Here is a 115,343-nt window from a genome sequence, read left to right as displayed (position 1 = left end):
ACTCTTCGCCATCGATGAGATGCATGATGAAAACTTCTTCGTGGCCCGGGGCGCCATGTGCATTCACCCGAAACGTTTCCCCGCGATATTCGAATTCACGTACCATGTTGTCCGTCGCTCTTTCTGGTTAGAGGTTGACGCTGAAAGTATAAACAATCATCAGCCATACAGGCGTGAGTTGCTGAACCATAATCATGAGCCGAAGGCGCGGTCAAGTCGGGTGAACACCCGTTCTTCTTGTCGTTTCAGGAACAAAACCAAACGCAAGCTGCGTTTCTACTCCATTCCTCGGCCTCTAACCTCTATCGCAAGATATATGCAAGCTTTACGTCTGTCTTTTTACGTTCGTTTTCCGACAAGCAATATATGAATTACAGTATATAGCTTATCGGATCCGATCAGACCTTGGCCTCAACCATTATTTTGTCGCGTTGCCTTGTTTTTAAAGGATCTCCAAACATGGGTGCGCGCAACCTTGCAACGGACATGGCCCTGTTCTTCGGGTCTGCAATAAGACGGCACGCTCCTTCGGCGGCTTTACTCTTGTTGTGAGAAGACGCTCTACCGTGTCAGAAACCGCACAGGCTCTCCCTGCCCCGCTGTCACGATTTCACCCTCCCACATCACCTTGCGGCCCCGAACCAGGGTGCCAATAGGCCAGCCGGTGACGGTCTTGCCATGATAAGGCGTCCAGCCGGCGCGCGAGGCAATCCATTCATTGGTGATCGTCTCCCGCCGTTTCAGATCGACGACAGTCAAATCCGCGTCATAACCGACCGCGATCCGGCCTTTGCCTGCTATTCCGAAGAGACGCGCCGGGCCGGCACTCGTCAGATCGACGAAACGCTGAAGCGTCAGGCGTCCCGCCTGGACATGATCGAGCATCAAGGGCACCAATGTCTGCACGCCGGTCATCCCCGAGGGGCTCTGCGGATAGGGTTTAGCCTTTTCCTCCAATGTATGCGGCGCGTGATCGGAGCCAAGAATATCAACGATGCTCTGATCGAGCCCATACCAGAGTCTTTCCCGGTGGCGCGCGTCGCGCACAGGCGGGTTCATCTGCATCAAAGTGCCAAGCCGCGCATAATCCTCGGAAGACAGCGTCAAATGATGCGGCGTGATCTCGATGCTGACGCGTTCCTTGTGCGCGGCTAGGAAATCGATTTCCTCAGCGGTCGACACATGCAGCACATGCACGAGCGCGTTCTGTTCATGGGCGATCCGCACGAGGCGCCGCGTCGAGAGAAGAGCCGCTTCCTCATCACGCCACAAGGGATGCGAGGAAGGGTCACCCGCCACCCGCACAGGCTTGCGTTCATTCAAACGCGCTTCATCCTCGGAATGAAAAGCCGCGCGGCGACGGGTTTGGGCAAGAATGCGGGCAATGCCCTCATCATCCTCGACGAGCAGGCTGCCGGTCGAGGAGCCCATGAAGACCTTGATGCCGGCCGAGCCCGGCAGGCGCTCCAATTCCGGAATGTCCTTGGGATTGTCATAAGTGCCGCCGACCCAGAACGCGAAATCGCAATGCATGCGATGCGTCGCGCGGGCCACTTTATCGGCCAGTTCCACCGCCCCCGTCGTCAGCGGATTGGTGTTGGGCATTTCAAACACTGCCGTGACGCCGCCAAGCACGGCCCCGCGCGAGCCGGTTTCGAGATCTTCCTTATGGGTCAGACCGGGCTCACGGAAGTGCACCTGCGTATCAATGACGCCAGGCAAAATGTGCAGCCCCTCGGCGGCAATGGTTTCACCGGCACTCGCCTGCCGCAGGTGGCCGATCGCGGCAATCTTGCCATCCCTGATACCAATATCGCGGGCGGCGATTCCATTATGATCGACGACAATCCCCCCTTTCAGGAGAAGATCGAAATTGTGCGGCATGGCCCATCCATTGCTTGTTCCACCGACAAGCTTGCGCGTGACGGCTTGCGAGATGATGCGTTCAGTAGACCAATGGACCGCAAGGGCGGAACAGATTTTTTCGGGGCTGCCCTGCGCTTTTTCTCAGCAAGCGTTCCAGCACCGAGCTGAACCGCACCATATTTTTATTTTCCAATCAAACCCCATTTGAGCCAGGGCAATCATCGCTTACGGGAACGGACGGGACTTAAAGTCGAGGATCTCGAATGGATACAGGAACCTGCTTTCTCGCCGATCGCGGCGTTCTCAAGATCGTTGGTGACGCGACCGCCTTGCTGCACAAGGTCATCACCAACACCATGCTGAACTTCGTCCCTGGCGAGGCGCGCTATAGCGCGCTGCTGACGCCACAGGGCAAGCTTCTGTTCGATTTCTTCATCCTGCCGCTGCCCGAAGGCCCTGAAGCCGGCTATCTGATCGATTGCGCCAAGGAGCAATCGGCTGATCTCCTCAAACGCATTAATTTCCACAAGATGCGGGCCAAATTCACCGTCGAGGATGTTTCGGAACAGTTCGGGGTCGCCGCTTTCTGGGGCTCAGACCCCGCGCCAGCGATCGAAGGCGCCGTCATTTATCTTGACCCGCGTGCTCCGGAAATGGGCAAGCGCCTCATCGCCTCGCGCGCGGCTCTTGCGGCCTTGCCTGCGGATACGACCGCTTATGAAGCCCATCGCGTCAGCCTTGGCGTTCCCAAAGGCGGCGTCGATTTCCCCTATGGCGACACATTCCTGCATGACGCTAATATCGACCGCTGCAACGGCGTCGATTTCAAGAAAGGCTGCTATGTCGGCCAGGAAGTCGTCGCTCGGGTGCATTTCCGTAGATCAGCCCGCAAGAGAATCATTCCGCTCCATTTCGAGGGCCCGACGCCCGCCCTTGGCACTGAAATCAAGGCGGGCGAAACTTCGATCGGTCAAGTCAGTTCGACAGCCGGAGCGGCGGGCCTCGCCATGCTGCGTCTCGATCGGCTGGAGGACGCTCGCACCGCCGGCACACCCGTCAAGGCCGGTGAAGCCGTAGTGGAAGCCTTCGTGCCGGCAGAATTCGTCGAAAGCGCCGCCGGGGTCGAGAAAAGACTCTAAAAACGTCTGAACGGCCCTCGAACGGTCCTGAAAGGGGCAACCCACTTCAGGATCAAAGCTCTAAAATTTGCCTTTCCGCTTCTATCGGCCTAAGGAAAAGCGCGCTCACCCCTCTTGATCGACTTGCAGTCGATCAAGAGGGGCCGCCAGCGAAATCCGCTGTACCGAACAGATTTTATTCTGGTCCCGCGCCAAAGACTTGCCGAATTCCATGCCGAATTTCGCCAACCCTACCGTCTTCCTGCAATGGACCGGCCGCCTCGCGCCCTGGCTCGCGGCGCTGACGGCTTTTCTGTTTGGCCTTGGCCTTTACCTCGCATGGTTCGTCGCACCACCCGATTATCAGCAAGGCGAGACCGTGCGGATCATGTATCTGCATGTGCCCGCCGCCTGGCTCTCCATGTTCATCTATTTTGTCATGACCTCGGCGGCGCTCGGCACCCTGGTCTGGCGACACCCGCTCGCCGATGCGGCGCAAAAGGCCGCTGCCCCGCTCGGCGCGGGCTTTACCTTTTTGTGCCTCTTCACCGGCTCGCTCTGGGGCAAGCCCATGTGGGGCACCTGGTGGGTCTGGGACGCGAGGCTGACCTCCGTGCTCGTGCTTTTCCTGATCTACCTCGGTCTTGTTGCTTTGTGGCAAACGATCGAAGAGAGCGGCAAGGCGGCGCGAGCGGCGGCGATCCTGACGCTGGTCGGCCTCGTCAATATTCCCATCATCAAATTTTCCGTCGATTGGTGGAACACGCTGCATCAGCCGGCGTCCGTATTTCGGCTCGGCGGGCCATCCATTGCACCGACGATGCTCTGGCCCTTGATCATCATGGCCCTCGCTTTCACGAGCCTGTTCCTGACCCTGCATCTTTATGCGATCCGCAACGAGATCCTGCGCCGGCGCTTGCATCGGCTTGCCATGCTCGCAGCCTCGGGGACCTCTCCCTATCGCACGGCAAAGCCCGAGCCCGCTTGATGATGGATGATCCCAATAGTTCCTATGTCATCGCGGCCTATGGATTCGGCCTGTTGATCATTCTCGGGATGATTCTGGCGATCTGGCGTGATTATCGGCAGTTGAAACAGAAACTCGCAGCCTTCGGCGGCAAGGCCAGTGGACGCGGTTTCGGGCAGGATCAGGAATGAGCGAGGCACCGCAAAAGAGTCCCGGCCCGGCAAACAGACGATCCTGGCTCATTTTCGCGCCGCTGCTGCTCTTTCTCGCGATTGCCGGTCTGTTTCTCGTGCGGCTTTTTGCGGGCGATGCTTCCCTTCTTCCTTCGGCCTTGATCGATCGGCCCACGCCCACCTTTGCCCTCAGCCCCGTGGAAGGCTTGCAAGACGTCACGGGACTGAGCAATCAGGATCTCGCCCAAGGCCATGTCAGTGTCGTCAATTTCTTCGCATCCTGGTGCGTGCCCTGCCATCAGGAACATGGCGTTTTGATGCAGCTTGCCGCCGATCCAACCTTGCAGCGGGCGGGACTACGCCTCTACGGCATCGCCTATAAGGACAAGCCGGAGAATATCCGCCAATTCCTCAACCAGAGAGGCGGCAACCCTTACGCCGCCATCGGCAATGATGCGAAAGGCCGGGTCGGAATCGATTGGGGCCTTTACGGTGTACCGGAAACCTATGTCGTGCGGGGCGATGGCACGATCGCCTACAAGTTCATCGGCCCACTCAGTGATGAAAGCCTGCGTGAGACGCTGGTGCCGGAAATCAAGAAAGCTGACCTCGGACATCATCAATTCTAGAACATCAAACCTGACGACAACATGCCCTGATCTGGCTTTCAAGTTCCTGGGTTGTGAAAGGCTTGGTCAACCGAGGCTGATCACGAAGGTTTTCTGGAAGAGCCCAGCCCCCATAGCCGCTGGCCAGTATAATGGGAATATCGCGGGCTAGAAGTCGCTCAGCAACCGGATAAACATACCCTCCGCGAATACTGACGTCCAGGATAGCCATGTCTAGGGCTTCATCTCTTGCCAATTGCATTGCGGCCTCGAGCTTGCCGATCGGCCCGACGACAATGCAACCGAGATCCAGCAGAACTTCCTCGATCATCACGGCGATGAGAATCTCGTCTTCCACGACAAGGACACGGCGCCCGGTTAGTTTGCTAACGATCATCGGGTTTCCCGCTCCGCATCACCTGTCGCGTTCATGTATCCAAACTCGGGGGTCAGCGGGATCTTGAATGTGCAACAAAGCCCAGGCCTCAAAAAATTTCGCTGGACTTCCGCATCAAACTCATAGGTCAGAGCCTTCTCGATCAGCATCGTTCCAAAACCCTCGCGAAGGGGCGGCTGTACCTCTGGTCCGCCGCTTTCTGTCCAGGTGAGTAACAATAGGGGATTGTCGGTTCTGTTCCTCATCTCCCATATAACATGGAGATGACCGGAAGACGTCGAAAGCGCGCCATATTTGGCCGCGTTGCTGGCAAGTTCGTGGACGGCCATCGCCAGAGCCAAGCCTGCCTTCGGAGTCAGCAGGACATCGCGGCCGGTTATGATAAAATTGCCGTTTTCACGACGATAGGGTGCGAGTTCCGTCTCGATAACGGCACGAAGCGACATCGTGCCTTGCCCGGCCTGTGTCAATAGGCTGTGTGCCATGGTGATGGCTTTTATGCGGCCTTCAATCTCAGCCGCGAAAGCCTCCGGCGTAGAACTGGTCTTAAGCGTTTGTGAAACGACAGCGGACACAATCGCCAGAATATTCTTTACGCGATGATCGAGCTCACTAAGGAGGAGAGCAGTTTTCTGTTCGGCATCTTTGAGATCAGTGATATCTCGCGCGACCACGGAGGCACCGACGATCCGTCCACCAATTTCCTTGACAGGCGATATTGTGATCGAAACATCGATCGATCGCCCTCCCTTGGCAAATCTGATGCTGTCAAATCGGGCGACCTGTTCGCCTTTTTGCAATTTTGCTTGTATATTTGCCCAGTCATCGAGCAATGTCCCTCCCAACAACATGGACATAGGTTGCCCGATTGCCTCCGAGGCCGAATAATCGAAGAGTCGCTCGGCGCCTGTATTCCAGCTCGTGACAGTGCCATCCAGATCGTGGCTGATGATTGCGTCCTGAGACGACTCGACGATCGCCGCAAGCAGCGCGCGTGCCTGCTCATGCTGCTTGCGCTCCGTGATATCAACGAATGTGACGACTACACCATCAATGACATTGTTCAAACTTCGATATGGCCGAATCTGCATCAAGAAACTTGGGCCATTCGCGACCGAAACCTCTCGTTCAACGGGGGTCAAAGTGCGCAGAACCTGCTGCGCGTCGGTGACCAAACTATCATGCGTAAGGCGTGTAACAATGTTACTGATCGGTCGCCCTTCATCTCCTTCTCTTACGTTAAACAATTCGAGGAAACGGGAGGTGAAGCGCCGAATGCACAGGTTGCTGTCCAGAAAGAGAATTGCAATCGATGTGCTGTCGAACAAGTTCGAGAGGTCGCTGTTCGAACGAACAAGACTTTCATTCCTGTTGTTCAGCTCTGAATTCATAGTCTGGAGCTCTTCATTGAGCGATTGCAGTTCCTCTTTCGAAGTTTCTAGTTCCTCATTCGTTGATTGCAGTTCTTCGTTGACCGACAGATATTCCTCACTGGAAGATTGCAGTTCCTCATTGGCTGCCTCCAACTCTTCTGTGACTTTACGAAGGCGTTCCCTCGTTCCGCGCAGTTCGCTGTTGAGGTCCTGAAGAGTGGCCTTACTGCCTTCATCGCTAGCGGCCGTTACTGGCGCCTCTTGCGACATCCGCGTAAATCGACCAACATCTTGGAATAAAATAAGAAATAGGCCAACTTCTTCTGAATTGGGGAGAGGCTCGACAATCAGGTTAAGAGTCTCGTACTGGCCACCCGCCCCAAAGCTGACGGTCTCTGGCTGGACCGTTGCCCCGCTCGCCACGGCTTTTTTGAGCGCGGCACGAACAGCTGGCCGCAGATCCGTGTGCAGCAAAGTGAACAGATTGAGGCTTGCAACGCCGGTTGTCGGTTCCAAATATTTTGCAATCTGCCCGGAGAACCGCAGAATATTATGACCGCGATCGACGATCACATAGGCCGGCGCATACTGAGCAATGACGTGGGCGGCTTGGCGCTCGATATCATCACCAGCAGGAAGCTTCACAAATTTCTGCGACGTTTCACCTCCCACCCAGCGTGGCAGAGGAAAAGTGGGAAAACTCGCCACCGTATCCCGCCTGACATAGATCCGATGTCGTTTGTCCACTGGCGCGAAGAGACGAGACTGCGTGGGGACACTCTCCGAAGGGCCAAGAAGCAAATGGCCGCCAGGCCGCAAGGCGTAATGAAAAGTGGTAAAGCACCGTTGCTGCAATGCGCTCTCGAAATAGATCAACAGATTACGGCAACTCACCAGGTCCAGCCGGGAAAACGGCGGATCCCTGACAAGATCGTGTGTCGAGAACAAGCACATCTCGCGGATGTCCTTGGCAACGCGGTAATTTCCGCAATCCTTGACGAAATTCTTCTCCAAACGCTCTGCGGAAAAATGCGAAGCAATCGCAGCATTATACAAGCCAGCCCGTGCGAATTCGATCGCCCGGTCGTCGACATCGGTTGCGAAAATTTGGACCTGACGTTGACGTCGTAGCCGCGCCATTGACTCCTTCAGAATAATCGCGAGCGAGTAGGCCTCCTCACCTGTCGCGCATCCTGGCACCCATATTCGGACTGGGCCGGTATTGTGGTTATCAGCTAGCAGGCCCGGCAGGATTTTTGTTTCGAGTGCCTCGAACGATTCCGGGTTACGAAAAAAATAGGTGACGCCAATCAAAAGCTCGCGAAACAGCGATTCAGCCTCTTTCGGCAGCGTTCTTAATTGCTCGATATAGGAAGAAACTTTCCCCGTCTGCAGCACATGCATCCGACGCTGGATTCGCCGCATCAAAGTGCCAGTCTTGTATTGGCTGAAGTCTCGGCCAAGCCTGCTGTGCAAAATTGCGCAGATCGTTGGGAGATGGCGTGCCATGTCCCTGCGGATACCATCCGGCCCATTTGCGCTATCATAGATCGCACGGTGCCGACGATAGTCCATCAACGCGGCCGGCATATCCTCAACCGGGAGCACGTGATCAACGAAGCCGCTGGACACCGCACTCTGTGGCATACCACTTTTGGCATGATGATCGAATTCGGCCTGGCTGATGGTTAAGCCGCCATGTTCCTTGATCGCCTCGATACCAAGCGCCCCATCGCTCCCATAACCAGAGAGAATGATGCCAACGGCGTTCTCACCATGGTCCTCGGCGAGCGAGGTGAGAAACGTGTTGATAATCGTTCGACGGGCGGCCACCTGTACGGCCTGGGTGACATGGAGGATACCGCTTTCAATCGTCAAGATGGAGTCTGGCGGAATGACATACACTTGATCGGGGGCAACGTTTGTCCCGTCTTGGGCGAGTTGGACTGGCATTGCGGTAAAGCCAGTGACAATTTCCACCAGAGAACTGTTGAAGTTTGGATCAAGGTGCTGAACCAGCACGAAGGACATTCCGCTGGCGGTCGGCATCTTGGAAAAGAATGTTTTAAAAGCATCGAGCCCCCCAACCGAGGCTCCAAGGCCTATGATCAAATGCGTCTGTTCCGGTCCCACCAGCCGTGAATCAGCGCTTTCAGAACTGGTCGGATTATCCGCTACAGCTTCCCGCCTTCCCATGACTTTGCTTTTGCGCGTTTGGCGCGATTTATCAGCCAAGATGCGCCTTTCTACCCTATATGCAATTGATGGTATTTATATAAGCCATCCATTTCCCAATAGTCCTGTTGCGAAACCGATGCTGTAGACAATCCCTAAACCAAATTCGGCAAGAGATTATCTTTGGAAGACAAGGATTGAACAAGGCTATATCCACTATCTTGATGTTAGAATCGAAACCCTAAAGAAGGGTCTCACATTCTACGCCTGTGGCATTGCTCGTTAACTGGACGATGAGCGATGCAGCCTTCGGCCCGATCAGCCATTGCAAGACGGATCCTCCAACGGCCATACCAGTCTAGAGCCGGTCGATCTCGCCCTGATCCCGCATAGGACAAAAAAGGAAATCGTCGCCTCTTCCTCATAGGCCCAATCCTTCCGCACTCGATGGGCAACTGACGTCCAGCTTTCTGGTTCCTGTCCGCACCGAATGACAGGAAGGGCTTATTCCCCGACAAGCTTCAGCCAGTCTTCCTCGCTAATCGTCTCGATGTTCAGTTCCGCCGCCTTGGCAAGCTTGCTTCCTGCTCCTGGACCCGCGACGACGAGATCGGTCTTTTTCGAGACAGAGCCCGCGACCTTGGCTCCAAGCCGTTCGGCTTGGGCCTTGGCTTCCTCGCGCGTCATATGTTCGAGCGCGCCGGTGAAGACGACCGTCTTGCCCGCCACGGGACTTTCTTTCGCCACGGCCTCCATAGGCTCCGGCGTCACCTGCTCCAAGAGACCATCGAGCACGTCTTGATTGTGTTGCTCATGGAAGAAATCGAAAATGGCCTCGGCAACCACAGGCCCGAAACCCTCGACATTGGTGAGTTCGGACCGTTCCTCCGAGCCCTCCTCTGCCCGGCTTGCGACTGCGCGCAAGGCGTCGAATGTGCCAAAGGCGCGCGCCGCGCGGCGGGCATTGGTCTCGCCCACATGCCTGATGCCAAGCGCATAAATGAAACGGTTGACGGGAATATGCCGGCGCGCCTCGATCGCCTGAAACAGATTGCGCACCGAGGTTTCTCCATAGCCCTCGCGATCCTTCAATTTCTTCAGGCTTCGCGCATCACGCTCTTGCAAAGTGAAAATATCGACGGGCGTATGGATCAGCCCATCATGATAGAATTGCTCGATCTGCTTGTCCCCCAAACCCTCGATATCGAACGCATTGCGGGACGCGAAATGTTTGAGGCGCTCCACGACCTGCGCGGCGCAGACGAGCCCGCCCGTGCAACGGCGCACGACATCGGCGGTCCCGGTTTTCGGATCGATCTCACGGATCGCCGCTGAGCCACAAACCGGACAGACCTGCGGAAATTCATAGGGTTGCGCATCCTGGGGGCGTTTATCGAGGATCGGACCCAAAATTTGCGGAATGACATCGCCGGCACGCTGGATCATCACCATATCGCCGATGCGTATGTCCTTGCGCGCAATCTCATCCTCATTGTGCAAGGTCGCATTGGAAACGACAACACCGCCGACGGTAATCGGCTCAAGCCGAGCGACCGGCGTCAGCGCGCCCGTGCGGCCAACCTGGATCTCAATATCGCGTAACAGCGTCACAGCCTTTTCGGCCGGAAATTTATGCGCAGTCGCCCAGCGCGGCGCGCGCGACACAAATCCAAGACGCTTCTGCAAGGCAATGGAATTGACCTTGTAGACCACGCCATCGATATCATAATCGAGCAAGGCCCGCCGTGCCTCGATGTCATGATAATGGGCGATCAAGTCCTCCGCCGAATGGCAAAGCTGCATGAGCGGGTTGACCGGCAGGCCAAAGGCCTTGAAGGCCGTGACCATGCCCATTTGTGTGTCGGCTGGTTCCTCACTGGCCTCGCCCCAGGCATAGGCGAAGAAATGCAAGGGGCGCCCCGCGGTGACCTTGGGATCGAGCTGGCGCAAGGAACCCGCCGCCGAATTGCGTGGATTGGCAAAGATTGTTTTGCCCGCCGCTTCCTGTCTCTCGTTGAGCGCGGCGAAATCGGCATGGGTCATATAGACCTCGCCGCGAACCTCCAGAATTTCGGGCGCATGGCCCTGGAGCTGGTGCGGGATTTCTTGGATCGTCCGCACATTGGCGGTCACATCCTCGCCCTCATAGCCGTCGCCGCGCGTCGCCGCCTGGACGAGATAGCCGCCTTCATAGCGCAAGGAACAGGACAGACCGTCGATCTTCGGCTCGGCACTGATGGCCAGCGGCGCGTCAGCGCCAAGCCCGAGAAAACGACGCACACGCGCAACGAATTCACCGACTTCCTCATCGCTGAAAATATTGGCCAGCGACAGCATGGGCACTTTATGAATGATTTTGGCGAATTTCTCGGCCGGTGCCGCGCCAATCTTCTTGGTCAGGGATTCAGCGCTGACAAGCTCCGGAAAAGCCGTCTCGAGCGCCTCGTAGCGGCGGCGCAAGGCATCATATTCGGCGTCGGAGACCCTCGGCGCATCTTCCTGATAATAAAGCCGATCGTGCTCGGTGATCTGTTCACCGAGACGTCTATGTTCGCGCTTCGCCTGGGCAGGGCTGAGGCTCTCGATGGGTTTTTGCACGGTCATGCCGCATGATTAGCATGGCCGCTACAGAGGCGAAAAGAGGACTCTTGAAGGCTATTTGCTTGTTCCCGGTGCACTAGGGCGTCGACTCATAAACTTTGGCACCAAATTCTTATCGCGACGAGTTTGATAGCGGCGAGGAAGTTGGCGGGGTCTTTGTCGTAGCGTGTTGCGATGCCGCGGAACTGCTTGATCCGGTTAAAGAACCGTTCCACGAGGTTGCGTTGCCGATAGACCCAACGCGAGAAGGAGAAGCTCCCCTTGCGATTGTCTTTTGGTGGGATGTTGGCCCAGGCTTTCCGCTCCGCCGCCTTGGCTCGGATAGCGTTGCTATCATAACCCTTGTCGGCCAGCAGGATGTCTCCTTCGCCGAGACCATCGGTCAACGCATCGGCTTCGGTGCAGTCCGCGACCTGACCGCCGGTTAAGCGGAGGGTGACGGGGCGCCCTTCGGCATCGACGAGAGCATGGATTTTGCTGGTGAGCCCGCCGCGGGAACGTCCCATGCCGCCATCGTCTCCATCCCCTTTTTTCCCGTAGCCGCGTGCTGGTGAACGCGAACACAGGTCGAGTCAATCATGACGATGTCACCGTCGTAAGCCTCTGAAACCGCGTCGAGAAGCCGATCCCAGACCCCGGCTTTCCGCCACCGCACAAAGCGGTTGTAGCAAGTGGTCGGTGGGCCGTAGCGCTCTGGAATCTCTGCCCAAGGCGAGCCCGTTCGGAACCGCCAAAGAATGCCATTCAGCACCCGCCGATCATCGACGCGAGCAACGCCACGCGGTTTGTTGGGCAATAGAGGCGACAGGATCCACCATTCATGGTCGGTGAGTTCGTAGCGGCGGCGCGTCATCTGGCTTCCTCTTTTGGAAGCCTTGAATCATGCAAACTGACAATCGCAAAGCGAATTTATGAGTTTACGACCTAGGCCCTCGCCCCTGGCTCTTGCCAACGAAAATTTAACAGACCTGAAACGGCGGATATGTGGTCTAATCTAAGGAGGTTCGGATGGATTTCTCTCAGCAAATCAGTATCAATGAAATGCACGCACAATGAATGTCATCGGAAATTGATGATCTTGACTCTATCGAACGATACAGCTTTAGCGATCATCCGTAATCAGCCGCTCCTGGTCTATCTCTGTGTGCCTCTCTGGCTGCTCCTCAACCGCAAGGGAGGCAGATTTCGCGGGAGTTGATGTACGTGTTCGTTGCTGCGCCCGGCTTTCTGGTTCTCTGGGCGCGGGTAAGGTTGGGGGCAATTCCTCCTTGGCAGCGTCATGTATGTTCCTATGGTCTTTCTAACGCCAATACTGATAATTATTACGCTTATCATTTTTAGCTATCGTCGAGTACATCAAATGTCTTCTCCTCGTTTTTTTCACTATCGGATATCACTCTTATTCTTCGCCTAGGAAGCTTTGACATGCTTGTTCATCGCTTACGTTTCTCTGCTTTCATATTTATAGCATTCCCGGGATCTGTGCCCAATCTCCCTCTTGCCCAAGAAAAATGGGAGAAATGCAAACTGTTAATACACTCGAAATTGGTCCCGTAACGCGGCACAAACAACCTTGCCACACACGTTAGGAGATCGCCGTGAAGGATGATGAAATAATACCAGAAATCTTAAAAGAAAAAATTGCAGGAATTACATCGAATAATGTAGATAAGACATTATCGACAATATTTATTTTGTTGTTTCCGGCATGTATGATTTCATTTTTCCTGTTTTCCGAAAATCGAAAAGCTATTAATATATTAGTCATTCTTTCCTTTATTACCATAATTCCATTTTTTCTGTCCTTTGTATGGTGGGTTCTTCGATATCCTGAATTACTTGCGTTTATGAGGCCAGTCACGAGACTAAGAGAAGAACATCCGATATTATTTTTTATAATATTCATAATATCAGGATTTATAATATTCATAATAAGTGGATTATTAGGAAGTTACTTAAGATGAATTAAAGAGAATAAGACCATGACCACAATAGATATTATAGGCAAAGGCACATCAATCGCCGCAAATATTGATGCGTTCCTTACGTTGTCGCCAGATGTGTTGTCGAAGCTAAATACGGAGGCGCAGGGAGCCGCCGCTTTGGCGGGACTGTTCTCCACTGTGAATCCTGGCACAACAATTTCGCTGGCGCTGGGCACAGCTATCGGCGAGTGCATCAAATGCCTTCTCCTCGCTTCTCATTCTTGGATATTGCCCTCATCGGTATCATGGTACTTGGTTATTGCTACCTTTATTTAACAAGGACAATACTGGGTATTGTGTCACATTTTGAAAGTTAATGCCAAATCAAGAACTGCATGCAATGCGCTGAACAAATTAGTATGTATGCAAATTATCAATAAATTTCATCACAACTGAAGACTGCGTTCCAACGCGGGAAATAAAATATATGAAACGGGCCATTGATATCATATTCATAGCATTTTTCTCGGCATTCCCCCTATTTATACTTTTGGCAATCATCAACGGGAATAACATTCCGTATCGGATATTCTTGTTAAAATTGATGCTGATAAGTTCAATTCCATTTATGGTGAGTATCTTTAGGATGCCGATCCGGTATCCGCAGATACAAAATTGGGTTCTAAATAACAAAGTTCTGTTTTTAATTTCTTCCTGCATTTTGACCTGGACAGCCATCTTTATAGCCACGATCATTGCGGAGATGTTTAAATGAGTAAAGTATTGACTTGGTCGCGACTGTAGATAGCTTAATTCATACTGATAGAGACGTGCTTTCCGCAATGAATACAGGCGCGTGATTTACCGCAGCAGCGTAGCCCCGACTTTTTTCAGCCCCATCCATCAGTGTTCTCATGACCCGCGGTCTAAGATGAGACCCATTGACGGACACGCAAGGAGAGGGATCATCTCCGTATAAGCCCCTCACCTCCCCGGAAGATCTATAGATTTTTCTAAATTTCTCATCATATTGAAGAATATTTTAGCAATTATCGCATCATAGGTGATCCTTTCATGCGTAAAGAAAATATTTTTCTTATCTCATATTCAATTATCGCAAGCGTCATATTCATAGAATTGCTTTCAATATTTTATGTTAATAAGAGCCTAAGCGTTATATTCTCCCTTGATGACCCCTATATACACATGGCCCTTGCGGATAATATTTCCCAGGGAAAAGGCCTATCAAGCGATGATGGAATTCCAGAAATCGCTGCCGCTTCGCTCGAGTCTGGAAATCTTCCCCCGCCGGAGCCCATGACACAATGTGATCTCTCCCCTATTAGAGGCTCGGTACATGCGTCAGCCACGCGCGGAGGATTGCGTTGACCGTTTCGGGTGCTTCCTGCTGCACCCAATGGGATACACCGGGGAGGAAGCGCACCGTCAGGTCCGACACGAAACGTTCGGTGCCGAAAACGAGGGATTTTTCCAGCGCCCCGTCTTCCTCGCCCCAGATGATCAGGGTCGGAACCTCGACGCGGTTTTGTGAGGGAGCCATGGCCTTGCGGCCAGCGCGAAAAGCCGCGCGGTAATAATTGAGCATCGCCGTCATCGCGCCAGGGATCAGAGCATTGGCGCGATACTGGTCCAGAACCTCAGCGGGAAAGCGGCTCCTGTCGACCGCCATTTTCAAGATGATGCCGGATATGGCCCGCGCCTTGTTGCGCGTGAGCACAAATTCAGGAATCCGCGGCAATTGGAAGAAGAGGACATACCAGCTCTTGCGCCGCTGCGCTGGATTGACGGCGATCTCCTCGATATAGCGCGTTGGATGCGGCACATTCATAATGACGAGGCGGCTCAAGGTGCGGATTTTCCGCATCGCGCAATGCCATGCAATGATTGCGCCCCAATCATGCCCGATCAACAGGGTCTCCTCGGCCTTGGAGGCCGCAATCAGACCTTCCACATCGGCGACGAGATGATCAAGGCCATAGGCCCCGACACTTTTGGGGCGTGAACTTCCGCCATAGCCTCGCAAATTTGGCGCCCAGGCCCGGTAGCCCAACGTCCCAAGCAACGGCAATTGGTGTTTCCAGGAAAATTTCGATTCCGGAAATCCATGCAGGCAAAGCGCGAGCTTTCGCGTATCGCCATTGGCGGGCAAGCATTCATCAATCTCGAAGATGAGACCGTTAGCCTCGATCAAACGCGTCGTAACAGGGAGATCCATGACATTGCATCCAGTCGGGAAGCAAAATCGGATGCAGCCAGCCTCAGCTGGCTGCATAGTCCCTTCAATCGATTACGCCCAGGGCGTGGGTGCCGGCACTTCGCAGGGGCCTTCGACACCGGGGCTCGCGAAATCGGACGGACCGATGATCTCGATATATTCCATGTCGGGCGAGTAATCGAAAAGGTAATGCACGATGCCCGGCTGCTGATGCACGCAGTCACCGGCGGAAACCAGGGTTTCCTTGTCGCCATACATGAAACGCGCCCAACCCTTCAGCATGATGACGATATGGAACTGCGCCTCGTGAATATGCCAGCCCGTGCCCTTCTCCGGTGCCTTGTTGGCTCTCACAACTTGCGCCAACACACGGCCGCCCGTCGCGTCGGCGACGCCGAGATCACGATATTGGAAGAAATCCCGCAAACCATCGGTGCGGAATTCCGTATCACCCGGTTTGATATGTGAAAACAAATTGACGAAAGCGTTATTGGTCATGATGGTTTCCCCACTCAACTGACATAAGGCAGCCCCGAAGGATCACCTCATGGCAAGAGTCATCAAGAATGGCTCTTGGCGATACTCCGAAATTTTCTCTACACCTTTGAAAAGGCGAAAATTTCGACAAGGAACCAAGCATCGCTCATCGCGAGACTTGGTATTATTGTGCATCGCATATAAACGGGAAAAATAAGAACACCAAGCCGTCATCCTTCACATGAGCGCATTTCACTATTTACAAAAAAGAATGAATAACGAAAAATATTACAAGATGTGTGACGGATAAGTTTCGAAATATTCTTGAATTTTCGTTCTGGTCCTGCCTGTTGGCCACCCAGACATGTAATTATGTAAATATTTGTAAATACATAAAAAATTTTCCAACAACCTTCATGCCGCGCCTTCAATCAGCCGCCGGGCCGCGGCGCGCGCCTCCGCGGTAACCGTCGCTCCGGCCAGCATCCGCGCAATTTCCTCGCGCCGCGCCGCCGACGCCAGCACCGTGATCCGCGTCGCTATGCTCTCCCCTTCCGCATCGGCCCCTTTGGCGATGCGCCAATGCTGGCTGGCCCTCGCCGCGACCTGCGGCGCATGGGTCACGGCAAGAACCTGCACCTTGCCGGCAAGCCGAGCCAGTCTTTGACCAATCGCATCGGCGACCGCACCGCCAACGCCCGTATCGATCTCATCAAACACTAGTGTCGGCGCCGAGCCGCGATCGGCGAGCACGACTTTCAGAGCCAGCATGAAACGGGCAAGTTCGCCCCCCGACGCCACTTTCATCAAGGGCCCAGGTCTTGTTCCGGGATTGGTCTTGACCCAGAATTCGACCTGATCCATGCCCTCCGGCCCAGGCGTCTCTTCCCGGATTTCGGTCATGAAACTGGCGCTTTCGAGCTTCAGAGGCGGGAGTTCAGCCATGACCGCCGCATCGAGCCTCGCCGCCGCCGCGCGCCGTGCAGCCGTCAAATCCTTTGCCAAACGCCGATAATCCGCCTCAGCTTCTGCCTCGGCTTCGGCCAGATGCTTGAGCCGCGTCTCTCCGGCGTCGAGCAAGGCCAGATCCTCGGCGAATTTATCCGCCAAAGCCGGGAGATGGTCGGTCGCCACCGCATATTTGCGGGCAGCGGCACGCAAGGCGAAAAGACGCTCCTCGATCCTTTCCAATTCATGCGGATCATAGTCGGCCTCCCTCAGCGCCGTATCGAGGGCCTGGCCGGCGAGATCGAGCGCAGACAGCGCCGCATCGAGCGCCTGCACGACAGGCTGGATCAGCGCCGGCGCCTGGGTTTCTCGCCGCTCCAGCCGCCGCAAGGTCGAAGAGAGCATGGGGATCGGCGCATGATCGCCGGCGACCGTGTCATAGGCATCGCGTAATTCGCCGGCCACTTTTTCCGCCTGCATCATCACGGCCCGCTGCTCGGCCAGATGATTTTCCTCATTGTCCGTGACAGCGAGCTTATTCAGTTCGGCATGGGCATGGCGCAGATATTCGGCGTCCGCGCGGGCCTTTCGAAGCCGTTCTTCTTCCTCGGACTGTTCCCGCCGCAAACCGCGCAGGCGCGCATGGACCTCTTGAAGTCGGGTGACATCACCGCCAAGGCCGCCATAAAAATCGAGCAATTGACGATGCAAGGCGGGATTGACCAAGGCCCTGTCGTCATGCTGGCCATGGATTTCGACGAGGCCACGGCCGATAGCGCGCAAGGCTTGAGCGCTGACCGGCTGATCATTGATAAAGGCTCTGGTTCTGCCATCGGCCATCTGGACGCGGCGCAGGATCAAGGCGCCATCGGTTTCGATCTCCTGCGCACGCGCCGCCTCCACAGCCGGATGGCCAGGGGCGAGTTCGAACAGCGCCGTCACCTGCCCCTGGGTTTCCCCCTGCCGAACAAGGCTCCCGTCTCCCCGTGCGCCAAGCGCCAGGGCAAAGGCATCGAGAAGGATCGATTTACCGGCCCCCGTCTCGCCCGTCAGTATGGTCAAGCCGGAGCCAAGTTCGAGATCGAGCCGGTCGATCAGGACGATATTACGGATATTGAGTTGAACGAGCATGGGGTCGGGTGATCCCTTCCCTCTTATAGGCCAAGCGATCAGGAAGGCGTCCGAATGTAGAGCCTTCCTGCACCTTGCGCCAAGAAAGAATTCCCGAGGTAGAAATTTAAACGAGAAAATTCAGTTCGCTTGCCCCGCCGGCTTGCTTTCACCGTCATTCGAGGCCCACATTTTGTGGAATGTGCGCGAGAACCAATTTTCTTCTGCGGGCGGCTGGGCACTGCTGGTCTCGGCGGGACCGCGCATTTCCGGCGGAGCGACCGTCGGCAATGTAACGGGACCTCTGCGGGCCGGGGTACGGGTCGGCACGGGAGTGATCGCCGGTGGCGGAGGAGCCTCAGCCGTTTTGACCTCCGGCTCAGCCGGTTTGTTTCCGTGATCCCCCAACGCCCAAGTTTTTGGAAAGATGTTGGAGATCCAGGAGCCTTTTTCCTCCTGCGGCTGCAAGCCTTTGTCCTGCAGCAGGGCATAGGAATCCTTGTACCATTGAGAATCCGGGAAGTTATGGCCAAGGACCGCCGCCGCCGTCTGCGCCTCATTGACGATGCCAAGCGCCAGATAGGCTTCGGTCAAGCGCATCAAGGCTTCTTCCGAATGGCGGGTCGTCTGATATTTGGCCAGCACTTCGCGGAAACGATTCACCGCGGCGATATAATTGTGGTTGTTCAGATAATAACGGCCGACGAACATTTCCTTGCCGGCCAGCTGGTCACGGCAGACCTGCAATTTATATTTGGCGTCTTCGCCATATTCCGATTTTGGAAATTTCTCGGCGATCTGTTGAAACAACACCGCCGCCTTCTGGGCGCGCTCCTGATCACGGCTGACATCCGGGATCTGGTTATAATTGGACATGGCCGCGAGATAATAGGCGTAAGGCGTATCCGGCGCATTGGGATAGAGCGTGTAATAGCGCTGCGCCGACGCAATGGCGTCGTCATAACTGCCATTTTGATATTGGCTATAAGCGCTCATCAGCAATCCCTTCTTCTGCCATTGAGAATAGGGATATTGCTTTTCGAGATCGGCGAATTTCTTGCCCGCCGCTTCATAATCCTTTTTCTGCAGGCGGACGAGGCCCTGATTATAGATATCATCCGCCGGCACGTCAGGGATCACCTTGGCCTCATATTTCTCGCCCTTGAACCAATTCGTCGGGTTCAGGCTCTTTGAGGCGTCGAAATCCCCCATGGAGGAACAGGCGGCAAGCGGCAGCGAAACCGAGAGCAGGAACGCGCGTTTGGCAAGGCCTGCGCCTTTCCAAAGCCTCGATGTGACATGGAAAACCTCTGTCATATGCCCGCTCGCTTGTTGCCGAATTCGGATCCCCTATCAAAAGCCGCGCAAAGCGACCTTTGAGTCCCTTCTTGAGTTTTCGCTTTTTCAGAGTGTTAGCGAAAATTCAAAACTGGTCCAGCAGTCATTTCTTTATGACCGATGGTATAAGGCTTCGTCCTGATGGACCTTGGCTCCCCACCAATATCCATTCAACCCGATGTGATCTTGCTCTAAAGCATAATTCTTGAAAATTGTATGGCTTTTTCCCGCCAAACTTCCCCATTCGGAAGCAAAGTTGAATTTTATTTCAGAGGCTGACTCGCGTCGAAGCCGATAAGATCTCTGGTCCATTGTGCAAAAACCGCCCGAATCCGCAAGCTAAGCCATTGCGAATCCGGACGGCGCGAAACCCGCGACCAGTGTCACGGCATCACATTCATCCGAAAGTGGTGGCCACTTTCGGTTTGGCGCTCCGAGTGTTCAGCTCGACTGCCGCCGCAGGAAGGCCGGGATTTCCAATTGCTCTTCCTCGTGGCTGCGTTGCGGATAGGCGGCGCGGCCATGAGGATCTTGAGCCGGACGCTGCAAAGGCGCCTGGGCCGGGCGTTTGCCATATTCAGCATGGACGGGACCGGGAGCCTGCTGCGCCGGATAGGCTGGCTGCGGCGCGCTGGGGCGCTGCTGGCCCTGATGGGCGTGAGCCTGTTGCGGGTGAACCGGAGCGGCCGGCCGTTCACGTGAAACGGCGGCGGTTTCGTCCTGACGGCTAATCCCGAAGGAAGCCAGGCGCTCCAGCAAGGTCCGGCGCTTCACGTCGCCATGGCTTTCAGCCGGGGCCTCGCCACGCTGCGCGCGGATCTGTTCCTGGACCGGCATCGGCAGATCCTCAAGGCGCGGCATGCGCTGCTGCCGCACCACCGGATTTTCTGGCGCCGGGGGAATGAAGGGACCGGGCGCATAAGGATCTTCGGCAACACGCTGCGGGGCCTGAGCCACCGGATAGAGCGGAGCCTGCGGTGCGACCGGCTGCACGTGCACACCCTGCACATTGGCAGCGTGCCCGCCCTGCATGGGAGCGGGAAGTCCGGCTTGCGGGGCAACCTGAGGCGCACGCGCCGGAGCGCCCTGCGCGAATTGGGCGACCTGGGGCTGCGGCATGGATGCATAATCCTGCTCGGCCACGGCGACATTCTCATAAGCCGCCGGCACCGGCTGCGGTGCGGTATAGACCTCGACCGGCGCGCGCGCCGGGCTGGTCTCGATCGGCCGGGCCGCCGTCTGCGCCCGCAATCGATTGGCAACCTCGCTGATGCGGCTTTCAGCGGCCGTCAATTCATGTGTGCCGATCGGCTGATCAATGCCCGTCGCGACGACAGACACACGCACGATCCCATCGAGGCTCTGATCGAACGTCGCGCCAAGGATGATATTGGCGTCCTCGTCCACTTCCTGACGGATGCGGCTCGCCGCCTCGTCGACTTCGTAAAGGGTCAGGTCGTTACCGCCCGTGATGGAAATGAGCAGGCCGCGCGCGCCCTTCATGGAGACTTCGTCGAGCAGCGGATTGGCGATCGCGGCCTCGGCCGCCATCAGGGCGCGCTTGTCGCCCGAGGCTTCGCCGGTGCCCATCATCGCCTTGCCCATTTCCCGCATGATCGCCCGCACGTCGGCGAAATCGAGATTGATCAGGCCTTCCTTGACCATCAGATCGGTGATGCAGGCAACACCGGAATAAAGCACCTGATCCGCCATCGCGAAGGCGTCGGCGAACGTGGTCTTTTCGTTGGCGATACGGAACAGATTCTGGTTCGGGATGACGATCAGCGTATCGACCGATTTCTGCAATTCGGTAATACCGGCATCCGCGACGCGCATACGCCGCGCGCCCTCGAACTGGAACGGCTTGGTGACAACACCAACCGTCAAAATGCCCATGTCGCGCGCAGCGCGCGCGATGACAGGCGCTGCGCCCGTGCCAGTGCCACCGCCCATACCGGCCGTCACGAAGCACATATGCGCGCCGGAAAGATGATCGCGAATTTCCTCGATCGCTTCTTCGGCTGCCGCGCGGCCGACCTCGGGCTGCGAACCGGCGCCGAGGCCCTCGGTCACTTGCAGGCCCATCTGGATGATGCGATCGGCCTTGGACGCGGTCAGCGCTTGCGCGTCGGTATTGGCGACGATGAATTCGACACCAATCAATCCGGACACGATCATATTGTTGACCGCATTGCCACCGGCACCGCCCACCCCGCAGACCATAATATGGGGTTTCAGTTCCCGGAGTTCCGGAGCTTTGAGATTGATCGTCATTGTCTGGCCTCTCGACATGGCGTCCGGTCCGGAACCGCCCAGGTTGTTAATATTCGCCTTTGCCACCAAAGGCGCCGGAGCAAACTCCGGGCTTTGAATTGTTCGGGTTTTTCGTGCCGCCGCCACGTCTCGAAAAACCCGGTTTTGAAAATCTTCTTTTCACGCCGAAAAACCGAAATTCCCCGGCGAGAAATGTCAGAAACTATTGCGCAGCCAGCGCCCGACCCGCCGCATATAACGATCGGAACCAGCATCCGTCGGGGCATGCCCGACGCCCGGCCGAAAATGTTCGATCCCGCTGACCTGCGGATAGATCATCAGGCCGACAGAAGCCGAAAAGGCCGGGCTTTTCGCAACATCCGGGAGCCCTTGAACGCCGAGCGGGCGTCCGATTCGAACCTGACCGGAGACGATCCGTTTGGTCATTTCCGGCAGGCCTGTCAATTGACAGGCGCCGCCGGTGAGCACCAGCCTGCGGCCGGCATGGGCCGGAAACCCGGCGGCATGCAGACGATCGCGGACCAGTTCCAGAATTTCCTCGATCCTCGGCTTGATAATCCGCACGAGATGCGATTTCGGCACATGCGTCGCGTGATCACCATCATCATCGGCCTGCGTCACACCAATCATGTCGCGCTCATCGGAGCTCGCGGCGAGACAAGCGCCATGCAGAGTTTTAAGCCGTTCGGCATCGGCAAGGCGCATGTTGAGGCCGCGCGCGACATCCATGGTGACATGATGGCCACCAACCGCGAAAGCATCGACATGCACGAGCGAGCCGCCGGAAAAGAGGCCGATCGAGGTCGTGCCGCCCCCCATATCGATGACCGCCGTGCCGAGTTCGGCTTCATCATCAACTAGAGCCGAGAGACCGCTCGCATAAGGGGTGGCGACCATGGCATCGACGCTGAGATGACAACGCTCGACCGCCAGCATCAGATTGCGGGCAGCAGCGGCATCGCAGCTCAGGACATGCATGGCCGCGCCGAGTTCATCGCCGATCATGCCGCGCGGATCGCGGATCGACCGTGTCTCGCCGAGAGAAAACCCCATGGGCAAGGCATGCAGCACTGCTCGCCCCTGCTGGGCGCCGCGATGCGCGCAGGCCTCAAGCACGCGATGCACATCGTTTTCGCCGACCGCGCGGGAGACAATACCCACCTTGGCGTCGAACAATTGCGAGGCGAGCCGGCCGCCCGTCACATTGATGATGACGCTTTCGACCTGCACGCCGGCCATGCGTTCGGCTGCGTCAACAGCAAGCCGGATCGCGCTCTCGGCTTCCAGCATGTCGACAACAGTGCCACCCTTCATCCCGCGCGAACGCTGATGGCCGATGCCGAGAATGCGACAGCGATGCGTGCGCCCCCGCAAGGTCTCGGAGGCTTCGGTAGGGTTGAGCCTGGCGATCAGGCTGACAATCTTGGACGTGCCAATATCGAGCACAGACAGAATCGTGCTCTTGCGGCTCGGCAAAGGACGGAGGCGAGGAGCGAGCGTGGGAGGATTCATGAGACGCTAGCCCCCCTTCTTCTTGGCGGTTTTATGCGCCAGCATTTCAGCGCGTTCGGCGGCGGCTTCGGCGGAAAGATGCGCGACCATGCGTCCGGGCTGGCGGAAATCGAGTGAGATCACGTCCTTGTCGAGCACATGCGACTGGCGCTGCAGGGTCACGAGCGCGGCGACAGCCGCCTTGGGGTCGTCTTCCGGCAACAGCACTTCCACGCCATTGCGCATCGACAACGTCCAACGCCGGTTGGCAACGTAAATGCCCGCGCGTATCTGCTCGCGCAGATCGCCCGCCGCATCGAGAAGGCCAAGATATTCGTCGAGCTTATTATTCGCCCCGTCGCCGGTCACCAAGGGCAGACGAAGAAAACGATCATCGCGCAGCCAATCGATCGATTTGCCATCGCGCGCGACGACCTGCACCTTCCCATCCTTCTGCCAGAGCGCGAAAGGCTGGCGTTCCTCGACCTCGATCAGGAGCCGGTTGGGAAACAGTTTGCTGACGCTGACGCTCTTGACGAGAGCAAGATTCAACAGATTCGCGCGGACGGCCGCGACATCCAGAAACAACAGGGAATTGCGCGTACCAATCCCGGCCTGGGCGAGAATCTCGTCTTCGCTTAATTCCCGGGTGCCCGCGATGGTCACCGCTTTGATGCCGAACCCCATCGCCTTGGCGGCAAGATCCTGAGGCTCGCCATATTCAGCAACGAAAGCGGCATATTCGCCACCCTTGATCGCGCCATAAAGACCGACCGCGCCCAGAAAGGAGAGGGCCAAGATCATGCTCATGCCGGGGCCGCTCAAGCGTGCCACAAGCTTCCGGGCATAAGAAGGCTCAGCAGGCGAGCGCCCGCCGGGACGGACGGACGGTGCAAAGGAAACCCACTGGCTCCTCGCGCTGGCCGATGTCCCCGCATAGGCGAAGGCCGCGGGGCCAAGCCCCGCTTTCGAAAAAATCAACGATCGCAGGAGGCGTCGTCCACCATCCATCGAACAAGCTCACCAAACGAGAGACCGGCATAGGCCGCAATTTCTGGCAGCAAGGAGGTCTCCGTCATGCCGGGCTGAGTGTTGACTTCCAGGACGATCAATTCGCCCGTCCCTTCGGGACGGTCGTCGTAACGGAAATCAGTCCGGCTCACGCCACGGCAGCCGAGGGCCTTATGTGCCTTGAGCGATAAGAGTTGAACATTTTGGTAAATATTTCGTTTAAGTTCGGCAGGAAGGATGTGGATAGATCCACCTTTTCGATATTTGGCGTCATAATCGTACCAGCCGCCGCCAACGGCCTTTATCTCTATGACATCATGAGCTTTTTCGCCGATGACGGCACAGGTCAGCTCGCGCCCTCCTATATAGGATTCAACCAGAACACGGTTACCGAAAGCCCAGTCGGAACGCGTTAACTCTTGTGGCGGATAGGCCTGATCCTCCCGCACGATGAACACGCCGAAGGAAGAGCCTTCGCCGAGCGGCTTGATCACGTAAGGCGGTGGCAAAATATGGCGTTGCGCCGCCTCCAGCCGGTCAACCGTGACGCCCTTGGCAATCGGGACACCCGCAGCGGCCAGAACGTCGCGCGCACGGTCCTTGCGCATGGCGAGCGCCGAGGCGAGAACGCCCGAATGCGTATAGGGAATGGCCAGCATTTCCAGAACGCCCTGGATGATGCCATCCTCGCCGAATCGGCCATGCAAAGCATTGAAAGCGACATCAGGCCGCAAGGCCGCGAGCCTTTCGCCGATCTGGCGATCGACATCCACTTCCGTGACCTCGAACCCCTCGCCGCGCAGAGCCTCAGCACAAGCCGCCCCCGAGCACAGCGAGACCTCGCGCTCGGCCGAAAGACCGCCCATCAGCACGGCCACATGTTTCGCCACGATCCGCTTCTCCTTCAGTCAGCGTGAAGTTTTATGAGCAACGGGCGGCCGACCAACCCGCAGGATTTCCCATTCGAGTTCCACACCCGTTTCGGCCAGCACCTTCTGGCGCACCATCTCACCAAGATTTTCGATATCCGCGGCGCTCGCCTTGCCGCGATTGACGAGAAAATTACAATGCAGCTCAGAGACTTGCGCATCACCTAGCGTCAGGCCACGGCAGCCGGCGCGATCAATCAATTCCCAGGCTTTCGCACCATTGGGATTCTTGAAGGTCGAACCGCCGGTCCGCGTATTGACCGGCTGCGTCTTGGCGCGCTCCTGCGCGATCTTTCCCATATCCTCGCGGATCTTTTCGGGATTTTCCGGCCAGCCCGCAAACAGTCCTTGCGTGAAAATAATGCCTTCCACGGCGCAATGGCGGTAGGAAAAGCCCATTTCCTCCGGCGTGAAATGGTGCAAGGCGCCACGCCGGTCGAGGCCTTCGCAAGAGACGAGAATATCAGCGATCGTCCCACCAAAAGCCCCTGCATTCATGCGCAAGGCACCGCCGATCGTACCCGGAATGCCACGCAAAAAAGCGAAACCGCCGAGACCCGCCATGGCGGCGGCGCTGGCAAGTTTCACATCAGCAACAGCGGCACCGGCGCTGATCGTATCGCCTTCAATCACGATTTTGTGGAAAGACGGACCGAAACTGATGACGACACCTTCAATGCCGCCATCGCGCACAAGAATATTCGAGCCGAGCCCTAAGACGAAGATTGAAATATCCGGGTCGAGATTGCCGAGGAAATAAGCGAGATCCTCGACATCCGGCGCGACATAGACACATTGCGCCGGCCCGCCGGTTTTGAACCATGTCCAGGGCGCAAGCGGCACATTGGTCTGCAATTCACCGCGCAATTCCGGCATGGCGTCCCTCAGACGCGGAATGAGATCGGCAAACATTTCAGGAGGCCTTGCTGACAGGCGCGGCAAGCTGACCAGGAAGCGCATAGGCCCATTGCGTAATATTGCCGGCCCCTAAACACACGACATAGTCACCGGGATGCGCGAGGCTGCGGATGAGTGCTGGGAGATCTTCCGGTGCGCGGAGAACCATGGCCTGGCGATGGCCGAAGGCTTTCAAGGCGCGCATCAAATGCTCCTTGTCGGCGCCGTCGATTGGCGGTTCGCCCGCCGCATACACATCGGCGACGATCACCACGTCGGCATCATTGAAGCAGCTTGCAAATTCATTGAACAAGGAATGCAGGCGCGTATAGCGATGTGGTTGCACGACGGCGATCACCTGGCCTTTGGTCGAGGCGCGCGCCGCGCGCAGAACGGCCGCGATTTCCACCGGATGATGCCCGTAATCATCGAAGATTTGCGCGCCATTCCATTCGCCGGTGCGGGTGAAGCGGCGCTTGACGCCCCCAAAACCACGCAAAGCCGAACGGATCGCATCATCGCTCATGCCCAGCTGCAAGGCGACACTCAAAGCCGCCGTCGCATTCAAGGCATTATGCAGCCCCGGCATGGGCATGAGCAGATCCTCGACACGCCGTTCCTCGAAGCGCTTCCCCTGCCCCGCCTTGCGATCGCGCACGACGACATTGAAACGTGACATGCCGCCATCGAGATTGACATCGACGAGGCGCATGTCTGCCTGCGGATTCTCGCCATAGGTGATGATCCGGCGATCCTCGATCGTGCCGACCAGTTCCTGCACCACCGGATGATCGAGGCACATGACCGCGAAACCATAGAAGGGAATATTTTCAATAAAGGCGCGAAACGCCTGTTTGATGGCGTCGAAAGTCTTGAAATGATCGAGATGTTCAGGATCGATATTCGTGACAATGGCAATATCGGCCGGCAGTTTCAGGAACGTACCGTCGCTTTCATCGGCCTCGACCACCATCCAGTCGCCCGCGCCCAGCCGCGCATTGGTGCCATAGGCATTGATAATCCCGCCATTGATAACGGTTGGATCGAATTTGCCCGCATCGAGCAAAGTGGCGACCAGCGAGGTCGTCGTCGTTTTGCCATGGGTGCCGGCAACCGCGACACATTGTTTCAGCCGCATCAATTCGGCCAGCATTTCGGCGCGGCGCACGACCGGCAGACGCAATTCACGCGCATGGACCAGTTCCGGATTGTCGCGCTTGATCGCGGTCGAGACCACGACCACGGCCGCATCGCCCAGATTTTCAGGCTTATGGCCGATGGCGATCGTCGCGCCTTTGGTGCGCAGCCGCAACACATTGGCGTTTTCCGCCGCGTCGGATCCCTGGACGTGATAACCAAGATTGAGCAGGACCTCGGCAATGCCGGACATGCCGATGCCGCCAATCCCGACGAAATGGATGGGGCCGAGTTCGCGCGGCAATTTCATCGATTGTCTCCTGCATGAATCGTTTTTTCGCCTGAGGCAAACCGGATAACGAGATCAGCCAGCCTTTCGGCGGCATCGGGAAGCCCCGCCTTGCGGGCCGCATAGGCTTTCTTGGCGAGAGCCGGCCGGTCTGCATCGATCTCGACGAGCCGGCTCGCCAGCCAATCCGGGGTAAATTCCGTCTGGGGGACCACGAGCGCCGCGCCCGTCGCGGAAAGATGCGCCGCATTGGCCGCCTGATCCTGATCGAGCGCATGCGGAAACGGCACGAGAATGGACGGGCGTCCGATAACGGCGAGTTCGGAGACAGTCGAGGCACCAGCCCGGCCAATGACGAGATTGGCCTCGGCGATCCGCGACGGCAGATCGGTGAAGAAGGATTGGATCGTCGCCTCAACACCGAGATTGGCGTAAATGGCGCGCACACGCGCTTCATCCTCGGGGCGGGCCTGCTGGACGATGATGAAACGCGCGCGGATCGCCTCGGGCACGAGTTCGATTGCCTTCGGCACGACATCCGACATGATGCGCGCGCCTTGCGAACCGCCCGTCACCAGAAGCCGCAAACGGCCATCGACATCCTCGAGATAGGGTTGCTGCGCCGCCGCGAGTACGGCCGGACGCACGGGATTACCCGTCAGCACCGTTTTCGCCGCGATCCCCGGATCGATGCCACCCAGCCCTTCGAACCCCTTGGCGACGGCATTGACGCGGCCAGCCAGAAAGCGATTGGCGCGGCCCATGACCGCATTCTGCTCGTGCAGGATCGAGGGCACGCCGAGCCAGCTTGCGGCGAGCACCGGCGGCACCGTCGGATAGCCGCCGAACCCCACGAGCACGCTTGGGCGAATGCGTTTAAGGAGCCTGACCGCCTCCCATGTGCCACGCGCGAGCGCCCCCAGGGCCAGCAAGCGATGCAGCGGCGATCCCTGGCTCGGCGTCGCCGAGGCGACCACATGGGTCGCGCGCGCCGGAAATTCCGAGCCATATTTGGTGGCCCGTTCATCGGTGATGAGTTCGACCGGAAAGCCGCGCTTGATCAGCACGCGGCTCAAGGCTTCCGCGGGAAACAAATGCCCGCCGGTGCCACCAGCCGCGACAAGAATAGGGTGCAGATCGCTCACGCCAGAACCTTCCCATCCTGTTCGAGCAGCACGGCCGAGCGCGGCCTCTTGCGCAAGACGGCAATCAGAAAGCCGATCGCCAAGGCGAGTGAAATCAGCGAGGACCCTCCATAGGAAATGAACGGCAAGGTCATCCCCTTGGCCGGCATCAGGTGCAGGTTCACCGCCATATTGATGGCGCTCTGTATGCCGAACAACATTGTGAGGCCGGCGGCGGCAAAACGACAGAACGGGTCCTCATTGCTGGAGGAGGAGAGCAGACCGCGCAAGACGATGAAGGCGAAAATCGAGACGATGAAGAGACAGGCGGCAATGCCGAATTCCTCTCCCGTCACCGCGAAAATGAAATCTGTATGCGCGTCCGGCAGAATGCGCTTGACCGTCCCCTCGCCCGGCCCCTTGCCGAACCAGCCGCCGGAGAGAAAGCTGTCGAGGGCGGTATCGACCTGGAACGTGTCAACAATACCGCCGCCCGTGCCAGGGTCGAGAAATTTCAAGACGCGGGCGCGCACATGCGGCACGAATTTATAGGCAAGCAGCCCGCCGCTGATGCCCGCGCCGCCAATGCCAACGACCCAGAACCAGTGCAAACCGGCCATGAAGAAGAGCGCCGCCCAGACCAGCGAGACGAGCAGGGTCTGACCGAAATCCGGCTGGAGCATCAAGGGAATGATCGTGAGGGGGAGAAGCATGAGCGCGATGAGATTGCCCGGCACATCGCGGCGCGTGCCACCCTCGGCAAAAGCCCAGGAGATGAGGATGACGAAAGCAGGCTTCAAAAATTCCGACGGCTGAATGCCGAAAATCCAGCGCCGCGCGCCCTTGACCTCATGACCAAAGAGAAGCGCCGCGATGATCAAAGCCATCGAAACGACATAGATGATCAAGGCCGAGCGGCGCACCTGCCGTGGCGTGAGAAAGGAGGCGGCGAGCAGCACGGCCAGCGTCGGAATGAGATAGAGCACCTGCCGATGCACGAAATGAAAGGTCGAGAGTCCGAGCCTTTCAGCGACCGGCGGGCTGCCGGCCATGGTCAATACGAGGCCGAGCACCATCAACATCAAAACGCTGGCCAGCAGCCAGCGATCGACGGTCCACCACCAATTGGCCAAAGGCGAACGCTCTGCCCTGCTTATCATGCTGTGCCCTCCGTCTCGGAAGAAGGGTGAGGATCAAGGGTTTGTGCAGGTTCGGATCAACCGGACCGGCCGATGATGGCGCGGGCGAGCTCGCGAAACTTGTCGCCGCGCTTTTCGAAATCGGGGAATTGGTCATAGGAGGCGCAAGCCGGCGAAAGCAGCACGATCGGGTCCGGCAGCGCGCTCGCGTCCGCGTCACGCGCGGCGGCGGCGGTGGCGACATCGAGCGTGCCACAGCGTTCGAGTGGAAAGGCATCGCCGATCGTCGCCGCGAAAGCCTCGCTCGCCTCGCCGATCAGATAGCCTTTAGCAATCTTACCGAATAAAGGCCGCAGAGGATCGATGCCACCGGCCTTCGGCTTGCCACCGAGAATCCAGAAAATATTCTCGAAGGACAACAAGGCCTTTTCCGCCGCATCGGCATTGGTCGCCTTGGAATCATTGACGAAAAGAACATTGCCGAGGCGTCCGACTTCTTCGAGGCGATGCGGCAGGCCGGGAAAGCTCTCAAGCCCCTTGCGCACGAGATCGAGATTATATCCATGCGCGCCGAGAGCCGCGACAGCGGCGGCGGCATTCTGGCCATTGTGCCGGCCCCGCAAGGAGGCAATACCAGCAAGATCAGCGATCACCACCGAGCCGCCATCGACATGACGCACGAGCGTCGTCCCATCGAGAATAATGCCGTCGCGCAATTCTGGATGGCTGATCGAAACGAAAGTGCTGGGCTTGTGCTTTTGCCGCAGAGTTTCAGCAATAGCGACGCAAGGCTCATCATCGAGACAGATGACGGCCTTATCGGCGCCCATGACGAGCCGCGCCTTGATCGCCGCATAATTTTCCATCGTGCCATGACGATCGAGATGATCGGGCGTGATGTTGAGCAGCACGCCGACCCAAGGATCAAGCGTCGGCGTCAGATCGATCTGGAACGAGGAACACTCGATCACATGGACACGGGTCGGCGATGGAGGCTCCAAGGCAAGGATCGGCGTGCCGATATTGCCGCCGATCGCGACCTCATAGCCAAAGGTCTGGAACAGATGGGCGACAAGCGCGGTCGTCGTCGATTTCCCATTGGTGCCGGTGATCGCGACGAAAGGCGATTTCGGGGCGATCAAGCGCCGTTCACGGCAAAATAGTTCGATATCGCCAATGATTTCGATGCCGGCGGCGCGTGCCTTTTCGACCGTCCAATGCGGTTTGGGATGCGTCAGGGGGACGCCAGGAGCCAGCACCAAGGCGCAAAACTGGCTCCAGTCCGCTTGCGAAAGATCGAGAACCTCAAGCCCCTTGGCTTTGGCGGTTTCACGCGCGCTGTCCTTGTCGTCCCAAACGGCGACCTCGGCGCCGCCCGCTTTCAGCGCTTGCGCACTGACGAGCCCCGACCCGCCGAGACCAAACAAGGCAAGGCGCTTGCCCTTGAATGCTGTGACCGGTGTCATGCCTACCTCAGCTTCAAGGTCGAAAGGCCGACGAGCGCGAGCACGAAGGCAATGATCCAGAAACGGACCACGACCTGCGGCTCGGACCAGCCGAGTTGTTCGAAATGATGATGGATCGGCGCCATTTTGAAGACGCGCTTGCCGGTCAGCTTAAAGGACACGACCTGCACAATGACCGAAAGCGTTTCGAGCGCGAAAAGGCCGCCGACAATGGCAAGCACCATTTCATGTTTGATCGCGACGGCAATGGTACCAAGCAGGCCACCGAGCGCCAATGAACCGGTATCGCCCATGAAAATCTGCGCGGGCGGCGCGTTGAACCACAAAAAGCCGAGACCTGCGCCGATGACCGCGCCACTGACCACGGCGAGTTCACCGGCGCCGGGCACGAAATTAATGCGCAGATAATCGGAGTAGATGGCATTACCAACGAGATAGGCGATGATCCCGAAAGTTCCCGCCGCGATCATCACAGGCACGATGGCGAGGCCGTCGAGACCATCGGTCAGATTGACCGCATTGCCCGAGGCGACGATCACAAAAGGCCCGAAGATCAGAAAGAAGAGACCGAGATCGACGACATAGCCATTGACCGCCGGAAAAGCGAGGGAGGTCATATGCGGCGTGCCCAGTTTCATCATGGCGATGCAGGCGACCAGCGCCACCCCCGCCTCGCAGGCCAGACGCCCCCGGCCGGAAAAGCCGTTGTGGGTCTGTTTCGTCACCTTGAGATAATCATCATAAAAACCGATGGCGCCATAACCGAGCATGACCCAGAGCACGACCCAGACATAATGATTGGATAGATTGGCCCAGAGCAAAGTCGAGACGAAGAGACCCGAAAGGATCATCAAGCCGCCCATGGTGGGCGTGCCCTTCTTGGTCAGAAGATGCGATTGTGGTCCATCGCTCCGGATCGGCTGGCCCTTACCCTGTTTGATGCGCAGCGATTTGATGATGTTGGGACCAAAGAAGAACACAAAGAACAAAGCGGTCGCGATCGCCCCTCCGGTCCGGAAGGTGATATAGCGAAACAGGTTGAGCGGTGTGAAATAGACCGCGAATTCGGCAAGCCAGGTCAGCATCGTTTACAAAAACCCCGAGCATCAAATCCAAAAGCCGGTGCTTTGGTTTGATGCGTTTTGAACCCCAACAGCTTTTTGGGAAAGCAGCCCGGCTCTGCGACAAAAACACACGAACTCAAAAATTTTAGCGAAGACGGTTTAGACCGTTTCCGCTCCCGCCCGCCGCGCCTTGTCCTTGAGGCTTTCGACCAGCAGTTTCATGCGGCTGCCGTTCGAGCCTTTGACAAGCACAATATCATTGCGCTGGACCGTGGCGCCGACGATCGGCACGAGATCCTCGGCCTTCGCGCGCCATTCCCCGCGCAGACCGCTCGGCAGCGCGTCATAGAGATGCCGCATCAAGGGACCCGCCGCGAAGACGAGATCGAAACATGCCTCACGCAGGATATCAGCCAATTGAGCATGTAAATCCGGAGCCTGGGGGCCTAATTCCAGCATATCACCCAGGATGGCGATGCGCCGGCCGACCCCTTCCAACGGCAAAGTGCCGGCCATTTCCAACGCCGCGCGCATGGAGGCCGGATTGGCATTATAGCTTTCATCAATGAGACGGAAGGGGCCATCACCCGCTTCCAGGACCAGTTGCTGGCCGCGCCCGGCCTGGGGCGCGCAAAAGGCAAGGACAGCGGCGGCATCCTCGAGCGGGACGCCGCAGGCCTTGGCGGCGAGCAGGACAGCCAGGGAATTTTCCGCGAAATGCCGGCCCGGCGCGCCAAGGCGATAAGTCAGGGTCTCTCCCTGGATGGAGGCCTTGACCATCGAATGATCGGATGATGGTGTCAGATCGAGAAGACGCGCATCGGCTTTCTCATGCGTGCCGAAACTGGCGATCAATCCGGCGGGCGAATGTCTCGCCGCCTCGGCCAGCCGCTCGAACTGCGGAATATCACGATGGATGATCGCGACGCCGCCCGGCACCAATCCTGAGAAAATCTCAGCCTTTGCGTCGGCGATCGCCTCGACATTCTCGAAATATTCGAGATGGACCGGAGCCACCGTGGTGATGATCGCAACATGCGGTCGCACCATGCCAACGAGCGGAGTGATTTCGCCCGGATGATTCATGCCGATCTCGAAAATCCCGAAACGCGCGTCGCGCGGCATGCGCGCGAGGGTCAACGGCACGCCCCAATGATTATTATAAGACGCGACCGAGGCATGGACAGAGCCGCCCTGGGTCAAGACCAGCCGCAGAGCCTCTTTGGTCGAGGTTTTGCCGACCGATCCCGTCACCGCGACGACGCGAGCCTCGACGCGCCGGCGCGCCGCCTGGCCAAGGCGTTCGAGCGCCGGCAGAACCTCATGCACGACATAGAGAGGGCCATGCGCTGCTAGACGGTCGGCATGAGCTTCATCGACGACCGCCGCCATGGCGCCCTTGGCGAAGGCCGCGGGGACGTAATCGTGGCCATCGCTGTTATCACCCTTGATGGCGAAGAAGAGATCATCCTCGCGCAATGTCCGCGTATCGATGGAAATCCCGCGCGCCGGGCGCAACGGAACATGACCACTGACACGGGCCTGCAAAGGCGTGACGAGACCGAGCGGCGTCCACAAAATCTCCTTATCGACGCTTTCGGGCATCAAAATCTCGTTCATGCAGCATGGTCCTCAAGCGCCGCGCGGGCGCAATCGCGATCGGAAAAGGGCAGCGTCCTGTCAGCCAGGATCTGGCCGGTTTCATGGCCCTTGCCAGCAATCAGCAGAAGATCGCCGGGCTCCAGCATGCCAATTCCGCTTTTGATCGCCGCCTCGCGATCGCCGATCTCGCGAATATGAGGACCTGAACCAGCCCCTTGCAGAATGGCCTTGCGAATGAGATCTGGATCCTCGCTGCGCGGATTGTCATCGGTGACAATGACATGATCGGCGAGCCGCGCAGCGATTTCACCCATCAGGGGCCGCTTGCCGGCATCGCGATCGCCACCACACCCGAAAATCACGATCAGCCTCTTTTGCGTGAAGGGCCGCAAGGCCTGCAAGGCTTTTTCCAGCGCATCGGGCTTGTGGGCATAATCGACGAAAATGGACGCACCACGCCGTTCACCGACCTTTTCGAGGCGGCCAGGGGCACCTTCGAGCCTTTCAAGCGCGGCAAAAACCGCGTCCGGCGCAGCGCCGGTGCTGATGCAAAGGCCAGCCGCCATCAAGGCATTGGCAGCTTGGAAACTCCCAACCAGAGGCAGGCGCAAGGCCCAATCCTTGCCTGCGAAGGTCAAGCGCAGCAAAGTCGCCGCCGCCTCGGGTCTGGCCTCGAGGAGGTGCAGTGTCTCGCCCGCAAACCCTAAGGAAAAGACCTTCAGCCCGCGCGCCTTGGCGACATCGATCACCTCATGGCCGGCGGAACTGTCGGCATCGACCACCACCGTGCCGTCAGCCGGCAAGACATGGGTGAAGAGCAGGAGCTTCGCCTGGAAATAGGCTTCGAGGGTCGGATGATAATCGAGATGATCGCGCGAGAGATTGGTGAAACCCGCCGCCTTCAGCCGCACATAATCCAGCCGATGCTGATCGAGCCCGTGCGAGGACGCTTCCAAGGCAAGATGCGTCACGCCGGCGCCGGCCAATTCATCGAGCGTGCGATGCAGGCTGATCGGATCAGGCGTCGTCAGACCGCCATAGCTCGCGCCATCCGGGGCCACGACGCCCAAAGTGCCGACAGAAGCGGCCTTGAACCCCAGGCTGGCCCAGATCTGCCGGGCAAAGGCTGCGACCGATGTCTTGCCGCTGGTCCCCGTCACCGCAACCACGGTTTCAGGCTGGCGCGCATAGAAACGGGCCGAGGCAATCGCGAGCGCGGAACGAACATCCGCGACTTTGACCAGAGCCGCCGTTTCGAACGGCACCGATGCGGATTGTTCCGTGACGACGGCCAAGGCACCACGCCGCACCGCCTCGGGCGCATAGGTCAAACCATCCGCCTTGGTGCCAGGAACGGCGAAAAAGACTTGATCCTTGGCAACCAATCGGCTGTCACAGGCAAGGCCAGCGATCTCACGCGCACCAAAAGCCGGCGGTTCGATTAATGCATCGGGGAAGAGTGCATCAAGCCGCATCAATGCTCTCCCCGACTCGTCTGGGGAACATTGGCGATGCCATAGCCGAGCTTGGCGAGCAGCGGGAAAGGCTGTGTCGGCAATTCGAGACGCGGCGGAATGCCAAGCAAAGGCCCGGTCCGTTCGATGATCCGTGCCGTCACCGAGCCAGAGTTCCAGGCAGCCGTCCGATAACCGCCCGTTTCCGGCAGGCCCTGCGGCTCATCCATCAGCGTCAGGAAAAGATATTTCGGCTTGTCGGCCGGCATGATCGCCATGAACGTCGTGAACACTTTATCCTTGGCGTAATGGCCATGCACGATCTTGTCGGCCGTGCCGGTCTTGCCGCCGATGAAATAGCCCTTGATATCAACCAGACGCGCCGATCCAATTTCCGCATTCAGACGCATCAGATAGCGCATCGATTCAGACGTTTCCGGACGCACGACGCGCGGCACATTGCGTTTTGCCTCTTCCTCACTGCGTTTCAAGAAAGTCGGCTTGATCAACAGCCCGCCATTGACCAAGGCTCCCACCGCCATGGTCGCTTGCAAGGGGGCGACATTGAGGCCTTGGCCGAAGGCGATGGTCATCGTATTGAGTTCACCCCAATTCCTCGGCACCAGAGGCTCAGCAGATTCCGGCAATTCAGTGGTCAGCCGGTTCAATTGGCCCATTTTGCGCAAAAAGGCTTTGTGCCCCTCGACGCCGACCATCAAAGCCATGCGCGCGGTGCCAATATTCGAGGAATAAGTAAAGACTTCCGGCACACTCAGCATGCGGTGCTGGGCGTGGAAATCATGAATGGTAAAACGGCCGTAGCGCAGGGAATCGCGCGCGTCGATCCGGGAATTGAGATTGACCCTATTGCCCTCGAGCGCCATGGCGATGGAAATCGCCTTGAAAGTCGAGCCCATTTCATAAACACCGACGGACAGCCGGTTGATATGATTGGGATCAAGCGCATCGGCCGGCGTGTTCGGATCATAATCTGGTAGTGAGGCCATGGCGATGACCTCGCCCGTATTCACGTCGAGAATACAGGCAGCCCCAGCCTTCGCCTTGAAATGCGCAATGCCCTTGGCCAATTCGTCGCGCACGGCGTAAGTCGCCTTGAGATCAAGGGACGTCACGATCGGCTTCAGATCCTGCTGCGTCAGGCTAAAGCCGGCGCCATGTAGATCGGCGAGCCCCTGTCCGTCGATATATTTCTCCAGGCCGGAAATGCCGACGCCATCGAGATTGGCGAAACCCAGCACATGCGCGGCGATCGGCCCATTGGGATAGACGCGTTTGTTCTCGGCCAGAAAGCCGACGCCCGGCAGGCCCAGCCGATGCACTTCCTCACGCTGTTTAGGCGTGATCGCACGTTTGACCCAGATGAACCCCTTGCGCGAGCCAAGACGCTGCCGGAGATCGCGCGCGTCAATATCGGGCAAGACCGCCGTCAAAAGTTCGACGGCCTCGTCCTTGTCGATGATGCGGCGCGGCTCGGCGAAGACCGACATGACCTTCACATCGGTGGCGAGCACTTCGCCATTACGGTCGAGAAGATCGGGCCGCGCCGCCGCAACCTGATCACCGCTCCGCTTGGCCTCTTGCGGGGCCTCTGGATGCAGGCCGAAATAGACGAGCTTGCCCCCAATGATGCCGTAAAGACCCAGAAAGCCAAGCGCGATGAGCTTGGCGCGCCCGGAACTTTTGCTCAGCCTCGTCCCGAAGAAGGGCGCGATACGCTGTTTCCACCCACGCCTTTCCACGGCCGGCCTTGCCGCTCCATCGGCGGTCGGCGGGGGCATGACGGGAGAAGGCATGACGGGAGCATGCGGGTCAGGGATCGGCGTCATCCGCGGGTCCATCTCCATCCAGCGCTCCTATCGTTGCGCCGAGGTCGGCGTCGCGGCATCGCCCGAGCCTCCCTCGCGCGGCGTGGTCGTCGGCTGGTCGAGTCCCAAAGCTTCGAGCTTGCGTCCGATCCCATCGACGCGCGCGCCTTTGTTCGGCAAGGCATCGGCCTTGACGATCTGGTTCAGAGCGATTGGACGCAGGTCGAGCAATTTATCGGCGAGCGCCTGCAACCGTTCCGGCCGTGTCAGATAGGCCCATTCGGCGCGCGCCATGCCGATCTGATCCTGCTTATTCTTGATCGCATGCTTCAAATGCATGATCGTTTCAGCCCGAAGCACGGTCTCATATTTGATCGAATAGGCGTAAATGGCGGAACCGAGCAGAGCCAGAACCGTCAAAAGATTGAGGACACGGATCATTCAGCGCCTCCTTGATTTGGAATGGGAAGCGGATTTTGGATGGCTGGTTTCCGGCAGAGTCGCGAGCGGCAACAGACCAGACTCAAGGCCCCGCGCCGGCGCGGCCGTGCGCAGGCCGAACCGCAGTTTCGCCGAACGGGCACGCGGATTGACGGCGATTTCTTCCGGTGAAGGCAGGACCGGCTGCTTGCCGGGCAGAATGAAGGTGGGCGGCGCGAGCGCGGGCTCACCCGGCAGCGGCCGTGATACGGCCTGGCCACGGCCGGAACGGGCAGCCAGAAATTGTTTGACGATCCGATCCTCCAAAGAATGGAAAGTCACCACGACGAGCCTGCCACCCTCACGCAACAGAGCTTCGGCGGCGGCCAAGGCGCGCACGAGTTCGAGAAGCTCTTCATTGACGGCAATGCGCAAGGCCTGGAAGACGCGGGTCGCCGGATGGATGTCTCCGGGCTTACCCGGATTGACCCTGGCGATCAGTTCGGCAAGCTGGCGTGTCGTGGTGAAGGGCGTATGCGCGCGGTCGGTGACGATCGCCCGGGCGATGCGGCGGGACGCCCGCTCCTCACCAAAATAATAGAATATATCCGCGAGCCTTTGCTCATCGGCCGTGTTGACGAGATCGGCAGCGCTTGGCCCACGGCTTTCCATCCGCATGTCGAGCGGCCCCTCGCCACGAAAGGAAAACCCCCGTTCCGGCTGATCGAGCTGCATCGAGGAAACGCCGATATCGAACACGATGCCGTCGAATGCAGGAATGCCCTCGGCGGCAGCGATATCGGCGAGCGTCGAGAAACGGCCATGCGCGAGGATAAGCCTGCCGGCGCTTTCCGCCTCCAGAGCCCGGCCTGCCGCAATCGCTTCGGGATCGCGATCAATCGCCAGCACGTGCGTTTCAGGCTCGGCGAGCAAAGCGCGCGTATATCCCCCTGCCCCGAAAGTGGCATCGAGATAGAAACCGCCTTTTTTGCAATCGAGGGCTGCGACGACTTCCTCACGAAGCACGGGAACGTGTCGGGCCGGTCCGCCTGCGGCGAGAGGAGACTCATCGCCGCGGCCCGATTTCATTCCCGTGCTCCATGTGGTCGTGGCGGCTGCGCATCCGGCGCCACGGGTCTGGAACTGAGCTGCTTGCGGAGATCGCGCACCCGGTTTCTGGCCTCTTCCAGATGCGTGCGAAAACGGCCCGGCTCCCAGATTTGAAACTTGTACCCTTGACCGACGAACGTGACTTCCGAGCCAATGCCCGCATAAGTCTTGACGTTTTCCGTCAGAACGACCCGGCCTTCCGAATCGACCTTGAGGATCTCGCTGGTGCCAAGCAGCGCGGTGGAAAACATATCGCGCTCTTCCGAATAGGGAGACAGCCGGCCCAACAATTCGTCGATTTCCCGTAACAAGCCATGCCCACCACAATCGATCGCTTCCGCGTCGATGGACGGATGGACATAGAGGCCCTCGAACCCGTCGCGCGCCAAGACGGCGCGAAAAGACGCGGGAATGGAGACTCGGCCCTTTGCGTCCAGCCGGTTGGTGAAATGCGAGACAAAACGGTCCACTCCCCCCACTCCGGCCAGCACTTCCCGCGAATACTAGACAAAGCACCACCGATCGGTCGCCGAGGCGGGCCGCTGGAAAGGATCTTGCCGATATTCGTAACGGGACAATTTGGGATAGCATGGGAAATCATGGGGGGTCAACGCGCAGCGATTTGGCGCGCGATTTGGCCAAAATGAAAAGTTTGACCGTATTTGAAGGGCTTAAGGTTAATAGGCCGTGAAATTCATGAAAATTTGCTCAAACTTAAAGCAGCGTCATCCACAATTTTCGGGGGAGAAATCCCAATCACTCCCATGGTTCCAGATAGAAAGGGCGCGTAATCCCATGGGATCACGCGCCCTTTAATCATTGACATACTATAAATTGGACAGATCAAAACCGAATCAGGGCGTGATCATGAGTTCACGGCCAATCGCAATAGCTGTGACCGCTGTTTCAACACGGTCGAACGGCTCTTTATGTTTCATCCGGAAACGCAAGGGGATGCGGAGCGGAACGCGAAAAACCTTCTCGGCCTTCACCACATCGGGATAGTCGGCCAGTTCCTCTTGCAGGGCATGATAGCGCGCCTCGTAATCCGGCAGGTCCTGGGTCCAGAAGCGCAATTGCACGGAAAACACCCGGCCATAATGTTTGCCAAGCGCCTCCCGTTCAGCCGCGTCACTGGGGAGAAGATAACGAGGCTCGAAACGCGCATCCTCGCTGCTCAAGGCACGCACCGCCGTCTCAAAAAGGAAGAGGCAAGGATCGGGAGCGTCCGGCCGCGTCAGGGCGCCAGCATCGGGATTGAACTGATCATGTCCGGTTTCGATCGGCAGGGCCAAGCGGGACGACACAATATCGAAAACGTCCCCGGCGCCTGCGTCCAAGCTCGATGGGGTGAGCGGATCGACGCCGAAAATCTTTTCCGTCACGCCCTGGATCATCGCGCAGGCGGAATCATAAACAAGGCTGACGCCCTCGTTCAGATTGACCCGCCAATCCTCGAATGTCGTGTCGATCATGCGATGCAAACGCTCTTGCGGCGAGAGAGCGAAAAATGCGCGGGCGAAGCGCATGTCATAGGAAGCCATGGAGAAATAGATCCCGCAGAAATCCCGGATCGTCTCGGAGAAAGCGCGATCCGTTTAAAAGCCTTTGATCATGCTCTCTTTTTCAATGGAGCCGACCCGAAAATCCGACCGTGGTCTTAAAGCATCTGCTGGTCCGGGGGAAGCAGGCTTGATCCCAAGAGGACCAAGGGAAATCAAAATGACAAAAACAAAATGACAAGGGCGGCATCAGCCGCCCTTGCTCTCTCCACATTCGTCCTGCCGCATAATATCTTACGTGCTTAAAATCATGGGTCGTATCGACAGGACAAATCAACGGAAACCCAAACCCCTCTCGGCATTCAAGCACCTTTATTGTCTACTTGCGCCCCTTACCCTTTTTCGCTTTCTTGCCGGTGGTGGCCATAGCAGCTTCTGCTTGAGGCGTTGTCCCCAATGGCGCCCCAATTGGCCCCGTTTCACGACGTGTCACCGTGGGTGCATCGCTCGCCGGAAATGTGTCGGCGAGTTCACGATCGAGTTCGGCGTTTTGCTGCTCCTGCTCGCTCATCGGGATCGGTGTCGGCTTGATTTTGACGTGCTCGCCCTGTTGGCCGCTCATCTCTTCCTCCTCCAATACCCGTTTCATTTTTCCTTACCGGGGCGGGAGTCCCATTCGTGCGGAAGAAATTCGCTCGCGTGCAAAGCGTTCCGTGACTCTCACACGATTATTCGCACAGGATTATTCGGCAATGATCGCCATTGCATCGCAAGCGCCCCCCGCGCCTGTTCCTGCGAGGGCATCAAACCAAGGCGCGCGCCGAGGGAAACAGGATCTCCACGACAGTGCCTTCCTGCTTCTTGCTGGAGATCGAAAAGGATGCGCGATTGGCCTCGACCAAGGCTTTGGTCAGCGGCAGGCCGAGACCCGTGCCCTGATTGGAACGCGAGGTCGAGAGCTGGCGAAACGGCTCCAGCGCAATCCCAATCTCCTCCTCCGACATGCCCGCCCCCGTATCGCGGATGCGGATCAGAGTCTTGCCGTCTTCCATCAATTTCGTCGCCACCATCACCTGGCCGCCGGGCTCGGTGAATTTCACCGCATTGGACAGAAGATTGAGCACGATCTGGCGCAAGGATCTCTCATCGGCGAGCAACGGCGGCAAGGCCGGCGCCAGCGCAAGGCGCACCAAAATACCCTCGCGATTGGCCTGGGGCTGCATGAGCGAGACGCAGTCGGCGATGATCTGATTGGTGTCAACGGCGACGAAGTCCAGGTCCATCTTGCCAGCCTCGATCTTCGAGAGATCGAGAAGATCGTTCACAAGGCTCATCACAAGGGTGCCGGACATATGAATGTCCTTCAGATAATCCTTGTAACGCTCATTGCCGATCGGCCCAAACCGTTCATCCATGATGACTTCGGTAAATCCGAGAATGGCATTCAAGGGTGTCCGAATCTCATGGCTGACCTTGGCGAGGAAATCCGATTTCAAGGTACTCGCCCGTTCGGCTTCCTTGCGCGCCGCCTCGAGTTCGCGCTCGATTTTTTTCCAATGGCTCATATCGCGCAGCAGCACGCAATATTTCTCAAAAACGCCTTGTTCCGGCATCGTCTCCGCTGTGACGAAGAGGCCAATCCGACCGAGCGTCATGAAGATCGGAATTGTGCCGCCCTGGCGGGCGAGGCCAAAAATCTCACGCCCATCATTCAACAGACTGAGGACGCCTCCGGTTTTCACGCCCTCGAAATAATCCATGGCCCGGCGGCGGCTCGCCGGGGCGATCAGCATGGTGAACGGCTGGCTAAGAACCTCGCCCCGATCATAGCCGAACAAGGCCTCGCCCGAACGGTTCAGGGTGAGAATCCTGCCTTCCGCATCGAGAACGGCGACACCATCCGTCGCCGTATCAAGAATGGCATGCAGTTCCCGGACTTCACTCTCGTAGCGATGCATGCGCGCTTCGAGCGCCTGGCGCGCGGCTCTTTCCCCTTCAACCGGTCCTTGCGCTGTTTCATCCGTCCGTGGGAAGGCCGAAACAGGCTCTCCGGCATCGATCACTCCCCTGGTCTCGGCCAAAACCGGCGAAAGCGCTTGTCCTTCCTCTTCCTCCTGAGGTTCCAACAGGCGCGCCGTGAGCCGATCCTTATGAATCAAGCCAAAGCCCTGATAACCCGCAAAATTGCCAGCGGCGTCGCGCCGCGGAAGTCCCCCAAGGGCAATATCGACGGCAACCGTGCGTCCCTCGATCGGCCAAGCAAGTTTGAGATCGTCCACCCCTTCGCACGCGGCGAAAATCCAGTCGGTCATGGTCGCGGCCGTCGGATCGAAGGCCCGCAACAAGGAAGAAAAAGGTCCTCCGACCCATTTTTCTGGCAAGAGTCCCGTCACCTCGGCGAGGAGGGAACCGATTTCGACGAGACGGTGCTCCCCATCCGTGCGCCAAAGAAACCGCAAAGGCCGCTCGCCCGGAAACCGTCGCGCCAGATCCGCCCGCACGATGGCCATATCATCCGGCAGAGGGTCTGCCAGCAAAGCCACAACCGGCTCCTGCCGCGGGCGTGCCTGTTGCTGCAACACGAGGCGCGAGCGATAGGCTTGCGCCTCGGCAATGAGGGTCATGCGCCGCCCCTGCCGTTCGAGCGTGCCGCACCAAAACGTCCGCACAATGCTCTTGCCATTCACGAAAAACCGCAACCGCGCCAGCCGCAAGGATTGCGTGGCATCAGCGGCAATTTCCGCCAGTCGTCCAAAGCCGGGATCGGCCGGCTGGAAAAACCGGTGCCGCAGAATTTCGAGCGCCGTCACACCGAAGAGGTCCAGCATGGCCTGGCTGGCGAAAGCGACGAAAAGCCCGGCCCCTTGATGATCCTCTGCCTGCTCGAATCCGAGAATGGCCCCCTCATCCCATGGTCCCGGCCCGAAAATTTCCAGGAACGGCGCGATCGTGGTCTCAGAGACACCCGGCGCGAAGCAAAACTTGTCCATGAGTCCAGGCTTTCTCAAATCGCCGCCGCTGGCACCGGCGTGGGGAGCCTGCTCCCGCGCGGGAGCGTTAATAAAACCCTAATGGCTTCACCGCACGGGGTCCACCAGACCGCAAGGCCAAGCCTGCCTGGAATATAGTGATTGAAATATTAACCTTAATAGGCAGAAAGGATCTGCACCGCTTTTCCGCCGAAACGGGTTGGTGCGTGGCTTGCTTGCGTGGTGTTTACGCCATCCCCAAAGCGGGTCCTTTTCAGCTTTGATGCGGATAGCGCCTACAGGCTCTTGCAATCGGCCGGCGTTCCTCTTAGGGTCCGCGGCGCTGGAACAAGTTCATGGCGAATCTTTTCGCCGAGGTTACGCCGCCATAGCTCAGTTGGTTAGAGCGCTAGATTGTGGATCTAGAGGTCCCCCGTTCGAGCCGGGGTGGCGGTACCATTCAAATCCGTGAACGCGCTTTATCGCGAAAGCCCGCTACACCTTACCACCCCTGTCATTTTCCTGCATGCGTGATGCTACGGGCGATGTCGTGGCCGAACGCCCGCGCAAAACCATCTTCGACCAACTTGTGCATGGGAGAGGTTTGGGCGGTCGCAACGATGAGGGCCAACAGGACGGCGACTAAGACCAGATGAAGATTTTGAGGATTGACTGTCATCCTTGTCCCCCTGTCCTGCAGCTTCGTTCAGCGCGCAGCCCTTCGGGCTTGTCACCGTCAAGAAATAAGCGACTTGCCTGACCTCTGGCTGAACGGAACTCCGTCGCCGTCGCGATCACGCTTGGTCCGCTTCCCACGGATATGACGATTCGGCGCAAAACCTGCCCCGGTGAAGACGTCTTCATGCCGCTTCTGAGCCGCCATATTCATCCATGACCGTCAGAATCCGGCGCTTGCAATCCGCGAAGGCATGGCCAGCGCGATCACGCGGAAAAGGCAGATCAACATCCACGATGTCCACTACTCGCCCGGGATTGGCTGCCATGACAACGATCTTGGTGCTGAGATAAATGGCCTCGTCCACGTCATGCGTGACGAGGATCATGGTCGTTTTCTCCACCCGCCAGAGGCGCTGAAGCTCATCCTGCAAACGCAGCCGGGTCAGCGCGTCGAGCGCTCCCAAGGGTTCATCGAGGAGCAGAATTTCGGGCTGGTTCACCAGCCCGCGCGCAATAGCCGCGCGCTGCGCCATGCCACCAGACAATTGATGCGGAAAAGCCTTTTCGAAACCGCCAAGGCCCACGAGCGCAATGTGCTCGCGAATTGCCTCCGCTTTTTCTACAGCGGTCCGCCGCGCATTGGCAAGGCCAAGGCCGATATTCTGTTCGAGCGTCAGCCACGGCAATAAACGGTGCTCCTGAAACACGATGCCGCGTGACAGGCTCGTGCCTGAGATCTTTTCACCGTTTAAAAGGATCGCGCCCTCATAATCATCATCAAGCCCGATGATCAGCCGGAGCAATGTCGATTTCCCACACCCCGAAGGACCAACGAGGCTGACGAAGGCACCGGGCTCAACAGCAAAATCGACATGCGAAAGCGCAACCAGCCGTGACCGGCCCGCCACCGCATAGGTTTTAGAGACATTATTGATTTCAAGACGTCCGGCCCCAGCCACAAAAGGGTTCATGGTCGCCCTATCCCTCGAAGCCCTGTTTCCAGCGCAGAAGGCGGCGTTGCAGCAGCGCCATGACGCGATCGATGCTGAAACCAACAAGGCCGATGATCACCATGCAGACCACCAATTGATCGGTCAGCAGGAGACCTTGCGCACGGAAGATGAGAAAGCCCAGGCCTTCGAGGCCACTCAAACCTTCCGCGACCACCACAAGCGCCCAGGCGAGCCCCGCCGCATAACGCAGCGAGACAAGAATGCTTGGCATGGCGGCGGGCAGAACGACCTGACGCACGAACTGCCAGCGGGTGAGTGTCAGGACCTTGGCGAGTTCGACATAATTTCTCTCGACCTGGCGAATGCCCTGCACTGTATTGAGGAAGACCGGGAAGAAAACCGATTTGGCGATGACCAGAATTTTGGCGGGCGCGCCAATGCCGAGCCAGAGCACGATCAAGGGCAGCCAGGCGATCGCTGGAATATGGCGGATCGTATCGAAGGTCGGGCCGAAAAAAAGTTCCACTTTGCGTGAAAGCCCCGCGGCGAATCCGAGGCCGAGAGCTGCCAGGGAACCATAGAGAAAGGCCTGACCGACAATGCTGAGACTGGCGAAAAAGTCGAGCGCGAGATTTTGCGTCGTCAGCATCTGCCAGAAAGCCTTGAGCACAGCCAAGGGCGGCGGCAGGAAAACGCGGTCGATCCAGTTCAACGACGTCGCCGTTTGCCACAGAATGAACAGGCTGACAGGCAGAATGAGTCCGATCAGATGGGCGTTCTTGAACACAAGGGCGACTTGGCCGAGACGGGCTGGCCGCCCCGCCGATTCCGACCCGTCGTCGATGACATCGGCGGATACACTCATGGATCGTCCCATATCTTTGATCGCATCGTTCAATGGTAGATCGAATGCGAACCGCCAACGAAGAAGCGACCGTCGATAAAGGCATCGACCTGTTCATCGCTCAACCGGCGTTCGGAAAGAATGTCATCGCCATTGGCCACATACCAGCCCTGAAAAGCCTTGATCGCCTGACGCGCGCGATCGGCATTGGGTTCACCGGCCATGAATTCCCATTCGCCTGCATGAGTGATCTGAAATTTGGCGACATCGAGGGGAACACGCGTCCGCCTCGCGATGATCGCCGCCGCCTCATCCACATGATCAAAGGTCCATTCGCGTGTATGTTCGCGCGCGGCCAAAAAGGCTTCGACGACTTCGGGATATTTGTTCACGAAATCGCGGCGAGCGAAATAAGTGACACGGCCGGCATCATTGACATAAACGCCATCATCGGGTGAGCGGCCAATGACTTTCAACTTGCCAGAGAGCCATGCACCGGTGAAGGCGCCAGCCGCCAGATGGGCGGAAGTGGCGTCTGTCGCCCCCGAGAGAACCGCCGCCACGGCAACCGTCGAATTATCGATCGATTCGTAACGGACACGCCCCTTTTTCTCGCGTGCATCGAAAGGCAGGCTGGCCTTGGTCAGAATTTCAAAGGGCGAGGACCAATAGCAGGAGATGCGGCTCGATCCGAATTTCTTGCCGTCCAGATCCTGCACATTCTTGATGCTCTCATTATCGGAGCGGGCGAGGATCGGCGCGCGATAACGGTTCGAGGGTTCCGACACCCAGATGACCACGCCATCGAGACCATTGGCTTTATGCACAGTGGCTGGATAGATCATCCGTTGGGCAACCGCTATGGCGCCTCCGTTCACGGCCGCAGCTTCCGCGCCGAGAAGTTCAGCCGCGCCCGGGGCGACCAGATTGATCTTCTTCGTGCCAATCTTGTCGAATTCCTCGGAGAAGAAACCCTTTTCCTCGGCGATGACGGTCCAGGGCGATAGTTGAAGGTTGATCGAGGGCAAAACCTCGGCGGCCAGGACGGGAGAAAGGCCCACCGGTTTCAACAGCATGCCAAGGGCCAGCGCCAGTGCCGCAAGGTCCCATGCGCAGCGTTGCTTCTCTCTTCCTTTGCCTCCTCCCTTGCCCCAAAAACGCATTTCGGCCTCCCCCATTAGATCGCTGGGGCCAAAGCTGTCATGCCTCGAGGGAGGAGGCAAGAGTTTTTACATAAGTTCTATAGCTTATATGTTTATTTTATTTCCAGAGGTGCTGCTTCAGATCGTTCACGACCTTCGCCACGGCTGATGACCGCCACTGCATCCGTCAGGCTCCGGTTAAGGGACGAGCACGAGGCTTCCAGTCGTCTTTCCCGCTTCAAGGTCGCTTTGCGCCTGCGCGGCGTTCGTCAGGCCATACTCATGGCCAGCGCTTGGAATGATACCTTGGCGGATCGCTGTGATGACGGCCTGCGTTGCGAAACGATAGGCGTCCTGTTCCGTCGTATAGGCCATGACGCTCGGACGCGATAGCGACAGCGAACGAATGGGGCCAAGCTCTTCAACGGGGACAGGAGGGATCGGTCCCGCCACTTGCCCGATGGAGGCCACGACCCCGAAACGCCTGACGCAACCGAGCGTTTTGCGCAGAGTTTCGCCGCCTATGCCATCGATCGCGTAATCGACGCCCTTAGCGTTGGTCAGACGACTGACCTCGGCAACGATATCTGTCTCACGACCGATAATGACGTGATCCGCACCGTTCGCGCGTGCAATGTCTGCTTTCTCGATCGATCCGACGGTCGCGATGACGGTGCAGTCAAGCTGCTTGGCCCACCTCGTCAGCGTGATGCCGAGGCCGCCCGCACCGGCATGAATGAGCAACGTCGTTCCCCTCCCAACCGGATAGGTGCGGGTCAGAAGCATATGCGCCGTCAGTCCGCGGAGGAACGAAGCGGCTGCCGTCTTGGCGCTAATGTCGTCCGGCAATTTGGTAGCACGCCAAGCCGGCAGGAGGCGCGTCGCCGCGTAGGCGCCTGGGATGCCGGCATAAGCGATACGATCACCGACATGGAAATCAGCGACGTCAGCTCCAACCGCTTCGACAACGCCGGCCCCTTCGACACCCAGGATCGCGGGAAGCGGCAAGGGATAAAGCCCAGTCCGGTGGTATATGTCGATGAAGTTGACGCCGATACCTTCGTGGCGGATGCGCAGTTCGCCGGGTGCTGGCTGTTGAGGGATGCAGTCAGCGACCCTGAGCTTGTCGATGCCACCCACGGCGGTCAATTCTACCTTCTTGTCCATTGTTTATCTCCGTTTCTGCCCGGAGTCTGGCATCTGGCATTCCGATAGAAAATTCCCTAAAATCTGACTTTTAATGTGAATATTTTAACCGATGAACTGGGACGATCTTCGCTATTTCAGTGCCTTGGCCTCGGCCGGTTCCCTGTCCGCCGCTGCTCGAATGCTCGGCGTCGAACACGCGACTGTTGCCCGCCGCATCGCATCGCTGGAAGCCTATCTAGGCATTGCCCTCATCGACCGGCGTGGACGACGATGGACTTTAACGACCGAGGGCGAACGAATAGCCGCCATCGCCGACAGGATGGAGGTTGAAGCGCGAGCTGTCCGTCGAACCGCTGATGGCGCGCGGTCCGAATTGTCTGGAACGATCACGATCAGTGCTCCACCCGCCCTTGCCGTCGAGACCCTGACCACACCACTGGTCGATTTGCAAAAGCATCATCCACGGCTGACGATCAGGATCATCGGTGAGGCACGCACGGCTTCACTTGATCGAGCCGAGGCAGATATCGCCATTCGTTTGAGCCGACCTGAAAGCGGTGATCTGACAATCACGAAACTGGGGAAGATGAACTTTCGGCTTTATGCCAGTCCCGACTATCTGGCCATTACGGCAGAAGAGAATTGGCACTTCATCGGCTCTGATGGACTGCTGGCCTCATCTCCCCAACAGACAGTGCTTGAGGAGTTTGCGAAGGGACGGTCCTTTTCGTTTTATGCCAACAGTCTGGAAATTCAGCAGGCGGCCGCGCGTGCCGGCGCAGGCATCGCTGCATTGCCGGACTTCATGGCACTGTCCGACCCGAAGTTGGTTGCGGTCTTCCAGGATGCGCGGTTGATTTCGCGGGACATATGGCTCGTGGTGCATTCAGATCTCAAACGTGCAGCACCCGTAAAGGCTGTCTCGCAATGGCTGCGCGAAGTCTTTGCGCAAAGCCGTGGTCCCACAGATAGGGATGTCTAAAGACCTATCTCCCCTGCCCGGCTCAGGGGGACCAAACCGCCTTCACCCACCGATTTCCTCGCGCAGAATTTCAAGTTCCAGCCATTCCTCCTCTGCGGCATTGAGGGCCGCGTCGGCTTTGGCGAAGGCTTCACTGGCCTGCGTGAATTTTGTTGGCTCTCGGTGATAGAGATCCTGATCGTCGAGGATCTTCTGCAACTTATCCTTCAGCGCCCGCAATTCATCGATCCTGGCCGGCAAGGTTTCCAGCGCATGTTTCTCCTTGAAACTCAAGCGCCGCTTAGTAGGTTTCTCCCCGCTTTTCTCCGAGCTCAGGGGCGCGGCGTCCGCCTTGGCCGCTCCTTTCCCATTGGGTTTGGCGGCGTTCTGGCGCTGTTCCACGCCAAAACCCCTTTGCGCCAGCATGTCGGAATAGCCGCCCGCATATTCGATCCAGCGGCCCCGCCCCTCCGACATCAGGACCGAGGTTGTCACGCGGTCGAGGAAATCGCGGTCGTGGCTGACGAGCAGGATTGTGCCCTGATAATCATTCAGCATTTCCTGCAACAGATCGAGCGTTTCGAGATCGAGATCATTGGTCGGCTCGTCCAGCACGAGGAGGTTCGAGGGCTGCGACAGAGCCTTGGCGAGCATGAGCCGACCGCGTTCGCCACCTGATAATTGCCCGATCGGCGTGCGCGCCTGTTCCGGCCCGAAGAGGAAATCCTTCATATAGCCGATGACATGTTTGCGCTCGCCATTGATTTCGACGAAATCGCTGCCGCCCCCGGTCAGAGCGTCCTTCAGCGAGATTTGCGGATCAAGACTCGCGCGGCCTTGATCGAGTGTCGCCATTTGCAGGCTGGCGCCGAGCTTGACCGTGCCTTCGTCGGGTGGCAACGCTCCGGTCAGGAGCTTGACCAAAGTGGTCTTGCCGGTGCCATTGCCGCCGACAAGGCCGAGCCTGTCGCCGCGCAGCACGCGCAGAGAGAGATTTTTGACGATTTCGCGCGCGCCATAGGATTTGGAGATCGCCTCCGCTTCGATGACGAGCTTGCCCGAAACCTTGCCTTCCGTGGCAATGAGCTGGACCTCGCTTGACCGCGACTGACGCGCCCGACGCTCGCTCCGCATGGTATTGAGATTGGCAAGACGCTTCTGGTTGCGTTTGCGCCTCGCCGTGACGCCGTAACGCAGCCAGTCTTCCTCAGCCGCGATCTTGCGGTCCATCTTGTGCTGTTGCTGTTCCTCCTCCTCGAGCACCTGGTCGCGCCAGGCCTCGAAACCGGCGAAACCCTGGTTGAGCGTGCGCGTGCGTCCACGATCGAGCCACACCGTCTGGCGCGAGAGATTTTGCAGGAACCGCCGGTCATGGCTGATAATGACGAGAGCCGAGCGCAGACTTTTCAATTCCCCTTCCAGCCATTCGATTGTCGGCAGATCGAGATGGTTGGTTGGCTCATCAAGAAGCAGAACATCGGGTTCCGGCGCCAGCACGCGGGCAAGCGCCACGCGCCGACCTTCGCCACCCGAAAGCGTGTTTGGATCTTCTTCGCCGGTGAGACCCAAATCATTGAGCAGCGCGCGGGCGCGGTAGGGATCATCCAGGGGACCAAGGCCCGCCTCGACATAGGCGAGACTGGTCGCGAAACCGGTAAAATCCGGCTCCTGCGGCAGATAGCGGATCGAGGCGTCCGGTTGCATGAAACGCGTGCCCCCATCCTGCTCGATGAGACCCGCCGCAATCTTCAAGAGCGTCGATTTACCGGACCCATTACGCCCGACGAGACAGACCCGCGCGCCCGCCGTGACCGACAGCTCGGCCGATTCCAGCAAGGGCTTGCCGCCGAGCGTCAGCATGATGTTTTGCAGCAGCAGAAGAGGTGGGGCCATGGGTTGAAGTCAAATCCCTTGCATCAATGAGTGTGGCATGATCCTAAAGGCTGAGCCTCATTCGCGGAAATATTCACTCCGCTGGACGAGAGCGTTGTGTCGGCAAAAGGCCCGCCCTGTCAACGATGGCTCCGCGAAACGCCGCAACCAAAGGTCTGGCATGCCACCCTCCCCTGCCCGCATCGAGACCGTCGACGACATTTTCTATGAGCATGTCGAAAAACCTTGGGATTTTGCCTTGGATCAAGCGGCGGAGATCGACCGGCATTGGACCAAGCTCACCGATAAAAATCCGCATTTATTCAACGGCCGCGTCCTGCTCATGCATGACTATGCGCTGACCACGCGAGAGAATCGACGCTGGCTCACCGGCCAAGGATTCGAGGCAGATTACAAGGCCTTCATGGCCTGGCGCGATTTCGGCTTCCCCGGCACCGCTGTCTATAATTGTTTCGCCATGGCGGCGCTGGTCTCGGCCGATGGCGCCTTCATGCTCGGCCAGATGAACCTCCATACGGCCAATCCCGGGCGCGTCTATTTTCCCGCCGGCACGCCCGATCCCGAGGATCTGCGCGGCACGATCATCGATCTCGAGGGAAGTGTCCTGCGCGAACTCGAGGAAGAAACCGGCCTTGGCCCCGCCGATGTGACGATCGAACCCGGCTGGACCCTCGTCTTCGACCTGCCGCGCCTTGCTTGCATGAAACGCGTGCGTAGCCCTTTGTCCGCTCAAGCGCTGCAGGAGCATTTCGCACGCTTTATCGCGCCGCAAGACCTGCCGGAACTTTCTGCGCTCGTCCCCGTCTCCTCGACGCGCGATCTCGATGAAGCCCATATGCCGGGCTTCATCCTGACTTATCTACAAGATCAATTGAATCAAGCGTGATAGCCATGCCTCGATTTGGATGCGCGGATGAGCGCCAAGGCCTCACCGTCGCGGCCGGCGGCGCAAGCCGATGACGCCTTGCTCAATTCACCCTGGATCTGTTCATAGACTTTCTGGTCGACGTTGCCAGTCGTGACATCGGCCTTCAAAATATCCTGGTAGTGATCATAATCTTTGGTACAGGCTGCCTGCGGCGGTAAATCAGGCCGCGGAGCCGTCCCTGTCGGCACAGCGGCCGCCACAACCTGGGGCTGGTTCGCCGCCGTCGTCTGATTGCAGGCGCCAAGCCCGAGCGCCAGCAAGAGCGCGCCAGCCGTGGACGCAAGCCGCACCTTCTGCATCGTTTCCCTCGTACCCGTTGAAATCACCCCTCACCTCCTCATGCTGGCAATGGATTTCCGTGTTTGAAAATGTCAATTCCGGGATTGATGAGCGTCGAAAAAACCATTTCCGTCCTTTTGACGGCCAAACGGGGTCACTCACCTGAAAGCTTGTCCAGTAAGGCTTGTCTGCCATCGTCGGTTAAGCCGAGCGCGTCAAGCCATTCCTCGAAAAGCATTTGCCGATCATTGAGCCAGAATTCATTCTCGCCCTCTTTCCGCTCGACGGCCGGTCCATCTTCTCGATGCAACAGGCCGTGGCGCAACCAGAATTTGCCGCCATCGGCATATTCAATGGCGGGTCCATCATCGCGATGACGCTTGCCGTGCTGGTACCATTCGAGATCGCCGTCAGGATCGATGACCGCAGGGCCATCCTCTCGATGCAATTCCCCGTTCTGAAACCATTCCTGTAAGCCGCTGGCATCCTCGATGGCCGGACCACCCTCGCGATGGCGCTTGCCCTCGAAAAACCATTCCGTGCTGCCGTCAGGGGCCTCGATCGCCGGTCCTTCGAGGCGATGCAATTGGCCGTCTTTCAAATAACGGCGCGTCCCGTCAGCTTCCGTTTCAATCATCGCGGCCTCATTGGAGCATCCAATCCATCCCGAAATCGGCCCCCTTTTTGAGACGATTTGCAGTGTTTACAAAGACCCCGAGCATGATACCCGCATTTGGCTATGAAAAAACATGTGGCGAATGTGGCAAAAGAGAGAACTCGCCTCATTTCGCAAGGAAAGGCAGACGAAAACGGCTGAATCATGATAAGAGAACCGCTGGTCATATAAAAGCCGCCCGCACCACCATGGCGCCCGTTACGGACCCGCTCTCGCTTGCTCCCTGGACCCGGGAAGATTAACACCACTGTGCCGCCAGCCTTTGCGAGCAAGACATTGTTTCAAGAGTGAACAGAGGTCCCTCTCAAGCACTCAATCATCAAGTCAGGAGAACGAGGGTTATGCCGTTTCGGCTCGATACGCGTAAAACCGATTTCAGCACGTCGTTTCAGGCTTTGTTGGCGATGAAGCGAGAGGCGGCGGCGGATGTCGATCACGCGGTCGCAGCGATTATCGCCGATGTCAAGGAACGGGGCGACGCCGCACTTGCCGATTATTCCCTCAAATTCGACCGGGTCACCCTCGGCCCGCAAGGCGCCCGCATTCCCCGGGAGGAGGTCGAAGCGGCGCTCACGCGTTGCGATCCGAAAGTCGTCGAGGCCCTAGCGCTCGCCCATGCGCGCATCGTGCGTTTTCATGAACGCCAAAAACCGCGCGACGAGGATTTCACCGATTCTCTTGGCGTTGAACTCGGTTGGCGCTGGCGGCCGGTCGAAGCGGCGGGCCTCTATGTACCGGGCGGCACGGCGAGCTATCCATCCTCGGTCCTGATGAATGCCGTGCCAGCCAAAGTGGCCGGCGTGCCGCGTCTTGTCATGGTGGTGCCGACGCCCGACGGCGTGGTCAATCCCCTGGTTCTCGCCGCGGCGCATCTGGCCGGTATCGATGAAATCTATCGTGTGGGCGGCGCCCAGGCGGTCGCGGCCCTGGCCTATGGCACCCAAACCATCGCCCCTGTCGCGAAGATCGTCGGGCCCGGCAATGCCTATGTCGCCGCCGCCAAGCGCCGGGTTTTCGGCACGGTGGGCATAGACATGATTGCCGGTCCGTCCGAAGTTCTCATCATCGCCGACAAAACCGCCAATCCGGACTGGATCGCGGCTGATCTTCTCGCTCAGGCCGAACATGATACCGCCGCTCAATCCATCCTGATGACGGATGACGCTTCACTCGCCGACGCGGTCGAGGCCGCCGTCACCCGTCAGCTCGCCAGCTTGCCGCGCCAGGAGATTGCCACGGCAAGCTGGAACAAATTCGGCGCGATCATCCTGCTCCAACAGATTGAACAGGCCATCACGCTTGCCGATCGGCTGGCGCCGGAACATCTCGAACTCATGTGCGCGCGGCCGGAAGCGCTCAGCGATGAGATACGCAATGCCGGCGCGATCTTTCTGGGCGCATATACGCCGGAAGCGATCGGCGATTATGTCGGCGGCTCGAACCATGTGTTGCCGACCGCGCGCTCGGCGCGTTTCTCTTCGGGCCTCGGTGTTCTCGATTTCATGAAACGGACATCGATCTTGAAATGTACGCCGCAAAGCCTCGCGAGCCTCGGCCCAGCCGCGGTCGCGCTGGGTGAGGCCGAAGGTCTCGAGGCGCATGCGCGATCCGTTTCGATCCGCCTCGATCAATCCGCTCATGATCCTCATCGTCAAGGCGCTCATGAACACCAGTCATAAATCGCCGCGCGATCGCCTGGTTTCCGTGACGCTCGACGAGGCATCGATCGGGGCGGGGACAGCGGATCAGGAACACGAACGCCAGATCGCCATTTACGATCTGCTCGACGAGAATTTTTTTGCTTTGCCTGGTCGCGACAACGGCCCCTACAGCCTGCGCATCTCGCTGCACGACGCCAAGCTCGCCCTGGACATCCGCGATGCGCGGGGCGAACAAGCCGCCGTGCATGTCCTGTCGCTGACGCCCTTTCGCGGGCTCTTGAAGGATTATTTCCTGATTTGCGAAAGCTATTATCAAGCCATCAGGACCGCTGTTCCGACCCAGATCGAAGCGATCGACATGGGCCGGCGCGGTCTGCACAATGAGGCGGCGAGCTTGCTGATGGAGCGATTGAACGGCAAGATTTCCTGCGACATGGATACGGCGCGACGTTTGTTTACGCTCGTGACGGCCTTGCATTGGAAAGGGTAAGATAAAGATATCCAATTCTGTCAAAGATGAGAGGGGTTTGACCATCAATTGTCATGATTGTGGTTTTCATGATTATTGATCGCATGCGGGGACCGGGTTGAGAAAGTGAATACCTTCAAGAGCCGGCCCCAAGCCATTCTCTTCGCTTGCAGTCAGAACGCCGTGCGCTCGCCGATGGCCGAGACGCTTGGCCGGCATTATTTCGGTAAGCGCATCTATTTTGCTTCAGCTGGTGTGAGACACGGCGAAAAAGACGCCTTTGCAATCGCCGTCATGGAAGAAATCGGCCTCGACATGACGAAGCATAAACCGCATACATTCGAGGATCTCGAGGACGCGAGTTTCGACCTCATCATAACATTGTCACCCGAGGCGCACCATAAAGCCCTCGAATTCACGCGGCATCTCGCCGTGGACGTTATCTATTGGCCAACCATCGATCCCTCCGCAACGGAAGGATCGCGCGATCATATTCTGGATGCCTATAGACAGGTACGTGATGGGCTTCTCACGCGGATCGAGGAGCTTCTGGACTATCGCCCGATCGGCGGATTGTAGACAGCGCCAGCCTTGAGAATCCCTATCGGTCGGGGAAAGTTTTCGCGAGAGCCTCGGCATTGGCGGCGATGGTGCCACGCTCCGTGATCAAGCCTGTCACCAGACGAGCCGGCGTCACATCGAAGGCATAGTTCAAGGCCTCGCTGTTTTCCGGGGTGATGCGGATCGTCTCGATACGCTTGTCTTCCGTCAGCCCCTTCAGATGCGTGACTTCCAAGGGTGATCTCTCTTCGATCGGAATGTCACGCAGACCATCTGAAATCGAAAAATCGATCGAGGGTGAAGGCGCGCAGACATAGAAGGGCACATCATTGTCAAAAGCCGCCAGCGCTTTGAGATAAGTGCCGATTTTATTGCAGACATCGCCGCTCGCCGTGGTCCTGTCCGTGCCGACAATCACGAGATCGACGAGACCATGCTGCATGAGATGGCCGCCGGCATTATCAACGATGACTGTATGCGGCACACCATGCTGTCCCAGCTCCCAAGCCGTAAGCGAGGCGCCCTGATTGCGCGGACGTGTCTCATCGACATAGACATGAATCGGAATTCCGGCTTCCTGCGCCTTGTACATGGGCGCGGTCGCGGTGCCCCAATCGACCGTGGCGAGCCAGCCAGCATTGCAATGAGTGAGAATATTGACGCGTTCGCCCTGTTTGCGCCGAGCAATCTCCTCGATCAAAACCAGGCCGTGATCACCCATGGCCTCACAAAGACGAATATCATCCTCAGCGAGCACGCCGGCATGGTTCCAGGCTGCTTCGGCGCGCTGTTCCTGTGGCAAGACCAGAAGCTTGTCAGCCATTTCCCGCAAGGCCCATTGCAAATTGACGGCCGTGGGACGCGTCGCCAGCAAAATCTCGCTCGCCCGACGCAAACCGTCATCGGAAGCATCTTTTTGCAAGGCGAGCGAAAGACCATAGGCCGCCGTGACCCCGATCAACGGGGCACCGCGCACCAGCATGGCCTTGATGGCATGCGCCGCTTCTTGGAGAGTGCGCAAATGCGCCACGGCAAAGACATGCGGCAATTGGGTTTGATCAATAATATTGACGCGGGAGCGATCCGGTTCAGGCCAGATCGATTTGAATGGCTCACCATTGACGCGCATCAGACCCAGCTCCCACACTCTCGCATCCACGATCGAGAGCCTGAAATAGCATAGGTTCCACAAGAGCACATCCCGCTTCGAGAGGATCGGGACATGCTCTCCATACCCTTGTTTCAGCGCGTGATCATCCTCTCAAAGGATCAGCCACGCGGTGCCGCGATCTCAACAATTGCTGCAAATGCTGCGCAATTCCTGATTATCGCGTTTTTGAATATTGAGGTCGAGTTCCGTTGGACCACTTCCCTGAGGAACGCCAGGATGGGGAACCGTCGCGCCCGTTCCTGTAATATTGCGGCCACGGAGCAACCTGCTGGTGTCGGGCGGTCCCATATCATTCCTGGACGATTGGGCGAAGGCCGTACCCAGGCCCAGAAAAGCAAGGAAAATGCTCAGACAAAGGGTTCTGGACATATAAATCTCCTCTTTCCAAGCTTTAATCCCAAATCCCGTCATCGGTTCGATTATGGCGCTCATCAAGGCCATCAAGAGAAGATGAACAGATCGGGATCTTCCAGAAAGGGAAAGCTTGCTGCATCAAACCAAAAAGGTTGGACCCCACTTTCTGAAGAATTTGCTGCGCTTAAGGCATGCGCAAATGGGGAACGAATGGCGGGACGATATGATGGGGTCGGATGGTTCCGATCCCGCCGATCACAAAACAGACAAGATTATGGAAATCCTGTCTACCAAGATCCAAGCGGAGCCTTGGCTCATAGGTCCAGGCTCGACGCCACGCTTTTGCGAAGGTCGATTCTAAACAGCTTAACGTTCGGCTTTTCCATGCCTTGGCGCAAGACCTGGATTTAAGAAAAATTTAAGTCGAAATGCTTATATTTCCCTCTCTCTATGTTCAGGGCGCGCATCATGGACAGTCCCGGCACCTCCTCAGAACCAGACCCATCAATGCGCCGGCTTTCCGGTCCTTCGCCGGAAAGGCTTCCCGAACATCGCGCCGAGCATTCCCATAGCGCGAATTCCAACGGCGAGCAGCCCGAGAGCTTTGAATGGACGGATCCTTCCGGCTTCGCCATCCATGACGACATCCGTTTCTCGCTCCACGAGGGGGCAACACGTCCTGAGGCCGCAATAGACGCCACCGAACAGGCTTTTTCCGAAAAGGTCCTTGGCCGTCTCTCTCAAGCCGCCATGCTCGTCTGCCTTTTAGGGCTCGGCTATATGGGCGCGACGCATTTTCTGACGTCATCGCCCACGACCACGCCTCCCGCCAAGACGCCGGCAGCCGCCTCAACGCATGCGCCGCAACAAGCCGCCGCCCAACCCGCGCCTCAAGCGGCTCCTCAAAGCGATACGATCGAAAGCTTGCGCCAGGAAGTCCGCTCGCTCAAGCAAGACCTCGACAAGCTGCATAAAACAGTCCGCGACGACACGCAGGAAATGCAAGGGTTGAAGGCCAAGATCGCCCATTCGGCCGAGCTCTTGAAGGCCGAGGAGGCCCGCGCCGAGCCGCAGCGCGGCCAAGAGGGTGTGACCAGCGTCGCCAAGCTCGACAATATCACCAAGCAGGACAAGGCACCCGTTCCGCTCCCCCCCGTCAAGCCGGAAAAGCCAAATACGGAGGACAGGAAACCGACCCTGATCTCGAGCTGGGTGGTCCGCGATGTCTATCAAGGCATCGCTCTCGTCGAAGGGAAAAAGGGAGCGCTTCAGGTCGCGCGCGGTGAGATGATTCCCGGCGCCGGCCGTGTCCAGTCTATCGAAAAAAGGGGACAAGGCTGGGTTGTGATCACCAATCAAGGCCTTGTCGATTCCGCCCGCGACTAATCCACCTTCAGATCGACGGCCTTGGGGCCTTTGCCTTTCTTGTCCGGTTCAATCTCATAGGAAAGACGCTGGCCTTCATTCAGCGCCTGAAGACCGGCGCGCTCGACCGCGGTGATATGCACGAAAATATCGCGCCCGCCATCATCCGGCTTGATGAAACCATAACCCTTGTCTGAATTGAAGAATTTAACCGTTCCCTGCTGCGACATGGACACCTTCCTCCCCTGACCAGCCGCGATCGCTCGATGCGACGCCAGCCGGTGAGTCCAGGCAGATCAGACCCTGCCCCTTGCGTGGTCCAAGCCCGGACACTTTAAGCACTTTAAGCACAACGCTTGAGCCCCGGCTGAGTTTGAGCGGGACTTGTCGATTTTTATGAATTTGTTTGCGCCCGCCTTAAGGGTTTTCCCCCATGTATAGTGTCGCTGCGGGATCAACCTTCTTGCGCTGTGCCCAATGGTGTTCCGCACCAGCCCGACGATGATGCGGCCTTTACGCCGAAGCTGTTCTCGGGTGAGACAAACCCTATGGCTTTAGCCACATGACCCTGCTCTTGGCTCTTCGCTGAGGCCTATTCACCGCTCACCCACTCCACCATGGAAGTACCGCCCTGTCCATCGGACAAGAGAGAGGCGAGCGCCGGCAAGATGATCCGCGCCTCCTCATCAAGGCCAAAGGGCGGATTGATCACCAAAAGACCATTGCGAACGAGCGGACCTTGTGGCGCAAGCGGAGCGACCTGCAATTCGAGCCGCAGCAGGCGTTTTATTCCAGCGTCGCGGAGGGCCGCCACGAAATGATCCACGCGGCGCGGCTCTTTGACCGGATACCAAACGAGATAGATCCCGGAACTCCATTTTTGCCAGGCTTCAACCAGAGCTTTGGCCAAAGTTTCAAATTCATCCGGCTTCTCGAAAGGTGGATCGATCAGCACGAGTCCACGCCGCTCGACAGGAGGAATATAGGCCTTGAGCCCGGTATAGGCATCGATCGCGGCGAAACGGAAGCGCGCATCTTCGCCGCAATTGGTTTTGAGCCGCAGCGCGGCGGAAGGCTCCAATTCGCAGCATTGCAAACGGTCTTCCCGCCGCATCAACTGGCGAGCGATCAGGGGTGAGCCTGGATAGGTGGGCGGGTCGGCTTTAACGAGGGGCGCGACGATCGCGAGATAGGGCGCGAGCAAAGCCGCAAGGTCACCGCTCAAATCGGCGGCCAACAAGCGGCCAATGCCCTGACGCCATTCGCCCGTCTTTTCCGCCCGCACATCCGCCAGGCCGTAAAGACCGCTGCCCGCATGCGTATCGATGACACGATAGGGTTTTGGCTTTCGCCCCAAATAGGTCAAGGCGCGCGCCAGGATGATGTGTTTGAACACATCGGCGAAATTGCCGGCGTGAAAATCGTGGCGATAGTTCAAGGTTCAGAACGGCTTCGGCACGGAGATTTGATAGGCGCGACAGGCCTGCGGCATAGCCTGAGGACAAGGCCGGAAACCGCGCAGATCGCGGGTGAGACAGACACGGACCTCACTCAACAGGGAGCCACGGCACGTCAGGGTCAGCATATCAGCGCGCAACCCCGGATTGGCCTCGACAAACCGGCGTTTGATCTCATTGCCTGTCAAATTTACCCACCCTGCCCCGTCACCGCGAAAGATTTCGGGAATGGTGACCATATCGCGCGCCCGGCGCACATCATCGAAATAGGCGCTGGGCGTTTTGCCGGAACAGGACCCATGCTGGCGCCATTCATGCCGGGCGAGTCCGGGATCCGGATAAAGATCCCCCGTCTCACGCAAAATGAACCAGGACGGTGCAGGCGCTGAGGGCTGACAGGCGGATGGATAGCCCTGCTCATATTGCGGCCATAGGCCGTGGACAACGAATCCCTGCCCGCCTCCATCCTGGCATTGGGAGGACGGCCTGCGCGCGCCATCCGCCCGATGGTTGGCGCAATAGGTCGCCGACCAGGACAGGGAGAGAAGATAGAAATCGAAGTCGCCTGGTTCACCGCTCGCCGCGCAAGATCGCGATCCGCAATTTTGCGCCTCGGCGGGCAGCGGGCTGGCGCTCATAACCGAGACTGCGAGCAAGGCCGCTGCAAGCGCGCACCAAGTGCGGGAAAGAAGCCTCGCCACGCCGAACCTCAGGGCTGGATGCTTTGGCAATCTGCTCCGAAACCATTGCTGCGGTCGAGCCCGGTAATACACCATTCGACGCCGACATCCATGCCCAACCAACCCATGTCCTGGCTGAGCGCATAGGAGACTTCACGCGGCTTTTGATCGTTCAGAACGACCCGCGCCCAGCAATAGCGACGGGGAATATAATCCTCGCCGGTCGTGCGATAGCCCGTTTCCCGCACATTGTCGAAACCGGTAATGGCGAGACCGCTATTCCAGAACTCGCTTTCGCGCGCCTGGAATAGCCCCTGAATTCGCCTGAACACGAAAGGATCATCACAAGCGGGGATCAGGCCGTTAAATGTATTATAGCGCCGCTCGGCCGGCGTCAGCGGACGGGCCGAGACGGCGGAGCCGATCATCAGGCCAATGCCCAGCCCCGCGAACAGCAGACATGCCGGAGAGGCAAATTTCCAGCTTATCCCGGGCAGGCTGATCCTGAACAGGTTCATTCGGCTCAAAACACCCTCCGTCATTGCCGTTCCGCGACTGATTCTCGAGGCTTCTCATCGGCAAATCATGACCGACACCCCCGCGGGTCGCAAGCCAGACGATGCTTCGCCCGTCTCCCCAGGTCAAGCCGAAAAGCCCCACAGGAAAGGTCCAGACAGCCTTTCTTGCGGGTATGTGCCTTGCTGCCAAAAGGTCAGGAAAAGGTGCGAAAGCCCTTTGTCCCAGAGAAATAGCCCTGGTTCGCCCGTTTCGACATCCAATCTTGTTTCATTTTGAAATGATCGCCGTCCCGATTTGATCACCTGTCTGGATTTGACTCATGATAGTCCACAATCCCCATACTGGCCTTTCCCTTTCCTCGCCAATAGCGGCTTTCGCCCGCTGGACCTCTTCCTTTCGCCACAGCCGGTCCTCTCGGCACGGCATTCGCCGCACCACCTGGCAAATCGGTGCAGCGCTCTCCGATTTGCTTCTTCTGCTGGTTCTGCTCGCCCTGATGGCGGGACTTGAGAGTCTTGCGGGAATCTTCGTAACCAAAATACGATGGGAACAGGGTCTGCTCCCTTTCGGCCTGCTCACCATCCTCCTTTTCATCGGCATGGCGGCGGCGCGCGGCGACTATGCCCAAGCGCGGGGACTTTCGGCTCAATCCTCGGATAGCGCGGTCCTGAAACTCTGGGGCATGGCTTTTTGCCTCGCCGCCACCCTTGGTTTTTTCCTCGCCCTTCTCGAAGGACTTTCCCGGCTGCAAGCCTTGAGCTTTCTGCTCTTCGGTGGCGTGGTCCTGGCTCTAAACCATCGTCTGGTGCGCCATTGCCTGCGTGCCGAGGCGACCAAGGGCCGGCTCAGCCTCAGGCGCATCTTTCTGGTCGGCTACGAAAACGAAATCGCCGCCTTTCAGGATCATCAGGACGCCGATGTCACGGGCATGCAGATCGTGACAGCATCCGTCCTGCGGGGCCGCGAGAGCTTGGAGGATGATCTGAAACTCGCCGCCGCCACCGCGCGCCTGCTGCGGCCGGATGATATTTTCATTCTGGTGCCTTGGGGGGACAGCGAAACGATCGACCCTTGCGTTTCCGCCTTCCGCCGCGTGCCTGCAGCTTTGCATCTCGGCTCGGAAAACGCCTTGCGACGGTACAGCGATGCCCGCGTCGTCAAAATGGGATCGCTCGCGGGGCTCACCATCGAGCAGCCTTGGTCCGGGGCCAAGGTCGTCGCCAAACGTTCGTTCGATAGTCTCATGGCCACATTGGCCCTTCTGCTCCTTGCTCCCCTGTTCGCAGTGGTCGCCATCGGCATCAAGCTCGACAGCGCAGGGCCGGTCCTGTTTCGTCAGCGCCGTTATGGGTTCAATCAGGAGCCTTTCGCGATCTTCAAGTTCCGCACGATGAATGTGCGCGAAGATGGGCGTCATGTCGAACAAGCAAAAGCCGCCGATCCACGCGTGACGAAACTGGGCCGCTTTCTGCGTCGATGGAACATCGACGAATTGCCTCAGCTTTTGAATGTTTTGCTGGGAGATATGTCACTCGTCGGCCCACGCCCGCATGCCATGGCGCATGATCAGATGTTCGAGCGCGAAGTGACGCTTTATGCGCGGCGCCACAATGTTCGTCCGGGTATTACTGGCTGGGCACAGATCAATGGATTGCGCGGCAAAGTCGATCAGGAATCCCTGCGCCGGCGGATCGAACACGATCTGTTCTATATCGATCATTGGACGATCTGGCTCGATATCAAAATTCTCTGGTGCACAATCATGTCGCGCAAGGCTTATGAAAATGCGCGTTGATCCCAAGGGTCGCAGCGGAAATCCTATCCCTCGGAGCGCAACATTTCGAACCTGTCGATTCTGTAGATCTTTTCGATCGCTTTTAGAAAATCGCGCGAAGGCTCCATGGACAGAGGTTGCCACCATTCGATTTTGAACCAGATTTCTCTTTGTTTTTCATTTGGGTGGAGGCGCGAACGCTGAAAACGCGCCTGATATCCCATGGTGCCGATTAATCGATTGAGATCCTCTTCAGGAACATCGACAGGAGAGACGATCACCAAAAGGGCCATATGTTTGCGCGATAAATTTCGCTCGAACCATTTCATGACCCACAGAATGAAGAGGCAGAGGCCGGTTGCGAGGCCTCCAAGTCGCAATTGCCCACCACCGAAGCAAAGCCCAATCGCGGTCATGATCCAGAGCGTTGCCGCCGTGGTAATGCCGGTAATCGAGGCTCCCTGTTTCAAAATGGTGCCGCCACCGATGAAACCGACCCCAGTCAGAATACCCAAAGGCAAACGCATGGGATCGAACAGCACGAACGAGGTCGGAGTCTTGCCGGTCGTGGTCACGAGAATATCGGCGAAGGTCATGGTCACCGCCGCCGCGAGACCAACGAGCATGGTGGTCCGCAAACCGGCGGTATGGCCATGCGTTTCCCGGTTGAAACCAATCAAGGCTCCAGCCAGAAGGGTCAAAGCCAGACGGACAATGATATCCGCGAAAGTAGGATCAAGGGGCATGAGTGACATTGCCCGGTTGCCGGCGCCCCGTCCTGATTGGAGACACCGGGAGACCCGTGATCTTCGATCTGTTTAATGGGTCGGCACAGCGGCGGCGACGATCGCAGGCCGTTCGCGTTTGCCGAACGTCTCCTCGAATTTCTTCTCCTGCTCGGCAGATAAGGATGAGCGCAAAACATGCCCATTGAACTGAGACAGATGGGCCAAAACCTTTTCGGGTTCGACCTTGCGGATCAGCAGCAAGAGCGCAGAACTCCCGGGCTTGAACTTCTCGCCCAGTGATTTGATGAATTCATCATTGATCCCATAATCCAGGAGACTGCCCGACAGAGCTCCGGTGCCCGCCCCGATCACGCCACCCGTGACGAAGCCGAGCAAGGGATTGAGGAACAGCAGGCCAATCACTGTCCCCCACATGGCACCGGCAAGACCACCAGAGGCCGCGCCGAGCGTCGTCAGGTCATGCTGCTGTTTAACCCTGATCTTCCCATCCGGCCCCCGAACGGCGACGATCGCTTCCTCGAGTTCGATGAGATCATCGGTCTGCATGTGCAGCAATTCGGTGAGGACACGATCAGCCTCGAAAGGATCCTCGAATCCAACGACGATCATTTCCGCCATATCCCCCCCCCCCCCGGGCTTCTTCTTTCAGTCTTTTGGCCACTTGTATTAAAGTCAGTTACGGCCCAGTCGTTCCTCTCAACTGAGAAACAAGTCGCGAAATTGATGCGGCTGCGAACGCAAATATTGCGGCGGCGCTTTGACATGGGCGCCGAAATAGGCGGCCGCATGCCAAGGCCAACGCGGATTATAAAGAATAGCCCTTGCGAGCGCGATCAGATCCGCGTCGCCCGTACTGACAATTGCCTCGGCCTGTTCATAGCCGGTGATGAGACCGACCGCGACAACCGGTATTTTGACGGCCGCCTTGACAGCTCGAGCAAGCGGCACCTGATAGCTCGGACCGATCGGGATCTTCTGTTCCGCGGCGAGACCGCCACTCGAAACATGAATGGCGTCGCATCCCCGCGCTTCGAGCGCCTTGGCGAAAGCAATGGTCTGCTCGACCTCCCAGCCACCCTCGACCCAATCCGTGCCAGAAACCCGAACGCTCACCGGCCGTCCGGCCGGAAAGGCCGCCCGCACGGCATCGAACACTTCCAGGGGGAAACGCATCCGGTTTTCGAGACTGCCGCCATAGTCATCCGTGCGCTGGTTGGAAATCGGCGACAGAAATTGGTGCAGCAAATAGCCATGCGCGGCATGGATCTGCACGAGATCGATGCCAAGACGGCCGGCGCGCTTCGCGGCCTCCGCAAAGGCCTCGCGGACACGGATCAGTCCATCCTTGTCGAGCGCTGTGGGTGGCGTGTCGCCTTTATGAAGAGCGACGGCCGAGGGCGCGACCGTTTGCCAGCCATTGGGTTTATCGGCGGCGATTTTGGCCCCACCCTTCCAGGGCAGATCGGTCGAAGCCTTGCGTCCCGCATGTGCAAGCTGCATCCCGATCGGCATATCGGAATAGCGGCGAACACCGTCCAGCGTGCGGCGCAGGGCGGCTTCTGTCACATCGTCCCAGAGGCCAATATCCGCATAGGAAATGCGGCCCTCGGGCAAAACCGCCGTCGCCTCAATGGTCAATAGGGCGGCGCCAGACAGAGCCAGATTGCCGAGATGGATGAGATGCCAATCCTGCGCGACGCCATCCACGGCCGAATATTGGCACATTGGCGCGATGATAATGCGATTGGTCAGCGCCAAGGAACCGACCTGAAAAGGCGTGAAGAGGTATGGCGTGCTCATGGCTTTCCCTGGATGTTCCCTGTTTCATTTGTGGAAGGATCGCATGATCAGCACGAGGTCCGGTAGTCAGGATTCCGTGAAGAGACAAGGCCGTGCGAATCCCACAAATTTTCTTGCTATTTTAGCACGTGCTCTGTAGCCGGCAGCCTGAAATCTCCCCGGGCCAGTGCGACAAATCCGGCTATATCAACCTCTTCGGCTCGCAGGGTCGGTGCAAGACCAGCAGCCTCGATCAAGGCAGATGTTCCCCCTCCCAAGAGACTTTTGAGCGATTGCCGCAGCATTTTACGACGCTGCCCAAAGGCGGCCTGGGTCACGGCGGAGAGCTTTTCCCGGTCGCAAGTCAGCGGCTCGGCACGCGGCACGAGTTCGACAACGGCCGAGGTCACCTTGGGGGGCGGTGTGAAAGCGGAAGGCGAGACATCGAAAAGAATGCGGGTCTCGCAACGCCAATTGCACAGGACCGCCAGTCGGCCGTAATCGGCCCGTTGCGCAGGAGTCGCCACGATGCGTTCGGCAACCTCGCGCTGAAACATTAACACCAGGCGATCGAACCAAGGCGGCCAGGGCTCGGTCTCGATCCAGCGCGTGAGCAGAGCCGTGCCGATATTATAGGGCAGATTGGCGCAGATCCTGGCCGGCCGGTAAGAAGCGACCAATAAGCCGAGATCCGTGGTCAGGGCATCACCGGCGACGACCTCCAGCCGACCCGGATAATGCGCGGCAATTTCAGCGAGGGCGGGCAGACAACGCTCATCCTGCTCGATGGCGATGACTTTGGGCGCTCCCTCGGCCAGGAGAGCGCGCGTCAAACCTCCAGGACCCGGGCCGATTTCCACGATCAGCGCCGTCTTTGAAGGATCCGCAGCGCGAGCGATGCGGCCCGTCAGATTAAGGTCGAAGAGGAAATTCTGGCCAAGCGCCTTTTTGGCGGCAAGACCATAGGTCGCCACGACCTCGCGCAAAGGCGGCAGATCATCCTTTGTCGCACTCATGCAGCACAAGCACATGCGGCGAGCCAACAGACGCGTTCAAGCACCGCGATCAGGCTCGCCGGATTGGCAAGGCTGCGTCCGAGGGCACGGCTCTTTGAAAAAGCGCCCAATGCACTGATACATTCAGAGGATGCATAATCCATATTTTGGCGTGCACTCGATTCTTGAATGGGTGCCGGTGCATACGTTCATCACGGATGCACAATGACCGCATGGTCACGCATCTCCTTCAGCCGCTTGGCGCGATCCGCCGACAAGCGCGTTGCGAGAATCTTTTGCGAGATCTGCTGTCGCAGGGCAGTGTCATCCAGCGCCGCTCCCTTGCGGCAGACGGCGATCATTTCAAGACCCGCGCTGGAGCGTTGTGGCGGCGTGAGATGGCCAACGGGGGTCTTGTCGAGAAGATTGCGCAAGCCTTCGCTAATTTCGGTAGAGGTGCGGCGGATCGGATCACGGATCGTCACATCATTCAATGCGAAGACCATTTTCTCACCCGACTCGCAGTCGGCGAAGCGCTGGCGCAATTGCTCGGCCTCCTGCCCACGCGCATTGATTGCGGCGGGCGCGACATTATTGGGCAAGCTGAAGATGACCTGACGCAAGGTATATTCCGTTCCAGCCGCCGCCTTGCCGCCCTGCCTCGCCAATTCCTTCCGAACTTCCGTTTCGCTGGCCTCAACCCCCTTGTTCAGGGCGCCAACCAAGGCACCGAAGGCGAGATCAGCGCCGAAATGGGCCTTGAAATGATCTGGAGAGACGCCGGCATTCTGCAAGGCCGCGATCAGGGCCTCGGGTTGCACCTTCATCTCCTGCGCGACACGGACGATTTCCTGGCCAATATCGGCATCCTTCGGCTTGACGCCGTAGCGGGCCGCTTCATGGGTCTCGAGCCGATCGGTATAAAGGCTCTCCATCGCAGCTTCACGGGTCGCGGGCTTGCGCAGAACCCGCAGCATTTTCATCCGTTCATCGACATCTATATTGGTGATGGGATCACCATTGATGCTCGCAATGATCGTCTGTGCCTGGACATCGGTCGAACCCACCACGACCATGCCCAACGAGGACAGGCCCAACAATGACAGACCCAAAAGGCCTGGCAAGAATCTCATCGGGCGAGGGCCGAACACTGGAGAGAAGCGATCTCGTGGCGCGACAGGAGCGACGGCAAGAGCTTGCCGGAAGAAACGGCCGGCTGTTTTCATCGTTATACGTCTTCCTTTTAATCCGTTTCGTCTCTGCGCGGCCCCCGAAATCACGCGCGCTTCAGATGGCCCGGGCGATCAATATTTCACGCCATCGAGCGTATTGTAATTCGTAAACGCCTTGCTGAACTTGAATTCTCCCAATGTTCGCAATTGAAAGGAAACAAGGAAAGTCTGGTTACGATACAATGTGCCGCTGCCCGTGTCCTGATCGAAAGAATTATACATCAAGCTGAAGGTCGTGCAGTCATCCTGATAACCGCCGCTGATGCCATAGCTCGCCGGGTAGAACAGGGCTGGGTGCGTGTTACCGATAATATCGGGCGGATAAAAATGCCGGGTCATGTCGAAGGTGATATTACCCTGGACAAAATAATTATCATTGATCTGGTAGCGCGAACTCACTGACAGACCCTGGCGGCGAACGTCATAACCAATTTCCGGCTGTTGCGTATAATTGGCATATTGGACCGAACCGGTCCAGGCACCGAGATTGTAAGTCCCAATGACATCGATACGCCGCGGCGCGAATGTATCCACATTGAAACGGCCCTGAGCCGTCAAAGCAAAGGCCGAGGATGGGGCGATCGTGAAGGAGCCGACATAATCAGACAAGCGCGTATCGAGACCAGAGTTCAAGCCGACATTGGCCGCATCCGGCGTGGCATAAGCATTCTGACCAGCCACTTGATAGGATTGTCCGGCGATCAGGCTTGCATAGCCGCCATTGTCGAAAGTCAACATCGCCTGACCGCCGTAATTGGCGCGGATGCCGTTTTCGAAACGGTCGTAACCGGAAAACTTGTTCCACTCGAAGAGATTCGATGTGTCGAAGACCAGACTTTGCGCATCGAGATTGACGAGCGAATTATAGCCAATCTGGCTGTTCGGACGCAGAATGATCTGCCCGATCGGTTCGACGGTCAGCGTGCCTATGCTGGTCTTGGCAAAGAGCGGATAGCGATATTCAAGCCCGGCCCCGGGGGTGAATTGACCATAGAAAGCCGAGGCTCGATTGCCAAGAAACGCCAGTTGCGAGGCGTTGGTATAGGTCGAACTGGTGACACCATTGGAAAATGTATAGCTGTTTGTCGTATTCAAATTGAGCCATTGCCCATTGAAACGAGCGAAGGCAAAAGGCGTCCAGACTTCACCAAGCGGATCGACAATCTTGCGTTTCCAAGATGTCTCGAGTGTCGCGCGCGTATAATCACCGCCGATGCCACGCAGGAGGCAATCACCGTTCGTACGGCCCGGCTGATAATTATTGCAGATGTCATAGAGGTTATAAGCACTATCCAATTGCCTTGGGCCGACGGCCTGATAGCTCGCGGAGGCTGCGGACAGGCTCGTAAGATTGAAATTGACCTCGGCCTGGCCGCCAATGCCATGGGTCTTTTCAGGATCGATGTCGAAGGTCTTGTTATAGTCCCAGACCGGCCGCACCCAGGGTTGCTGCGGCTGGAAGTCATGGCTCGACAGGCCCGTGAAATGATAACCGCGCAGATCGAAAAAGCCGCGATCGGCCTGCCCCGTGAGATAGACGGTGGACGTCGATTCGGCGATGTAATTGGACGACAGCGTCTGGGTTGAAACCTGATAATCCCACAGGAACCATTTGTCCGAAAGCAGCGTGAATTCCCAGCCGAATTTCCAATAGTCGGACAGCGCGAACTGGCCCTTGCTTTCCAGATCGCCACGCGAACGATGGCTGCCCGATCCCCAGGGTGAGGCAGGGAAGGCATAGGGATTACTTTCCACAATACCGTTGCCGCGAATGTAGTAGTATCCGTTTTCGAGCCGATGGCGCCATTCGGCGCTACCGAAAAAGCCCTGTTCCGAATAGGCCGTTGGCGTCACGGTAATATCGTAATTGGGCGCGAGCGCCCAGAAGATCGGCACCCCTACCCCATAGCCGAGACGGCTTTTATTGAGATAATGCGGCGAGAGAATGCCGGATTTGCGGGTGACCGTCGGGTCTGGGCTCGAGAAGAACGGCATGCTGGCGAGGGGAATGCCAAGCAGTTCCAGCGATGCGTCCTCGTAATAAATCATATGCTCATCGTTCTTGTGAACGATGCGCTTGGCCCGCACCTGCCAGAATCGCGGCCGGTCGGGATTGTCTTGGCAGGGCTTACAGGCCGTATAGGTGCCTTTGTCGAAGACCGCCGTATCCTCGGCGATCCGTTCCATATGCGGGGCGCTGAAATAGGTCTTATCCGCGCTTTCGTAGCGCAAGCTCTCGACGAAACCGTCACGAAAATCATCGCTCAGGTCGAAACGCTCGCCATACATGACGCTGCCGTCACGCTCGGTCATTTTCGCATGACCCTCGGCATAGACGCGTCCTGTCTTGCGCTCGTAGGTGACCCGATCAGCCTCGAGCACCCGGCCATCCAGATAGACCTGAGCATTGCCGACGGCGGCGACAGTGTCCTTTTCGGCATCGTAACGCATTTCCGCCGCCTCAACGAGCATCCGTTCTTTTTTGGGCGGCGATGCTTCATTGGCGGGAGACACTTGGCCCGCTGGAGATCCGGCGGCCGGGACAGTGGCTTTTTGGGCGCGTGCATCCGCATTCGCCGGCGCGGCAAGCGCAGCGGCGTCGAACAAAGCGGACATGCCGATTCCCGACAAGACCACGACCAGAATCGATGGCGACAAGACCGCGGAACACCAAAAGCCACGAACCCTGGAACCGTGTCGGGTCTTTGTCCTCGACAAGCCTGGATTTACGGGGCAAAAACGCCGCCCCATCAACCATCCTCCTGATTCAGCAAGGCTAACGCGCCGAGCATACTTGCAACGACAGCGGGAGACCAAGCGGCGATCGGGGCACTCAACAACCCTGAAGTGCCCAGATCACCGGTAAATTTCGACACTATGTAAAGCACGAAGCCTGCGCCCGCTCCACCGCAAACCATTTTGGTAATACCACCAAATCGAAAAAACCTTAACGAAAAGGCCGCGGCGATCAAAACCATTGCGATGAAAAATAGCGGGCGAGCCAGAAGGAGTTGAAATTGCAGGCGATATCGCGTTGAGTCGAGACCTGCAAGCTCGGTGGCGGCGCGGAAAGATTGGAGTTCCCAAAACGGCACGGATTCGGGGGTCACGATATTCTCGGAGACCTCACCTGGCGTCAGATTGGTCGCCAGAAGATAAAGGCCCGCCTCCTGAATTTCCTCACCGGGCACGATAATCCGGGCTTCGGTCATTTGCCAGACACCGGGAACGAGCTTGGCATGGCGTGCTTCGATTCGCGCTTCGAAACTTCCATCCTTCCCATAGGTATAGAGCGTGACCCCGCCGAGCCGCGAACCGCCGGCCTCGACGGTCTCGGCCCGAATGATCGCCTGGCCGTCGACGCTATTCTGGCGAATCCACAATCCGCCCTTCGTCTCCTGCCCACCAATCCCGCCAAACAATTCAGTCTCGATCCCATCCGCACGATGTTTCATCATGGCGGATATCGGATTGTAGAGCGTGACAGAGAAGATTCCGATGGCCAAGGCGATGCCTAGGGGCGGCATCATGAGTTGCCAGATCGAAATGCCCGCGGCCCGCGCGACAAGCAGTTCCAGGCGGCGCGTCAGATTGATGAAGGTTGCCATGGTGCCAAACAGGACGCAAAACGGCAGGATCTGTTCAGAAACGGAGGGCGCGCGCAGAAACGACAAAAAGGCGATGAGAGAGGCCGTGGCGCCCGGCCTGTTACCGGCGCGCCGCAACATCTCGACGAGATCGATCACATAGATCATGCTGAAGATTGTGCCGAAAACGGCAAGAATCATAAACAGGAAACGCGACGACAGATAACGCCCGAGGGTCGGTCCGATCAGCATAGGCGGCTGTCCATCTCCCCTTCAAAAGCATCTTGGTCAAAAACAATGGAAAAGGCTGGTCTTCCGATCCGCCTCGCAGGATCCGAATCGGTCGCGCGTTCGGGCATTTTAATCCTCAAGGCCATTTCCCCATTGCCCCACTCGCGCCGTCAGGCAGCACAACCCGGATTGATCCAGATATCCGTCGCCCACCGCCGCCGCAAATCATGCAAAGCATTCTGGCAAAATCACGCCCGCCGGCTAGAATCTCCCACCCGCTTCCACTCTCTTCTCCATGCCGAATCTCGTCCCCATATTATATCTCGACTCGAGCGACTTTTGTCGCACGACAAACTCCGGGTGAGTCCATGGCATCACTCGTTATCAGACGCGAGAGTGATGCTATAAGTCTTTATAAAAAAATCAAATTCATCCAAAAAGATATTCACGTTCAGGTTCGATGCGCAGCCGAGGAAAACCCAGCCGCCAGAACCGGACCGGCGGGTACGGATAGCCAGTTGCCGAGGCTATGGCAAGCCTGATCTCGACACAGGTCCCCAACCGTTTTCATCCCCTGATCTCTATCGGTGCGCCCCGGGAGATATTTCCATGGGAATATTCCCGCGAGTGCCGCGAATAGCAAGACTCTTGCACAGCTAGCTTGGCAGGAACATGATCGGAGCGACAAAGACCGCGCAAAACTTTAAACGAAGCAAACCTGTCGAAATTTGTTGAGTGCAGCCCCTTTTGGCATGCTGAGGATCATATGTCGGAGCCCATGAAAATCGAATTCGTCGCGCTCGCCCCGTTGACGGCGCAATCGCCAGCTCAGGCCTCGGCGAAGAAAACACCCGGAAAAGCCAAGAAATCCCAGACTTTGGTGCTTCTCGCGGGACGCGATGTCACATTTGGCGAAACGACATTGAACCTCATTGGTGCAGAAGGCGAAGCCCTCATCAAGCGGGCCGCGGAAGTTGCGAAATTCAAGGGCAAGTCGCTCTCTTTCCTCGAAATTCTCGCACCCGCCGGTTTCGCCGCTGACCGAATCATCGTGCAGGGCACAGGCCTCGCCCCGGAATCGCAAAGCAAGAAAAAGGACAAGGACGAATCGGAAAAGGAAGAAACCGCCAAGCCGGAGGATTTCGCCGCTCTTGGCGGCGCGCTGCTCGGCAAGCTTGGTCAAGGAGCCAGCGCCCTCGTTGCTTTCGATCCACCCTTTTCAAATATGGACAGAGCAGCGGCGGCCGCCGATTTTCTGCTGGGCCTACAATTACGCGACTATCGCTTCGATATCTACAAAACCAAGAAAAAAGACGGCCTCGAAACGCAAGGTCCGACGGAGATCCTTCTTGCCGTGGATGAGCCCGCCGCCGCGCGACGCGAGGCAAAAAACCGCGAGGCCCTGGCCGCGGGTGTTCTGACGGCCCGCTCACTGGTCAATGAACCAGCCAATATTCTCTATCCGGAAGAATTCGCCCAGCGCGCCGCTGCTCTCGAAAAGCTCGGTGTCGAGATCACGATCCTCGACGAGCCGGCGATGCTCGAACTGGGCATGGGGTCCCTCCTCGCCGTGGGGCAAGGCTCCATCCGTGAAAGCCGCGTCGTCATCATGCGCTGGCGCGGTCTCAAGAACGCGCCCAAGAGCGGCAAAGATAATGCGAAAACGAAGCCGATCGCCTTCGTCGGCAAGGGCGTATGCTTTGATACCGGCGGTATTTCGATCAAGCCAGCCGCCGGCATGGAAGATATGAAAGGCGATATGGCGGGGGCCGCCTGTGTCGTCGGCCTGATGCAAACCTTGGCGACCCGCAAGGCCAAGGTCGATGCCATCGGCGCGATCGGCCTTGTCGAGAACATGCCGGGCCCCAATGCTCAGCGGCCCGGCGATATCGTGAAATCCATGTCCGGTCAGACCATCGAGGTCATCAATACCGATGCCGAAGGCCGCCTCGTCCTCGCCGATGTGCTTTGGTATGTGCAAGATAAGTACAAGCCGAAATTCATCATCGATCTCGCCACGCTCACCGGCGCCATTCTCGTCGCCCTCGGGCAGGACCATGCGGGCCTTTTCTCCAATAATGATGAATTGAGCGAGAATCTGCTCGATGCCGGCAAGGTTACGGGCGAAAAACTCTGGCGTCTCCCGCTGGGGCCAGCCTATGATAAAATGATCGATTCAAAATTCGCCGATATGAAAAATACCGGTGGCCGCCATGCCGGTTCGATCACCGCCGCGCAATTCCTGCAACGCTTCGTCAATGGCACGCCCTGGGCGCACCTCGACATTGCGGGCACCGGCATGAGTTCGCCGCATAGTGAAACCAACCAAAGCTGGGGATCTGGTTTCGGCGTACGGCTGCTCGACCGCTTGGTTGCCGATCATTACGAGTCCTGACACTCGAGGCATGGCCATCGACATCTGGTTCTATCATCTCCAGCGCCACCCCATTGAGCGCGTCCTGCCGAAACTTCTCGAGAAATCCCTGGAGCATGGCTGGCGCGCCATCGTTCAGGCTCGGAGCGAGGAACGCTTGGCCGTGCTCGATCAATGGCTTTGGGTCTATTCGGATGCGAGTTTTCTCGCCCATGGACGGGCGTGTGACGGCGATGCCGTCATGCAGCCCGTTTATCTCACCACGGAAATGGATAATCCTAATGGCGCACGGCTGCGATTATTCATCGAGGGTGCCGATATCGTCAGCCTCATGCAAGATCCCTCCTCCTCTCTTTACGCGCGGATGATCGTGCTGTTCAACGGCCACGACGAGGAAGAACTGACGATCGCCCGGCGGCAATGGCAAGATTTGAAGGCGCGCTCTTTGCCCCTAACCTATTGGCAGCAGAACGACTCTGATCGCTGGGAAAAAAAGGCGTGAATTGACGCTGATATAAAGCCTCGGATATCGATCTGGCATCAGCCTTCGGCACGCGCATGGCTTGTCATCGGCAGCAAGAGATCGGAAGCACGAGGCGCCATGAAGGTCGGATCACAGCAGACCAAATTGATCGGACATGACGAGACAGCGCCAGCCCCGGACCTTGCTCAAATCGCCAATGTCTTCCTACGACACGCCAATTTCACAATGGGGGGCGGCAGTCTGACGGCAGCGGCCATCCATCAACAACTCGTTGAAAAACGTCAGTGGGTGAGGCAGGATGATTTTACCCTGTGTTTCGCCTTGGCGCGTCTGATACCCGGCACCAATCTTTTGGCCTTTTGTACGGGTCTTGGCTGGGTTCTCCGGCAAATCCCCGGCGCCATAGTCGCCCTTCTCGCGGCCTCGGTTCCTTGCACCTTGATGGTCGTTCTGCTCACCGTCCTGTTCGACGTTTGGCAGGACAATGTTTTGGTCAGTGAAACGCTTCGCGGCGCCATGGCGGGTGCCGTCGCTTTGACCGTCAAGACCGCTTGGATCATTGCCAAGCCCCATGCCAATTCCGCCGAACGGACACGCCTCATCACCATCGGCAGCGCGGCTTTCGTGCTTTATGTCTTCCTCAAAATTCCCGCGATCGAAGTTTTGTTGCTGGCGGGAGCCATTGGCCTTTTCCTCCCTCCGGTTCACGCATGAATGTCGTTCTGCTCTATCTCATCCTGTTGAAAGCGACGGCCACATCCTTCGCCGGCCTCGCGGCTTTACCCGCAGTACAGGATGCGCTTGTCGTTCAGCACCATGTGTTGACGGATCAGCAATTGAACGAAGCCATTATCATCACGCGAAGCACGCCAGGCGCTGTCGGGCTTTTTATCGTGAGTGTTGGCTACTTCGTCGCCGGCCTGCCTGGCGCCTTTGCGGGTTGGCTAGCGATGATCACACCGGCCTTATCAATCATACCCGTTCTCCACTATGCCGGCCGGAGGGTCGAGCATCCCCGCGTGAAAACTGTCTTGCAGAGCGTGGTCATAGCCAGCTCAGGCCTTCTGCTCGCCGCGGCTATCCCCCTCGGCAAGGACGCCTTGACGGATCCCATCACCATCGCAATCGCGGTCATCAGCCTCATCCTGCTCCTGACGACGAAGATTGAAACGTTTTGGATCCTTTTGGGCGGCGGCAGTGTGACTTTGTTCGCGAGCAGCCTCAACCTCTTCATGAAACTTCCCTGAACAGGTTGGTACGCTGCATGAACAGAGGAGCTCTGCCTCGCGCAAGATAAACGCGCCATTCTTCCTTGTCTGCCGAGCGCCTACGCGGCAAGGAGTTCATCCCATGCATGCGAGAACACAGTCCGCTATCTTCGAACAGCCGCCGTCCTTCCCGCATCACAAACGCACCTTAAGGATTGGCAGGCTGCACACCTGCAGTCCGTCGTTCCAGAGCGGCCTGGAATCGATCGGCCTCCTCCTCGATCCTGGAAGCCCTTTGCCGCATGAGGGCAAGCATATCCCGCAATAATTCATCCGCATCGCCGAACGCGTGTTCGCCCAGAAGCCAGCGGGCGAGTTCAGTTTCATTTCGACCAAGGGCGAGTGCCGTCTCTCGTTGCCATTCGGCCCCGAAAAGAAGCCGAGCAGCCTCGCGAAACATCTCTTCATCTGAATGAGGAGTTTCCGAAACCACGCTCTTCCCCTTGCCCGGCAAGGTGAGTTCGCTCAAGCGTGTGATCTCTGGGAGAACGGCCCGAACGGTTTCCGCGCCGCTGAGCGGCACCACCCAATAGCGTTTATCGGGCCGCCATTGAACTTTCGGTACCCATCGAAGCAATTGAAGAAGTTGCTCACTGAACCCGGCCTTGATGAGGATCGCCTCATCGGTCACCTCGATCCAAGGGCTTTCCGGCAAGGGATGGGCGGTTAAAGCGGCCCGCGCTTTTTCGTTGGAAACCATATTTTAAGAATTGGCCTCTACTGATGGGGGACAATGCCATCCAAGGGCTGAGTCAGAGCATTAAAAGAATAAAACAGGAACATATCAATTGCGATCCTGCTATGTTCCATGTATGTTCCGCTTGACCGACGACTTCCCTGTCTGAGCCGTTTATTATGCCCCAATTTGCAAGATTCTTCGATTTTTTTCTCCCCAGCCAGATGGGTTTTATCGAACGATCAAAGCAAGCTCGGCTTGTTGAAGCAGATGCCCTTTATCTCATCAGCCATTATAACGACCAAGCTTACCGTGAGGCACGCGATCGCGCCCGGGGAAAATGCCTCGACAAAAGTCGTTCGGCCAGCCATTGGAAAAAAGTGAAACTTACCATTGCAGCGCAACAAAGACTCATCGTCGGCGCGCATAACGGCAAAAAATGGCAAGAAGCCTTTCAAGTATAGACTGACCGCCAGCTTCTTAATATTGTTATTTTAGTATAAGTTTAATTTTCATGCCACCAGCGTGATCGCTGAGCTTATCCAATATTCTGAATATCCTTATCGCAAAGCCGCGGCCACCTTAATGAATACTAGAATATATAATTAAGGCATAAGTCCCAATAGCAATCGATAAGTTGCTAGATATTACGCTTGAATACAAGTTTCTGTGTTTATTTCATCCATCAAACACACATTCTCATTACAACCCTTAAATTGCCAAAAATAATTATCATATACGTGCGCACCGTTTCTTCAAACGGGCAGAACTTATTTTTAAGAGATATTTATGAGATTACCACAACTACAAATCATCGCGATCACAGCTTTGACAAGCATATGGGTGATCACCTCAACCAACTTGTATGTTTACGCAGGCAACCAGGAAACCATTTCTGTTCATTACGCTCCAGAAGAAAACCTGGAACATATCGATGTCGCCCTCATCAATACAGCTTTGCACGAAATCGATTTCGCTTCCTATGTTCTGACCGATGTTCCCGTAATCGAAGCCCTCACGCGTGCTGCAACGCGTGGGGTCCATGTCCGTTTATATCTTTACGAGGGACAATTCAGTGATCACGGCAAGCCTTATCAAGCCTTACAAGCACTTCAAAACACGTCAGGCGTCATGATCAAGTTCAAATCTCAACATAGACCGCTTATGCATCTCAAATCCTATCAAATCGATGGATATTTATTACGCAGCGGAGCCGCTAATCTTTCAGCCTCCGGACTTAAATTACAAGACAATGATCTGATTATCATAAACGATAAAGACATCGTACAACACTTCAAAAAGAAGTTTGATGCCATGTGGGAAAAAACAAACCTGCTTGTCTATAAAGACAATTACCCCACCTTCCAATAGGAAACCCATCAGCTCAGGCTCGAAAGCCTCGATAAACCAAGATGGGTACCAGCACGGATTGAATCATTAATAGTGCGCATGATCTGCCGTCCATTGTAACGGAAAAACTGTGATACGCTTTGACTGTCGATTGCCGTCACATTGAAATTCGTTGCATGCTGAACCATCACTCCCCTCTGATCGCCACCGCCAGATAATGCAGAACGCATCGCAGCGGCAGGCCCGGCGGGAACGATCATTTCACCTTGATGCACCTGAGCGATCATATCACTCGGCAAGGACCATGCACCTACGGCAAAAGATGGCAACGAACTAGCCGCAGCAAGAACTGTTGCTTCTCCAGCTACGGCAGGCCCAATAGCAGCTGGGCCCAGAATCGGCGATAGGAACCCGAAAATACCGGCAAAGGTTTGTGTCGCCGACGCCAAAATACTCTTCAAAACTCCCGTAAAAGTGCTTGCCATCGATGCCGAGGAAGCGGTCGTCTCCAAACCCACACGCACGGCCGTACCAGCCGACACGGCACTTGTCTTGGCACTTTCACCGACGACAGATACTTGAGTCTGCGCTATTGTTCCAGCCAACCATTCCGCAACCGTTCGAATACGCGCTTGCACGAACATCTCGATAATCTGCAGAAGCGTATTGCGCACCGTTTCACTAAACGTCCGCTGCCCCTGCATCATAGACATGACGGAACTCGTCACAGTCGAACCGATAGCGTCGAAGCTTGACCGATATTCCTGCACCAAGCGCCGATTGACATCCTGTATATCACGAAAATTTTGTAGCTGAATTTGCCTCTCAGCCGCCGCGTCACTTTGACTGAGCCGAAGATATTGGCTCGACCCTTCCTCTTGTGCATTTTTCAAAGCCGCATAATGATCCCGGATCGCAGCAAGTTTGGAGACATTATTAGACTGTAAGGCAGCCAGTTCCTGCTGATAGCTAATTTGGTAATCTTGTGCCTCTTCTCGAATCAAAGCGCGTCGAAAATCAGCTTCTCCCATCAATGCATTGTAACGCTCTGTTTCAGCATTTTGTGCAAGAGCGCTATTCTGATTGACCGAACCAAGAGCTTGACTTAACTGAGTAGATGACGACGCAATCAGCCCAATACCGGCCGATGTAGAGACAGACTCATTGCGCGTTTGAACGAGATTCTGCGAAAACGACTGCATATAAGTACGGGCATTACCGAACGTATTCCCCAAATCATCAAGCGAGCCCGACGCTTTTTGTGTGGCGTTCTGCGAGGACAATCCAACATTTTTCAGAATATCAGACGCCTGCTGTATGCCCGCACGTAACGCTGAAATATCGGCACTAAATCGAACTTCAATTTCGTTGGAGGCCACCTCAATCATCCTACAATCTAAATTTTGTTATCCTGGCGTTTTTATTATCATGCACCTGTGACAAAGCCGTTTGGGAACCTCCGTATTAGCTCACTGATGCCACTAGGATCCCCTGCTATAGTTTGGCTTTTTTGAGAAACTTTGGCCTTGTCGCATCCGATCTTATAAACAGCGCAAAGTATTTCATGAACAGGAGGCGTCTCACGCCAATAGGAGAATAAATCGATGAGATCTGCCATGGCCATTTCATCGATCTGCGCGGCAGTCCAACCAAGTGCTGCCGTTAAGCGCGAATAGATCCAACGCCAATCGGTGCCGGGCTCTCCCCGGCGCTGGCTTCCCCCGGCATAGGACTCCTCAAAAATCCACCAAGTTGCAATATGTCGCCCATGGCGAGACTAATTTCATCGGTCGTGGTCTCAAAATCCTCAAGGCAATTCGCGTCCTCCGGAAAATCGCGAGATAGCGCGACGCGAAGAATGGCCAGAGCTGTACCAACGACACCTTTTCCATCACCGGCCAAAAGAACAGGCTCAATGGCCTGCACCTGCTTCAAAGTTAAGGGGCGAATAGTCCATACCTTATGCCCCAGAGTAATTTGCTTCGACGCCATTCTCGTCATATCAGGAAACCTCAGAGAAGGACCAAGTCATGACATTGCCTGCTGCATCCGCGAAGCACGAGAACTCGAAATCCGGCATCGTGAAATCTTCCAGCTTGGTCGCGAAAGAAAATTTGCTCGCGGTACAAGCATTCAATTTCAAAGACACACTCTGACCATTGAATGTCGTATAAAACTGGCACTGAAATATAGGCGTCGTACCTAAAAGCTGATTCTGTACGTGAATACTCTGGCCTATACCGGCGAGCTCATATGTGTATGTGATAAGAATCGCCTTACCAGCATCATCTGACGCAAATAGATATTTGTTATCAGATAAAGAATATTGCCCCGCTGTGGGGTTACTCGCTACTTTTGTAAGCGGTAGGCCAGACGCAGCAAATATAATTCCATAATCATCGGCGAATGTCGCCGCATTGGATACCGATAAACCAATTTGAGGATCCGACGGAACCGATGATGGCTCTTGAAACTGCGTTGCCAATTGCCCCGCGGACGGAGATACACCATAAAACAGACTTGCCATAGCAAGACCGGAAATTCTTGCCAGCGTCGCTTTACCGGTCGTTTTGATCGTCCCCCTCGCGATCGCTACAGGCCGTTGGTTCTGCCCGTAAAGTTCCTTGATAGTCGGAGTCTCATCGATCGAAACATCTTGAATCAATCCAAAATTGATCGGAGTAGCGTTAGGAGAATCTGTGCGTAATCCATATAATATACCAGACCCAAAGCTATAAGTAGACATAAATATATGACCCTATTACGTCGATATAATATTAGAAATTTTTTTATAGTAATTACATATCAATTTTATATATGTTTATAATACGTTCGATACGAACGCATCCTACACTTACGGGAGCAGAATCTGTACGGGAATAATCAATAGGCCTTCGCCATCAAGATCACCGGGATCTTTAACGACATCCCCCTCTATTCGACAATGATATGCGCATCCCCCCAAAGTATTGCGTCCAAGTTGCAGGTCGCCGTCTTTGGGAGCAAGAGCGTTATCGATCGCATCCATGATTTCATTGAGCTCAATGGAACCGGTGTTTTCCTTCGAATTCGTATAAACGAATAACTTAACATTTATCGTTCGCTTTAGATTAATGCTATTATTGTATGTATAACGATCTTGTCCACCATCGAATAGAAATAATGCGGGACGTTGACTCAATGGCACATCCGCCCAAAGTTTCAACCTGCGTTCTGGACCAGTGATCCACGCATACGCATTACTCAGTAACATCTCAAGTCCAGCCATCACAGCTTCACGGCTGGTCATAAACCCACCTCTGACATATCGAGTATCATCTGATGACTAAACAGGTCATTCAGTTCGGAAAGGTCTGACTGATCGATGATATTGGCTTCTTTATTCCATGATGCTTTTATAGATTGAGCGAAACGTCGTGATTTAGCCAATTCAAGGCTAATTTGCGTTTTTGACTTTGTTTGATATTGTCTATTTACAGTTTTATTTTTTATCAGAAACGCCTTTGGCCTCAATTCAATACTCAAATCCCTTCCCAAAATCAAAGAAACCTGATTGTCATTCCCATAAATATTTGCCGACAATGAGCCTGTCTTAGCTTCTATTTGAGTTTGAAATAGATTTAATTTTCCCATTAAAAGTTCGCGAACTTTATCAGGAATCGCGCTAATTTTCTGGTCGACGGAAGCAGTATCAATATCGATCCTCAACATGTTTGCACCACATTTGTATATTGTTGTAAGATCGGTTGAACAAAATCTGGGATGGATTTTACAAGATAGCTGATCGTTTCCTGTCCCCCTAATGATTTAGACGAATAGCCAATGCGATCCTGGTATGATGCGCGATCGGCAATCCAATCCATTGCCGCTATAGCGAGATCGGCAGGGATATAACCATAGGTGATCGAGCATTCCCTCCCCGCATCTTCGCTCGAAAAAAGATAATTTCCTGCGCTGGCAACATATTGCCCAGAAAGAGGGTTTTCCGAAACTGCCGTCAAAAGATTATGATCAACATCTGTGACACTGATATCTTTGGCCCAAGCACCATAAGACTCGGAAAGACTAATTGAATATGGTGGCATTGTCCGTACATTTATAACTTCTGTAGTTTGGTAACCAGCCATATAAGTTACACATATATTTTGACGACCTTTCGCATAGCAGCCAGATTTAAGGGAAAGCATTTGTGGCTTTCCAGGCGGCTCCATATCTGGCGCATCCAGAACATAGCCAAATGCCGTCGATCGCCAACCGTCACCCGCAATTGCGGAAGGCACCGCAACACCGTCGATCGTCAATGAGACAATCGATGTCACAGGCCAATTTCTTAGAAAGAAGGCTTTTTCCCCGCTGCCATCACGTATATCTGTAAAATATCTCGGCAACAAACTAGGTCTGTTAATTCTCGTCAAAATTGCGCGACTGATGGCCGTAATCAAATAACGCAACTTATTATCATCAGTATTTTGGGAGATAGACATATAAGCTTTATAATCTGGAAGACTGACTAAGTCGTAACTTTCGGCCATACTCCCTCTCTAATGAATTTCTAACGCTAACGCTCTGAGTTCCGCGTTACTCATTTTCGAATATCCCTTGACGCCTCTCGATCGCAAAAAGGCGCAGAGCTCGCGCCGAGTCAAAACATTGATATCTTTTCTTCTCCGAGAAGCCTCTCCAGCGTCTGTCATAGCAACTTGGAATGTGAAACCATGAGCGATCAATACGGGAACAAATGCCTCAGGAATAACAACGGCTCCCTCCTTCGTTTGCTCAATGACGTGACCATCGACTGAGCAGCACGTAAAATGAGACGGGGCATAGAGCTTCACTTTTCCTGGCATGCAACCTCGCGGAAAAGCCAGACATTTGCCCGACTTTCCATTCATGCTTTTCCCCCTACGAATAGATGAGCTTATGCATTTCCAATATTGGTGATCACTGCCAGACTCGGGGGAAAATAATGCTGTAAGACCTCATCCGCATATACGCCATACTCATATTTACGAGAACGCAATGGCCATTCGACCTGATAATAATCCTGCCGCGTCCTGATCTGCATCACGTTACCCACATTGGAAAGCGGGTATGGCAATTGACTGGTTGTCATGAGAAGTGTACCCGCAGGCATATTCGGGTGAATTTTGATATCCAGAATAGAAGCACCCTGCATCGAGAAACGATTGAGATAAGTGCGAACCATGATGCCGCCACCGAGCATGCCCTGTTCTGAATTGAAGACAAAGCGCTGGGCGGAACTGGAAGATCCAGCCAAAATCTTTTTGGAAAGATTCAACGCTTCCTGGCTATTCACCCAGATCGTATCGGGAGAAAGTCGGAAATTGTCCCACATGGATTTCAAAGCCAGGTCGATTTCGACGATTCCGCCCGCCGCATCGGAAGTCAGCGGCGTCCCGATGCCGGGCGTTCCCATTGGCTGTATCGCATAATATGCGCCCGAGCCTTGTTTCATGGCCTGCGTTAACAAACCATCAAACGCCAAATTATTGGTCGAATAGTCCGTGTTATCCGTTGCACTTGTACTGTTGTTTAACGATGTGGCCTTCAATGTACCAGTTGCAGCACCTATAATGGAAACGGAATTAATCGACGTGATCGCCCCCAAGGACTCCAAATTCGGAGCTCCCCAAAACCAAGCATAGCCTAAAGCGCCGGGCACAGCTGTAACTGTCGCAGCAATGGAGCTCGTTGTACCAGTCGTGGTCACGATTGCGTTCGAGCTTTTATATCCCGCACCGCCCCCGAATTTATCGATGGAACCGTCAGCGTTCGTACGCTGAATCAACTGCTGGACTCCCCCAGTAACAGAGGCATTGATCATTCCGTCATGAGAAAGAGGCACGACAAGAACAGACCAGGATTGAGCCGCCAGTGAACCACCCGTCGAGGACGCCGTTAGCGTAGGAATTGGCGGGGTTCCAAGAGGAAGTGAGTTATTTCCGCCGAGAATCATGCTTTCTTCAGAGAGCATAAGAGATTCAAGGCCGGTTTTTGCCGCTAAGGCACGAATGTCATCAAATCCCTGTGCCGCATAAAAGGCTTCGAAAGAAGCCGTGCTTTCAATACCGATACCCTTGTAGGAAGCAACATAATCGTGCGTGGCAACAGCTTGAACACCCCCTCGATTGGATTCAGAAACGCCCACACGCATACCGCTCGCATTAATGGCAGTAATCGCACGCCAGGAGGCTTGAATACCTCCACGACCAGACACACGTGGAATCACGTTACGCAGGGGGGTTAACACCGGATAGACGAGTTTCGCACCCAGATCGAGATCATAATAGGTTAATCCCCCGGTCGCAGAACCACTTTGTAAAAAAGTACCATTGGCCTTTGCGAGGTGCGGATTGTCCATGACCGGTGCAGCTTTAAGCTTTTCCAGAACTTCCAACGCGGAAGACGCCATAATCAACTCCAACTAAAGGAAATTGTGCTGTCTGCTAGGACAACCAAAGAACAAAAGCTTACAAATTGAGAGTTTACGTTTATAAAGGGTCTTTGAAATTCTTATCGTGGAGCAAAGCCCATTTTCTTGGGCTGATTCAGCAAATGTTTAAACACCAAGGCTTCTCGTTCAGCCTCACCCATTTGCTCGAAGGCTTCTTCAAGATTGACCGGATCATGGCGACCGATATCGTTGGCTTTACTGACGGCATGTGTTCTATCAAAAAACGGCAAGGGCCGGGGAAGTGTTTCAATTGATTTGAGACGCTCCGCCATATTTTGGAGAGCCGGCAACATCTTCTCCTCAATCATACGCTGGTGCGCTTCGGCGAGTTCGCTCACTGCTGCAAAAGTGTGTCCGATATCTTTACCGACAGACTGCTGCAGTCGAACGCTCTGATTACTCGCCTTCGCTCCCAATTTGACCGCCAGATCATGAATCTCCTGGATATATTCCTGATCCGACTTACTTCCCGACGATATCGCCTTTTCCAAAATCGATTTTACTGACGATGGACACCGTTTAGCGAATGCTATGCGCGCGTTCGCCTGCATAGCTTTCGCCGCCTCCATGAGACTTTGCTCCACCTCCGGTGTCTTCGTACCTATAGTATTGATTAATTCATTGGTTTCTTCCGTCACCATATCGCGTAATATAACGCATAAGCTCGCGACATTTTGTGCAAGATTTGAAGAAACAGAAGATTGATCACTTTCGTCTTGAACTTCAAGACTTGCCTCTTGCTGAAGAGCATCTAATTCTTCAATGAGAAAAGCGAGCCGTCCACAGGTGTCGAGACCCTTGCGAAGATATTCCGCAGTCACGCTGGAGGAGCTGTTATCAGCTTCCGTCACTGCTTTGACCGGTAATTCCGTTGACTTTGTTAACCCAAATTTCTGCTTAAAAGCCCGGTCCACAATTGTACCATTGGATTTCACCATTTGGAAGGTCGCGCTCGGCAAACAAGGAAGATCGACTAATGAGATTTCGTGAGGATCAGCGGTATAGCGTTTTACACCGTCATTATCCGTCCAGCGCTTTGCATATGCGCCCCCCTGACTAAATCCGGTATACACGCCCTCGAGCACTTTGTTCCATTCATAATCGTCGATAATCCGAGCGCAGATTTCAATCTGTTTTGCCTGATCGTTAAAAGAAATCGCGGTTACCTTACCCGCTGCAACACTGCCATGCATGGCACGAATATTCCCTAACGATCGTCCATCAGTTGCCTGAGCAATTGTATTCGACCATTGTTCATAAAGCGGCTTTGTCGATGCATAATCACACACTTCACCGGCACGATCTTCTTGCTCGGCAGTGGCTATTCCATAGACGAGACGCTTTTCTTGATCGACTTTTGTAATAGGAATAAATAAGAGTGGCTCTGACATACAAATTCCTAGATAATCATATTTCTAACGATAAAATTCAAATCGCTTTCGAGGTCCCTGAATTTATTTTTCAATATTATTTCCAATCGGCACATAACCCGTCGCCGTAAGGACCATAGGCATGTCAGCGGTGGGATCTGGCAAAGGTAAAAGACCCAACTCCACTCTCGCTTCGTTGAGCGTCATGACTCCTTTGCTCGTATAATCGCTGAGAATTGTAGCCTGGACGGCTGGATCGATTTTTGTTTCATTCCCCCATATGAATTCCAGCTCGGGAGCCTGGAACTCGCGCTCAATGATATCGTCGATAAGAAACTTGATCCAAGTCAAAAGGGGATGAAAACCTTCCTCTTCTGCAAGGTCTTTTTGTGTTTCAGCCGTAGCTCTATTGTTTTGCGGGACCAAAGCCTGTGGAGAAATAGAAAATGCAAAGCAAATAAGGCGAGCGAGCCAATCGTCGAATAAATTTTTTAATTCCGGTTCCTGTATTTGTATAAATGTCTTAGCAACTCCACCGGGGACAAATTTCGCTTTTCGGCGCCGCCCCTCAGTCCCTTCGAAATAGGCGTCCCAATAACGCTGATAGCTGGCGATCTGGTCTGGCGTCCAATTCTCCGGCACACCTATGAGTGAGGCCGGAATATTCCCCTCTGTATAATAGTCCAAAATGAAAGCTTGACGCCGTAAGGCAATATTCACAGTCGAGATAATCTGCTCAACGGGACTATACCCGTAAGCACGATGGGTACGGACATTTCTGGGACGGTAAATCAGATCCTGCGCCGAATAATCAACTGCTGGAATTCCTTTTAGAATTTGCTGATAAGCAACCGGATACACAATTTCGTCTTTTTCGATATAGGGCTGTGGCGTTCGTCCCCAATCGTCGATAACGGGCTTAATCGTTGCCCCATCGATCGGCAGAAGACCAATAAGTCGCCCACTCATATCGCGCTGCATGTAAATAGCCGGAGCGTCTATGACGAATAGATCCTCGAGAAGCATGCGTAGCCATGTATCCCAAGTGTGCTGCCCATCCGGTCTCGTGAGGAAATGATCGATTGCCTGTATTTTCAGCGGATCAAATTTACGATTGGCTCGAGGCTTTATCGACCATTTCAGTCGAACGATTTGATCTTTGCGCGTTTCTATCGCTAGACGAAGGAGATCATAACCGTCGGCAAACGCCCGCAGCTCCGTAAAACCGATTGGCGCAAAGGGACGTGATGCAACACTAAGATTAAATCCAGGCTGATAATCCCATTGTCTACCAGCAACAGATGACGGCGCGAATGGTGCTAAAGGATCTTGTGGACCAAACCAACCTGAAGCGTCACCTGAGTAATTATTCATACGCGCGCCTGAATAATTCACATTTATTTGATATGGTGACAACGGAATGCCCTGAATACCCTGTCGTTCAACCATCTCCCCAAGCATCCTCATGTAAATATATAAGGAAAAACTTAATTTATGTTTCTTGAATACTTAATGTAATTTCTTGGCTACGGTCTCAAGGCGATGCATTCATGTCACGATATCATGCTTATCCTCAAACATTGACTTGACATCGATAAAGCCAATCGACTCCAACGCTGCGACATCCTCGTATCGAACGTCTACCAATCCATCTGTACCAGGAACATACTGACATCCAGACTTACCGAAGATTATTCCGGCTGCTTCTGGAGCACGCATGATAACGGGTGCACAATCTGTATTCTGCGAAGCTGTTTGTGTTCTTCGGCCGGCCGAAATAGTGCCTTCATTTGCGTGTTTATAAAATTCAATAATTCCCACACCGTTTTCTCCCCCCAGCAAATAGGTCAAAGCATGAATCATTGCATCAGCATGATCGGGAGAATCAGTACCCATATATCCATGCGAGGAAAAGCGACACATCTGCTCTTCAAGAAGCGAAAACCTGCCCGCATGACGGACCACGCCGCGCTGATAGAGAACAGATATTGGCTCTGCCCGAATTGCCTTTCCTCGCGACGCTGTCACTAATCGGACCGGTACATTTGGATCGGCCGCGCGGATTACCGCCTCCACCATCGCGCCACCAAAATTCGATTCCGCCACTATGCAATCAGCACAATATTCATGATACGCTTGAACGGCGGTTCTTCCCCAAACGGCGGGGGCATCGCGTAGCGATCTATCATCAAGAATGAATCCGCATCCATTTCTATTCCGCGCCGCTATAATGATTCCGACCTCATCAGCGTTGAGATCTTGGCTATTTGCTGCGCCTGATGGATCGACGGCAACCACAACGCTAGCACGCTCCGATACTGGAATATCATCCAGACTACACCTGCAGGCTGCAATCTGTTCATAACTCCATAACACGCATTCAATTTCATCCGCAAAAACACCTTCGAAAAAGCGTTTACGTTGTCTTTCAGGCAGATTGTCCAAGCTTTCTAGAAATTCTTTTGAAAGGTTATGCGCATTATCCAACGGGTTAAGACGTGCAGAGCCATAGTCATGGGGATTTCGTAATGGAAGCAGGGTTATGGGATCGCGGTGTTCAATAAAGAGCCGATTTGTCCAATGGTTCTTACCGATTGGATTGAGATCAACAAAGGCTCGTTGTGCGATATTCGGAACGACCTGAGCCAATCGCGTAAAAGCAATTATCGCCGAGGAATAGGGAATTTGTGATGCTTCATTCAAAAAAATTGTCGCAAATTCCAAACCTAGGATCTTTTCAACGCGATCCTTATTATCAAGTCCTCCAATCCAAATCTGGGAACCATTATGAAATTCAAAATATCCCTCCTGGCGATGTTCGATCGCATGCAAATTCGGGAAACACCGTTGCAAGACAGCGGGAAACGTATCAAGGGCGATTGACGCTCGTGCCGCATTCCCTCGGAATCGCAATACAGCATGACGTGAATTCGCTGCACGTAAAGCACGATGGATGATTGCGCGTAAGATAAGAAACGTTTTACCTGAACGTGTGCCGCCAAATATACAAGAATATCGGTGACGAGCCAGAACTTCCCGAGCTTTGTTTTGCGCAGCACTAAAGCGGACGGGTATCATACTTCAAGATCGAGATTATCACGCTCTACGAAAGATATCCGATTTTCATTAATGACAGTCTCCTTCCAACCCATGCGCGTTTTTGCCCAATATATTGCCACAGGAATACTTTTGGAATCATCCTTTATAGCCTGTCGAAAAAGATTTTCGGCGACCTTCATATTCGCTTTGATGACACCGATGTCGATGTCTTTATGAAAGTGTTTTAGCAAAATACCTTCATCGATATTAAGCGCTACAGCGATCAGCTTTGTCGGAAATCCCAAACCAGCCAGATCCTCAACCTGTTTCCTTTGTTCGTCGTTCGGTTCAAAAAAATCGATTTTCTTCTTTCTGGATTTTTGATTAAGAGCCATTTGCAATCTTTTTCGTCGAAATATTTCATATGCAATCAAATATTAATCGGCATCATCAAGAATATTATCGATAAGGTTCGGCTCTTGAGCTAGAGTTGCCAGAATAAGATGAATTATTTTTTCTTGGGTTATACCACGCTTTTCTGCTGCAGCGTCCAAGACGTCCCGTATAGGTTTTTGTATCTGCGACACCGAAGCGGCTCTAAATCTCAAACCAAAGCGTTGTGCTTGGCGGTGGATATTATTCGTCGTTGATCTGATAAGTGGATCCCGTGCGATACGCTCACCTGACCAGCCGAGCCCCACCAAAAACCCGAGGCGAGCAATGCGCTCATCCGTCCATCGTGTTTTCAGAATGCCATTGACGACGCAGATCGTTTGAATATTTCCGACATCACTGCCCACAGTCACAAAATCGTCCATACTCGCCCCACAGCAACAGTATAAACACCACCACCAATTATAGCGGATCACATACGGATTTATTTCGTGTATTTCTCTCCAAATCTTTACAGTCACGAGTGAGACCAAAGGCAACACACTCGAGAACAAGTCATTATGGAAAAGACAATATTCGTTTGCCAATACGCGTATTAGGCCTTTTAAAACGTGACAAGTCAACGTGTCGATTTTTCGTAAAATGTCGTAATAATACATAAGCGCATGAGGCTAATTGTTTAATTTTGCACGGAGAAGACCGATCCCGGAGCGATGAATTAAACATTCAAGGGTCGATGTGTTTCCAGTGCTATCCCATATGGAAAAAGCATATATAGAGGGCGCTCCAAACTGACGATCATTTGTTTTTCCTCGGCTCAACCAGCCGAAATTTCCCCACCTTCACAAGCAAAAACCCCAAAAGCGGGAGCTTTTGGGGTTGATGTGGATCCATTCAAGGCAGGGATCTAAAGCGATCCTATTTGGCGGCGGCACCGCCTGGCACTTGTGCGATGCGCAGGAGATTGGTCGTGCCGGACACGCCAAAGGGCATGCCGCCGGCTATGGCGATAATATCGCCGGGGATCGCCAGCCCTTCCTTTTCCGTCGCGGCGCAGGCATCCTCGACGATGTCCGTCACATGCGCCTGCGCACGGCTGAGCACCGGATGCGTGCCCCAAACCAGCGCCAGGCGCCGCGCGATCGCCAATTCCGGCGTCAGGCTCAGGATCGGCGCCGCCGGCCGTTCCCGCGCCGTGCGCAGGCTCGTCAGGCCCGAGGTCGTATAGGTGACCAGCGCCGCCACAGGCAGGATCGCCGCCGAGCGATGCAAGGCGCTGCAGATCACATCCGAGACATTCGCCTGCGGCGTCGGCCCCGTCGCATCAAGCCCTTCACGATATACAGGGTCCTGCTCCACGGCCGTGATGATCTTGTTCATCATCGTCACAGCCTCGATCGGATAGCGGCCAGACGCCGTCTCCGCGGACAGCATCACCGCATCGGCGCCCTCATAGATGGCGGTCGCGACATCCGAGGCCTCGGCGCGGGTCGGCGTCGGCGTGGTGATCATCGATTCCAGCATTTGCGTGGCAACGATCACCGGCTTGCCGGCCCCCCGCGCCGCATGCACGATGCGCCGCTGCACGATCGGCACACGCTCGGGCTCCATTTCAACACCAAGATCGCCGCGCGCCACCATGACCGCATCGGATCGTGCGATAATGGCTTCGAGCCCGTCGATGGCGGAAGGCTTTTCGAGCTTCGCCATCAGCGCGATCGGACGATTGGCCAGCGCGCGCACCTCGTCGAGATCTTCGGCCCGCTGCACGAAGGACAAAGCGATCCAGTCGGCGCCAAGCTCCAGCGCGAAAGCGAGATCCTTGCGATCCTTTTCGGTCAGCGCCGAGACCGGCAGAACCGCCCCGACGATGCTGACGCCCTTGCGCTCGGAAAGCGGGCCCCCGGTCACCACCTTCGCCACGGCCGATTGCGGCTCGGCCTTCTCGATGGTGAGGCGCAGCTTGCCATCATCGATCAGCAGCGTGACCCCAGGCGAAAGCGCCGCGAAGACTTCCGGATGCGGCAGAGGCACCCGCGCGAGCGTGCCGGGCTCCGGATCGAGATCAAAGGTGATCGTCGTGCCTTCCTCCAGCATGACCGGCCCCGCGGCCAGCTTGCCGATGCGCAGTTTCGGCCCTTGCAGATCGGCGAGGACCGAGATCGGCCGGCCGGTTTCCTGCTCGATGGCGCGCACGATCTCATAGCGCTGCCGATGGTCCTCATGGCTGCCATGGCTGAAATTGAACCGAAACACATCGGCGCCTGCGTCAAACAGAGCCCGGATGGTTTCCGGACTGGAACTCGCGGGACCCAGTGTTGCCACAATCTTGGCTCGGCGATACCGGCGCATGATCTCAATCGGCCCAGCGGGCCGCCTCCCTAGGTGAAAATATTGTTTGTATAAGGTCAACGTATGAGTATGGCGGCAGCTGCCGCGCTCGCTTTCTCGATAGCGGTCCAATCCTTGGCCTTGATATGATCGCGTTTGAGCATCCAGGAACCGCCGACGCAGATGACATTGGGCAGCGCCAGATAGCGCGGTGCGCTATCGATTGACACGCCACCCGTAGGGCAGAAAGTCAGTTGCGGTAAAGGCGTGGCCAGAGCCGAAAGATAGGGGATGCCGCCCGCGGGCTCCGCCGGGAAGAATTTGGCATAAGTGAAGCCGCGCTCAATCAAGGCCATGGCTTCGGAGGCTGTTGCAATGCCCGGCAGCAGCGGCAGGCTGAGTGCGGCTGAGGCATCAAGCAGGCGGTCCGTCGCCCCGGGTGAAACGGCGAAACGCGCCCCCGCCTTTTGCGCCGCCTCGAGTTGGCTTGCCTCCAAAATCGTGCCGACGCCGGGGATCGCGCCCTCGACCTCGGCGGCGATGACACGAATGGCCTCCATCGCAACCTTGGTGCGCAAGGTCACTTCAATGGCCGGAAGACCGCCGGCGACGAGCGCCTTGGCGAGCGGCACGGCATCGGCCAGATCCTCGATCGTGACGACGGGAACGACCGGCGCCGAGGTCAGGATCGAGGCTAAGCCGGATTGCAAGTCTGTGTGAGGATCATGGCTCATGCCGGAACTCCGAACCGGACTATCACAAATTTTAGAACGCGCGCTGAACACGAATACGCGTTTCATATGTATTAACGCTCGGCTTGAAGGCAGGCAGGCCGGCGGCAACTAAAGCCGTATCCGAGGCGAGCCCCGCAGGCCGCGTCTGGGTAAGATTGATGTAAGCAAACTCGCCGCCAATATCGAAGCCACGCAGCGGTGTCCAAATGAGATTGGTGCCGACACGTGTCTCCTTCGCATTGGCCACACCGACAGCACCACCAAGGCCATTAAGCGCGTTAGCGCTATAATGGGTCTCCAAATAGGAGGTGAAAAGGGAAGAACTCAAACTTGGTATCCAATAATGCTTGTAAGCGCCGACAAAGGCCCAGCCCCATTGTCGCTCACAAGAGCCACTACCGGTAAACACACAGTCGGAATTAACCTCCGGATTCCATCCAACCGAATTATCCATGGCGGAAATTCCGGACCCCATGTAGCGATTTTGGCTGACAGCACCGTAGGAATAGGAAAAATTATTGCCCGCGATGTAGCTAAAGGCACCTTTCTCATAAGCGCCCTGCAACCAAAATTTGTCACCCGCCGCGATCTGATCGGCATTGATCATCAAACCACCCTGCACCGCAAAGCCATATTCATTTGCAGTCAAGCTCGGAAAGGCATAACTCGCGGGAGGTATTGCCAAAGCACTCGATGGAAAAAGACTGGCACGCACCTGATGCGCAGCGGCAGAAACTTGAAAAGCTCCCCAATTCCGATCCAGCCGGAAACTGCCGACAATATCAGGAACCCGCACTCCCGCTGGCTGGGCTTGATAGCCGGCGATGGTACTTCCGATAGCGGCACGTCTTGACGGCTGATCCTCTAATGATATTGATGTCGACCATCCATCAGGGAGTGTCGCCGTATAGGCTAAAAGAGCGACAGTGGCGTTGGAGCCCCGAATGGAACCAAAATTGTAGGCGTCAGCATAGAAATCGAAGAATGATTGTGCTCGCCCCGCGGTCAGACCGGCAAATTGAATAAAGGCCTTGTTGACGGTCGTCGTTTCACGGGGTGCGGACGTTCCGGCAGAGCCGTTCCAAGTATTGGGAGCCTGCGCCAAGCCACCGGAAGCGGCCCCCTGACTTGAACCGTAATAGGCATCGACACGCATGAAGGCTCGCACCGTGCCCCATTCGGTTTTGGAACGCGCATCAAGCTCCACCCGGCCCAGAATTGCGAAGCCGTAAGCATCACGAGACCGAGCATTCGTATATTGTGATGGAGAAGGCAGATAGCCGCCAACAGGGCGTGCGACTCCGTTGCCATAAAATCCATTTCCTCCAATACTATAGGAAGGGTCGAAAAGACGCATTTCCGTCAAGGCAAGGCCACCCACCTTCAGGCACGTTTCCGTGCCCGGAAGATAGAAAAAGCCGGCTCCAAAGTCATCGCAAACACGTACATATTCCATAGGAGCCGATTTGTGCCAGGGCAAATCGGCCGCCATCGAAAAGTCAGCGGCGAAGAGACTTGCAGAGACCCCGAAAGAGAGACCAAATACCTGTGAGACATTGTTAAACATGGGCGTTTCTTCGGAAAATAGCGACAAAAACTCGTATTTGAGCAGCGCCGTCACGCATTTTATTTTTATGATAACGTAACTGACGAGGCCTACAGCGTCGAACCAGATTCAGACGCAAACGATCGCTTCTATTTGTTTAGGAGGCCTCTGAAAAAAGGAAACGACTGAAGTGTCATTGCCGTTTGCTTCGGCTCAGAAGCTTTCAAATCAGCCGTGCTCAAGTCCTATGGACGTGTTTCGAGCACAGCCTGCATGTTGGACTGAATAGTTGCAGCGCAATCCTCGGGGAATACTTATTGGTTTATCGCATCCCTGATATCATCAAGATCACGACCGCGAGGCTCCGGGAGGAAGAAGGTTGCTACAATTGTGCCTATGCTCAAGAGGACGACATAGCCAGCGAGAGGAATCCATGCGAGAAGACCCGGCTGTGAAGCCCCCGCGTTATTTTGCACGACGAGGTTGATGATCGCCGAGCCAATTAGCGGTGCCAGACCACCGGCTAGCACAGAGGACACTTCACGCGTCACCGAGACGCCAATATATCGGTGTTGCGCACCAAACAGTTCCGGCAGAAAAGCCGCTTGCGCACCAAACATTCCCCATGTCGCGCAGCCGAGTGCGATGGTGAAAGCAATGATTGTGGGCACAACATGTCCAAGACTGAATACCCACCAGCAGGGAAAAGCGATCAAGACCTGCAGGACAGCAAAGCCACGATAGACCGCGACTCGTCCATAGAGATCGCTCAAATACCCCGCGAGCGGCACGATAAGCGCCCCAAGCATGGCGGCAACAACGAGAGACAAGGCACCGATGGAGCTTTGTAGACCGGTGACGGTAACGATATAACTGACAGCCAGAGCCTGATAGATCGAGGACGCTCCATTTTCCGCGAGCCGTAATCCAATTCCAAGGAGAACGGTGCGGCGCGAGGTTTTGAGCAAGTTGCGGAGCGGTGCTTCTGTTGTCTTATGCGCCTTCTCCAGCTTGGTGAAAGAGGGTGACTCCTTCAGGCTCACCCGCATGTAAATGGCAACGCCGAGAATAATTGCGCTGGCGAGAAAAGGAACACGCCACAAGCCTGTCTGTGTGATATCGGAAACCCCCATCAGCAGAACGAAATAGACGACCGCCGCGAGAATGGTGCCGATTTGAATACCGAGGAAAGGAAGCGAGGCGTAGAAACCTCGCTGACTCGACGGCGCATATTCTGTCATCAGCACGGCGGCACCAGCCTGTTCAGCCCCCGCGCCCAGCCCTTGCAGCAAGCGCAGGAAAACAAGCAAACCAGGCGCCCAATACCCGATCTGACTGAACGTCGGGATCAAACCGATGGCGGTGCTTGCCACACCCATCAAGGCTACCGTCGTCAGCAAGACGAATTTACGGCCCAATCGATCACCGAGTGAACCAAAAAGGATACCGCCGAGTGGACGTACCGCGAAGCCCAGGAAATAAGTGCCGAAGCTTGCAATCAACGCCATGCCAGCGGCTTGGTTAGGAAAAAACAGCGGACCAAAGATCAACGCCGACGCTAAGCTATAAAGTGCGAAATCATAATATTCGAGCGCACTGCCAAGAGAGCACACCCAAGCTGCTCTCCGCAGATCGCGAGCATCAGGTTTAACAATTGATTTTTGTATAGTAGCGGCATGGCTTTGTGTAATTGACGCATCTTCCATACCGGTACCCTTTTTTATTGTGTAGGTTAAGGATGACGATGTCATGCGTATTGAACCTCCCTTTGACAGCCGGTCTGCGCCGCTTCTTTTATTGCTAATGCTACGGCCAAAGACCGCAATCCATCTTCACCAGTAGCGGCGGGCTCCCCCTCTTTGCGAAGCGCCTTATTAAAAGCGCGAAGCGCACGATGATAGAGGTTCTCATGAACAATCGGGATTTCGTGCTCACCTTCAGCGTCCCTCAGAAAAACCTGTCCTATCGCCCGCTGGCTCATCACATTGCGCGCCACAATCGCCTTGTCGGTACTATAGATTTCGATGCCACCGGGTGCGACCTTGACGGAATAGGCACCATGAATCTGGGCAATCGCACCATTATCAAAGCGCACTATAGCCATGACGCCATCCTCCTGATCACCGGCGGTAAAAAGAGCGCTCTGGGTCATCGCAGTCACGCTGACCGGCTCCGCATCAAGAAGAAACCGTAATGTATCGATATCGTGAATCGTGCTATCCAAAATCACTCCACCGCCCGCGTTATTCACGCGCCATCCTTGCAGATGAGGAGGCAGGTAATTGGCGTGGAAGACCCTGATAAAAAGCGGCTTTCCAATCACATTATCCCGCAACATCCTGCGGATTTCATGATGGGTCGCAGCGTTGCGCAGATGATGATTGGTCGCCATAATGACGCCAGCGCGACGGCAAGCATCAATCATATCACGGGCATCATTCAGGCTGAGAGCAAGAGGCTTTTCACACAAAATATGCTTGCCTGCAGCTGCCGCCGCGAGCGCCTGCTGTTTATGGAGCTCATTTGTGGTGCTGATATAAACGGCGTCTATCCGGTCGTCGGATAAAAGAGCTTCGAGTTGCGTGCAATGGTGAGGAATATTATTTTCCGCGGCATAGTTGGCCGCGCGATCATTATCACTGCTCAATACTGTAACAATTTCATTATCAGGTTGAGCTCTAATGGCATCGATGATCCATTCACGAGCAACATTGCTGGCTCCAATCAAGCCCCACCCAACTGTCTTTGTCATCTTTCCTCACTCGCCTCTGCTTGCTGACGATCGACACCATCTCTCTTCATTCCAGCTCCATGACACGCAATCAAACGGCTGGAATACAACACTTTAACGAGTTGAAATCACCTGACTTATCAGACTATCTGCGTCGAGCCACCTATCCAGCTCTACCAGAATACTGGTAGAGCTGGAGACACATTTCCATGAACTCGTCCAGCTAATCGGAAAAGCTTGAGAGAGATCCAACTGTAAAGAAAAGCAGATGATGATCGATTACGCTTCCGAGTGATACGGAACTGCTTGCGTCATTTTACGTGCGACAAGGCCAGCACTCCCTACGGAGTTTCCGCTGCAGCCTTATCTGACACATATCGATCTTGTGCATAGGCATGCCTACCTCCCTTTTAAATGACTCTTTATTATTGCGACAGGCGAAGCTCGATTTCGAGCCTCCCCACACCGATTTTGCGAACATATTTTAGATCGATCTAAATCACAATCCCAAAATTTGCTTTCCGCACCGAAACAAAATGCCCAGATCCAACAATTCCTGCTCGATCGGTGACTGCTTTCTTCTCACTCTTCGAACAAATAGCGCAATCACGCCGGGATATTTTTCCCAAGTTCCGAAGGTAAGCGGAAGCAGCCTTCCGTTCTGTCTGCATCAACTTGCAAGAAGCGGCTTGAGCACCCTAATAACCGCCGAAACAATCTCTTCTACCGAAGCCTCAAGAGAGACATAGAGAGCTATTTCGTCTTCCCCCGGCTCTTCCAAGGCGTCGAATTGACTTCGTAAAAGCGTCGTCGGCATGAAATGGCCAGTGCGCATCGAGAGGCGCGGCATGATCTGCTCTTCCGTACCGGCGAGATAAACGAAACAGACATCTTTTATCCGTCCGGTAAGCCTTTCACGATAATGTTTCTTGAGCGACGAACAGGTCACAACGCCAGGGCGCCCTTGGATACGCCAATCCTCGACCACGCCCGCAATAGCGTCGAGCCAAGGTAGCCGGTCCGCATCTTCAAGTGGGATCCCCGCACTCATACGCGCGATATTCGCTGGTGGATGCAACTGGTCACCTTCGACCATTTCCCAACCGAGCTTCGCGGCAAGGCTTTGGGCGATACTCGATTTGCCGCAACCAGATACACCCATGACCACCATCCCGGATAGAGCACGAGCTTGAGTTAAGGCGCTGGTCGGCCTGACGATGAGACCGTCCTGTTCGGGACCGCGAAAAGCCGATTTGTGAGGCGCATCCTCACCGGATTCATTTAGATTTGTTTGCATATGGACCTTGATCCTTTTACACATTAAATAAAATATAGATCGATCTAATTGGCAATGGTGAATTTTCCGACTCCGCAGAAAATTTTCTTTATTTTATGCCGCATAAACGCCATGTTTCAGAATGGATCCGGTTCCAAAATGCCCTTCTGATCGAAAGAAATCAGCGCAATCCAGCAAAAGACCAATCGACGAAAGAATGGGATGGAAGAGAGAGGACCAAGGAGCGCTATGTCGAACGATAGACAAAAGCGACGCGTCAGTCTCATCGATGTCGCGCAAGCGGCTGGCGTTTCACGAGCCACAGCTTCGCTCGTATTGCGCGAAAGTCCGCTCGTGGCCGCAGAAACGCGCAAGCGCGTTAGAAAAGCCATGACCAAACTCGGTTATATCTATAACCGTGGTGCCGCCAATATGCGGCGTAACCGCAGTGGGAGCATCGGCCTGCTTTTATGTAATATCGGCAGCCCGTTCTATGCCGAACTCATGGCCGGTATCGATCAGGTCATGGATGCGCAAGACATTGTGTCACTGCTCGCCAATAGCGTCGAGTCGCCAGAACGACAATTTCGGCAACTACACCGTCTGCGCGAATATAATGTCGATGGTATCGTGCTTTGTCCGGCTGCCGGCACGTCCGCCGATTTGCTCGACGAGTTAAACCGGCTTAGTCTTCCCTGTGTCCAGACGCTACGCTATCTTTCTCCCAAGAAAGGTGACTATGTGGGGGCCGATTACGAATTCGGTGTCGAGCAAGCGGTAGAGCATCTGGTGCGTAATGGTCGCCGCCGTATCGCCTTCATCGGCGGCAATCAACTCCATTCGGCCGCGCGCGAACGCCTCTCGGGATTTCGTCGGGCCCTCCATCGACATGGATTGTCCCATGATCTGATCCTGCCGACAAACCTGACCAGCGCCGATGGTGCCGAGGCTCTTGATGCGTTGCTCTCTCGTGATAATCCCGCTGATGCGGCGATCTGTTACAATGATATGGTGGCCCTTGGTGTAACCAGTCGACTTCTTTCCAAAGGTCTCCATCCCGGCGCTGAATTTGCTGTCATCGGTACGGACGATCTACCCAATGCCGCAACGGCTTGGCCGGCTCTGACGACAATAGCGACCAATCCTCGTGCTGTAGGCGAAGCCGCAGCGCGTCTTCTTCTGCGCCGAATTGAGCAGCCGGATGGGACTGAGGAACGGATCCTTTTGCCGCCGAAACTCATCATTCGTGATAGCTGTGGTGGCCGTACGAATACATTGGAGCGTCAAGCATCATGACATTTCTGCCGCTGGCATCCGCTCTTCTCGCATCACGCCTGAGCGGTCATCCCGCAATATGCCCCACGGAGCAAGACACGCCTTCCAACGAGGAAGCCGCCTATGATGTGCAACAGCAAGTAACCACAGCCCTTATCAAAAGAGATGGCCCGATTATCGCCTGGAAAGTCGGCTCGGCGACGCCAACGGCCGAGCCTTTCGCGGCCCCCATTCATGCTGCGACCGTGTTTACCACGATGCCAGGGCCATCCCCGTCTTTTTTCCGTTACATCGGAGTGGAAGCTGAGCTCGCCTATCGTTTTGATCGTACGCCGATAGTGACCAGCGATGGTTGCACAAACGAAGCGATCACTGAAGCGTTAGGCGCCATTCATGCTGTTATCGAGATTGTCGATACACGTTTCAGCAAGCCAGGAATTGCGGAACCATTAGTGCATCGCGCGGACCAACAGGGCCATGGCGCACTCATTATAGGGCCCGGCCGGCGCGATTGGCAGGCGGTATCGCCGTTGCAAGAACGCGTGAAACTTATGATCAATGGGCGGACTGCGGCCGATCATGAAGGGGGTAATTCAGCCGGCGATCCCATGCGCCTCCTTGTCTGGCTTGCCGTTCACGCCGCCCAGCGTGGCATGCCTCTGACTGCAGGCACCATAGTCACAACGGGATCCACAACAGGCACGATTTGGGTCGCGGCGAACACAAGAGTAGAGGCAGAATTCGCCAGCATAGGCCGCCTTACCCTCGATCTTTCATGACACTATTTTGCTATCCGCCGACGTCGGGTGCGATCCGGCATTCTGGTTCAATCGGGTAATGGAAGGCCCTGCACGTGGCATTTCGCGTTAAGGCTACCTTTTATTTAGATCGATCTAATTCGATGTCCGCGGGGTTTCATATTTGAGGCTTGGGAAATCTTTCCAAGCTCATCCACAGATCGCTGTCGTGATCCCCTACCCTGGAGAAAAATGCGTGAAACCTGAAATTCTTCTCATCGAGCCAATGCTATTCGAAATCGAAAATAGGCTGGATCACGATTATGTGGTGCACCGTTGGCAAGGGAGAGGCACCACACTCGAAGCGGCATTGCGTATCCGAGGCATAGCCACCGGCGGGGCGACAGGCGTGCCGGCCGAACTCATGTCTAGCCTACCAAACCTGGAAATCATTGCCATTAACGGCATTGGCACTGATGCCGTCGATCTTGTTGAAGCGAAGAATCGTAAAATTGGCGTGACGACAACGCCAGGCCTTTTGACCGAAGATGTCGCTGATATGGCACTCGGTCTGATACTATGTACCTTGCGTGGCCTGCCGGAAGCCGATCGTTTCGTTCGCGATGACCAATGGGGCAAGGTCAGCCTGCCGCTCGCCCATACTGTCACTGGAAAGAGGCTCGGCATTCTCGGTATGGGACGCGTCGGTCGTGCAATCGCCCATCGGGCGGCAGCTTTCGGCATGGACATAGCCTATACGGATGTAGCTCGCTTCGAGGACGTTCCACAACGTTATGTTGCGACCCTTCACGATCTCGCGCATGAAAGCGATGTGCTCGTTGTCGCCGCTTCAGGGGGCCCCGCCTCGCGTCATCTCGTCAACCGCACCATATTGGACGCGCTTGGCCCGCACGGCATTCTCATCAATGTCGCGCGCGGCAGCGTCGTCGATGAACAGGCCTTGATCGCCGCCCTTGAGGAAGGCCGGCTCGGCGGTGCTGGGTTGGACGTCTTTGCGGACGAGCCTCATGTTCCTTCAGCGCTGCGCCTTCTGCAGAATGTCGTTCTGCAGCCCCATCGCGCCAGTGCGACGGTCGAAACGCGCCTGAAGATGGGGACACTGGTTGCCGATAATCTTGCTGCCCACTTTGCTGGCAAACCATTGTTAACGCCCGTCTAGAGTTGTTCTTTCCCGGCCGCTGCATCTGCTTTATTGACATAAAAAACTTCAAAAACACACAAGGGAGAAGGAAATGCGCTTGGAGCGATGCAAGCGGACCATGCCCATAGCACTCATTTTTGTCGCCATGGCTTCCAATGCCATGGCGACTGATCTGATCGTTTCGGCCAATGATGGCAAATTCGTACGGGTTAATGGTATTGGAACATATCCTCGCCCCGCTCCTTCTGATAGCCTGGCTATTATCGATGCCGATCAACACCCACCAGTTATACGGACAATTGTTGAAGGCATTGATCATACGCTTCAAGGCCCCCCTCAAGCAGTCGCCATCACCGCTGCCGATCAAGATACTGTGACGCTGATTAACGTTTCACAACGGCCCTTTCGGGCGATTCAGCATCTTAATGTGCCCGCAACTCCGGAGGCTGTCGCTCTTTCACCCGATGGTCAATGGATTGCCGTGCAGGCGATGAGCGGTTCCAATCTCACTTTCGACAATCCCGCGCGGCAAAAGCGTGGCAAACTCATCCTCTTCGCCATCAGAAACAATGAAGCCGTAAAATCCGATGAAATAGAAGGTGGAGAGGCTGCCCAGGGCCTTGTCTTCAGCAAGGACAGCCAGACGATTTTTGTCCAGTTCAATGTCGAAAGAAAAATAGTCGCTTATAATATCGCCTCTGGCAAGCTTGTGGAATCGAATGCATCACTTGCTTTGAAAGCCGGACCGGCATCATTACGCACCATGCCACGCTAAATCAATAAAATGGATTTTCGCATCAATGACCATGAATGACTTTTCGTTGAAGGATCGACTTGCCCTTGTGACTGGCTCGAGCCAGGGCATTGGTTTTGCTTTGGCACAAGGATTGGCTGCGGCTGGCGCTCGTGTGATCTTGAATGGCCGCGATAAAGTCAGGCTCGAAGCCGCCTTGCAGACCTTCAAGGCCATGGGATTTAAAGGAATTGGCCTGGATTTCGATGTATGCGATCCTGTAGCCGTCACGGATGCTATCGATCAGATCGAAATCAATCATGGCGCCATCGATATTCTCGTCAATAATGCTGGCATTCAATGGCGGCAGCCATTGGAGGAATTTCCGCCGGAAAAATGGACGAGTGTGATCAATACCAATCTTTCGAGTGTATTCTTTGTCAGTCAAGCTGTCGCGCGTCATATGATCCCTCGCCGCAAGGGAGTCATGATCAATATAGGCTCCGTGCAAAGCGAGCTGGGCCGTCCCAACATTGCCCCTTACGCGGCAAGCAAGGGAGGCCTTAAAATGCTGACCAAAGGCATGGCAATCGATTGGGGCAAATATGGAATTAGGGTCAATGGAATAGGGCCAGGCTATTTCAAAACTGAACTCAATAAAGCTCTTACCGAAGACAAAACCTTTTCTGATTGGTTAACCGGCCGCACCCCTCTCAAGCGATGGGGCAATGTCGAGGAACTTGCGGGTGCAGCGGTTTTTCTGGCTTCCGATGCAGCCAGTTTCATCACCGGCCATATCCTTTATGTCGATGGAGGTGTAACCGCTCAATTGTAAGACTTCGGCTGAAATTTCGGAAAGACTTGTAAAACACAAGTTTTTCGCGCGTACGCTACGAAACAAATTGAAGATCATGTGCGATCTGCCGAGAAAACTTCCATGATCCATTTCAATCATCACACGGCTTGAACAATGCCTGAGCAGTTTTGACTTCGTTGCTAATGAAGGCGGAAACCGTTTTAATCCGGGCCAAGCCACGCAAATCGGCATGGGTAACCAGCCAGAACGAGCGCATCAGACTGACTTGACTGGGGAGAACAGGGACGAGTCCTTCACAGCCGCGAGCGATGAAGTCCGGTAACACACAAATCCCCGTTCCTGTAATAGCCGCATTGAGTTGGGCGATCAGATTTGCGCTCTTGAGTTGGGGCGACAAAAAACTGGCGATTTCTCCCAGATAATCGAGTTCCTGGCTATAAATCAAATCATCGATATAGCCGATGAACCGGCAGTCCCGTAGATCTTCAATAGACTTTATAGGGGGCAGTGTCGCCAAATAGGCCGGTGCCGCATAAAGCCGTAGCCGGTAATCAGTGAGTTTACGCGCCACGAGCCGGCCTTCACGTGGGGGAGCGAGACTGATTGCTATATCGGCCTCGCGTTTCGACAGGCTGAACAAACGTGGCATGGCCACGAGTTGAATCTCCAATTGCGGATGTTGATGGCAGAGAGCGGCAATGCGGGATGCCAGAAAATTGCTGCCGAACCCTTCCGGCGCGCCGATTCGCACAGCACCTGTCACGGCCAGATCTTCTCCCCCGATCTGACTCTGCGTGGTCAAGGCGATGCTTTCCATCGTTTCGGCTGAAAGCAGCAACCGGTCTCCTGCATTCGTCAATCGATAGCCAGAGGGATGACGCTCGAACAATTTGACTTTGAGGGCCTCTTCCAATCCGGCGATACGACGGCTGAGTGTCGTATGATCGACCCCAAGTGTGCGTGCAGCGGTCGTCAATCGCCCGGTTCGGGCGACAGCCAGAAAGGAGCGCAAACTATTCCAATCGAAATCGCTCATCTGGAACTCCGGTATGTGGATTGACGCACAATAGGTTTGAGGAAAATCGTATTGCCGTGGAATATCACCAATATAAAGATAATGCATCAAAGCCACCCGAAAGCGGTGGGAGTAGCCAAGCTACCGTTTACCAGAGAGGAAGCCCATCGTGACGCTCGAGCTCAGCCACTTCATTGGCGGCCAGCATATTGCTGGCAAATCAGGTCAGTTCGCCGATGTATTCACGCCGATGACCGGCGAGATTTCCGCGCGTGTTCCCCTTGCTGGCCAGGCCGAGCTCAATGCGGCGGTTGAGAATGCCAAAGCGGCGCAACCGGCCTGGGCAGCGCTGAACCCGCAAAAGCGCGGTCGCGTGATGATGGAGTTTCTCCGGCTGATCCAACGCGATTACACGGCTCTGGCCGAATTGCTCGCTTCCGAGCACGGCAAAACCGTTCTCGATGCACGCGGCGACATCCAGCGTGGTCTTGAAGTGGTCGAATTCACCTGCGGCATCGCGCATTTGCTGAAGGGTGAATACACCGACGGTGCAGGGCCGGGCATCGATATCTATTCGATGCGTCAACCGCTCGGCGTCGTCGCCGGCATTACGCCCTTCAATTTTCCTGCGATGATCCCGATGTGGAAACTCGCGCCCGCGATCGCCTGCGGCAACGCCTTTATTCTCAAACCCTCGGAGCGGACGCCCTCGGTACCTCTACGTCTTGCTGAGTTGATGCTGGAGGCCGGCTTGCCCGCGGGCATCTTGAATGTTGTCCATGGAAATAAGGATGTGGTCGACGCGATTATCGATCACCCCGATATCAAAGCGATCGGCTTTGTCGGCTCGACCACGATCGCCGAATATATTTACTCGAGAGGCTGCTCGGCCGGCAAGCGCGTGCAATGTTTCGGTGGGGCTAAAAATCACATGGTCATCATGCCGGACGCGGATCTCGATCAAGTCACCGATGCTTTGGTTGGTGCCGGTTACGGATCGGCTGGCGAGCGTTGCATGGCGATTTCAGTTGCCGTGCCGATCGGAGAAAAAACCGCGGACGCTTTGTTGGAACGCCTCGTGCCACGGGTCGAGAGTCTGCGGATTGGCCTTTCCAATGACAACGATGCCGATTTCGGCCCTCTCATCAGCCGTGAAGCCGTGAATCGTGTTCGCGATTATGTCGATATCGGCGTCAAGGAAGGGGCGACCTTGCGAGTGGACGGACGCGGGTTCACCATGCAAGGCTATGAAAAGGGCTTTTACATGGGTGGGACGCTGTTCGACCATGTAACACCAAAGATGCGCATCTATCGTGAAGAGATTTTCGGCCCTGTCTTGTCGATTGCGCGCGCGGCAAATTATGAACAAGCGCTGCACATGACCAATGAACATGAATATGGCAATGGTGTCGCCATTTTCACGCGCGATGGCGATGCTGCGCGCGATTTCGTCAGCAAGGTTCAGGTCGGCATGGTCGGCGTGAATGTGCCGATCCCCGTGCCGCTGGCCTATTATACATTCGGCGGCTGGAAGCGGTCCGCCTTCGGTGATCTCAATCAGCATGGTCCCGACGCGATCCGCTTTTACACGAAGACCAAGACCGTCACCTCGCGCTGGCCGTCTGGCATCAAGGATGGAGCAAGCTTCGTCATCCCAACCATGAACTGAAGCGCCGGGGCCGATCATGACGCATTGGCAATTGACCGAGGAACAAGGCGCCATCGAGGACATGGCTCGGAGCTTCGGCGAGGAGCATATCGCGCCTTATGCCCTTGAATGGGATGCAAAAAAGCATTTTCCGCTGGAAGCCTTGCGGCAGGCCGCAAGTCTCGGCATGGCTGGAATTTATGTCGATGAAGAGATTGGCGGCTCGGGACTCAAACGGATCGATGCAACCCTGATCTTCGAGGCCTTGGCCAAGGCCTGTCCCTCTACCGCCGCATTTCTGTCCATCCACAATATGGTGACATGGATGATCGGCCGCTACGGCACCCCCGCTCAGCGTAACGAATGGGCGCCGCGCCTTTGCCGGATGGATTGGGTCGGCAGCTATTGTTTGACTGAGCCTTCCGCCGGATCGGATGCCGCCGCCCTGCGCACGCGCGCAATACGCGAAGGTGATCATTTCATCGTTAATGGAGCCAAGCAATTCATCTCCGGTGGGGGAGCTAGCGATGTTTATGTTGTCATGGTCCGCACCGGCACTGAGGGACCGAAAGGGATTTCCGCGCTGGTGATCTTCAAGGATATGGAAGGTGTGTCCTTCGGCGCCAATGAACGCAAAATGGGCTGGAATACGCAGCCGACCTGCACGGTCAATTTTGACAATGTCATGGTGCCAGTCAGCCATCTTCTCGGTGAGGAAGGTGATGGCTTCAAAATAGCCATGGCTGGTCTTGATGGCGGCCGGCTGAACATTGCCGCCTGCTCGATCGGCGGCGCACAATCAGCGCTCGACAAGTCAGTGCAATATATGAGGGAACGGTCAGCCTTTGGTGCGACGCTCGATCGTTTCCAGGCCCTGCAATTCCGTATTGCCGATATGGCGACCGAGCTGGCCGCCGCGCGCATATTCCTGCACCACGCCGCGCGCGCACTCGATGCCAAACTGCCCGATGCCACAGTGACTTGTGCCATGGCCAAACGGTTTGCCACTGATATCGGCTTCGCGGTGGCCAATGAAGCGCTGCAACTGCATGGCGGCTATGGCTACTTATCGGAATATGGCATCGAGAAAATCGTACGGGATCTCCGCGTCCACCAGATTCTCGAAGGCACCAACGAGATTATGCGCGTCATCATAGCGCGCGCTGTGCTTGGACGCTGAATCTTTCTGAGATGAGGATGATCAATGAACTCCGTGCCCTTCATCGACGTGCTTTTCTTCCAGCGTGGCCACGCCGGTGTGATCACGCTCAATCGTCCGCAATCACTCAATGCTCTGACCGGTCCCATGGTTTTGGCGATTTCGGATCAACTCAAGATCTGGGCTGACGATCCTGCTGTGCGGGTCATCATCCTCACCGGTGCTGGCGAGCGCGGTCTTTGCGCGGGAGGCGATATACGCGCGCTGTGCAACAGCGGCAAGGCAGGAGACGGTCAGGCTGAATCATTCTGGCGCAATGAATATGCTCTGAATGACGCAATCGCCCACTATCCGAAGCCCTATGTCGCCCTCATGGATGGTCTCGTGATGGGCGGCGGCATCGGTCTTTCCGCTCATGCACGGCACCGCATCGTGACCGAACGCAGCAAACTTGCAATGCCCGAAGTCGGGATCGGTTTCCTTCCTGATGTCGGGGGGACGTGGCTTTTGTCGCATGCACCAGGAGAAACCGGCACTTTCCTTGGCCTGACGGGGACGACTTTCGCTGGTGCTGATGCGCTCTACGCCGGCTTTGCCGATGTTCTCATTCCATCCGAGCATCTCGAGGCGCTTATCGAGAAGCTGGCTGCCGTGAACGAGGGGGAAGATGTTGCGGCTATATTGAAGGGAGCCGCGATCCAGAGCGAACCAAGCTTTCTCGCCCTTCAGCGCGCCGATATCGATCGGGTTTTCCAGGGTGATTCCGCTGAGGCCATGATCGCTGCCGCCAATGCGCTTGGGACCGATTGGAGCAAGACGATCGCCAAGACGCTTTTGGAACGCTCGCCGACCAGCGTGAAAGTGACTTTGGCCGCCCTCCGCCGAGCCCGTAAACTTCCATCGCTCAAGGCTTGTTTGGAGATGGAACTGCGCGCGGGCCTCCACATTTTGCGCGGTCATGATTTTTACGAGGGCGTGCGGGCTCAGATTATCGACAAGGACCGCAATCCCAAATGGCAGCCAGCGACCTTGGCGGAAATAGACGCGGCAACAGTAAACGCTCATTTCGATCCGGTTTGACGGATACAAATCCAAAAATTCAAGGGAAATCACATAGGAAAATCACATGGCGCATATCGGCTTTATCGGGCTTGGCCATATGGGTGGTCCCATGGCCGCCAATCTCATCCGCGCGGGGCATTCTGTGGCGGGATATGATTTATCGGAAAGCTTGCTGCAGGCCGCCGCCAAACTTGGAATCCGCGCCTGCAGCAGCGCCGCAGACACAACGAAAGGAGCCGAGTTCATCATCACCATGCTTCCGACTGGCAAGCATTTGCTGAATGTCTACCGCGAAGCCGGCATTCTCGAAGCCGCCGCGCCTGGCACTTTGATGATCGACTCCTCGACTATCGACATCGAATCCGCCCGCAACGCTCATGCCCTTGCGAAGGAAGCAGGACTAGCCTCCCTCGACGCGCCTGTGTCGGGTGGCGTGGGAGGCGCGACCGCTGGGACCTTGACCTTCATGACCGGCGGCGCAATCGAGACCTTCGAGCGCGCGCAGCCGATCCTCGAAGCCATGGGCAAAAGGATCATCCGCTGCGGCGACGCTGGGGCCGGTCAGGCGGCCAAATTATGCAACAATATGATCCTCGGCATTTCGATGATCGGCGTATGCGAGGCCTTTGTTCTGGCTGAGAAGCTCGGCCTCGATCCTCAAGCCCTTTATGACGTGGCATCGACATCGTCCGGCCAATGCTGGTCCTTGACAAGCTATTGTCCCGTGCCCGGCCCCGTGCCGGCAAGCCCCGCCAACCATGAATACAAACCCGGCTTCGGTGTCAATCTGATGCTGAAGGATCTCACGCTCGCACAAAGCGCCGCTCAGCAATCTGGCGCTTCGACACCATTGGGCGCGCAAGCGCAGCAACTCTACCACCTTTTCGCCGCGGCCGGCCATGGCGGCGATGACTTTTCCGGCATCATTCATCTTTTACGCGGCCTGACCTGAAAGGTCTTTCGACCGAGCCTCAATCCAGGAAAACATGCTCATGGACCGCATACAAGACTTTAACCATATCATCGCCGAGCGTCAGGGTGCTATCGCCCTCATCACTTTCAACCGGCCAAAGGTGCTGAACGCCCTGTGTACTGCCTTGATCGCCGAACTGGAAACGGCGCTTGCATTGATCGAAGCCGACGATAGCCTGAGTGTCATCGTCGTGACTGGCAACGAGAAAGCCTTTGCCGCGGGCGCCGATATCACGGAGATGGCCAACAGCCTCTTTACCGATGTCTTCGCCGCCGATATCGGTGGTCCGCGCTGGCAGCGCCTCGCCAATTTCCGTAAGCCAGCCATTGCCGCGGTCGCGGGTTACGCTTTGGGGGGCGGCTGCGAGATCGCCCTCATGTGCGATATCATTCTGGCCGCCGATAATGCCAAATTTGGTCAACCGGAAATTACCATTGGGACAATTCCAGGTTGGGGCGGCTCCCAACGTCTGACCCGGGCCATTGGCAAATACAAAGCGATGGATTTGATTTTAACCGGCCGCCAGATCAATGCGGAAGAAGCGGAACGGGCGGGCATGGTCAGCCGTATCGTGCCGCTGGCAGACCTCGTCCCCGAGGCGCTGAAACTCGCCGAAAAAATCGCGAGTCTTTCCGCACCCATCGCCATGTTGGCGCGAGAAGCCGTTGATTCCGCGCTCGAAACGACTCTTTCCGAAGGGTTGAAGGCCGAACGCCGCCTGTTCCATGCGAGCTTTGCGACGCAGGACCAGAAGGAAGGTATGGCTGCATTCCTCGAAAAGCGGCCTCCGGCTTTCCAGAATAAATAAGACCACCAGAATAATTAATACCCAAGGTCGCAAACACCGATCTTTGGTTCTCTCAATTTTCGACTGTCTCAAGGAAGCGCCATTCAAGAGCCACCCGACGCTCATCTATTATGGCCGTCGGCAGTGGCCGCAAGCACAAACAAACCAGAAATAAAATGGCATGAAAGCCGACCGGGGGGAGCTTATCATGAATGCGAATGATCTGGATAACAATCCCATCAATATGATCTATCGTGCCTCCCTCGATGATCCAGAGGGATTTTGGAGCGCCGCGGCGGCCGCGCTCGAATGGCAAAAACCCTATGACCGCGCACTCGATAGCCGCAATCCGCCATTTTACCGTTGGTTTCCAGGGGGACAGCTGAATATTTGTTACAACGCGCTCGATCGGCATGTCGCTGCGGGGCATGGCGATCGCACCGCCCTGATCCATGACAGTCCCGTCACCGGCACGGTCCGCAATTTTACCTATGCCGAGCTGACCGAAGCCGTGGCCCATTTTGCTGGCGCTCTGGCGCATTTGGGCGTGGCCCATGGTGATCGTGTGGTCATCTATATGCCCATGGTGCCAGAAGCCGTCATCACTATGCTTGCCTGTGCGAGGATTGGCGCGGTTCATTCGGTTGTATTTGGCGGTTTCGCGGCCAATGAACTCGCCAAACGCATCGATGACGCCAAACCCAAAGTGATCGTTTCCGCCTCATGCGGCATCGATGGTAGCAAGTTGATACCCTACAAGACCCTGCTTGACGCGGCGATCGAAATCTCCTCCGCGCCGCCCACACATTGTATCATCCTTCAGCGTCCGATGCTGGCGGCCCCTCTCACACCCCACCGTGATGTCGATTGGCACGATGTGCTTGCGAAAAGCATAGCCGTTCCTTGCGCGTCAACGCTTGCAACCGACCCCCTGTATATTCTCTACAGTTCGGGAACCACCGGCGCGCCGAAGGGCGTTGTGCGCGATCATGGCGGTTATGCCGTCGCCCTGCACTGGAGCATGTCGAATATTTACGCGATCGCGCCTGGCGAGGTCTTTTGGGCCGCCTCCGATATCGGCTGGGCGGTGGGTCATTCCTACACGGTCTATGGGCCACTCTTGCAAGGCTGCACCACCCTACTCTACGAGGGCAAGCCGGTCGGCACACCGAATGCCGGAGCATTTTGGCGGGTTATCCGACAACATGCAGTGAACGTTTTGTTTACGGCGCCAACCACTTTCCGCGCGATCCGCCAGCAAGATCCGGATGCGACCTTTCTCAAGGAGGCGCCACTGGGTGATTTCCGAACATTATTCCTGGCTGGTGAGCGTTGCGATCCTTCGACACTCGCCTGGGCGCAAGCCCAGTTGAATGTGCCAGTGATCGATCATTGGTGGCAGACCGAGACAGGCTGGCCGATTGCCGCCAATTGCCTTGGCATAAGCCAGATGCCCGTGAAGCCAGGCTCTGTCGGTCGCGCAGTGCCCGGTTGGCAGATCGACGTTCTGGATTTCGACCAAAACCCGGTACCGCCCGGCACGATCGGCAATCTCGTGATCAAACTTCCACTACCGCCCGGCTCCCTGACAACCTTATGGAACGCGGATCAACGGTTCGTTGAATCCTATATGGTGGATTTTCCCGGCTATTATCAGACCGGAGATGCCGGATTCATTGATGAAGACGGCTATATTTACGTGATGGCACGGACAGATGACGTCATCAATGTCGCAGCACACCGCCTCTCCACCGGAGCCATGGAAGAAGTCGTGGCTGAACATCCGGCCGTCGCTGAATGTGCGGTCATCGGTGTCGCCGATGAGTTGCGAGGCCAAATTCCCGTCGGTCTCATCGTACTCAAAGCCAATTACACTGACGATTGCACACTCATTGAAGGAGAAATCATCGAACTCGTACGCAACCGGATCGGCGCCGTGGCGAGTTTCAAACATGTACTAGTCGTTGCCGGTTTGCCAAAAACCCGCTCAGGCAAGATTTTGCGGAGATCATTGCGCGCCATTGCCGAAGGTCAGGAGATTGCGATTCCCGCGACCATCGACGATCCCGCCGTTCTCGATGAAATCGCTCTGGCCATGCGTATCGCCGGATTGTCTCCCAGCGCGAGAAGCGTCGTTTGATAAAAACGACCCGAAAGAAGGTGAGCGGAGAGCCTATAAGACGACGATATCGTCACCATTCTCCGTAAAGAATAGAAGCTTTAGGATTGCTCACTTTCCAGGTTCTTGATCGCTTCCTTGACGGACAGGCTTTTCCGTGTTTGTTCATCAAGGACACTGATCTCGCCTGTGCCAATGTCATAAAACCAGCCTTGCAGGAATAAAGTCCCGCGCGCCAGTGCCGCGGCCACAGATGGATGTGTTTTCAGTTGCGCGATCTGGAGAAGCACATTTTGCTCCGCCAAGTTGCGGACTTTTTCCGGGCCGACATCCTCGTCGCGGATATCCCCCAAGGCGGCGCGTGCCGCTGCAGCATTCCGAAGCCAAGTCCGTACGGTAGGCATCTGGTCCAGATGGCCTTTCTCGGGCAGAAGCAAGGCTTTCATGGCGCCGCAATCGGAATGGCCACAGATGATGATAGCCGAGACGTTAAGCCCCACCACAGCATATTCGATAACGGATGAAACACCCCCAAGCATTTCCCCATAAGGCGGCACCAGATTGCCAATGTTGCGAAGAATAAATAGCTCGCCGGGTTCCGTTTGCGTGATGAGACTGGGAGTAATTTGGCTGTCAGCGCAGGTGATGAACACCACGTGGGGAGACTGACTCTTCGACAGATGAGCGAAGAGCTCTTCCTTGGCTGGGAAAACTTCCGTATTGAAACGCTTGACACCATTAAGAAGCGCGAGCAGACTGGTTTTGGCATCAGAACATGAATGCATCAGGCCTCTCCGAATATGACGGGACAATGCGGCAAAAGCACCTGCTTCCTCAAAGGCGCGCGATCGCTCAACTCAACGTACTGAAATAACGTACGATAAAGGAAGCTTCATAGATGAAGGCAAAGGTCACGAATGCGATGTGGAATCGCCGGTTAGGCGTGTACATCGCGATGCCGCATAGAATCAGATAGAATGGCTCACGAAACCAATATTCCCAAGAGAACATGGTATAATGCGCCCGTCCCTTGCTCAAAGTATCGAGAAGATCAAAAAGCATCATCACAGCGAAGAGTCCGAAGAACCACTTTCGCCTGGAGATGAAAAAATCCTCGTACCCCGTATAGTCGCTGATTGAATCCGGAAACAGAAACGCGCTGAGATAGAACAAAATGATCGCGTATACAATCAGAAACAAGTAGATTTGGAATGTCCAGGACGGCAGTTCAACCAGCCAATATTCCCACCACCAGAAATGAATCTGCAAGAGAAGCAAGTTGAGCACCCAGCCGAGATGGACCGGATAGATCTGTATCTTTCCCGGATGTTGGGTGATCCGGACCAACCCATTCAGAAGCCGCGCTATACTTAATCCGACAACCATGCCGATAATGATCCGGGCGTGCTGGAAAATATCAGGGGATGTGAGCGGGACGTGGGGCGAATAATTATCGATTTCAGCCACATGGAGCAGCACCGTGCTCGGAATGGAGCCCAGCGATGGGAGTAGAGAAGGCATCATCTGTAACACACTCAGAAACTGAACTTAGCTTTTTGATATTCTAATTACTACCGCAGATTGCTATGGCCAATCTCTTTGATCAGAGACAATTAAATCGATTTTCAATTACGGCTAGCCTCTCAGTTATACTCGTTGGTTAGAGACAGCATGTAACCGCGTCACGCAGCAGGCCGCAGTAAAGACCGATATAGCCCTGTTATGAGTTTCTTGGCAGCACCTGATCGTCAGTAAAGCAACGCGCCCCTCCACTAGGAGTCGGTGCATAACGGATGACATGACCATCTTTGATATAGAAAATATTATTGCAAGCCATCTGCTGACTTGTACAAAAAGCCAGCCCAACGCAGCTTGTATTGACTCGACTATTCACATAGTTTCGAATTTCTGTTCCATCCTCTGCATAGGATTTTTCCAACTTCATTGTCAGGAAGAGCGGGTGCCGATCGAGAACATCAACCGGCTGACCAGCCCAAGCATCTACGTCACTTTGTCTTACCGTCGCGCAAGCTGCTAAGGATATGATGCCAAAGCCAATAAGCAAGGTTCTCATTCTCATAGAGACTTTCATCCTATAGAAACATAATAATGGGCGCGGCCGCACTCATGAATTACGCCTTCATGAGTGGCTGGTTTTGTCCGCTTAACTTAGTCGTTGATGGCAGTGACCCTGATCTTCTTGTTCTTACCAACACTGGAGAACCATATTTTGCCATCGCCGATAGCGGCGCCCTGCCAATTGACAAAGAGTGTCGCATAGGTCTGCTTTGCAACCACATCCTTGATGGTCTGGGTGATGACCTCGTCGTAGTCAGTGACGAAATGCTGCTTATCTTTGATCTTTACCGCTTTTCCACCGATTTTGATTTGAAGCGGATAATCGATTAATTCCGCAATACTCTCCTTGTCACTAGCTGCAATCGCCTTTTGCAGTCTCGTGAGGAAGTCCGCATAGGGTTTGTGTTCACCAAATAATTGGTCGAGCGTTTGATTCATCTCGATTGCTGTTTGTGCCAGCACAGGAGTCTTCGAGATCAAGACGCTTGCGAGCGCGGCAACGATCCTTTTTTTCATGAGATTTCCACTCATTTGCATCAGGCTCTCAAGGCTAATGGCACCTCGATCATGTCTCTTGAAACGAACCCGCCTTTGTCTGACGTTCTATGCACTTGGACGTGGCAAATCATGGCGACAGCAAGCACTCGTTTTATAAAAATTCCACCATACACTTGCACAAGTGGTTTGGCACTTTTAAGTGCTACAGACGCCTATCCGTCAGATAGACTGCTATTATATATAGTATTTATCATATACATAAATAACTACTTCATGATTACATCTATAAAAACTAAAATTTTATTATACAACCATCAACAGAGTGTCAGTTAATATCATCACACCCCACTTTATAGTGAAATAAGCGCGCCGATACTCTACAAAGGATTGGTGAAAAACAAGACATAAGCCGGAAGAAAATATATCAAAATTTGACTGTCATATCAGAAAACGATTATTAAAATTGAGTATGCAGCCCAATATTGCCCGAGCATAGGGCATGAGGCCTGCATGTATGAGCAAAACTGAACGCCGCGACTGTCGGCTTTCAGCTTCGAGAGACCGCCTTGTATAAAAACCATGATCACTATCACCATTCATTGATCCCAAAGAGAAGTTTCCATGAGCGAGGCTCTTGATTTCGTTCCGGATGATTGGGGTCCGAAGGTCCAGACTGAAGGGGCCGCCGTGACTTTGACCAGAAGAGGTCCTGACAGGATTCAATTCCAGGCCCCGGCTCATCTGGCAGTCATTCTGCTGACCCGGCAGCCAGTTCGCGAGACCTCCCTCGCCACGGACAGACGCACACGCTTCGCAGCCCCGATTGGCTCATTGGAGATTATCCCGGCGGAAGCGGATTTCTTTGGACAATGGTCGACACCGAAGGAAAATATCCTGTTCGGGATCGAGCCACAGAAGCTCACACAGATCGCCCAAACCGAGTTTGGAAAAGACAGTTTTGAACTTCGCCCGCCCTCGATGGCTATGATCGACAGCAAAGCATTACAAATCGCGCAGCTGTTGCGAGTGGAGTTTCAGAGGGGACCACATGTCAGCCAGCTCTATATCGACTCGCTCCTGACCATCATGTCCATTCATCTGCTCAGGCACTATTCCAACCTAAGTGATGAGACAAGCGCCGGAGAGAAAATTGCAGTACGTGGGAGGTTAGCGCGACAGAGTTGGCGCGAGGTGCAAAGCTGCATGCACGAGAATCTGACTGAGAACCTGACCATTGCCAAATTAGCGAAACTCGCCGGACTTTCAAATAGTCATTTCTTGCGCGTGTTTCGTGAGACGACCGGCAAGTCACCCCATCAATATCTGCTCGAGCTCCGCGTTCAGAGGGCCGAGCAGCTTATCCTTGCCACGGACCAGCCTCTCAAAGTGATCGCTCAGCAAAGCGGTTTTTCCAGCCAAAGCCATATGACTGCTGCTATGCGACAATTGCGTCTGACGACACCTGGCGAAATTCGAGGGATGCGCTCTTTCGCGCGATCAAAGTCGTCTGTCGCAGCAACTGAAGATGATGGAGTATAACCGACTTATATCGTTGAATGTATATTGCTTTCCTGAATAAATAAAATGCTGCATCTCCAGCCTACCCTGAAAGGGTCAGATGGGGGTCCGAAATAGCGAGCGGCGCCTTGGCTATCGACGTCTGCACGTTCTGTTGCGGCGCGAAGGCTATGTCGTCAACCACAAACGGCTTTTCCGTCTCTACCGCGAGGAGAAACTCGCCGTACAGCGGCGCGGCGGACACAAGCGGGCGATCGGGACGCGCGCGCCGATGCTGGTTCCGCTGGCGCCGAACGAGCGATGGAACCTGGACTTTGTCTCCGACCAACTCACCGACGGGCGGCGCTTTCGCATCCTGACCGTCGTTGACGATTGCACGCGCGAAAATATCGCCCTGATCGCCGACACCTCGCTGCCGGGGTTGCGGGTGGCGCTCGAACTGGATCGACTGGTCGCCGCGCGCGGCAAGCCGAAAATGATCGTCAGCGACAATGGGACGGAGTTCACCAGCAACGCCATCCTGCACTGGGCCGATGAAACCCGCGTCGGCTGGCATTATATCGTGCCAGGCAAGCCGATCCAGAACGCCTTCATCAAGAGCTTCAATGGCC

The 115,343-nt window shown here is 55.8% G+C and carries 103 protein-coding genes, 1 tRNA gene and 3 pseudogenes (2 of these 107 cut by a window edge); 34 read left to right on the top strand and 73 right to left on the bottom strand.

All coding sequences use genetic code 11. The features are described 5' to 3' along the window. On the bottom strand, positions 1-106 hold the 5' end (the start) of the coding sequence (locus tag BIND_RS03660; RefSeq protein WP_012383721.1) for a hypothetical protein. It extends 194 nt beyond the left edge of the window; 106 of the gene's 300 nt are visible here — the first part of the coding sequence; it begins with the start codon at positions 104-106; its stop codon lies beyond the left edge, outside the window. 455 nt (positions 107-561) lie between these two features. Then, on the bottom strand, positions 562-1,884 hold the full coding sequence (locus BIND_RS03655; RefSeq protein ID WP_012383720.1) for a dihydroorotase: 1,323 nt from the start codon (positions 1,882-1,884) through the stop codon (positions 562-564). 245 nt (positions 1,885-2,129) lie between these two features. Between BIND_RS03655 and ygfZ the strand changes: the two genes are divergently transcribed. The 4 genes from ygfZ (at position 2,130) to BIND_RS03640 (ending at position 4,753) form a co-directional block, all read left to right on the top strand. Beyond that, positions 2,130-3,005 carry a CAF17-like 4Fe-4S cluster assembly/insertion protein YgfZ gene (ygfZ, locus tag BIND_RS03650; protein WP_012383719.1) on the top strand — a complete coding sequence of 292 codons (876 nt, stop codon included), beginning with the start codon at positions 2,130-2,132 and terminating at the stop codon, positions 3,003-3,005. A gap of 211 nt (positions 3,006-3,216) precedes the next feature. Continuing rightward, complete coding sequence (locus tag BIND_RS03645) at positions 3,217-3,972, top strand: heme ABC transporter permease (RefSeq protein ID WP_012383718.1); 756 nt, start codon at positions 3,217-3,219, stop codon at positions 3,970-3,972. Continuing rightward, positions 3,972-4,142: a heme exporter protein CcmD gene (ccmD, locus tag BIND_RS20450; protein WP_012383717.1), complete on the top strand. Its 171-nt coding sequence runs from the start codon at positions 3,972-3,974 to the stop codon at positions 4,140-4,142. Before BIND_RS03645 ends, ccmD begins: the two co-directional genes overlap by 1 nt. Then, positions 4,139-4,753, top strand: a complete 615-nt coding sequence (locus BIND_RS03640) for a DsbE family thiol:disulfide interchange protein (protein WP_012383716.1) — start codon at positions 4,139-4,141, stop codon at positions 4,751-4,753. Before ccmD ends, BIND_RS03640 begins: the two co-directional genes overlap by 4 nt. Before the next feature lie 4 nt (positions 4,754-4,757). Here BIND_RS03640 and BIND_RS03635 read toward each other — a convergent pair whose 3' ends face one another. The 4 genes and pseudogenes from BIND_RS03635 to BIND_RS20445 form a co-directional block, all read right to left on the bottom strand. Continuing rightward, a complete protein-coding gene (locus BIND_RS03635) occupies positions 4,758-5,129 on the bottom strand; it encodes a response regulator (RefSeq protein ID WP_012383715.1) in 372 nt (123 codons plus the stop codon). After that, on the bottom strand, positions 5,126-8,737 hold the full coding sequence (locus tag BIND_RS03630; protein WP_050763896.1) for a CheR family methyltransferase: 3,612 nt from the start codon (positions 8,735-8,737) through the stop codon (positions 5,126-5,128). Before BIND_RS03630 ends, BIND_RS03635 begins: the two co-directional genes overlap by 4 nt. Positions 8,738-9,181: 444 nt before the next feature. Beyond that, positions 9,182-11,281: an NAD-dependent DNA ligase LigA gene (gene ligA, locus BIND_RS03625; RefSeq protein WP_012383713.1), complete on the bottom strand. Its 2,100-nt coding sequence runs from the start codon at positions 11,279-11,281 to the stop codon at positions 9,182-9,184. A gap of 86 nt (positions 11,282-11,367) precedes the next feature. Next, positions 11,368-12,131: pseudogene (locus BIND_RS20445) on the bottom strand (IS5 family transposase). Positions 12,132-12,876: 745 nt separating this feature from the next. On the opposite strand from BIND_RS20445, the gene BIND_RS21190 reads away from it, so the two are divergent. Together BIND_RS21190 and BIND_RS21185 are read left to right on the top strand one after the other, a co-directional pair. Beyond that, positions 12,877-13,242, top strand: coding sequence for a hypothetical protein (locus BIND_RS21190; RefSeq protein WP_148210546.1), 366 nt, complete (start codon positions 12,877-12,879; stop codon positions 13,240-13,242). Between the two features lie 18 nt (positions 13,243-13,260). Then, positions 13,261-13,539 carry a hypothetical protein gene (locus BIND_RS21185; RefSeq protein WP_148210545.1) on the top strand — a complete coding sequence of 93 codons (279 nt, stop codon included), beginning with the start codon at positions 13,261-13,263 and terminating at the stop codon, positions 13,537-13,539. Positions 13,540-14,545: 1,006 nt separating this feature from the next. Here BIND_RS21185 and BIND_RS03605 read toward each other — a convergent pair. The 23 genes and pseudogenes from BIND_RS03605 to BIND_RS19980 all read right to left on the bottom strand — a co-directional run bounded on the left by BIND_RS03605 (position 14,546) and on the right by BIND_RS19980 (position 43,037). Next, entirely contained in the window at positions 14,546-15,439 is an 894-nt protein-coding gene (locus tag BIND_RS03605; protein WP_012383710.1) for an alpha/beta fold hydrolase, read from the bottom strand. Between the two features lie 72 nt (positions 15,440-15,511). After that, positions 15,512-15,937 (bottom strand): cupin domain-containing protein, encoded by a 426-nt coding sequence (locus BIND_RS03600; protein WP_012383709.1) that lies wholly within the window; start codon positions 15,935-15,937, stop codon positions 15,512-15,514. A gap of 393 nt (positions 15,938-16,330) precedes the next feature. Next, complete coding sequence (gene recN / locus BIND_RS03595) at positions 16,331-17,995, bottom strand: DNA repair protein RecN (protein ID WP_012383708.1); 1,665 nt, start codon at positions 17,993-17,995, stop codon at positions 16,331-16,333. A gap of 402 nt (positions 17,996-18,397) precedes the next feature. Next, positions 18,398-19,291 (bottom strand): annotated as a pseudogene (locus BIND_RS03590) (outer membrane protein assembly factor BamD); the annotation flags it as partial. A 462-nt stretch (positions 19,292-19,753) separates the two neighbouring features. Next, entirely contained in the window at positions 19,754-21,586 is a 1,833-nt protein-coding gene (gene ftsZ / locus BIND_RS03585) for a cell division protein FtsZ (protein WP_012383706.1), read from the bottom strand. A 195-nt stretch (positions 21,587-21,781) separates the two neighbouring features. Next, positions 21,782-23,098, bottom strand: a complete 1,317-nt coding sequence (gene ftsA, locus BIND_RS03580; protein WP_012383705.1) for a cell division protein FtsA — start codon at positions 23,096-23,098, stop codon at positions 21,782-21,784. 6 nt (positions 23,099-23,104) lie between these two features. Next, positions 23,105-23,887 carry a cell division protein FtsQ/DivIB gene (locus BIND_RS03575; RefSeq protein ID WP_244395953.1) on the bottom strand — a complete coding sequence of 261 codons (783 nt, stop codon included), beginning with the start codon at positions 23,885-23,887 and terminating at the stop codon, positions 23,105-23,107. A gap of 167 nt (positions 23,888-24,054) precedes the next feature. Further along, positions 24,055-24,978, bottom strand: coding sequence for a D-alanine--D-alanine ligase (locus BIND_RS03570; RefSeq protein WP_012383703.1), 924 nt, complete (start codon positions 24,976-24,978; stop codon positions 24,055-24,057). An 18-nt stretch (positions 24,979-24,996) separates the two neighbouring features. After that, positions 24,997-25,929 (bottom strand): UDP-N-acetylmuramate dehydrogenase, encoded by a 933-nt coding sequence (murB, locus tag BIND_RS03565; RefSeq protein WP_012383702.1) that lies wholly within the window; start codon positions 25,927-25,929, stop codon positions 24,997-24,999. Between the two features lies 1 nt (position 25,930). Then, positions 25,931-27,361 carry a UDP-N-acetylmuramate--L-alanine ligase gene (gene murC / locus BIND_RS03560; RefSeq protein ID WP_012383701.1) on the bottom strand — a complete coding sequence of 477 codons (1,431 nt, stop codon included), beginning with the start codon at positions 27,359-27,361 and terminating at the stop codon, positions 25,931-25,933. Beyond that, entirely contained in the window at positions 27,358-28,485 is a 1,128-nt protein-coding gene (murG, locus tag BIND_RS03555; RefSeq protein WP_012383700.1) for an undecaprenyldiphospho-muramoylpentapeptide beta-N-acetylglucosaminyltransferase, read from the bottom strand. The genes murC and murG overlap by 4 nt, the downstream gene beginning before the upstream one ends. Next, entirely contained in the window at positions 28,482-29,624 is a 1,143-nt protein-coding gene (locus BIND_RS03550) for an FtsW/RodA/SpoVE family cell cycle protein (RefSeq protein WP_012383699.1), read from the bottom strand. The genes murG and BIND_RS03550 overlap by 4 nt, the downstream gene beginning before the upstream one ends. 56 nt (positions 29,625-29,680) lie before the next feature. After that, positions 29,681-31,069 carry a UDP-N-acetylmuramoyl-L-alanine--D-glutamate ligase gene (gene murD, locus BIND_RS03545; protein WP_012383698.1) on the bottom strand — a complete coding sequence of 463 codons (1,389 nt, stop codon included), beginning with the start codon at positions 31,067-31,069 and terminating at the stop codon, positions 29,681-29,683. 2 nt (positions 31,070-31,071) lie between these two features. Beyond that, on the bottom strand, positions 31,072-32,154 hold the full coding sequence (gene mraY / locus BIND_RS03540; RefSeq protein ID WP_012383697.1) for a phospho-N-acetylmuramoyl-pentapeptide-transferase: 1,083 nt from the start codon (positions 32,152-32,154) through the stop codon (positions 31,072-31,074). A 138-nt stretch (positions 32,155-32,292) separates the two neighbouring features. Continuing rightward, positions 32,293-33,753, bottom strand: coding sequence for a UDP-N-acetylmuramoylalanyl-D-glutamyl-2,6-diaminopimelate--D-alanyl-D-alanine ligase (locus BIND_RS03535; protein ID WP_012383696.1), 1,461 nt, complete (start codon positions 33,751-33,753; stop codon positions 32,293-32,295). Continuing rightward, complete coding sequence (locus BIND_RS03530) at positions 33,750-35,210, bottom strand: UDP-N-acetylmuramoyl-L-alanyl-D-glutamate--2,6-diaminopimelate ligase (RefSeq protein WP_012383695.1); 1,461 nt, start codon at positions 35,208-35,210, stop codon at positions 33,750-33,752. Before BIND_RS03530 ends, BIND_RS03535 begins: the two co-directional genes overlap by 4 nt. After that, positions 35,210-37,054, bottom strand: a complete 1,845-nt coding sequence (locus tag BIND_RS03525; RefSeq protein WP_012383694.1) for a peptidoglycan D,D-transpeptidase FtsI family protein — start codon at positions 37,052-37,054, stop codon at positions 35,210-35,212. Before BIND_RS03525 ends, BIND_RS03530 begins: the two co-directional genes overlap by 1 nt. Positions 37,055-37,063: 9 nt before the next feature. Continuing rightward, positions 37,064-37,456 (bottom strand): cell division protein FtsL, encoded by a 393-nt coding sequence (gene ftsL / locus BIND_RS03520; protein ID WP_012383693.1) that lies wholly within the window; start codon positions 37,454-37,456, stop codon positions 37,064-37,066. Continuing rightward, positions 37,457-38,524, bottom strand: coding sequence for a 16S rRNA (cytosine(1402)-N(4))-methyltransferase RsmH (gene rsmH, locus BIND_RS03515; protein ID WP_012383692.1), 1,068 nt, complete (start codon positions 38,522-38,524; stop codon positions 37,457-37,459). Then, on the bottom strand, positions 38,521-39,015 hold the full coding sequence (locus BIND_RS03510) for a division/cell wall cluster transcriptional repressor MraZ (protein ID WP_012383691.1): 495 nt from the start codon (positions 39,013-39,015) through the stop codon (positions 38,521-38,523). The genes rsmH and BIND_RS03510 overlap by 4 nt, the downstream gene beginning before the upstream one ends. A 384-nt stretch (positions 39,016-39,399) precedes the next feature. Then, positions 39,400-40,089 carry a hypothetical protein gene (locus BIND_RS03505; protein ID WP_012383690.1) on the bottom strand — a complete coding sequence of 230 codons (690 nt, stop codon included), beginning with the start codon at positions 40,087-40,089 and terminating at the stop codon, positions 39,400-39,402. Positions 40,090-40,426: 337 nt separating this feature from the next. Further along, positions 40,427-40,669 (bottom strand): hypothetical protein, encoded by a 243-nt coding sequence (locus BIND_RS03500; protein WP_012383689.1) that lies wholly within the window; start codon positions 40,667-40,669, stop codon positions 40,427-40,429. 181 nt (positions 40,670-40,850) lie between these two features. Next, a complete protein-coding gene (locus tag BIND_RS19980; protein WP_012383688.1) occupies positions 40,851-43,037 on the bottom strand; it encodes a sensor histidine kinase in 2,187 nt (728 codons plus the stop codon). A gap of 361 nt (positions 43,038-43,398) precedes the next feature. Here BIND_RS19980 and BIND_RS03490 point away from each other — a divergent pair. Then, positions 43,399-43,475, top strand: a tRNA-His gene (locus BIND_RS03490). 55 nt (positions 43,476-43,530) lie between these two features. Here BIND_RS03490 and BIND_RS21580 read toward each other — a convergent pair. The 5 genes from BIND_RS21580 to BIND_RS03470 form a co-directional block, all read right to left on the bottom strand. Beyond that, positions 43,531-43,695 carry a hypothetical protein gene (locus BIND_RS21580; RefSeq protein ID WP_012383687.1) on the bottom strand — a complete coding sequence of 55 codons (165 nt, stop codon included), beginning with the start codon at positions 43,693-43,695 and terminating at the stop codon, positions 43,531-43,533. Positions 43,696-43,876: 181 nt separating this feature from the next. Next, the gene (locus BIND_RS03485) at positions 43,877-44,665 is read right to left on the bottom strand and encodes an ABC transporter ATP-binding protein (RefSeq protein WP_012383685.1); all 789 of its coding nucleotides are present in this window, start codon (positions 44,663-44,665) and stop codon (positions 43,877-43,879) included. Positions 44,666-44,672: 7 nt separating this feature from the next. Then, complete coding sequence (locus tag BIND_RS03480; protein ID WP_012383684.1) at positions 44,673-45,512, bottom strand: ABC transporter permease; 840 nt, start codon at positions 45,510-45,512, stop codon at positions 44,673-44,675. Positions 45,513-45,541: 29 nt separating this feature from the next. Further along, on the bottom strand, positions 45,542-46,654 hold the full coding sequence (locus BIND_RS03475) for an ABC transporter substrate-binding protein (RefSeq protein ID WP_012383683.1): 1,113 nt from the start codon (positions 46,652-46,654) through the stop codon (positions 45,542-45,544). Positions 46,655-46,831: 177 nt separating this feature from the next. Then, entirely contained in the window at positions 46,832-47,800 is a 969-nt protein-coding gene (locus BIND_RS03470; RefSeq protein WP_012383682.1) for a quinone oxidoreductase family protein, read from the bottom strand. A 91-nt stretch (positions 47,801-47,891) separates the two neighbouring features. Between BIND_RS03470 and BIND_RS03465 the strand changes: the two genes are divergently transcribed. After that, on the top strand, positions 47,892-48,764 hold the full coding sequence (locus BIND_RS03465; protein WP_012383681.1) for a LysR family transcriptional regulator: 873 nt from the start codon (positions 47,892-47,894) through the stop codon (positions 48,762-48,764). A gap of 42 nt (positions 48,765-48,806) precedes the next feature. Here the strand turns inward: BIND_RS03465 and BIND_RS03460 are convergent, their stop codons facing one another. Continuing rightward, complete coding sequence (locus tag BIND_RS03460) at positions 48,807-50,636, bottom strand: ABC-F family ATP-binding cassette domain-containing protein (protein ID WP_012383680.1); 1,830 nt, start codon at positions 50,634-50,636, stop codon at positions 48,807-48,809. Positions 50,637-50,796: 160 nt separating this feature from the next. Here BIND_RS03460 and BIND_RS03455 point away from each other — a divergent pair, with 160 nt between their 5' ends. Then, positions 50,797-51,522 (top strand): NUDIX hydrolase, encoded by a 726-nt coding sequence (locus BIND_RS03455; RefSeq protein ID WP_012383679.1) that lies wholly within the window; start codon positions 50,797-50,799, stop codon positions 51,520-51,522. Here the strand turns inward: BIND_RS03455 and BIND_RS03450 are convergent. Together BIND_RS03450 and BIND_RS03445 are read right to left on the bottom strand one after the other, a co-directional pair. Next, positions 51,513-51,863 carry a hypothetical protein gene (locus BIND_RS03450; protein ID WP_012383678.1) on the bottom strand — a complete coding sequence of 117 codons (351 nt, stop codon included), beginning with the start codon at positions 51,861-51,863 and terminating at the stop codon, positions 51,513-51,515. The two genes, BIND_RS03455 and BIND_RS03450, sit on opposite strands and share 10 nt — an antisense overlap. Before the next feature lie 134 nt (positions 51,864-51,997). Next, positions 51,998-52,480 (bottom strand): hypothetical protein, encoded by a 483-nt coding sequence (locus tag BIND_RS03445; protein ID WP_012383677.1) that lies wholly within the window; start codon positions 52,478-52,480, stop codon positions 51,998-52,000. A gap of 380 nt (positions 52,481-52,860) precedes the next feature. Here BIND_RS03445 and hisD point away from each other — a divergent pair, with 380 nt between their 5' ends. From hisD to BIND_RS03430, 3 genes are all read left to right on the top strand, one after another. Further along, positions 52,861-54,198 carry a histidinol dehydrogenase gene (gene hisD / locus BIND_RS03440; protein WP_012383676.1) on the top strand — a complete coding sequence of 446 codons (1,338 nt, stop codon included), beginning with the start codon at positions 52,861-52,863 and terminating at the stop codon, positions 54,196-54,198. Then, positions 54,158-54,670, top strand: coding sequence for a UPF0262 family protein (locus tag BIND_RS03435; RefSeq protein ID WP_050763895.1), 513 nt, complete (start codon positions 54,158-54,160; stop codon positions 54,668-54,670). Before hisD ends, BIND_RS03435 begins: the two co-directional genes overlap by 41 nt. 105 nt (positions 54,671-54,775) lie before the next feature. Further along, complete coding sequence (locus BIND_RS03430; protein ID WP_012383674.1) at positions 54,776-55,228, top strand: arsenate-mycothiol transferase ArsC; 453 nt, start codon at positions 54,776-54,778, stop codon at positions 55,226-55,228. 22 nt (positions 55,229-55,250) lie between these two features. On the opposite strand, the gene mtnA is transcribed toward BIND_RS03430, so the two are convergent. Further along, positions 55,251-56,339 (bottom strand): S-methyl-5-thioribose-1-phosphate isomerase, encoded by a 1,089-nt coding sequence (gene mtnA, locus BIND_RS03425; RefSeq protein ID WP_012383673.1) that lies wholly within the window; start codon positions 56,337-56,339, stop codon positions 55,251-55,253. A 93-nt stretch (positions 56,340-56,432) separates the two neighbouring features. On the opposite strand from mtnA, the gene BIND_RS21175 reads away from it, so the two are divergent. Together BIND_RS21175 and BIND_RS03410 are read left to right on the top strand one after the other, a co-directional pair. Continuing rightward, positions 56,433-57,146 (top strand): hypothetical protein, encoded by a 714-nt coding sequence (locus BIND_RS21175; RefSeq protein ID WP_012383672.1) that lies wholly within the window; start codon positions 56,433-56,435, stop codon positions 57,144-57,146. 57 nt (positions 57,147-57,203) lie between these two features. Beyond that, complete coding sequence (locus BIND_RS03410; RefSeq protein ID WP_012383671.1) at positions 57,204-58,121, top strand: hypothetical protein; 918 nt, start codon at positions 57,204-57,206, stop codon at positions 58,119-58,121. On the opposite strand, the gene BIND_RS03405 is transcribed toward BIND_RS03410, so the two are convergent. From BIND_RS03405 to BIND_RS03390, 4 genes are all read right to left on the bottom strand, one after another. Then, positions 58,118-58,330: a cold-shock protein gene (locus BIND_RS03405; protein ID WP_012383670.1), complete on the bottom strand. Its 213-nt coding sequence runs from the start codon at positions 58,328-58,330 to the stop codon at positions 58,118-58,120. The genes BIND_RS03410 and BIND_RS03405 overlap by 4 nt on opposite strands. Positions 58,331-58,692: 362 nt before the next feature. Next, a complete protein-coding gene (locus tag BIND_RS03400; RefSeq protein WP_012383669.1) occupies positions 58,693-59,538 on the bottom strand; it encodes a 23S rRNA (adenine(2030)-N(6))-methyltransferase RlmJ in 846 nt (281 codons plus the stop codon). 3 nt (positions 59,539-59,541) lie between these two features. Beyond that, positions 59,542-60,258 (bottom strand): ribonuclease T2 family protein, encoded by a 717-nt coding sequence (locus BIND_RS03395; RefSeq protein ID WP_012383668.1) that lies wholly within the window; start codon positions 60,256-60,258, stop codon positions 59,542-59,544. Between the two features lie 8 nt (positions 60,259-60,266). After that, entirely contained in the window at positions 60,267-60,779 is a 513-nt protein-coding gene (locus BIND_RS03390) for a hypothetical protein (protein WP_012383667.1), read from the bottom strand. Between the two features lie 296 nt (positions 60,780-61,075). Between BIND_RS03390 and BIND_RS03385 the strand changes: the two genes are divergently transcribed. Then, positions 61,076-62,551 (top strand): exopolysaccharide biosynthesis polyprenyl glycosylphosphotransferase, encoded by a 1,476-nt coding sequence (locus BIND_RS03385; RefSeq protein WP_012383666.1) that lies wholly within the window; start codon positions 61,076-61,078, stop codon positions 62,549-62,551. A 23-nt stretch (positions 62,552-62,574) separates the two neighbouring features. Here BIND_RS03385 and BIND_RS03380 read toward each other — a convergent pair whose 3' ends face one another. From BIND_RS03380 to lptG, 7 genes are all read right to left on the bottom strand, one after another. Beyond that, positions 62,575-63,276, bottom strand: a complete 702-nt coding sequence (locus tag BIND_RS03380; protein ID WP_148210543.1) for an MgtC/SapB family protein — start codon at positions 63,274-63,276, stop codon at positions 62,575-62,577. A gap of 72 nt (positions 63,277-63,348) precedes the next feature. Further along, a complete protein-coding gene (locus tag BIND_RS03375; RefSeq protein WP_012383664.1) occupies positions 63,349-63,897 on the bottom strand; it encodes a DUF1269 domain-containing protein in 549 nt (182 codons plus the stop codon). 78 nt (positions 63,898-63,975) lie between these two features. After that, positions 63,976-65,079, bottom strand: coding sequence for an NADH:flavin oxidoreductase/NADH oxidase (locus BIND_RS03370; RefSeq protein ID WP_012383663.1), 1,104 nt, complete (start codon positions 65,077-65,079; stop codon positions 63,976-63,978). Between the two features lie 116 nt (positions 65,080-65,195). Beyond that, on the bottom strand, positions 65,196-66,074 hold the full coding sequence (rsmA, locus tag BIND_RS03365; RefSeq protein WP_041777903.1) for a 16S rRNA (adenine(1518)-N(6)/adenine(1519)-N(6))-dimethyltransferase RsmA: 879 nt from the start codon (positions 66,072-66,074) through the stop codon (positions 65,196-65,198). 191 nt (positions 66,075-66,265) lie between these two features. Continuing rightward, entirely contained in the window at positions 66,266-67,279 is a 1,014-nt protein-coding gene (locus BIND_RS03360) for a SurA N-terminal domain-containing protein (RefSeq protein ID WP_244395952.1), read from the bottom strand. 78 nt (positions 67,280-67,357) lie between these two features. After that, the gene (locus BIND_RS03355) at positions 67,358-69,901 is read right to left on the bottom strand and encodes an LPS-assembly protein LptD (RefSeq protein WP_041778390.1); all 2,544 of its coding nucleotides are present in this window, start codon (positions 69,899-69,901) and stop codon (positions 67,358-67,360) included. A gap of 134 nt (positions 69,902-70,035) precedes the next feature. Further along, entirely contained in the window at positions 70,036-71,124 is a 1,089-nt protein-coding gene (gene lptG, locus BIND_RS03350) for an LPS export ABC transporter permease LptG (protein ID WP_012383659.1), read from the bottom strand. A gap of 745 nt (positions 71,125-71,869) precedes the next feature. Here lptG and BIND_RS03345 point away from each other — a divergent pair. From BIND_RS03345 to BIND_RS03330, 4 genes are all read left to right on the top strand, one after another. After that, positions 71,870-73,498, top strand: a complete 1,629-nt coding sequence (locus BIND_RS03345; RefSeq protein WP_012383658.1) for a leucyl aminopeptidase — start codon at positions 71,870-71,872, stop codon at positions 73,496-73,498. Positions 73,499-73,508: 10 nt separating this feature from the next. Further along, positions 73,509-73,979, top strand: coding sequence for a DNA polymerase III subunit chi (locus BIND_RS03340; protein WP_012383657.1), 471 nt, complete (start codon positions 73,509-73,511; stop codon positions 73,977-73,979). Positions 73,980-74,078: 99 nt separating this feature from the next. Further along, complete coding sequence (locus BIND_RS03335) at positions 74,079-74,675, top strand: chromate transporter (protein WP_012383656.1); 597 nt, start codon at positions 74,079-74,081, stop codon at positions 74,673-74,675. Beyond that, positions 74,672-75,208, top strand: coding sequence for a chromate transporter (locus tag BIND_RS03330; protein ID WP_012383655.1), 537 nt, complete (start codon positions 74,672-74,674; stop codon positions 75,206-75,208). Before BIND_RS03335 ends, BIND_RS03330 begins: the two co-directional genes overlap by 4 nt. 169 nt (positions 75,209-75,377) lie before the next feature. Here the strand turns inward: BIND_RS03330 and BIND_RS03325 are convergent, their stop codons facing one another. Beyond that, complete coding sequence (locus tag BIND_RS03325; RefSeq protein WP_012383654.1) at positions 75,378-75,929, bottom strand: hypothetical protein; 552 nt, start codon at positions 75,927-75,929, stop codon at positions 75,378-75,380. Between the two features lie 155 nt (positions 75,930-76,084). On the opposite strand from BIND_RS03325, the gene BIND_RS03320 reads away from it, so the two are divergent. Both BIND_RS03320 and BIND_RS03315 read left to right on the top strand, forming a co-directional pair. Beyond that, a complete protein-coding gene (locus tag BIND_RS03320; RefSeq protein WP_012383653.1) occupies positions 76,085-76,369 on the top strand; it encodes a hypothetical protein in 285 nt (94 codons plus the stop codon). Between the two features lie 325 nt (positions 76,370-76,694). After that, on the top strand, positions 76,695-77,276 hold the full coding sequence (locus BIND_RS03315) for a phospholipase D-like domain-containing protein (RefSeq protein WP_012383652.1): 582 nt from the start codon (positions 76,695-76,697) through the stop codon (positions 77,274-77,276). 8 nt (positions 77,277-77,284) lie between these two features. On the opposite strand, the gene BIND_RS03310 is transcribed toward BIND_RS03315, so the two are convergent. The 18 genes from BIND_RS03310 to BIND_RS03220 all read right to left on the bottom strand — a co-directional run bounded on the left by BIND_RS03310 (position 77,285) and on the right by BIND_RS03220 (position 97,171). Further along, on the bottom strand, positions 77,285-78,643 hold the full coding sequence (locus BIND_RS03310; RefSeq protein WP_041777902.1) for a hypothetical protein: 1,359 nt from the start codon (positions 78,641-78,643) through the stop codon (positions 77,285-77,287). Between the two features lie 274 nt (positions 78,644-78,917). Further along, complete coding sequence (locus BIND_RS03305) at positions 78,918-79,247, bottom strand: hypothetical protein (RefSeq protein ID WP_050764093.1); 330 nt, start codon at positions 79,245-79,247, stop codon at positions 78,918-78,920. A gap of 10 nt (positions 79,248-79,257) precedes the next feature. Continuing rightward, positions 79,258-80,001: a hypothetical protein gene (locus BIND_RS03300; RefSeq protein ID WP_012383649.1), complete on the bottom strand. Its 744-nt coding sequence runs from the start codon at positions 79,999-80,001 to the stop codon at positions 79,258-79,260. 108 nt (positions 80,002-80,109) lie between these two features. Beyond that, positions 80,110-80,544 carry a hypothetical protein gene (locus BIND_RS03295; RefSeq protein ID WP_012383648.1) on the bottom strand — a complete coding sequence of 145 codons (435 nt, stop codon included), beginning with the start codon at positions 80,542-80,544 and terminating at the stop codon, positions 80,110-80,112. Beyond that, positions 80,541-80,966, bottom strand: a complete 426-nt coding sequence (locus BIND_RS03290) for a hypothetical protein (protein ID WP_012383647.1) — start codon at positions 80,964-80,966, stop codon at positions 80,541-80,543. The genes BIND_RS03295 and BIND_RS03290 overlap by 4 nt, the downstream gene beginning before the upstream one ends. After that, complete coding sequence (locus BIND_RS21170; protein WP_012383646.1) at positions 80,960-81,787, bottom strand: hypothetical protein; 828 nt, start codon at positions 81,785-81,787, stop codon at positions 80,960-80,962. Before BIND_RS21170 ends, BIND_RS03290 begins: the two co-directional genes overlap by 7 nt. Positions 81,788-82,173: 386 nt before the next feature. Beyond that, positions 82,174-83,688: a hypothetical protein gene (locus tag BIND_RS03275; protein WP_012383644.1), complete on the bottom strand. Its 1,515-nt coding sequence runs from the start codon at positions 83,686-83,688 to the stop codon at positions 82,174-82,176. A 101-nt stretch (positions 83,689-83,789) separates the two neighbouring features. After that, positions 83,790-85,121, bottom strand: coding sequence for a hypothetical protein (locus BIND_RS21765; RefSeq protein WP_012383643.1), 1,332 nt, complete (start codon positions 85,119-85,121; stop codon positions 83,790-83,792). A 63-nt stretch (positions 85,122-85,184) separates the two neighbouring features. Then, complete coding sequence (locus BIND_RS03265; protein ID WP_012383642.1) at positions 85,185-86,549, bottom strand: phage portal protein; 1,365 nt, start codon at positions 86,547-86,549, stop codon at positions 85,185-85,187. 99 nt (positions 86,550-86,648) lie between these two features. Further along, positions 86,649-88,178 carry a phage terminase large subunit gene (locus BIND_RS03260; protein ID WP_012383641.1) on the bottom strand — a complete coding sequence of 510 codons (1,530 nt, stop codon included), beginning with the start codon at positions 88,176-88,178 and terminating at the stop codon, positions 86,649-86,651. Continuing rightward, positions 88,175-88,534 carry a hypothetical protein gene (locus BIND_RS19965; protein WP_012383640.1) on the bottom strand — a complete coding sequence of 120 codons (360 nt, stop codon included), beginning with the start codon at positions 88,532-88,534 and terminating at the stop codon, positions 88,175-88,177. The genes BIND_RS03260 and BIND_RS19965 overlap by 4 nt, the downstream gene beginning before the upstream one ends. A gap of 42 nt (positions 88,535-88,576) precedes the next feature. After that, positions 88,577-88,957, bottom strand: coding sequence for a hypothetical protein (locus BIND_RS03250; protein WP_244395950.1), 381 nt, complete (start codon positions 88,955-88,957; stop codon positions 88,577-88,579). Between the two features lie 493 nt (positions 88,958-89,450). After that, entirely contained in the window at positions 89,451-90,884 is a 1,434-nt protein-coding gene (pyk, locus tag BIND_RS03245; RefSeq protein ID WP_012383638.1) for a pyruvate kinase, read from the bottom strand. A 56-nt stretch (positions 90,885-90,940) separates the two neighbouring features. Next, on the bottom strand, positions 90,941-91,597 hold the full coding sequence (eda, locus tag BIND_RS03240) for a bifunctional 4-hydroxy-2-oxoglutarate aldolase/2-dehydro-3-deoxy-phosphogluconate aldolase (RefSeq protein WP_012383637.1): 657 nt from the start codon (positions 91,595-91,597) through the stop codon (positions 90,941-90,943). A gap of 31 nt (positions 91,598-91,628) precedes the next feature. Further along, entirely contained in the window at positions 91,629-93,218 is a 1,590-nt protein-coding gene (locus BIND_RS03235; protein WP_012383636.1) for a porin, read from the bottom strand. Positions 93,219-93,457: 239 nt separating this feature from the next. Next, the gene (locus BIND_RS03230; protein ID WP_050763890.1) at positions 93,458-94,849 is read right to left on the bottom strand and encodes an MFS transporter; all 1,392 of its coding nucleotides are present in this window, start codon (positions 94,847-94,849) and stop codon (positions 93,458-93,460) included. A gap of 41 nt (positions 94,850-94,890) precedes the next feature. Beyond that, entirely contained in the window at positions 94,891-95,895 is a 1,005-nt protein-coding gene (locus BIND_RS03225; protein WP_012383634.1) for a Gfo/Idh/MocA family protein, read from the bottom strand. A 649-nt stretch (positions 95,896-96,544) separates the two neighbouring features. Continuing rightward, entirely contained in the window at positions 96,545-97,171 is a 627-nt protein-coding gene (locus BIND_RS03220) for a gluconokinase (RefSeq protein ID WP_244395949.1), read from the bottom strand. Between the two features lie 228 nt (positions 97,172-97,399). Here BIND_RS03220 and BIND_RS03215 point away from each other — a divergent pair, with 228 nt between their 5' ends. From BIND_RS03215 to BIND_RS03195, 5 genes are all read left to right on the top strand, one after another. After that, complete coding sequence (locus BIND_RS03215) at positions 97,400-98,446, top strand: LacI family DNA-binding transcriptional regulator (protein WP_012383632.1); 1,047 nt, start codon at positions 97,400-97,402, stop codon at positions 98,444-98,446. Beyond that, positions 98,443-99,204, top strand: coding sequence for a 2-keto-4-pentenoate hydratase (locus BIND_RS03210; RefSeq protein ID WP_012383631.1), 762 nt, complete (start codon positions 98,443-98,445; stop codon positions 99,202-99,204). Before BIND_RS03215 ends, BIND_RS03210 begins: the two co-directional genes overlap by 4 nt. A gap of 214 nt (positions 99,205-99,418) precedes the next feature. Further along, positions 99,419-100,342 carry a 2-hydroxyacid dehydrogenase gene (locus BIND_RS03205; RefSeq protein WP_012383630.1) on the top strand — a complete coding sequence of 308 codons (924 nt, stop codon included), beginning with the start codon at positions 99,419-99,421 and terminating at the stop codon, positions 100,340-100,342. A 142-nt stretch (positions 100,343-100,484) separates the two neighbouring features. After that, positions 100,485-101,099 carry a YncE family protein gene (locus BIND_RS03200; protein ID WP_202944765.1) on the top strand — a complete coding sequence of 205 codons (615 nt, stop codon included), beginning with the start codon at positions 100,485-100,487 and terminating at the stop codon, positions 101,097-101,099. Positions 101,100-101,124: 25 nt separating this feature from the next. Continuing rightward, positions 101,125-101,892: an SDR family oxidoreductase gene (locus BIND_RS03195; protein ID WP_012383628.1), complete on the top strand. Its 768-nt coding sequence runs from the start codon at positions 101,125-101,127 to the stop codon at positions 101,890-101,892. A gap of 112 nt (positions 101,893-102,004) precedes the next feature. Here BIND_RS03195 and BIND_RS03190 read toward each other — a convergent pair whose 3' ends face one another. Next, a complete protein-coding gene (locus tag BIND_RS03190) occupies positions 102,005-102,910 on the bottom strand; it encodes a LysR family transcriptional regulator (RefSeq protein WP_012383627.1) in 906 nt (301 codons plus the stop codon). Between the two features lie 148 nt (positions 102,911-103,058). Between BIND_RS03190 and BIND_RS03185 the strand changes: the two genes are divergently transcribed. The 6 genes from BIND_RS03185 to BIND_RS03160 all read left to right on the top strand — a co-directional run bounded on the left by BIND_RS03185 (position 103,059) and on the right by BIND_RS03160 (position 110,658). Then, positions 103,059-104,558, top strand: a complete 1,500-nt coding sequence (locus BIND_RS03185) for a CoA-acylating methylmalonate-semialdehyde dehydrogenase (RefSeq protein WP_012383626.1) — start codon at positions 103,059-103,061, stop codon at positions 104,556-104,558. A 16-nt stretch (positions 104,559-104,574) separates the two neighbouring features. Then, the gene (locus BIND_RS03180) at positions 104,575-105,717 is read left to right on the top strand and encodes an acyl-CoA dehydrogenase family protein (RefSeq protein WP_012383625.1); all 1,143 of its coding nucleotides are present in this window, start codon (positions 104,575-104,577) and stop codon (positions 105,715-105,717) included. Positions 105,718-105,741: 24 nt separating this feature from the next. Then, a complete protein-coding gene (locus BIND_RS03175; RefSeq protein WP_012383624.1) occupies positions 105,742-106,776 on the top strand; it encodes an enoyl-CoA hydratase/isomerase family protein in 1,035 nt (344 codons plus the stop codon). Positions 106,777-106,822: 46 nt separating this feature from the next. Then, complete coding sequence (gene mmsB, locus BIND_RS03170; RefSeq protein WP_012383623.1) at positions 106,823-107,710, top strand: 3-hydroxyisobutyrate dehydrogenase; 888 nt, start codon at positions 106,823-106,825, stop codon at positions 107,708-107,710. Positions 107,711-107,750: 40 nt separating this feature from the next. Continuing rightward, entirely contained in the window at positions 107,751-108,539 is a 789-nt protein-coding gene (locus BIND_RS03165) for an enoyl-CoA hydratase-related protein (protein WP_012383622.1), read from the top strand. Positions 108,540-108,726: 187 nt separating this feature from the next. Next, the gene (locus tag BIND_RS03160; RefSeq protein WP_012383621.1) at positions 108,727-110,658 is read left to right on the top strand and encodes a propionyl-CoA synthetase; all 1,932 of its coding nucleotides are present in this window, start codon (positions 108,727-108,729) and stop codon (positions 110,656-110,658) included. An 80-nt stretch (positions 110,659-110,738) separates the two neighbouring features. Here the strand turns inward: BIND_RS03160 and BIND_RS03155 are convergent, their stop codons facing one another. The 4 genes from BIND_RS03155 to BIND_RS03145 form a co-directional block, all read right to left on the bottom strand. After that, on the bottom strand, positions 110,739-111,422 hold the full coding sequence (locus BIND_RS03155) for a carbonic anhydrase (protein WP_012383620.1): 684 nt from the start codon (positions 111,420-111,422) through the stop codon (positions 110,739-110,741). Between the two features lie 67 nt (positions 111,423-111,489). Continuing rightward, complete coding sequence (locus BIND_RS03150; protein WP_012383619.1) at positions 111,490-112,161, bottom strand: hypothetical protein; 672 nt, start codon at positions 112,159-112,161, stop codon at positions 111,490-111,492. Positions 112,162-112,357: 196 nt separating this feature from the next. After that, entirely contained in the window at positions 112,358-112,717 is a 360-nt protein-coding gene (locus BIND_RS21165; protein WP_012383618.1) for a hypothetical protein, read from the bottom strand. Between the two features lie 89 nt (positions 112,718-112,806). After that, positions 112,807-113,232 carry a hypothetical protein gene (locus BIND_RS03145; RefSeq protein ID WP_041778378.1) on the bottom strand — a complete coding sequence of 142 codons (426 nt, stop codon included), beginning with the start codon at positions 113,230-113,232 and terminating at the stop codon, positions 112,807-112,809. Positions 113,233-113,835: 603 nt separating this feature from the next. Between BIND_RS03145 and BIND_RS03140 the strand changes: the two genes are divergently transcribed. Beyond that, positions 113,836-114,753, top strand: coding sequence for a helix-turn-helix domain-containing protein (locus BIND_RS03140; RefSeq protein ID WP_012383616.1), 918 nt, complete (start codon positions 113,836-113,838; stop codon positions 114,751-114,753). A gap of 100 nt (positions 114,754-114,853) precedes the next feature. Next, positions 114,854-115,343 (top strand): annotated as a pseudogene (locus tag BIND_RS03135) (IS3 family transposase); its annotated part runs 165 nt beyond the window's last position; the annotation flags it as partial.

It is taken from the genome of Beijerinckia indica subsp. indica ATCC 9039 (assembly GCF_000019845.1).
Lineage (GTDB): Bacteria > Pseudomonadota > Alphaproteobacteria > Rhizobiales > Beijerinckiaceae > Beijerinckia > Beijerinckia indica.
This window is presented reverse-complemented; position numbering and strand designations above follow the sequence as displayed.

What these genes read in the sequence shown, in the direction of transcription:
- BIND_RS03655 (WP_012383720.1), bottom strand. Translation starts at nt 1,884, where the DNA reads ATGCCGCACAATTTCGATCTTCTCCTGAAAGGGGGGATTGTCGTCGAT.
- ygfZ (WP_012383719.1), top strand. Translation starts at nt 2,130, where the DNA reads ATGGATACAGGAACCTGCTTTCTCGCCGATCGCGGCGTTCTCAAGATC.
- BIND_RS03645 (WP_012383718.1), top strand. Translation starts at nt 3,217, where the DNA reads ATGCCGAATTTCGCCAACCCTACCGTCTTCCTGCAATGGACCGGCCGC.
- ccmD (WP_012383717.1), top strand. Translation starts at nt 3,972, where the DNA reads ATGATGGATGATCCCAATAGTTCCTATGTCATCGCGGCCTATGGATTC.
- BIND_RS03640 (WP_012383716.1), top strand. Translation starts at nt 4,139, where the DNA reads ATGAGCGAGGCACCGCAAAAGAGTCCCGGCCCGGCAAACAGACGATCC.
- BIND_RS03635 (WP_012383715.1), bottom strand. Translation starts at nt 5,129, where the DNA reads ATGATCGTTAGCAAACTAACCGGGCGCCGTGTCCTTGTCGTGGAAGAC.
- ligA (WP_012383713.1), bottom strand. Translation starts at nt 11,281, where the DNA reads ATGACCGTGCAAAAACCCATCGAGAGCCTCAGCCCTGCCCAGGCGAAG.
- BIND_RS21185 (WP_148210545.1), top strand. Translation starts at nt 13,261, where the DNA reads ATGACCACAATAGATATTATAGGCAAAGGCACATCAATCGCCGCAAAT.
- BIND_RS03605 (WP_012383710.1), bottom strand. Translation starts at nt 15,439, where the DNA reads ATGGATCTCCCTGTTACGACGCGTTTGATCGAGGCTAACGGTCTCATC.
- BIND_RS03600 (WP_012383709.1), bottom strand. Translation starts at nt 15,937, where the DNA reads ATGACCAATAACGCTTTCGTCAATTTGTTTTCACATATCAAACCGGGT.
- recN (WP_012383708.1), bottom strand. Translation starts at nt 17,995, where the DNA reads ATGCTCGTTCAACTCAATATCCGTAATATCGTCCTGATCGACCGGCTC.
- ftsZ (WP_012383706.1), bottom strand. Translation starts at nt 21,586, where the DNA reads ATGACGATCAATCTCAAAGCTCCGGAACTCCGGGAACTGAAACCCCAT.
- ftsA (WP_012383705.1), bottom strand. Translation starts at nt 23,098, where the DNA reads ATGAATCCTCCCACGCTCGCTCCTCGCCTCCGTCCTTTGCCGAGCCGC.
- BIND_RS03575 (WP_244395953.1), bottom strand. Translation starts at nt 23,887, where the DNA reads ATGAGCATGATCTTGGCCCTCTCCTTTCTGGGCGCGGTCGGTCTTTAT.
- murB (WP_012383702.1), bottom strand. Translation starts at nt 25,929, where the DNA reads ATGTTTGCCGATCTCATTCCGCGTCTGAGGGACGCCATGCCGGAATTG.
- murC (WP_012383701.1), bottom strand. Translation starts at nt 27,361, where the DNA reads ATGAAATTGCCGCGCGAACTCGGCCCCATCCATTTCGTCGGGATTGGC.
- BIND_RS03550 (WP_012383699.1), bottom strand. Translation starts at nt 29,624, where the DNA reads ATGATAAGCAGGGCAGAGCGTTCGCCTTTGGCCAATTGGTGGTGGACC.
- murD (WP_012383698.1), bottom strand. Translation starts at nt 31,069, where the DNA reads ATGACACCGGTCACAGCATTCAAGGGCAAGCGCCTTGCCTTGTTTGGT.
- mraY (WP_012383697.1), bottom strand. Translation starts at nt 32,154, where the DNA reads ATGCTGACCTGGCTTGCCGAATTCGCGGTCTATTTCACACCGCTCAAC.
- BIND_RS03535 (WP_012383696.1), bottom strand. Translation starts at nt 33,753, where the DNA reads ATGAACGAGATTTTGATGCCCGAAAGCGTCGATAAGGAGATTTTGTGG.
- BIND_RS03530 (WP_012383695.1), bottom strand. Translation starts at nt 35,210, where the DNA reads ATGCGGCTTGATGCACTCTTCCCCGATGCATTAATCGAACCGCCGGCT.
- BIND_RS03525 (WP_012383694.1), bottom strand. Translation starts at nt 37,054, where the DNA reads ATGGAGATGGACCCGCGGATGACGCCGATCCCTGACCCGCATGCTCCC.
- ftsL (WP_012383693.1), bottom strand. Translation starts at nt 37,456, where the DNA reads ATGATCCGTGTCCTCAATCTTTTGACGGTTCTGGCTCTGCTCGGTTCC.
- rsmH (WP_012383692.1), bottom strand. Translation starts at nt 38,524, where the DNA reads ATGAAATCGGGCCGCGGCGATGAGTCTCCTCTCGCCGCAGGCGGACCG.
- BIND_RS03505 (WP_012383690.1), bottom strand. Translation starts at nt 40,089, where the DNA reads ATGGCTTCCTATGACATGCGCTTCGCCCGCGCATTTTTCGCTCTCTCG.
- BIND_RS03500 (WP_012383689.1), bottom strand. Translation starts at nt 40,669, where the DNA reads ATGAGCGGCCAACAGGGCGAGCACGTCAAAATCAAGCCGACACCGATC.
- BIND_RS19980 (WP_012383688.1), bottom strand. Translation starts at nt 43,037, where the DNA reads ATGGACAAGTTTTGCTTCGCGCCGGGTGTCTCTGAGACCACGATCGCG.
- BIND_RS21580 (WP_012383687.1), bottom strand. Translation starts at nt 43,695, where the DNA reads ATGACAGTCAATCCTCAAAATCTTCATCTGGTCTTAGTCGCCGTCCTG.
- BIND_RS03485 (WP_012383685.1), bottom strand. Translation starts at nt 44,665, where the DNA reads ATGAACCCTTTTGTGGCTGGGGCCGGACGTCTTGAAATCAATAATGTC.
- BIND_RS03480 (WP_012383684.1), bottom strand. Translation starts at nt 45,512, where the DNA reads ATGAGTGTATCCGCCGATGTCATCGACGACGGGTCGGAATCGGCGGGG.
- BIND_RS03475 (WP_012383683.1), bottom strand. Translation starts at nt 46,654, where the DNA reads ATGCGTTTTTGGGGCAAGGGAGGAGGCAAAGGAAGAGAGAAGCAACGC.
- BIND_RS03470 (WP_012383682.1), bottom strand. Translation starts at nt 47,800, where the DNA reads ATGGACAAGAAGGTAGAATTGACCGCCGTGGGTGGCATCGACAAGCTC.
- BIND_RS03465 (WP_012383681.1), top strand. Translation starts at nt 47,892, where the DNA reads ATGAACTGGGACGATCTTCGCTATTTCAGTGCCTTGGCCTCGGCCGGT.
- BIND_RS03460 (WP_012383680.1), bottom strand. Translation starts at nt 50,636, where the DNA reads ATGGCCCCACCTCTTCTGCTGCTGCAAAACATCATGCTGACGCTCGGC.
- BIND_RS03455 (WP_012383679.1), top strand. Translation starts at nt 50,797, where the DNA reads ATGCCACCCTCCCCTGCCCGCATCGAGACCGTCGACGACATTTTCTAT.
- BIND_RS03450 (WP_012383678.1), bottom strand. Translation starts at nt 51,863, where the DNA reads ATGCAGAAGGTGCGGCTTGCGTCCACGGCTGGCGCGCTCTTGCTGGCG.
- BIND_RS03445 (WP_012383677.1), bottom strand. Translation starts at nt 52,480, where the DNA reads ATGATTGAAACGGAAGCTGACGGGACGCGCCGTTATTTGAAAGACGGC.
- hisD (WP_012383676.1), top strand. Translation starts at nt 52,861, where the DNA reads ATGCCGTTTCGGCTCGATACGCGTAAAACCGATTTCAGCACGTCGTTT.
- BIND_RS03435 (WP_050763895.1), top strand. Translation starts at nt 54,158, where the DNA reads ATGATCCTCATCGTCAAGGCGCTCATGAACACCAGTCATAAATCGCCG.
- mtnA (WP_012383673.1), bottom strand. Translation starts at nt 56,339, where the DNA reads ATGCGCGTCAATGGTGAGCCATTCAAATCGATCTGGCCTGAACCGGAT.
- BIND_RS21175 (WP_012383672.1), top strand. Translation starts at nt 56,433, where the DNA reads ATGCTCTCCATACCCTTGTTTCAGCGCGTGATCATCCTCTCAAAGGAT.
- BIND_RS03410 (WP_012383671.1), top strand. Translation starts at nt 57,204, where the DNA reads ATGGACAGTCCCGGCACCTCCTCAGAACCAGACCCATCAATGCGCCGG.
- BIND_RS03405 (WP_012383670.1), bottom strand. Translation starts at nt 58,330, where the DNA reads ATGTCGCAGCAGGGAACGGTTAAATTCTTCAATTCAGACAAGGGTTAT.
- BIND_RS03390 (WP_012383667.1), bottom strand. Translation starts at nt 60,779, where the DNA reads ATGACGGAGGGTGTTTTGAGCCGAATGAACCTGTTCAGGATCAGCCTG.
- BIND_RS03385 (WP_012383666.1), top strand. Translation starts at nt 61,076, where the DNA reads ATGATAGTCCACAATCCCCATACTGGCCTTTCCCTTTCCTCGCCAATA.
- BIND_RS03380 (WP_148210543.1), bottom strand. Translation starts at nt 63,276, where the DNA reads ATGCCCCTTGATCCTACTTTCGCGGATATCATTGTCCGTCTGGCTTTG.
- BIND_RS03375 (WP_012383664.1), bottom strand. Translation starts at nt 63,897, where the DNA reads ATGGCGGAAATGATCGTCGTTGGATTCGAGGATCCTTTCGAGGCTGAT.
- BIND_RS03370 (WP_012383663.1), bottom strand. Translation starts at nt 65,079, where the DNA reads ATGAGCACGCCATACCTCTTCACGCCTTTTCAGGTCGGTTCCTTGGCG.
- rsmA (WP_041777903.1), bottom strand. Translation starts at nt 66,074, where the DNA reads ATGAGTGCGACAAAGGATGATCTGCCGCCTTTGCGCGAGGTCGTGGCG.
- BIND_RS03360 (WP_244395952.1), bottom strand. Translation starts at nt 67,279, where the DNA reads ATGAAAACAGCCGGCCGTTTCTTCCGGCAAGCTCTTGCCGTCGCTCCT.
- BIND_RS03355 (WP_041778390.1), bottom strand. Translation starts at nt 69,901, where the DNA reads ATGTCCGCTTTGTTCGACGCCGCTGCGCTTGCCGCGCCGGCGAATGCG.
- lptG (WP_012383659.1), bottom strand. Translation starts at nt 71,124, where the DNA reads ATGCTGATCGGACCGACCCTCGGGCGTTATCTGTCGTCGCGTTTCCTG.
- BIND_RS03345 (WP_012383658.1), top strand. Translation starts at nt 71,870, where the DNA reads ATGTCGGAGCCCATGAAAATCGAATTCGTCGCGCTCGCCCCGTTGACG.
- BIND_RS03340 (WP_012383657.1), top strand. Translation starts at nt 73,509, where the DNA reads ATGGCCATCGACATCTGGTTCTATCATCTCCAGCGCCACCCCATTGAG.
- BIND_RS03335 (WP_012383656.1), top strand. Translation starts at nt 74,079, where the DNA reads ATGAAGGTCGGATCACAGCAGACCAAATTGATCGGACATGACGAGACA.
- BIND_RS03330 (WP_012383655.1), top strand. Translation starts at nt 74,672, where the DNA reads ATGAATGTCGTTCTGCTCTATCTCATCCTGTTGAAAGCGACGGCCACA.
- BIND_RS03325 (WP_012383654.1), bottom strand. Translation starts at nt 75,929, where the DNA reads ATGGTTTCCAACGAAAAAGCGCGGGCCGCTTTAACCGCCCATCCCTTG.
- BIND_RS03320 (WP_012383653.1), top strand. Translation starts at nt 76,085, where the DNA reads ATGCCCCAATTTGCAAGATTCTTCGATTTTTTTCTCCCCAGCCAGATG.
- BIND_RS03315 (WP_012383652.1), top strand. Translation starts at nt 76,695, where the DNA reads ATGAGATTACCACAACTACAAATCATCGCGATCACAGCTTTGACAAGC.
- BIND_RS03310 (WP_041777902.1), bottom strand. Translation starts at nt 78,643, where the DNA reads ATGATTGAGGTGGCCTCCAACGAAATTGAAGTTCGATTTAGTGCCGAT.
- BIND_RS03305 (WP_050764093.1), bottom strand. Translation starts at nt 79,247, where the DNA reads ATGGCGTCGAAGCAAATTACTCTGGGGCATAAGGTATGGACTATTCGC.
- BIND_RS03300 (WP_012383649.1), bottom strand. Translation starts at nt 80,001, where the DNA reads ATGTCTACTTATAGCTTTGGGTCTGGTATATTATATGGATTACGCACA.
- BIND_RS03295 (WP_012383648.1), bottom strand. Translation starts at nt 80,544, where the DNA reads ATGACCAGCCGTGAAGCTGTGATGGCTGGACTTGAGATGTTACTGAGT.
- BIND_RS03290 (WP_012383647.1), bottom strand. Translation starts at nt 80,966, where the DNA reads ATGTTGAGGATCGATATTGATACTGCTTCCGTCGACCAGAAAATTAGC.
- BIND_RS21170 (WP_012383646.1), bottom strand. Translation starts at nt 81,787, where the DNA reads ATGGCCGAAAGTTACGACTTAGTCAGTCTTCCAGATTATAAAGCTTAT.
- BIND_RS03275 (WP_012383644.1), bottom strand. Translation starts at nt 83,688, where the DNA reads ATGGCGTCTTCCGCGTTGGAAGTTCTGGAAAAGCTTAAAGCTGCACCG.
- BIND_RS21765 (WP_012383643.1), bottom strand. Translation starts at nt 85,121, where the DNA reads ATGTCAGAGCCACTCTTATTTATTCCTATTACAAAAGTCGATCAAGAA.
- BIND_RS03265 (WP_012383642.1), bottom strand. Translation starts at nt 86,549, where the DNA reads ATGGTTGAACGACAGGGTATTCAGGGCATTCCGTTGTCACCATATCAA.
- BIND_RS03260 (WP_012383641.1), bottom strand. Translation starts at nt 88,178, where the DNA reads ATGATACCCGTCCGCTTTAGTGCTGCGCAAAACAAAGCTCGGGAAGTT.
- BIND_RS19965 (WP_012383640.1), bottom strand. Translation starts at nt 88,534, where the DNA reads ATGGCTCTTAATCAAAAATCCAGAAAGAAGAAAATCGATTTTTTTGAA.
- BIND_RS03250 (WP_244395950.1), bottom strand. Translation starts at nt 88,957, where the DNA reads ATGGACGATTTTGTGACTGTGGGCAGTGATGTCGGAAATATTCAAACG.
- pyk (WP_012383638.1), bottom strand. Translation starts at nt 90,884, where the DNA reads ATGCGCCGGTATCGCCGAGCCAAGATTGTGGCAACACTGGGTCCCGCG.
- eda (WP_012383637.1), bottom strand. Translation starts at nt 91,597, where the DNA reads ATGAGCCATGATCCTCACACAGACTTGCAATCCGGCTTAGCCTCGATC.
- BIND_RS03230 (WP_050763890.1), bottom strand. Translation starts at nt 94,849, where the DNA reads ATGGAAGATGCGTCAATTACACAAAGCCATGCCGCTACTATACAAAAA.
- BIND_RS03225 (WP_012383634.1), bottom strand. Translation starts at nt 95,895, where the DNA reads ATGACAAAGACAGTTGGGTGGGGCTTGATTGGAGCCAGCAATGTTGCT.
- BIND_RS03220 (WP_244395949.1), bottom strand. Translation starts at nt 97,171, where the DNA reads ATGCAAACAAATCTAAATGAATCCGGTGAGGATGCGCCTCACAAATCG.
- BIND_RS03215 (WP_012383632.1), top strand. Translation starts at nt 97,400, where the DNA reads ATGTCGAACGATAGACAAAAGCGACGCGTCAGTCTCATCGATGTCGCG.
- BIND_RS03210 (WP_012383631.1), top strand. Translation starts at nt 98,443, where the DNA reads ATGACATTTCTGCCGCTGGCATCCGCTCTTCTCGCATCACGCCTGAGC.
- BIND_RS03200 (WP_202944765.1), top strand. Translation starts at nt 100,485, where the DNA reads ATGGCGACTGATCTGATCGTTTCGGCCAATGATGGCAAATTCGTACGG.
- BIND_RS03195 (WP_012383628.1), top strand. Translation starts at nt 101,125, where the DNA reads ATGACCATGAATGACTTTTCGTTGAAGGATCGACTTGCCCTTGTGACT.
- BIND_RS03190 (WP_012383627.1), bottom strand. Translation starts at nt 102,910, where the DNA reads ATGAGCGATTTCGATTGGAATAGTTTGCGCTCCTTTCTGGCTGTCGCC.
- BIND_RS03180 (WP_012383625.1), top strand. Translation starts at nt 104,575, where the DNA reads ATGACGCATTGGCAATTGACCGAGGAACAAGGCGCCATCGAGGACATG.
- BIND_RS03175 (WP_012383624.1), top strand. Translation starts at nt 105,742, where the DNA reads ATGAACTCCGTGCCCTTCATCGACGTGCTTTTCTTCCAGCGTGGCCAC.
- mmsB (WP_012383623.1), top strand. Translation starts at nt 106,823, where the DNA reads ATGGCGCATATCGGCTTTATCGGGCTTGGCCATATGGGTGGTCCCATG.
- BIND_RS03165 (WP_012383622.1), top strand. Translation starts at nt 107,751, where the DNA reads ATGGACCGCATACAAGACTTTAACCATATCATCGCCGAGCGTCAGGGT.
- BIND_RS03160 (WP_012383621.1), top strand. Translation starts at nt 108,727, where the DNA reads ATGAATGCGAATGATCTGGATAACAATCCCATCAATATGATCTATCGT.
- BIND_RS03155 (WP_012383620.1), bottom strand. Translation starts at nt 111,422, where the DNA reads ATGCATTCATGTTCTGATGCCAAAACCAGTCTGCTCGCGCTTCTTAAT.
- BIND_RS03150 (WP_012383619.1), bottom strand. Translation starts at nt 112,161, where the DNA reads ATGATGCCTTCTCTACTCCCATCGCTGGGCTCCATTCCGAGCACGGTG.
- BIND_RS21165 (WP_012383618.1), bottom strand. Translation starts at nt 112,717, where the DNA reads ATGAGAATGAGAACCTTGCTTATTGGCTTTGGCATCATATCCTTAGCA.
- BIND_RS03145 (WP_041778378.1), bottom strand. Translation starts at nt 113,232, where the DNA reads ATGAAAAAAAGGATCGTTGCCGCGCTCGCAAGCGTCTTGATCTCGAAG.
- BIND_RS03140 (WP_012383616.1), top strand. Translation starts at nt 113,836, where the DNA reads ATGAGCGAGGCTCTTGATTTCGTTCCGGATGATTGGGGTCCGAAGGTC.